Origin of the sequence: Butyricicoccus sp. AM78-15b2TA, assembly GCF_027665985.1 — a bacterium.
Taxonomy (GTDB): domain Bacteria; phylum Bacillota; class Clostridia; order Oscillospirales; family Butyricicoccaceae; genus Agathobaculum; species Agathobaculum butyriciproducens.
In genome coordinates, this window is record NZ_JAQEHY010000007.1 from 1 (window position 1) to 114,835 (window position 114,835).

At 53.0% G+C, this 114,835-nt stretch carries 114 protein-coding genes, 1 other RNA gene and 3 pseudogenes (1 of these 118 cut by a window edge); 84 read left to right on the top strand and 34 right to left on the bottom strand.

Annotation, left to right across the window (positions count from 1 at the left end; translation table 11 throughout):
- The 9 genes and pseudogenes from PGS25_RS08215 to PGS25_RS08255 form a co-directional block, all read left to right on the top strand.
- Positions 1–1,183, top strand: a pseudogene (locus PGS25_RS08215) (helicase C-terminal domain-containing protein); the annotation flags it as partial.
- 1 nt (position 1,184) lies between these two features.
- Positions 1,185–1,991, top strand: a complete 807-nt coding sequence (locus PGS25_RS08220) for a DUF3849 domain-containing protein (RefSeq protein ID WP_270418258.1) — start codon at positions 1,185–1,187, stop codon at positions 1,989–1,991.
- Positions 1,988–2,332, top strand: a complete 345-nt coding sequence (locus PGS25_RS08225) for a plasmid mobilization protein (RefSeq protein ID WP_442865254.1) — start codon at positions 1,988–1,990, stop codon at positions 2,330–2,332. The genes PGS25_RS08220 and PGS25_RS08225 overlap by 4 nt, the downstream gene beginning before the upstream one ends.
- Positions 2,333–2,487: 155 nt before the next feature.
- Positions 2,488–2,799 (top strand): CD1845 family protein, encoded by a 312-nt coding sequence (locus PGS25_RS08230; RefSeq protein ID WP_002576210.1) that lies wholly within the window; start codon positions 2,488–2,490, stop codon positions 2,797–2,799.
- A gap of 95 nt (positions 2,800–2,894) precedes the next feature.
- Positions 2,895–3,503, top strand: coding sequence for a type IV toxin-antitoxin system AbiEi family antitoxin domain-containing protein (locus PGS25_RS08235; RefSeq protein WP_002576209.1), 609 nt, complete (start codon positions 2,895–2,897; stop codon positions 3,501–3,503).
- Positions 3,500–4,354, top strand: coding sequence for a nucleotidyl transferase AbiEii/AbiGii toxin family protein (locus PGS25_RS08240; protein WP_154473823.1), 855 nt, complete (start codon positions 3,500–3,502; stop codon positions 4,352–4,354). Before PGS25_RS08235 ends, PGS25_RS08240 begins: the two co-directional genes overlap by 4 nt.
- On the top strand, positions 4,351–4,659 hold the full coding sequence (locus tag PGS25_RS08245) for a hypothetical protein (RefSeq protein WP_015528507.1): 309 nt from the start codon (positions 4,351–4,353) through the stop codon (positions 4,657–4,659). The genes PGS25_RS08240 and PGS25_RS08245 overlap by 4 nt, the downstream gene beginning before the upstream one ends.
- A gap of 54 nt (positions 4,660–4,713) precedes the next feature.
- A complete protein-coding gene (locus tag PGS25_RS08250; protein WP_270418262.1) occupies positions 4,714–6,129 on the top strand; it encodes a relaxase/mobilization nuclease domain-containing protein in 1,416 nt (471 codons plus the stop codon).
- Between the two features lie 276 nt (positions 6,130–6,405).
- Positions 6,406–7,431: a radical SAM protein gene (locus PGS25_RS08255; RefSeq protein ID WP_118667179.1), complete on the top strand. Its 1,026-nt coding sequence runs from the start codon at positions 6,406–6,408 to the stop codon at positions 7,429–7,431.
- A 53-nt stretch (positions 7,432–7,484) separates the two neighbouring features.
- On the opposite strand, the gene PGS25_RS08260 is transcribed toward PGS25_RS08255, so the two are convergent.
- Positions 7,485–7,841 carry a winged helix-turn-helix transcriptional regulator gene (locus tag PGS25_RS08260; RefSeq protein ID WP_149795267.1) on the bottom strand — a complete coding sequence of 119 codons (357 nt, stop codon included), beginning with the start codon at positions 7,839–7,841 and terminating at the stop codon, positions 7,485–7,487.
- A 150-nt stretch (positions 7,842–7,991) separates the two neighbouring features.
- On the opposite strand from PGS25_RS08260, the gene PGS25_RS08265 reads away from it, so the two are divergent.
- Positions 7,992–8,510 carry a nitroreductase family protein gene (locus PGS25_RS08265; RefSeq protein WP_270418263.1) on the top strand — a complete coding sequence of 173 codons (519 nt, stop codon included), beginning with the start codon at positions 7,992–7,994 and terminating at the stop codon, positions 8,508–8,510.
- 46 nt (positions 8,511–8,556) lie between these two features.
- Here PGS25_RS08265 and PGS25_RS08270 read toward each other — a convergent pair whose 3' ends face one another.
- The gene (locus tag PGS25_RS08270) at positions 8,557–8,874 is read right to left on the bottom strand and encodes an ArsR/SmtB family transcription factor (protein WP_002576195.1); all 318 of its coding nucleotides are present in this window, start codon (positions 8,872–8,874) and stop codon (positions 8,557–8,559) included.
- Between the two features lie 83 nt (positions 8,875–8,957).
- Here PGS25_RS08270 and PGS25_RS08275 point away from each other — a divergent pair, with 83 nt between their 5' ends.
- Positions 8,958–9,323, top strand: coding sequence for an ArsR/SmtB family transcription factor (locus tag PGS25_RS08275; protein ID WP_002576194.1), 366 nt, complete (start codon positions 8,958–8,960; stop codon positions 9,321–9,323).
- Positions 9,324–9,370: 47 nt separating this feature from the next.
- Here the strand turns inward: PGS25_RS08275 and PGS25_RS08280 are convergent, their stop codons facing one another.
- Complete coding sequence (locus PGS25_RS08280; RefSeq protein WP_118207867.1) at positions 9,371–11,251, bottom strand: heavy metal translocating P-type ATPase; 1,881 nt, start codon at positions 11,249–11,251, stop codon at positions 9,371–9,373.
- A gap of 101 nt (positions 11,252–11,352) precedes the next feature.
- Positions 11,353–11,571 carry a heavy-metal-associated domain-containing protein gene (locus tag PGS25_RS08285; RefSeq protein ID WP_002576192.1) on the bottom strand — a complete coding sequence of 73 codons (219 nt, stop codon included), beginning with the start codon at positions 11,569–11,571 and terminating at the stop codon, positions 11,353–11,355.
- A gap of 41 nt (positions 11,572–11,612) precedes the next feature.
- Between PGS25_RS08285 and PGS25_RS08290 the strand changes: the two genes are divergently transcribed.
- From PGS25_RS08290 to PGS25_RS08325, 8 genes are all read left to right on the top strand, one after another.
- Positions 11,613–11,903 carry a hypothetical protein gene (locus tag PGS25_RS08290; protein ID WP_147355567.1) on the top strand — a complete coding sequence of 97 codons (291 nt, stop codon included), beginning with the start codon at positions 11,613–11,615 and terminating at the stop codon, positions 11,901–11,903.
- 59 nt (positions 11,904–11,962) lie between these two features.
- Positions 11,963–14,542, top strand: a complete 2,580-nt coding sequence (locus PGS25_RS08295) for a heavy metal translocating P-type ATPase (RefSeq protein ID WP_270418264.1) — start codon at positions 11,963–11,965, stop codon at positions 14,540–14,542.
- 10 nt (positions 14,543–14,552) lie between these two features.
- Positions 14,553–14,816, top strand: coding sequence for a metal-sensing transcriptional repressor (locus PGS25_RS08300; protein WP_044912385.1), 264 nt, complete (start codon positions 14,553–14,555; stop codon positions 14,814–14,816).
- 207 nt (positions 14,817–15,023) lie between these two features.
- Positions 15,024–16,397, top strand: a complete 1,374-nt coding sequence (locus PGS25_RS08305; RefSeq protein ID WP_025580749.1) for an MATE family efflux transporter — start codon at positions 15,024–15,026, stop codon at positions 16,395–16,397.
- Positions 16,398–16,410: 13 nt separating this feature from the next.
- The gene (locus PGS25_RS08310; protein ID WP_002576189.1) at positions 16,411–16,626 is read left to right on the top strand and encodes a FeoA family protein; all 216 of its coding nucleotides are present in this window, start codon (positions 16,411–16,413) and stop codon (positions 16,624–16,626) included.
- A gap of 6 nt (positions 16,627–16,632) precedes the next feature.
- Positions 16,633–18,672 carry a ferrous iron transport protein B gene (gene feoB, locus PGS25_RS08315; RefSeq protein ID WP_005342311.1) on the top strand — a complete coding sequence of 680 codons (2,040 nt, stop codon included), beginning with the start codon at positions 16,633–16,635 and terminating at the stop codon, positions 18,670–18,672.
- Positions 18,673–18,812: 140 nt separating this feature from the next.
- On the top strand, positions 18,813–18,956 hold the full coding sequence (locus PGS25_RS08320) for a FeoB-associated Cys-rich membrane protein (RefSeq protein WP_118720337.1): 144 nt from the start codon (positions 18,813–18,815) through the stop codon (positions 18,954–18,956).
- 137 nt (positions 18,957–19,093) lie between these two features.
- Complete coding sequence (locus tag PGS25_RS08325) at positions 19,094–20,131, top strand: helix-turn-helix domain-containing protein (RefSeq protein ID WP_002576187.1); 1,038 nt, start codon at positions 19,094–19,096, stop codon at positions 20,129–20,131.
- A gap of 79 nt (positions 20,132–20,210) precedes the next feature.
- Here PGS25_RS08325 and PGS25_RS08330 read toward each other — a convergent pair whose 3' ends face one another.
- Positions 20,211–20,579, bottom strand: a complete 369-nt coding sequence (locus PGS25_RS08330; RefSeq protein ID WP_002576186.1) for a helix-turn-helix domain-containing protein — start codon at positions 20,577–20,579, stop codon at positions 20,211–20,213.
- Between the two features lie 490 nt (positions 20,580–21,069).
- Between PGS25_RS08330 and PGS25_RS08335 the strand changes: the two genes are divergently transcribed.
- The 4 genes from PGS25_RS08335 (at position 21,070) to PGS25_RS08350 (ending at position 24,577) form a co-directional block, all read left to right on the top strand.
- Positions 21,070–21,495, top strand: coding sequence for a sigma factor-like helix-turn-helix DNA-binding protein (locus tag PGS25_RS08335; RefSeq protein ID WP_025491709.1), 426 nt, complete (start codon positions 21,070–21,072; stop codon positions 21,493–21,495).
- A gap of 485 nt (positions 21,496–21,980) precedes the next feature.
- The gene (locus PGS25_RS08340; RefSeq protein ID WP_002576184.1) at positions 21,981–22,331 is read left to right on the top strand and encodes a type II toxin-antitoxin system PemK/MazF family toxin; all 351 of its coding nucleotides are present in this window, start codon (positions 21,981–21,983) and stop codon (positions 22,329–22,331) included.
- A gap of 79 nt (positions 22,332–22,410) precedes the next feature.
- A complete protein-coding gene (locus PGS25_RS08345; protein ID WP_004797315.1) occupies positions 22,411–22,572 on the top strand; it encodes a hypothetical protein in 162 nt (53 codons plus the stop codon).
- Between the two features lie 55 nt (positions 22,573–22,627).
- Positions 22,628–24,577: a recombinase family protein gene (locus PGS25_RS08350; protein WP_270418267.1), complete on the top strand. Its 1,950-nt coding sequence runs from the start codon at positions 22,628–22,630 to the stop codon at positions 24,575–24,577.
- Positions 24,578–24,666: 89 nt separating this feature from the next.
- Here PGS25_RS08350 and PGS25_RS08355 read toward each other — a convergent pair whose 3' ends face one another.
- The 8 genes from PGS25_RS08355 to PGS25_RS08390 all read right to left on the bottom strand — a co-directional run bounded on the left by PGS25_RS08355 (position 24,667) and on the right by PGS25_RS08390 (position 32,689).
- Positions 24,667–27,312, bottom strand: coding sequence for an ABC transporter permease (locus tag PGS25_RS08355; protein WP_270418268.1), 2,646 nt, complete (start codon positions 27,310–27,312; stop codon positions 24,667–24,669).
- 15 nt (positions 27,313–27,327) lie between these two features.
- Positions 27,328–27,999 carry an ABC transporter ATP-binding protein gene (locus PGS25_RS08360; RefSeq protein ID WP_006858253.1) on the bottom strand — a complete coding sequence of 224 codons (672 nt, stop codon included), beginning with the start codon at positions 27,997–27,999 and terminating at the stop codon, positions 27,328–27,330.
- Between the two features lie 135 nt (positions 28,000–28,134).
- Positions 28,135–29,034, bottom strand: coding sequence for a sensor histidine kinase (locus PGS25_RS08365; protein WP_270418270.1), 900 nt, complete (start codon positions 29,032–29,034; stop codon positions 28,135–28,137).
- Entirely contained in the window at positions 29,027–29,704 is a 678-nt protein-coding gene (locus tag PGS25_RS08370) for a response regulator transcription factor (RefSeq protein WP_270418271.1), read from the bottom strand. The genes PGS25_RS08365 and PGS25_RS08370 overlap by 8 nt, the downstream gene beginning before the upstream one ends.
- 16 nt (positions 29,705–29,720) lie before the next feature.
- Positions 29,721–30,893, bottom strand: coding sequence for a hypothetical protein (locus PGS25_RS08375; protein ID WP_270418273.1), 1,173 nt, complete (start codon positions 30,891–30,893; stop codon positions 29,721–29,723).
- 44 nt (positions 30,894–30,937) lie between these two features.
- Positions 30,938–31,264, bottom strand: a complete 327-nt coding sequence (locus tag PGS25_RS08380; RefSeq protein ID WP_270418275.1) for a hypothetical protein — start codon at positions 31,262–31,264, stop codon at positions 30,938–30,940.
- Positions 31,261–31,569, bottom strand: coding sequence for a hypothetical protein (locus PGS25_RS08385; protein ID WP_270418276.1), 309 nt, complete (start codon positions 31,567–31,569; stop codon positions 31,261–31,263). The genes PGS25_RS08380 and PGS25_RS08385 overlap by 4 nt, the downstream gene beginning before the upstream one ends.
- Complete coding sequence (locus tag PGS25_RS08390; RefSeq protein ID WP_270418277.1) at positions 31,562–32,689, bottom strand: DUF6076 domain-containing protein; 1,128 nt, start codon at positions 32,687–32,689, stop codon at positions 31,562–31,564. The genes PGS25_RS08385 and PGS25_RS08390 overlap by 8 nt, the downstream gene beginning before the upstream one ends.
- A gap of 222 nt (positions 32,690–32,911) precedes the next feature.
- On the opposite strand from PGS25_RS08390, the gene PGS25_RS08395 reads away from it, so the two are divergent.
- From PGS25_RS08395 to PGS25_RS08420, 6 genes are all read left to right on the top strand, one after another.
- Positions 32,912–33,643, top strand: a complete 732-nt coding sequence (locus PGS25_RS08395; protein ID WP_270418278.1) for a CHC2 zinc finger domain-containing protein — start codon at positions 32,912–32,914, stop codon at positions 33,641–33,643.
- Entirely contained in the window at positions 33,618–35,009 is a 1,392-nt protein-coding gene (locus PGS25_RS08400) for a DNA primase family protein (protein WP_270418279.1), read from the top strand. The genes PGS25_RS08395 and PGS25_RS08400 overlap by 26 nt, the downstream gene beginning before the upstream one ends.
- A 377-nt stretch (positions 35,010–35,386) precedes the next feature.
- Positions 35,387–36,676, top strand: coding sequence for a plasmid recombination protein (locus PGS25_RS08405; RefSeq protein WP_270418280.1), 1,290 nt, complete (start codon positions 35,387–35,389; stop codon positions 36,674–36,676).
- Between the two features lie 15 nt (positions 36,677–36,691).
- A complete protein-coding gene (locus PGS25_RS08410) occupies positions 36,692–36,877 on the top strand; it encodes a hypothetical protein (protein ID WP_117526568.1) in 186 nt (61 codons plus the stop codon).
- A gap of 89 nt (positions 36,878–36,966) precedes the next feature.
- Positions 36,967–37,197 (top strand): helix-turn-helix domain-containing protein, encoded by a 231-nt coding sequence (locus PGS25_RS08415; RefSeq protein WP_015540908.1) that lies wholly within the window; start codon positions 36,967–36,969, stop codon positions 37,195–37,197.
- Positions 37,160–39,121, top strand: coding sequence for a recombinase family protein (locus tag PGS25_RS08420; protein ID WP_442865250.1), 1,962 nt, complete (start codon positions 37,160–37,162; stop codon positions 39,119–39,121). Before PGS25_RS08415 ends, PGS25_RS08420 begins: the two co-directional genes overlap by 38 nt.
- Positions 39,122–39,495: 374 nt before the next feature.
- Here the strand turns inward: PGS25_RS08420 and PGS25_RS08425 are convergent, their stop codons facing one another.
- Together PGS25_RS08425 and PGS25_RS08430 are read right to left on the bottom strand one after the other, a co-directional pair.
- Positions 39,496–39,927 (bottom strand): hypothetical protein, encoded by a 432-nt coding sequence (locus PGS25_RS08425; RefSeq protein ID WP_270418281.1) that lies wholly within the window; start codon positions 39,925–39,927, stop codon positions 39,496–39,498.
- 13 nt (positions 39,928–39,940) lie between these two features.
- Positions 39,941–40,549 (bottom strand): recombinase family protein, encoded by a 609-nt coding sequence (locus PGS25_RS08430; protein WP_270418334.1) that lies wholly within the window; start codon positions 40,547–40,549, stop codon positions 39,941–39,943.
- Here PGS25_RS08430 and PGS25_RS08435 point away from each other — a divergent pair.
- Both PGS25_RS08435 and PGS25_RS08440 read left to right on the top strand, forming a co-directional pair.
- Positions 40,436–40,873, top strand: a pseudogene (locus PGS25_RS08435) (DUF4316 domain-containing protein); the annotation flags it as partial. The gene PGS25_RS08430 and the pseudogene PGS25_RS08435 sit on opposite strands and share 114 nt — an antisense overlap.
- Positions 40,870–41,091, top strand: a complete 222-nt coding sequence (locus PGS25_RS08440; RefSeq protein WP_006573528.1) for a hypothetical protein — start codon at positions 40,870–40,872, stop codon at positions 41,089–41,091. The pseudogene PGS25_RS08435 and the gene PGS25_RS08440, both read left to right, overlap by 4 nt.
- Before the next feature lie 202 nt (positions 41,092–41,293).
- Here the strand turns inward: PGS25_RS08440 and PGS25_RS08445 are convergent, their stop codons facing one another.
- On the bottom strand, positions 41,294–41,563 hold the full coding sequence (locus PGS25_RS08445; protein ID WP_243022604.1) for a helix-turn-helix domain-containing protein: 270 nt from the start codon (positions 41,561–41,563) through the stop codon (positions 41,294–41,296).
- Between the two features lie 229 nt (positions 41,564–41,792).
- On the opposite strand from PGS25_RS08445, the gene PGS25_RS08450 reads away from it, so the two are divergent.
- The gene (locus PGS25_RS08450) at positions 41,793–41,945 is read left to right on the top strand and encodes a hypothetical protein (protein ID WP_270418283.1); all 153 of its coding nucleotides are present in this window, start codon (positions 41,793–41,795) and stop codon (positions 41,943–41,945) included.
- Positions 41,946–42,018: 73 nt separating this feature from the next.
- On the opposite strand, the gene PGS25_RS08455 is transcribed toward PGS25_RS08450, so the two are convergent.
- The 5 genes from PGS25_RS08455 to PGS25_RS08475 form a co-directional block, all read right to left on the bottom strand.
- On the bottom strand, positions 42,019–44,448 hold the full coding sequence (locus PGS25_RS08455) for an ABC transporter permease (RefSeq protein ID WP_270418284.1): 2,430 nt from the start codon (positions 44,446–44,448) through the stop codon (positions 42,019–42,021).
- Complete coding sequence (locus PGS25_RS08460) at positions 44,445–45,119, bottom strand: ABC transporter ATP-binding protein (RefSeq protein ID WP_117489470.1); 675 nt, start codon at positions 45,117–45,119, stop codon at positions 44,445–44,447. Before PGS25_RS08460 ends, PGS25_RS08455 begins: the two co-directional genes overlap by 4 nt.
- A 112-nt stretch (positions 45,120–45,231) precedes the next feature.
- Positions 45,232–46,482 (bottom strand): sensor histidine kinase, encoded by a 1,251-nt coding sequence (locus PGS25_RS08465; RefSeq protein WP_270418288.1) that lies wholly within the window; start codon positions 46,480–46,482, stop codon positions 45,232–45,234.
- Positions 46,479–47,168, bottom strand: a complete 690-nt coding sequence (locus tag PGS25_RS08470) for a response regulator transcription factor (RefSeq protein ID WP_270418289.1) — start codon at positions 47,166–47,168, stop codon at positions 46,479–46,481. Before PGS25_RS08470 ends, PGS25_RS08465 begins: the two co-directional genes overlap by 4 nt.
- Positions 47,169–47,447: 279 nt before the next feature.
- Positions 47,448–47,651, bottom strand: coding sequence for a DNA-binding protein (locus PGS25_RS08475; protein WP_270418290.1), 204 nt, complete (start codon positions 47,649–47,651; stop codon positions 47,448–47,450).
- Positions 47,652–48,019: 368 nt separating this feature from the next.
- Between PGS25_RS08475 and PGS25_RS08480 the strand changes: the two genes are divergently transcribed.
- From PGS25_RS08480 to PGS25_RS08500, 5 genes and pseudogenes are all read left to right on the top strand, one after another.
- Positions 48,020–48,385, top strand: a complete 366-nt coding sequence (locus PGS25_RS08480; RefSeq protein ID WP_270418292.1) for a plasmid mobilization relaxosome protein MobC — start codon at positions 48,020–48,022, stop codon at positions 48,383–48,385.
- Positions 48,386–48,423: 38 nt separating this feature from the next.
- Positions 48,424–48,813, top strand: a complete 390-nt coding sequence (locus PGS25_RS08485) for a replication initiator protein A (RefSeq protein ID WP_442865255.1) — start codon at positions 48,424–48,426, stop codon at positions 48,811–48,813.
- Positions 48,774–48,908 (top strand): annotated as a pseudogene (locus tag PGS25_RS08490) (IS256 family transposase); the annotation flags it as partial. The gene PGS25_RS08485 and the pseudogene PGS25_RS08490, both read left to right, overlap by 40 nt.
- A 249-nt stretch (positions 48,909–49,157) precedes the next feature.
- A complete protein-coding gene (feoB, locus tag PGS25_RS08495) occupies positions 49,158–51,542 on the top strand; it encodes a ferrous iron transport protein B (protein WP_270418293.1) in 2,385 nt (794 codons plus the stop codon).
- A 13-nt stretch (positions 51,543–51,555) separates the two neighbouring features.
- Positions 51,556–51,699 carry a FeoB-associated Cys-rich membrane protein gene (locus PGS25_RS08500; RefSeq protein ID WP_117751385.1) on the top strand — a complete coding sequence of 48 codons (144 nt, stop codon included), beginning with the start codon at positions 51,556–51,558 and terminating at the stop codon, positions 51,697–51,699.
- 97 nt (positions 51,700–51,796) lie between these two features.
- On the opposite strand, the gene PGS25_RS08505 is transcribed toward PGS25_RS08500, so the two are convergent.
- The gene (locus tag PGS25_RS08505) at positions 51,797–52,342 is read right to left on the bottom strand and encodes an NADH peroxidase (protein WP_110435265.1); all 546 of its coding nucleotides are present in this window, start codon (positions 52,340–52,342) and stop codon (positions 51,797–51,799) included.
- A 30-nt stretch (positions 52,343–52,372) separates the two neighbouring features.
- Entirely contained in the window at positions 52,373–52,783 is a 411-nt protein-coding gene (locus PGS25_RS08510; RefSeq protein WP_118285485.1) for an RrF2 family transcriptional regulator, read from the bottom strand.
- 484 nt (positions 52,784–53,267) lie between these two features.
- On the opposite strand from PGS25_RS08510, the gene PGS25_RS08515 reads away from it, so the two are divergent.
- Both PGS25_RS08515 and PGS25_RS08520 read left to right on the top strand, forming a co-directional pair.
- Positions 53,268–53,750 (top strand): RNA polymerase sigma factor, encoded by a 483-nt coding sequence (locus PGS25_RS08515; protein ID WP_270418296.1) that lies wholly within the window; start codon positions 53,268–53,270, stop codon positions 53,748–53,750.
- Positions 53,747–54,766, top strand: a complete 1,020-nt coding sequence (locus PGS25_RS08520; protein WP_270418298.1) for a hypothetical protein — start codon at positions 53,747–53,749, stop codon at positions 54,764–54,766. Before PGS25_RS08515 ends, PGS25_RS08520 begins: the two co-directional genes overlap by 4 nt.
- 53 nt (positions 54,767–54,819) lie before the next feature.
- Here the strand turns inward: PGS25_RS08520 and PGS25_RS08525 are convergent, their stop codons facing one another.
- The 5 genes from PGS25_RS08525 to PGS25_RS08545 all read right to left on the bottom strand — a co-directional run bounded on the left by PGS25_RS08525 (position 54,820) and on the right by PGS25_RS08545 (position 58,535).
- Positions 54,820–55,368, bottom strand: a complete 549-nt coding sequence (locus tag PGS25_RS08525) for a CAP domain-containing protein (protein ID WP_442865251.1) — start codon at positions 55,366–55,368, stop codon at positions 54,820–54,822.
- A 152-nt stretch (positions 55,369–55,520) separates the two neighbouring features.
- Complete coding sequence (locus tag PGS25_RS08530) at positions 55,521–56,798, bottom strand: glycosyl hydrolase family 18 protein (RefSeq protein ID WP_270418299.1); 1,278 nt, start codon at positions 56,796–56,798, stop codon at positions 55,521–55,523.
- Between the two features lie 123 nt (positions 56,799–56,921).
- The gene (locus PGS25_RS08535; protein WP_117489444.1) at positions 56,922–57,614 is read right to left on the bottom strand and encodes an LrgB family protein; all 693 of its coding nucleotides are present in this window, start codon (positions 57,612–57,614) and stop codon (positions 56,922–56,924) included.
- The gene (locus PGS25_RS08540) at positions 57,607–57,975 is read right to left on the bottom strand and encodes a CidA/LrgA family protein (protein WP_147357269.1); all 369 of its coding nucleotides are present in this window, start codon (positions 57,973–57,975) and stop codon (positions 57,607–57,609) included. Before PGS25_RS08540 ends, PGS25_RS08535 begins: the two co-directional genes overlap by 8 nt.
- 5 nt (positions 57,976–57,980) lie before the next feature.
- Positions 57,981–58,535, bottom strand: coding sequence for a DUF4364 family protein (locus PGS25_RS08545; protein ID WP_158574606.1), 555 nt, complete (start codon positions 58,533–58,535; stop codon positions 57,981–57,983).
- 260 nt (positions 58,536–58,795) lie between these two features.
- On the opposite strand from PGS25_RS08545, the gene PGS25_RS08550 reads away from it, so the two are divergent.
- The 23 genes from PGS25_RS08550 to rsmA all read left to right on the top strand — a co-directional run bounded on the left by PGS25_RS08550 (position 58,796) and on the right by rsmA (position 83,995).
- Positions 58,796–59,395, top strand: coding sequence for a GNAT family N-acetyltransferase (locus PGS25_RS08550; protein ID WP_270418301.1), 600 nt, complete (start codon positions 58,796–58,798; stop codon positions 59,393–59,395).
- A 36-nt stretch (positions 59,396–59,431) separates the two neighbouring features.
- On the top strand, positions 59,432–60,136 hold the full coding sequence (locus PGS25_RS08555) for a JAB domain-containing protein (protein ID WP_119189148.1): 705 nt from the start codon (positions 59,432–59,434) through the stop codon (positions 60,134–60,136).
- A 57-nt stretch (positions 60,137–60,193) separates the two neighbouring features.
- Entirely contained in the window at positions 60,194–62,113 is a 1,920-nt protein-coding gene (uvrB, locus tag PGS25_RS08560) for an excinuclease ABC subunit UvrB (protein WP_442865256.1), read from the top strand.
- A gap of 110 nt (positions 62,114–62,223) precedes the next feature.
- Complete coding sequence (uvrA, locus tag PGS25_RS08565; protein WP_270418303.1) at positions 62,224–65,070, top strand: excinuclease ABC subunit UvrA; 2,847 nt, start codon at positions 62,224–62,226, stop codon at positions 65,068–65,070.
- Positions 65,071–65,250: 180 nt separating this feature from the next.
- The gene (gene recJ, locus PGS25_RS08570) at positions 65,251–67,326 is read left to right on the top strand and encodes a single-stranded-DNA-specific exonuclease RecJ (protein ID WP_270418304.1); all 2,076 of its coding nucleotides are present in this window, start codon (positions 65,251–65,253) and stop codon (positions 67,324–67,326) included.
- Between the two features lie 20 nt (positions 67,327–67,346).
- Positions 67,347–69,533 (top strand): RelA/SpoT family protein, encoded by a 2,187-nt coding sequence (locus PGS25_RS08575; protein WP_110435252.1) that lies wholly within the window; start codon positions 67,347–67,349, stop codon positions 69,531–69,533.
- A 462-nt stretch (positions 69,534–69,995) separates the two neighbouring features.
- The gene (gene dtd, locus PGS25_RS08580; RefSeq protein WP_117751376.1) at positions 69,996–70,448 is read left to right on the top strand and encodes a D-aminoacyl-tRNA deacylase; all 453 of its coding nucleotides are present in this window, start codon (positions 69,996–69,998) and stop codon (positions 70,446–70,448) included.
- A 111-nt stretch (positions 70,449–70,559) separates the two neighbouring features.
- Positions 70,560–71,192 carry an MBL fold metallo-hydrolase gene (locus PGS25_RS08585; RefSeq protein WP_110435250.1) on the top strand — a complete coding sequence of 211 codons (633 nt, stop codon included), beginning with the start codon at positions 70,560–70,562 and terminating at the stop codon, positions 71,190–71,192.
- The gene (gene hemZ / locus PGS25_RS08590; RefSeq protein WP_270418306.1) at positions 71,189–72,658 is read left to right on the top strand and encodes a coproporphyrinogen dehydrogenase HemZ; all 1,470 of its coding nucleotides are present in this window, start codon (positions 71,189–71,191) and stop codon (positions 72,656–72,658) included. Before PGS25_RS08585 ends, hemZ begins: the two co-directional genes overlap by 4 nt.
- Positions 72,659–72,704: 46 nt before the next feature.
- Positions 72,705–73,628: a uridine kinase family protein gene (locus tag PGS25_RS08595; RefSeq protein WP_270418307.1), complete on the top strand. Its 924-nt coding sequence runs from the start codon at positions 72,705–72,707 to the stop codon at positions 73,626–73,628.
- 170 nt (positions 73,629–73,798) lie between these two features.
- A complete protein-coding gene (locus tag PGS25_RS08600; RefSeq protein WP_118478256.1) occupies positions 73,799–74,191 on the top strand; it encodes a hypothetical protein in 393 nt (130 codons plus the stop codon).
- 84 nt (positions 74,192–74,275) lie between these two features.
- Positions 74,276–75,901 (top strand): putative polysaccharide biosynthesis protein, encoded by a 1,626-nt coding sequence (locus PGS25_RS08605; RefSeq protein ID WP_270418308.1) that lies wholly within the window; start codon positions 74,276–74,278, stop codon positions 75,899–75,901.
- 15 nt (positions 75,902–75,916) lie between these two features.
- Complete coding sequence (gene mazG, locus PGS25_RS08610; RefSeq protein WP_110435245.1) at positions 75,917–76,714, top strand: nucleoside triphosphate pyrophosphohydrolase; 798 nt, start codon at positions 75,917–75,919, stop codon at positions 76,712–76,714.
- An 11-nt stretch (positions 76,715–76,725) separates the two neighbouring features.
- Entirely contained in the window at positions 76,726–77,007 is a 282-nt protein-coding gene (locus tag PGS25_RS08615) for an HU family DNA-binding protein (protein WP_110435244.1), read from the top strand.
- Positions 77,004–77,249, top strand: a complete 246-nt coding sequence (locus tag PGS25_RS08620) for an RNA-binding S4 domain-containing protein (RefSeq protein WP_118285471.1) — start codon at positions 77,004–77,006, stop codon at positions 77,247–77,249. Before PGS25_RS08615 ends, PGS25_RS08620 begins: the two co-directional genes overlap by 4 nt.
- A gap of 74 nt (positions 77,250–77,323) precedes the next feature.
- Complete coding sequence (gene yabP, locus PGS25_RS08625) at positions 77,324–77,608, top strand: sporulation protein YabP (RefSeq protein WP_110435242.1); 285 nt, start codon at positions 77,324–77,326, stop codon at positions 77,606–77,608.
- 6 nt (positions 77,609–77,614) lie between these two features.
- Positions 77,615–78,073, top strand: a complete 459-nt coding sequence (gene yabQ, locus PGS25_RS08630; RefSeq protein WP_119195000.1) for a spore cortex biosynthesis protein YabQ — start codon at positions 77,615–77,617, stop codon at positions 78,071–78,073.
- A 46-nt stretch (positions 78,074–78,119) separates the two neighbouring features.
- Entirely contained in the window at positions 78,120–78,401 is a 282-nt protein-coding gene (locus PGS25_RS08635) for an FtsB family cell division protein (protein ID WP_110435240.1), read from the top strand.
- A gap of 32 nt (positions 78,402–78,433) precedes the next feature.
- Positions 78,434–78,898: a S1 RNA-binding domain-containing protein gene (locus tag PGS25_RS08640; protein WP_110435239.1), complete on the top strand. Its 465-nt coding sequence runs from the start codon at positions 78,434–78,436 to the stop codon at positions 78,896–78,898.
- A 1,251-nt stretch (positions 78,899–80,149) separates the two neighbouring features.
- On the top strand, positions 80,150–81,322 hold the full coding sequence (locus PGS25_RS08645) for an amidohydrolase (RefSeq protein WP_270418309.1): 1,173 nt from the start codon (positions 80,150–80,152) through the stop codon (positions 81,320–81,322).
- A complete protein-coding gene (locus tag PGS25_RS08650) occupies positions 81,319–82,161 on the top strand; it encodes a fumarate hydratase (RefSeq protein WP_270418310.1) in 843 nt (280 codons plus the stop codon). The genes PGS25_RS08645 and PGS25_RS08650 overlap by 4 nt, the downstream gene beginning before the upstream one ends.
- 195 nt (positions 82,162–82,356) lie before the next feature.
- Complete coding sequence (gene hpf, locus PGS25_RS08655) at positions 82,357–82,884, top strand: ribosome hibernation-promoting factor, HPF/YfiA family (RefSeq protein ID WP_118359735.1); 528 nt, start codon at positions 82,357–82,359, stop codon at positions 82,882–82,884.
- Between the two features lie 247 nt (positions 82,885–83,131).
- Positions 83,132–83,995, top strand: coding sequence for a 16S rRNA (adenine(1518)-N(6)/adenine(1519)-N(6))-dimethyltransferase RsmA (gene rsmA / locus PGS25_RS08660; protein WP_270418311.1), 864 nt, complete (start codon positions 83,132–83,134; stop codon positions 83,993–83,995).
- A gap of 217 nt (positions 83,996–84,212) precedes the next feature.
- Here rsmA and PGS25_RS08665 read toward each other — a convergent pair whose 3' ends face one another.
- From PGS25_RS08665 to PGS25_RS08685, 5 genes are all read right to left on the bottom strand, one after another.
- Positions 84,213–84,644, bottom strand: a complete 432-nt coding sequence (locus PGS25_RS08665; RefSeq protein ID WP_116704675.1) for an Lrp/AsnC family transcriptional regulator — start codon at positions 84,642–84,644, stop codon at positions 84,213–84,215.
- 139 nt (positions 84,645–84,783) lie between these two features.
- Entirely contained in the window at positions 84,784–85,437 is a 654-nt protein-coding gene (locus tag PGS25_RS08670) for a hypothetical protein (protein ID WP_118646066.1), read from the bottom strand.
- Between the two features lie 67 nt (positions 85,438–85,504).
- Complete coding sequence (locus PGS25_RS08675; RefSeq protein ID WP_270418312.1) at positions 85,505–87,520, bottom strand: YgiQ family radical SAM protein; 2,016 nt, start codon at positions 87,518–87,520, stop codon at positions 85,505–85,507.
- 407 nt (positions 87,521–87,927) lie between these two features.
- Positions 87,928–88,173 carry an IreB family regulatory phosphoprotein gene (locus PGS25_RS08680; protein ID WP_110435230.1) on the bottom strand — a complete coding sequence of 82 codons (246 nt, stop codon included), beginning with the start codon at positions 88,171–88,173 and terminating at the stop codon, positions 87,928–87,930.
- A gap of 159 nt (positions 88,174–88,332) precedes the next feature.
- Positions 88,333–88,662, bottom strand: coding sequence for a BofC C-terminal domain-containing protein (locus tag PGS25_RS08685; RefSeq protein WP_118478272.1), 330 nt, complete (start codon positions 88,660–88,662; stop codon positions 88,333–88,335).
- Between the two features lie 349 nt (positions 88,663–89,011).
- Between PGS25_RS08685 and PGS25_RS08690 the strand changes: the two genes are divergently transcribed.
- The 6 genes from PGS25_RS08690 to PGS25_RS08715 all read left to right on the top strand — a co-directional run bounded on the left by PGS25_RS08690 (position 89,012) and on the right by PGS25_RS08715 (position 97,237).
- The gene (locus tag PGS25_RS08690) at positions 89,012–91,402 is read left to right on the top strand and encodes a transglycosylase domain-containing protein (RefSeq protein WP_270418313.1); all 2,391 of its coding nucleotides are present in this window, start codon (positions 89,012–89,014) and stop codon (positions 91,400–91,402) included.
- A gap of 55 nt (positions 91,403–91,457) precedes the next feature.
- Positions 91,458–91,724: signal recognition particle sRNA large type (ffs, locus tag PGS25_RS08695), an RNA gene on the top strand.
- A gap of 596 nt (positions 91,725–92,320) precedes the next feature.
- A complete protein-coding gene (dnaX, locus tag PGS25_RS08700; RefSeq protein WP_270418314.1) occupies positions 92,321–93,946 on the top strand; it encodes a DNA polymerase III subunit gamma/tau in 1,626 nt (541 codons plus the stop codon).
- 14 nt (positions 93,947–93,960) lie between these two features.
- Positions 93,961–94,314, top strand: coding sequence for a YbaB/EbfC family nucleoid-associated protein (locus tag PGS25_RS08705; RefSeq protein WP_110435226.1), 354 nt, complete (start codon positions 93,961–93,963; stop codon positions 94,312–94,314).
- A complete protein-coding gene (recR, locus tag PGS25_RS08710; protein WP_110435225.1) occupies positions 94,314–94,913 on the top strand; it encodes a recombination mediator RecR in 600 nt (199 codons plus the stop codon). Before PGS25_RS08705 ends, recR begins: the two co-directional genes overlap by 1 nt.
- Before the next feature lie 728 nt (positions 94,914–95,641).
- Positions 95,642–97,237 (top strand): peptide chain release factor 3, encoded by a 1,596-nt coding sequence (locus tag PGS25_RS08715; protein WP_270418315.1) that lies wholly within the window; start codon positions 95,642–95,644, stop codon positions 97,235–97,237.
- 396 nt (positions 97,238–97,633) lie between these two features.
- Here PGS25_RS08715 and gdhA read toward each other — a convergent pair whose 3' ends face one another.
- Complete coding sequence (gdhA, locus tag PGS25_RS08720; RefSeq protein ID WP_270418316.1) at positions 97,634–98,977, bottom strand: NADP-specific glutamate dehydrogenase; 1,344 nt, start codon at positions 98,975–98,977, stop codon at positions 97,634–97,636.
- 217 nt (positions 98,978–99,194) lie between these two features.
- Between gdhA and PGS25_RS08725 the strand changes: the two genes are divergently transcribed.
- From PGS25_RS08725 to rplB, 16 genes are all read left to right on the top strand, one after another.
- Positions 99,195–99,509, top strand: a complete 315-nt coding sequence (locus PGS25_RS08725) for an MGMT family protein (RefSeq protein ID WP_117751444.1) — start codon at positions 99,195–99,197, stop codon at positions 99,507–99,509.
- Positions 99,510–99,720: 211 nt separating this feature from the next.
- The gene (locus PGS25_RS08730; RefSeq protein WP_270418317.1) at positions 99,721–100,230 is read left to right on the top strand and encodes an HD domain-containing protein; all 510 of its coding nucleotides are present in this window, start codon (positions 99,721–99,723) and stop codon (positions 100,228–100,230) included.
- Between the two features lie 619 nt (positions 100,231–100,849).
- Positions 100,850–101,356 (top strand): MarR family winged helix-turn-helix transcriptional regulator, encoded by a 507-nt coding sequence (locus PGS25_RS08735; protein ID WP_270418318.1) that lies wholly within the window; start codon positions 100,850–100,852, stop codon positions 101,354–101,356.
- A complete protein-coding gene (locus PGS25_RS08740; protein WP_270418319.1) occupies positions 101,356–103,086 on the top strand; it encodes an ABC transporter ATP-binding protein in 1,731 nt (576 codons plus the stop codon). Before PGS25_RS08735 ends, PGS25_RS08740 begins: the two co-directional genes overlap by 1 nt.
- Positions 103,086–105,011 (top strand): ABC transporter ATP-binding protein, encoded by a 1,926-nt coding sequence (locus PGS25_RS08745; protein WP_442865252.1) that lies wholly within the window; start codon positions 103,086–103,088, stop codon positions 105,009–105,011. The genes PGS25_RS08740 and PGS25_RS08745 overlap by 1 nt, the downstream gene beginning before the upstream one ends.
- Before the next feature lie 274 nt (positions 105,012–105,285).
- Positions 105,286–107,640, top strand: coding sequence for a SpoIIE family protein phosphatase (locus tag PGS25_RS08750; protein ID WP_270418320.1), 2,355 nt, complete (start codon positions 105,286–105,288; stop codon positions 107,638–107,640).
- Between the two features lie 57 nt (positions 107,641–107,697).
- The gene (locus tag PGS25_RS08755) at positions 107,698–107,958 is read left to right on the top strand and encodes a hypothetical protein (protein ID WP_118647868.1); all 261 of its coding nucleotides are present in this window, start codon (positions 107,698–107,700) and stop codon (positions 107,956–107,958) included.
- Between the two features lie 117 nt (positions 107,959–108,075).
- The gene (locus PGS25_RS08760) at positions 108,076–108,585 is read left to right on the top strand and encodes a DedA family protein (protein WP_158574603.1); all 510 of its coding nucleotides are present in this window, start codon (positions 108,076–108,078) and stop codon (positions 108,583–108,585) included.
- A 150-nt stretch (positions 108,586–108,735) separates the two neighbouring features.
- Entirely contained in the window at positions 108,736–109,719 is a 984-nt protein-coding gene (dusB, locus tag PGS25_RS08765; protein WP_270418321.1) for a tRNA dihydrouridine synthase DusB, read from the top strand.
- Positions 109,720–109,751: 32 nt separating this feature from the next.
- A complete protein-coding gene (locus PGS25_RS08770; protein ID WP_110435214.1) occupies positions 109,752–110,366 on the top strand; it encodes an RNA polymerase sigma factor in 615 nt (204 codons plus the stop codon).
- Positions 110,359–111,312 (top strand): anti-sigma factor family protein, encoded by a 954-nt coding sequence (locus PGS25_RS08775; RefSeq protein ID WP_270418322.1) that lies wholly within the window; start codon positions 110,359–110,361, stop codon positions 111,310–111,312. Before PGS25_RS08770 ends, PGS25_RS08775 begins: the two co-directional genes overlap by 8 nt.
- Before the next feature lie 502 nt (positions 111,313–111,814).
- Positions 111,815–112,126, top strand: coding sequence for a 30S ribosomal protein S10 (gene rpsJ, locus PGS25_RS08780; protein ID WP_054326972.1), 312 nt, complete (start codon positions 111,815–111,817; stop codon positions 112,124–112,126).
- A gap of 126 nt (positions 112,127–112,252) precedes the next feature.
- Positions 112,253–112,948, top strand: coding sequence for a 50S ribosomal protein L3 (rplC, locus tag PGS25_RS08785; protein WP_117491440.1), 696 nt, complete (start codon positions 112,253–112,255; stop codon positions 112,946–112,948).
- A gap of 18 nt (positions 112,949–112,966) precedes the next feature.
- On the top strand, positions 112,967–113,590 hold the full coding sequence (rplD, locus tag PGS25_RS08790; protein WP_117491403.1) for a 50S ribosomal protein L4: 624 nt from the start codon (positions 112,967–112,969) through the stop codon (positions 113,588–113,590).
- Positions 113,590–113,883, top strand: coding sequence for a 50S ribosomal protein L23 (gene rplW / locus PGS25_RS08795; RefSeq protein WP_110435211.1), 294 nt, complete (start codon positions 113,590–113,592; stop codon positions 113,881–113,883). The genes rplD and rplW overlap by 1 nt, the downstream gene beginning before the upstream one ends.
- Positions 113,884–114,154: 271 nt before the next feature.
- Positions 114,155–114,835: the 5' portion of a 50S ribosomal protein L2 gene (gene rplB, locus PGS25_RS08800; RefSeq protein WP_116704664.1), read on the top strand. It continues 153 nt past the right edge of the window; 681 of the gene's 834 nt are visible here — the first part of the coding sequence; the start codon lies at positions 114,155–114,157; its stop codon lies off the right edge, out of view.

A 114,835-nucleotide genomic window follows, 5' to 3' on the forward strand; every position in this document is an offset into this window, starting at 1 on the left:
CCAGGGGATGCCTGCCGACCAGATCGCTTTTATCCATGAAGCTAACACCGAAGTGCGGAAAAAGGAGCTGTTCTCTAAAGTCCGTACCGGTCAGGTGCGTGTGCTTATGGGCAGCACCGCCAAGATGGGCGCAGGCACCAATGTGCAGGACCGTCTGGTGGCACTTCATGACCTGGACTGTCCGTGGAGACCGGGAGACCTTGCCCAGAGAAAGGGCCGTATCGAGCGCCAAGGCAACCAGAATCCCCTTGTCCATGTGTACCGCTATGTGACCGAAGGAACCTTTGACGCATATCTCTGGCAGACGGTCGAGAATAAGCAGAAATTCATCAGCCAGATCATGACTTCTAAATCGCCGGTGCGCTCCTGCGATGATGTGGATGAAACCGCCCTCAGTTTTGCCGAGATCAAGGCTCTGTGCGCCGGAGACCCCCGTATCAAAGAGCGTATGGATTTGGATGTGGAAGTATCCCGCCTGAAGCTGATGAAAGCCGACCACCAGAGCAAGCAGTATCGTCTGGAGGACCAGCTGCTCAAATACTTCCCGGAGGAGATTGAAAAGCACAAGGGCTTTATCAAGGGCTTTGAATCTGATCTGGAGGTTTTGGCAGCTCACCCGCACCCGGAGGACGGCTTTGCCGGTATGGAGATCCGTGGAGATCTGCTGACCGATAAGGAGAACGCCGGTGCAGCCCTTTTGGATGCCTGCAAGGAGGTCAAAACCTCCGATCCGGTGCAGATCGGCAGCTACCGGGGCTATGCCATATCCGTGGAATTTTCCGCTTGGAAACAGGAGTATACGCTCCTGCTGAAAGGACAGATGACCCACCGGGCAACCCTTGGTACAGACCCTCGCGGAAATCTTACCCGTATCGACAATGCCCTCGCCCAGATGCCCCAGCGTCTGGAGGCGGCAAAGGCCCAGCTGGATAACCTCTATCAGCAGCAGGCTGCCGCAAAGGAGGAAGTTGGAAAGCCATTCCTTTATGAAGAAGAACTGAGAAGCAAAAACGCCCGTCTGGTGGAGCTGGATACCCTGCTCAACATCGACGGAAAGGGACCGGCACACGATGAAGCTGTCGTTGCCAAAAGCACACGGCCTTCGGTATTGGATCATCTGAAACGCCCGGTGCCGCCCCGCAGTACTGACAAGAAACCAAAACAACATGAGGAGGTGCGATAACATGAATACCAACGATTTGAATACGGCCCTTTATGAAAAGATGGCCACTGAGCAGGAAAAATACAGGGACTGGTTGAAAAGCCAGCCCCCGGAAGAAATCCTGCACCACACCTATGAATATACTGTCCGTGAGGATATTGTGATGGCAATGGAGGAGCTGGAGCTGACCGACGCCCAGGCCCAGGCGCTTTTGGAATCTCCCTCTCCGTTGGCGGATGTGTACCGCTATTTTGAAAAGCTGGAGACCGGCTATATGGGTGTGATCCGGGACAGCATTGAAAGCCGTGCCGACGATGTGTGCAGAGCCAAAAAGGAACTGCTAACAACACCGGTCTATCCATATTCTGCTGCCTATGCGTCCGAGCATGGGGAAATGGCACAGTACAACCTCTCATATCAGGCGAACAGCGCCTGCAAAGAAGCCATTGAGCAGACCATCAGCGCCCACTATGCAGAGAATCGGCTGGATACGGAGGCTGCGGTCAAAGATGTGCTGGAAAAGTTCGGGACGGAACGGGTACAGTTTATTCTTGCCAACACCATCCAGCGCAAGAACTATGACGGGCGTATCTCTCAGGACAATAAAGCATGGGCAAAAAGCATTCCTACGCTGGAGGACAGCGGCGCTTCCCGCCACTGTGCCTATCTGGTGGTAGATCAGGTCAATCCCGGTTTGACCGACCTGTTCACCAGACAGTTCCGAAAAGTTGCTCAAGAACAGCAGAAAAGTTCTGTCCTGCAAAAGCTCAAACAGGAGCTGCCCGCCCATAAGTCTGCCGCCCCGAAAAAACGGGAGCCGGAGAGATAACCATGGCAAAGCGCAAGCGGGATGTTCCGGTTTTGTTTTGGGTGTCCGCAGAAGAACTGGAGCTGATCCATCAAAAGATGCAGCAATACGGGACAGAGAATTTGAGCGCTTATCTGCGGAAAATGGCACTGGATGGGTATGTGGTCAAACTGGATCTACCGGAGCTGAAGGAGTTGGTTTCCCTGATGCGCCGAAGCAGCAACAACTTGAATCAGCTGACCCGCAAAGTACATGAGACCGGGCGGGTTTATAATGCTGACTTGGAGGATATATCCCAGCGGCAGGAACAACTGTGGGAGGGTGTGAAGGAAATCCTTACCCAACTCTCCAAACTTTCATAACAGGGATAGATACTCCATTTGCGGAGGGAGGAACGGCGTTTCTTCGCCGCGCCTTCCTCCGCTTTTTCTTTTTGCCCGTATCCTTGCCTTTTGGCTGTGAGACAGGGATAATGGAATCAGGAACAGGAACTGTGATTTTGGGAGGAGGCATAACAATGAGGGCATTGGTATTTTTGTTGAAACTGCTGTTGAAGATCGTGATGGTTCCGGTGATTCTGGCGCTGACCCTGTTCGTTTGGATTTGTGTGGGGATCGTCTATGTCTCCGGTCTGGTGCTGGGGCTTATCAGCATGGTGATCGCCCTGCTGGGTGTGGCGGTTCTGCTGACCTGTTCCCTGCAAAACGGCATTATCCTGCTGGTGATGGCATTCCTTATTAGTCCCTATGGTCTGCCAATGGCTGCCATCTGGCTGCTGGGCAAGGTGCAGGACTTGAAGTTTGCCATTCAGGATTTGGTTTATGGATAAAATGCGCGGTCACAAAAATGCCAGACAGTGTCTGTTAAATTGCTATATTTACTTCTGTGCTACATTCGTGTATAATAGTAGCACGAAAGGAAGTGATGGATGTGACCAAATCAGAACGGTTTGAGCAATTAGACAGACTTCTGACCGAGCATGATGGGATGCTGCAAACCGCACAGGTAATCGCCAGCGGAATTGTAAAACCCATTTTTTATGAATATGTCAAAGAGAAAAATCTTCAGCAGGTTGCTCACGGAATTTATGTCTCCGAGGACACCTGGATTGATGCGATGTTTCTGTTACATCTGCGATGTGGTCAGGCAGTATTTTCCCATGAATCAGCGCTATTTTTCCATGACCTGACAGACCGGGAACCATCTCCATACGCTATCACGGTGCGCAGAGGGTACAGCACCACTCGCTTAAAGGCAGAGGGCCTTTCTGTTTACACCATCAAACCAGAACTATATGAGGTAGGGCTGACAACTGGCCAAACACCTTTTGGGCATACGGTTCCTGTCTATGATATGGAGCGCACCATCTGCGATCTGCTCCGCAGCCGAAGCAGCATGGAAATACAGACTTTTCAAGGTGCGCTGAAGATGTATGCCAGAAGAAAGGACAAGGATCTGCGGACTTTGATGCGGTATGCCGGTATGTTCCGGGTTGAAAAAATTTTACGGCAGTATTTGGAGGTGCTTTTATGATAAAGACAGCAAGGCAGCTAAAAGATTTGATTCGCAATCTTTCCAGAGAAAAATCTGCGGATGCACAGCTTTTAATGCGAAACTATATGATGGAGCGTTTTCTGGAGCGTATTTCCCTTTCTGAATATCGTGATAAATTTATTCTGAAAGGCGGGATGCTGGTAGCGGCAATGGTTGGACTGGATGCCCGTTCCACGATGGACTTGGACGCTACTGTAAAAGGAGCCAATGTTAATGTAGAGGAGATCGAGAACCTGATTTCTGCTATTGTGAGTGTGCCGATTGATGATGGCGTCAAATTTCAGCTGAAAAGCATTTCAGAGATTATGGATGAAGCGGAGTATCCTGGGATTCGGGTCAGCATGACTACAACCTTTGACGGTGTGGTGACACCTTTGAAGATTGACATTTCCACAGGGGATGCCATTACCCCCAGGGAGGTACGCTACTCTTTCAAGCTGATGCTGGAAGATCGCTCCATTGACATTTGGGCATACAATCTGGAAACCGTTCTGGCTGAAAAGCTGGAAACAATCATCACCAGAACCACCACCAACACCCGCATGAGAGATTTCTATGACATTTATATTCTGGATCAGCTCCACGGGAACACATTGAACCGGCAGACGCTCTATGATGCACTGTTGGCAACTGCCAAAAAACGCGGAACCGAACGGCATCTTGCAGAAGCTGTGGATGTTTTGAATGAAGTGGAAAGCAGTCCTGTGATGCAGAAACTTTGGGAATCTTACCGCAGGAAGTTTTCCTATGCGGCAGATCTGGAGTGGAACATCATCATGGGGGCGGTTCGCAGTTTATATGCGCTCAGTGAAAAGGAATCGAGCCTATGAAGAAGCATGGACATTATTGTAAAGTCTGCGGAGAATATAAGGCTAACGAAAAATTTTCCGGCAAAGGTCATGCGGCGCACATCTGTAAATCCTGTGCTTCTTTATCGCCGGAGAAACAAGCGGAGCAAATGACAGTAAACCGCTTACTGAATCTCCCTTGGCGGTTATCAAAGGAGCAGATTTCCTGGCTGAAAAACCGAATGAAAGATAAGCGCCCGGAAGTTCGTGCACTGGCAAAAGAACAATACGAGATGAGGTTTCCTCCGAAGCGGTTAGAGGACATCGAGGACGATTTTATAGAATAGCAAAAGCGGTCTGCACCATGCAGGCCGTTTCTTTTTTAGAAAGGAGGCCCTTCTATGGCAACCACACGCATCATGCCCCTGCATATCGGAAAGGGGCGCACTGAGAGCCGAGCAATCAGCGATATTATTGATTATGTGGCAAATCCGCAAAAGACTGACAACGGAAAACTAATTACCGGCTATGGCTGTGACAGCCGGACCGCCGATGCAGAGTTTCTGCTGGCGAAGCGGCAGTATATCGCCGCCACCGGGCGGGTGCGCGGGGCGGACGATGTGATCGCTTACCATGTGCGCCAGTCATTCAAACCCGGTGAAATCACGCCGGAAGAAGCCAACCGCCTGGGCGTGGAATTTGCCAAGCGGTTCACAAAGGGCAATCACGCCTTTGTGGTCTGCACCCACATAGACAAATCGCACGTTCATAATCACATCATCTGGTCGGCGGTCAATGCAGATTGTGACCGAAAGTTCCGCAACTTTTGGGGCAGCACCAAGGCGGTTCGCCGGTTAAGTGATACCATCTGCATTGAAAACGGACTGTCCATTGTAGAGAATCCGAAACTTCACGGAAAAAGCTATAACAAGTGGCTGGGAGATCAGGCAAAGCCCTCCCATCGGGAGCAGCTGCGGATGATGATTGACCGTGTGTTGGAGCAAAAGCCCGCTGACTTTGACGCATTGTTGAAACTGCTTACAGAAATGGGCTGTGAAGTATCCCGGCGCGGGAAAGCAATCCGGCTCAAAGCACCCGGCTGGAAGAATGTAGCCCGCATGGATGACAAGCTGGGGGCCGGGTACAGTGAAGCAGAAATCCGTGCGGTGCTGGCCGGTGAAAAACAGCATATGCCCCGTAAAAATTCCGTCGTGCAGCCGGAGCCGACCAAGGTCAATCTGCTGGTGGACATTCAGGCAAAATTGCAGGCTGGAAAAGGTGCTGGCTATGCTCGATGGGCTAAAGTTTTTAATCTGAAACAAATGGCGCAGACCATGAATTACCTGTCAGAGAACAATCTGCTGGAGTATGCGGTTTTGGAAGAAAAGGCTGCGGCTGCCACGGCACATCACAATGCTCTTTCGGCGCAGATCAAAGCGGCTGAAAAGCGCATGGCAGAGATCGCTGTTCTGCGTACTCACATCGTAAATTATGCCAAGACCCGCGAGACCTATGTGGCATACCGCAAGGCGGGTTATTCTCGAAAATTTCGGGAGGAACATGAGGAAGAAATCCTGCTCCATCAGGCGGCAAAAAATGCCTTTGACGAGATGGGTGTGAAGAAGCTGCCCAAGGTTAAGGACTTGCAAGCTGAGTATTCCAAACTGCTGGAGGAAAAGAAGAAAACCTATGCCGAGTACCGGCGCTCCCGTGAAGAAATGCGGGAGCTTTTAACGGCAAAGGCAAATGTAGATCGAGTGCTGAAAATGGAGGTAGAACAGGATGTTGAAAAAGAAAAAGACCACGGCCAGCGGTAAGCTGGTTCTGGTCAAAAGCGTTCGCAGAACGCGCAGCCACAGAATGAAATTCTGTGTTCAAAGGGGCTTGGGGCGCTGCCCTCAACAAGCAAGCGGAGAGGAAAATCACGGAGGGATTTTCTCCTCTGCGGGCCTGTGTGTATTAACACAGGCATTGCTTGCCAGTTTTGTTTGAGGTGCTACCCATACGGGAAGTGTCTACCCTAAAAGTGCGTTCTTGTTAAGCCCGCCGTGAAATGCTACCCTTAACATGAATACACTGAAAGGATAACCACCATGAAAGATATAGAAATCGGGCCTATTCGTCCACCTTCTGAAAGTAACAGCCTGCTAATCCGGGTCACAAGGGGATGCCATTGGAACAAGTGCTATTTCTGCGGGCTTTATAAATCCATGCGCTTCTCCATGCGCCCCATCGATGAAACCATCGAAGATATTAGGCGGCAGGCCCAGCTTAACCGGGGGAAAAAGATTACTTCCTGCTTCTTGCAGGACGGGGATGCCCTGGTGCTGAAAACAGATTATCTGCTCCGTATCTTGGAAGCGATCAATCAGAGCTTTCCTGATATGCAGTACATCACTTCTTATGCCCGCGCTGATAGTATCACCCGGAAAAGTCCGGCAGAGCTAAAGGCGCTCCGGCAAGCGGGCCTAAACCATCTTTACAGCGGAATGGAAACCGGCTCGGATCAGATACTGAAACTTATCAACAAAGGTTTTGACGCGGATATTGTTGTCCGAAGCGGCTGCATGGCAAAAGAAGCGGACATGATCTTGTCGGAGTTCATATTGCTGGGGATCGGCGGCAAGGAGCTGTCTGAAGAAAATGCTGCTCAAACAGCAAAGGCGCTGAATATCATCCAGCCAGATTTTATCCGTGTCCATGCCACGGGTATTAAGCCGGAGTCCAAGCTGGGCGAGTTTGTCAGGAATGGCTCTTTTGCTCTGCAATCGGAGGAAGAAATCGTTGTAGAGCAAAAGCTATTCTTACAACAGCTACATGAGATGGACAGTTACTATGTGAATGAACACATCGTCAATCTGCTTCTGGAGATCAGAGGAAATCTGCGGACGGAGAAACAGGAAATGCTCTCTACGATTGACCGCTTTCTGACCCTGCCACCGGATGAAAGGCTTTTGTTTGCTGTCGGCAGGCGGCTCAATATCTTCTTCCGCTTGGACGATCTGAAAAAGCCGAAGCTGCATCAAAAGGCCGGGGAAAGCCTGCAACAGATTTTAAGTAAGAATCCCCATGTGGACTTTGCCGCGCTGTGCAATTACGTCCGGCAGTCACAAATTTAGAGCAGAAAATATACGCTGGGCATAGCCGCTTTTCGTCAGCTATGCCCAGCATTTTATTTGCGGCTTTGACAGCATGGCGGCTGCACATCCAGGCCGTCCAGATAGCTGTTTCCCCATTGGCACATCGCGTCCAGAATGGGGACGATGCTCTGTCCAAATGGGGTAAGAGAATATACCGTCTTAGGCGGCTTTTCTGGAATTACTTCACGATGAATCATGCCGTTGTTTTCCAGATCGTGAAGCTGCTGCGAAAGCATCTTCGGCGTGGCGTTTGGAATCAGCCGCTGTAACTCCATATAGTGTAATGGATGGTCAATCAGATGCCAGAGGATCAACGGCTTATACTTGCCGCCGATCAAAGAAAGGGTTGCCTCCACGGGGCAGTTAAACTGATTGGTTTGACATTTCATAGAATGGTTCTCCTTTCCCGCAAGGTGCTATCTTTTTGGGAAGTATCTTCCGAAAAAGTGCATTCTTGCGGTTTTGTGTTCAAGTGCTACAATTAGGTCAATGGTTGATTTGATATGCTCAAAATAAAAATACTGAAAGGACTATATATTATGGATTTTATCACGATTGCAAAGCAGCGTATGTCGGTACGCGATTACAAGGAAACGAAGGTAGAGCCTGAGAAGCTGGAGCAGATTCTGGAGGCTGCTCATGTGGCCCCGACCGCTGCCAACCTTCAGCCGATTCGCCTGATTGCCGTTCAGAGCGAGGAAGGTCTTGCGAAGATCAGTAAAGCGGCCAATATCTACGGTGCGCCCCTGGCTATTATTGTTTGCGCCGATCACGATAAGGCGTGGGTACGGCCTTTCGATCAGAAGCAGACCGGTGACATTGACGCCTCCATCCTGACCGACCACATGATGCTCCAGGCCACAGAGCTGGGCCTTGGGACGGTGTGGGTATGCTACTTCGATCCCGCTGTTCTGCGTAAGGAATTTGACCTCCCGGCCAACCTGGAGCCGGTCAACATCCTGGTTATCGGCTACTCCAACGAAGGAACCGGCGATCCCAATCGCTTCAATAAGCAGCGCATCCCGATGAGCCAGCTGGTTTCCTACGAAACGCTGTAATTGAATACCCGCGCAGCCCCTGCAAAACAGCACAGGGGCTGCGTTTTTATCTTTCTGAAATATGAGCGTAGGTTTCTTCAAGAATCCACCGGATATGTTCGTCCTGCAAGGAATAAATCACGTTTTTCCCGGCCTTGCGTGATTGCACTAACCGGACAATCCAAAGCGCACGAAGCTGGTGGGATATGGCCGATTCTGTGACCTCCATCTTTTGTGCCAGTTCGCTGACGCAAGAATCTTTCTGCATCAGATACCAAAGTATCCGCATCCGTGTGTAATCGCCCATCGCTTTGTGAAGCTCGGTTAATTGTTCCAATTCGCCAGGGCTTGGAGCGGAAAAAGTTTTTTTCTCTGTTTCGTTCATGTATTTTTCTCCAATCTATAATGAAGCTGTTTGACAGACAAGAATTATGTCAGTATCATAGTCACAGGAAGGAGCTGATTTTTATGCCGCATTACAATCTACCCCATAACCACGGACAGAATATTGAAAAAGTCTTAAATAAGATGCCCTCTGCGGAAGGGTTTAAGGATATATCATTTTTATTTCAGCAGCTTGGCGATCCGACCCGGCTGCGGATTCTGTGGCTGCTGTGCCATTGTGAAGAATGTGTATGCAATCTCGCGGCGGCTGTGGATATGAGCGCCCCTGCTGTGTCACATCATCTGCGGATATTAAAAAAGAGCGGGATCATTTCAAGCCGCAGGGACGGAAAAGAAGTCTATTATTCGCTGTCGGACACGCCGCAGGCAAAGCTCCTGCATCATGCCATAGATGCGTTGTTTGAAGTATCATGCCCGACTGAACAATAAGGAAATGCGCCGCAGCGTGTGAAAGTTGCGGCGCATTTCTATTGCGCTTAACCCTGATTTGTGCTGCCCGCTGGCATATCCGGCAGCTTGACCCGCATGGCGCGGATGGCATTGAGAATCGCAATAATGGAAACGCCTACATCCGCGAACACCGCCGCCCACATATTTGCATAGCCTAGCGCACCTAAAATCAGAACCAGGAATTTCACGCCCAGGGCAAACACAATATTCTGATTTGCGATGCGGATCGTCTTACGGGCGATCTTCATAACAGCGGCAATTTTGGACGGTTCATCCGTCATAAGAACCACGTCAGCAGCTTCAATGGCCGCATCGGAACCCAAGCCGCCCATAGCAATACCGACATCGGCCCGCGCCAGTACGGGAGCGTCATTGATACCATCCCCAACAAAGGCCAACATACCTTTTTCGCTTTTCTGCTTCAGCAGGCTTTCCACGCGGTCAACCTTATCAGCGGGCAGCAGTTCAGTATAAACCTGATCCAGATGAAGCTGCCCTGCGACTTTCTTTCCAACGGCATCTGCATCGCCGGTCAGCATGACCGTTTTGCGGATACCGGCAGATTTCAGCAGCTTGATTGCGGCTGGAGCATCGGCCTTGATCTCGTCCTCAATGATGATACATCCAGCGTATTTCCCGTCACAGGCCAGATAGACCACGGTGCCGACAGCTGAGGATGGCGTGTACTTAATATGCGCTTTCTCCATCAGCTTGGTGTTTCCGGCCAGAATCGTTTTCCCGTCAATCACGGCCTGCACGCCGTGACCGGCAATTTCCTGGACATCGGAAACTCGGCTGTTGTCGATTTTCTGTCCATAGGCGTTTTTAATAGAAAGAGAAATCGGGTGGTTGGAGTAGTCCTCAGCGTATGCGGCCAGCTCCAAAAGCTGCGCTTCCTTCATGCCGACAGGGTGGATCTCGCTGACCGCAAAGGAGCCTTTTGTCAGTGTGCCGGTCTTATCAAAGACCACGACCTCGGTATTTGCCAGAGCCTCCAGATAGTTGCTGCCCTTTACCAGAACGCCGATCTTGGACGCGCCGCCGATGCCTCCGAAGAAACTAAGCGGAATGGAGATGACCAGCGCACAGGGGCAGGAAATCACCAGGAAGGTCAAGGCCCGGTAAATCCAGGTGCTGAATGGCTGCTGGGTAATCAGCGGCGGCAGGATTGCCAGCGCCAGAGCAGCAAATACCACTACCGGGGTATAATACCTGGCAAAGCGTGTGATGAAATTCTCAATACGGCCCTTCTTATCGCTTGCGTTTTCCACAAGGTCAAGGATTTTGGCTACGGTGGATTCCCCAAATTCTTTTGTGGTCTGAATGTTCAGGATGCCGGTCTGGTTGATACAGCCGCTGATGACCTCCATTCCCGGCTCCACCTCGCGGGGCATGGATTCTCCGGTCAGGGCCGAAGTGTCCAGGGTGGAGAAGCCTTTGAGAATCGTACCGTCCAGCGGGATGCGCTCTCCCGGTTTCACAACAATGGTTTCTCCGATCTGAACCTCGTCCGGGTCAACCTGAACCAGTTTTCCGTCCCTTTCGATGTTAGCATAGTCCGGGCGAATGTCCATCAGGCTTGCGATAGATTTTCTGGACTTGGACACCGCATAGGACTGGAACCATTCGCCCACCTGGTAAAACAGCATAACGGCGACACCCTCGGAATGTTCGCCCAAAATGAGTGCGCCGATGGTGGCAATCGTCATCAGGAAATTTTCGTCAAACACCTGTCCATGCAGGATGTTCGTGATTGCCTTCCAGACAATATCCCAGCCGACAACCACATAGCAGACGAGAAAGACCGCCATCTCCGCCAATTCAGGGAGATGGAGCAAGCTGCCTGCAAGAAACAGCACCGCCGCCACGATAATGCGTGTGAGCAAGTGCCTTTGTTTTCGTGTCATAGTGTATTCTCCTTTCGTTGCAGCATAAAGCGTGTCACGCTTTTTCTGTCTATTGATGAAAAACACCGGCTACCTTGTGGCAGCCGGTGTCCAGCTTTTCATTACGCCTTAACAGTCACATCCGGCTCGATCTGCTTAATCAGCGTCTTTGCTTCGGCCAGAACAGCGTCAAACTGATCGTCCGGCGCTTCCAGAACCATCTTCTGACCCAGGAAGTTGACGGATACGCTGGTCACACCATCAATCTTCTTCACGGCGTTCTGGATTTTGTCAGCACAATGGCCGCAGTCCAGGTCAAGCAGTTTAATGGTCTTTTTCATTGAGAAAGCCCCCTTTCATTTTGGTATTTGGTTGGCTTGATATGGCTGAACAATTAAAAGATTGTTTAATCGTTCATGCTGCCAGTATATTCACGAAAACCCTCAAAGTCAATGGATTTGGGAGCGGTTCTGCCCTTTGGATTGGAGAACCTGCCGATTGGATTTGCAGCAAAAAACCTCATTTCTCTTTGGATAAAAAAAGCTCCACTTTGGAGCAGACAAAGGAGAAGCAGGATAAGTATAATGAAAAACGGTCAAAGACCTTGTGCGTAAACTTTATGTTCGGGGCTTTAGCATCTTTCCCCCAAGATGCCAAACGCCCCTTTTCATAACGGTATTTAGTTCCCTACGGGGGAGGGGTACTCGCACAAATCTTTATAAGAAAGAAGGGATGATTTTGCAAAAGGAGCAATTTGACATTACGGGTATGACTTGCTCGGCCTGCTCTACCAGAGTGGAAAAGAGCGTGGCAAAGCTACCTGGCATCAAAGAAGTGTCCGTCAACCTGTTAAAAAACAGCATGGTTGCTTCTTATGATGAATCCGTTTTGGATACGGCGGGAATCGTCCAGGCCGTTGAAAAGGCCGGTTATGGCGCGATTCCCAAAGCCTCCGCACAAAACAAGAGCCGCACGACCACACCGGCAGCAAAACCGGAGGTCAGTACGGCGCAGGTAGAATACAAGCAGATGAAACAGCGGCTGCTGCTTTCTGCCCTTTTTACGATCCCACTGTTTTATATTTCTATGGGTCACATGATGGGGTGGCCGCTCCCCAGCTCCTTGCTGGGGATGGAAAATGCAATCAGCTTTGCATTTACCCAATTCCTGCTGCTGATCCCGGTGGTGTTCATCAACTTCAAATATTACCGGATGGGCTTCAAGACCCTGTTCCACGGCTCGCCTAACATGGATTCGCTGATTGCGATAGGCTCCAGCGCCGCAATCGTTTATGGCATTTACGCCATTTACAAAATCGGCATCGGATTCGGTCATGGGGATATGGCTACGGTTCACAGCTTTATGATGGATTTGTATTTTGAATCCGCAGGCATGATTCTGACCCTTATCACCTTGGGCAAAACCCTGGAGGCCCGCGCAAAGGGTAAGACTTCGGATGCAATTACAAAGCTGATGAATCTGGCTCCCAAAACAGCTACCGTGGAGCGGGATGGAAAAGAGCTTCAGGTGCCTGTGGAAGAAGTGCAGTTGGGCGAAACCCTGATTGTCAAGGCCGGTGAGTCTGTGCCGGTGGATGGTATTGTCATCGAGGGCTTTTCCTCCGTTGATGAATCTGCCCTGACCGGCGAGAGCATCCCCGTGGAGAAGCATATTGGGGACAAAGTGATCGGCGCGACCACAAGTAAGTCCGGCTATTTCAAGATGCAGGCCACCAAGGTGGGCGATGATACCACGCTGGCACAGATCGTCCGTCTGGTGGATGAAGCGACCAGCTCCAAGGCCCCTATTGCGAAACTGGCTGATAAGGTCAGCGGCGTGTTTGTTCCGGTGGTTATCAGCATCGCGCTGATTGCAGTCATTGTCTGGCTGCTGTTGGGATATGGCTTTGAATTTGCCCTATCTATCGGCATTTCTGTCCTGGTCATTTCCTGTCCCTGTGCGCTGGGCCTTGCAACGCCTACGGCCATTATGGTCGGAACCGGCAAGGGCGCAAGCAACGGTATCCTGATTAAATCGGCGGAGGCCCTGGAAACGGCCCATAACATTGATACGGTTGTGCTGGATAAGACCGGCACGATTACCCAGGGTACGCCCGTGGTGACAAATATGCTCTGCAAAGAGGGTGTTCCACAAAAGGAGATGCTGCAAATCGCTGCTTCGCTGGAAAAGCTGTCCGAGCATCCGCTGGCGGACGCGATTGTGGCAGAGGCCGAAAAAGCACAACTTTCCTTCCTCCCGGTGGATGATTTCAAGCAGATTCCCGGTCAGGGCCTTGTGGGTCAGATCGGAAACGAAACGTGCCTTGCCGGAAACCGCCGACTGATGGTGGCAAATGGCATCAATGGCGGCGCACTCCTTCAGTTGGGCGAGGAAATGGCGGTTGACGGGAAAACACCTCTGTTCTTTGCCCGTGGCGGTCAGCTTATTGGTGTCATTGCCGTGGCGGATGTAGTTAAGCCCACCAGCAAGCAGGCCATAGCGGAATTGACCGGCATGGGCATTGAGGTGGTCATGCTGACCGGCGACAATGCAAAGACCGCAGAAGCGATTCGGCGTCAGGTCGGCGTGGATCGTGTTGTGGCAGAGGTATTCCCCCAGGACAAGGAGAAGGAAATCCGTCGTTTGCAGAGCGTCGGTAAGAAGGTGGCGATGGTCGGTGACGGTATCAACGATGCTCCGGCCCTTGCCAGAGCGGATGTTGGTATCGCTATCGGGGCCGGAACGGATGTGGCGATTGAGTCAGCGGACATTGTTTTGATGAAAAGCGATCTGCTGGATGTGTCCACGGCAATCCAGCTTAGTAAGGCGGTTATCCGCAACATCAAGCAAAATCTGTTCTGGGCGTTTATCTACAACATCATCGGTATTCCGGTGGCGGCAGGCGTATTCTATCTTCCCTTTGCATGGAAGCTGAACCCCATGATCGGCGCTTTTGCTATGAGTTTCAGTTCGGTATTCGTGGTGTCCAATGCCCTGCGTCTGCGGTGGTTCAAGGCGAGGCATCAGGCCAATACAGAACGGGATTCAGTCCCTATGTATGAACAAACAACGATTAAACAAGAACGAAAAGGAGCAATTCACATGGAAAAAGTATTGAACATCGAAGGAATGGTTTGCGGAATGTGTGTAAAACACGTTGATAAGGCGCTGCGGGACATCCAGGGCATCAAGGATGTGGATGTTTCCCTGGAGAGTAAGTCGGCCCAGGTGCAGCTTGACCAGGATGTGCCGGATGCTGTGCTGAAAGCTGCTATCGAGGACGCTGGCTATCAGCTCGTCAGTATCCAGTAACGGGCCGTTTATGAAGGCCAAGAAAGGCGATATTGTTCACAAGCTAAAAATCGCCAGAGGACAGTTAGACGGTATCCTGCAAATGGTTGAGGAAAATCGCTATTGCGTGGATATTTCCAATCAGCTTCTTGCTACGCAGGCGTTATTAAAAAGCGCCAATCAGCAGATTTTGCAAGCCCATATACGAAGCTGCGTCCGGGATGCCCTGCAAACGGACGCTGTAAATCCAAAACTGGAAGAAGCCCTGAAACTACTGGAAAAAATGATACAGTAACAACGGGAGCGGAAAGGGCCTTATGTCCTTTCCGCTCCTAAATTCGTTTCAGATTGGATTGTAAATCCTGCGGTTGGGAGCGTACAAAGAAGCCCGGATTTTATATACTTTAAGTGGTTAGTTAGATATGGCTAATCCAGCAAGGCACGTCACTGGCGCGCTTTGCTGGATACCTCGAAATTAAAATAGACCAGGAGGAATAGAGTGATGAAACAGGCACTTGACACAAGAACAAAGCTCTTAACAAAAAGCCCCTGGCCGCTGATGATTGAACTTAGCATCCCTGCGGTTCTTGGCATGGTGGTCGTTGGGCTTTATAACATGATGGATTCCATCTTTGTCGGCCAGATGGTCGGTGACGTGCAGATGGGAGCCATATCGGTATCCTATCCCTTGACGCTTATCAATGCCGGTTCAGCGGCCATGCTGGGCGTGGGTTCTGCATCGGTACTGTCCCGCGCTATCGGCAAGAAGGATGAAAACACAATTAAGAAGATCATGGGCAACCTGGTTGCTATGGTTCTTCTGCTGTCCGTTATCTATACAGTGGTAGGCATGGTGTTCACCCGCCAGCTTTTGTCCCTGACCGGAGCCAGCGACAACATTTTGAATTATGCGGAAAAATATCTACGGATTATCTTTGCCGGTTCCTTGTTTGTAAACTTTTTTCAAAGTGCAAACATGGTCATTCGCGGAGAAGGCCAGCTTAAAAAGGCAATGACGATTATTGCCAGCGGCGCTATTTTGAATATTATTCTTGACCCTATTTTTATCAGTATCCTGAATCCCTACGGTATGGGCATTGAGGCGGCTGCTTATGCAACGATTTTCTCCCAGTTTGTCCAGGCTGCAATTACGCTGTGGTATTTCAAGAAAAAAAGTCCTCATGTGAAGATTGGGCGCATCCGCATTGACGGAGAACTGCTTCCCCAGGTTCTTTCTGTCGGGGTATCTGCTCTGTTGATGCAGATTCTGACCTTGGTACAGCAGACAGTGATCTATCGTGTGGCATCGAACTATGGCGGGGAAACTTCACAGCTTCTTTTAGGTGCGGCGCTCCGCTTCTGGAATTTCTCTTTCGTTCCTCTGTGGGGGATCAGTCAGGGATTCCAGCCTGCCGCCGGTACAAACTATGGTGCAAAGGACTATGACCGGGTAAAGACGCTGACCAGGGTTTTTATTACTGCTGCAACGCTGCTGTCGCTGGTGTTCTATATTCCTGCCGAGCTGTTTCCAGAGAAGATTTTATCCATGTTCCTGACAACGCCGGGTATCGCGGCATCGGGTGCAACCAACTTCCGTATCATGTTCAGCACTTATGTCCTGCAAGGCAGCTTTATGATTGCCGTAACCCTGTTCCAGTCTTTGGGCAAGGCGAAAAAGGCAACTTGGCTGGTGCTGTTCCGCCAGATCATTCTGTTTATTCCTCTCTGCGTGGTTCTTCCGATGATCGGCGGCATGGGTATTCGTGGCGTATGGCTGGCGATTGCTCTGACAGATGCAATTCTGGTGGTTATTACCGTTTCTATGATGCTTTATGAGTTTGGCAAGCTGCCGGAGACTTCTTCCGTAAATCGGTGAGGAGGGAGCGTTCATGTATCTTTGCGATGGAAAAATAGGAAATGAATATAAAGTTGAGGATATTGATCTGCCTGTCAATATAGAAAAGCGTTTGGAGGCCCTTGGGATGACCCGTGGAACCTCTATCGCTGTTCTGAACAGCAAAAGTCGGGGTGTCCTGATTGTGAAAGTCAGGGGAACACGCTTTGCACTTGGGCGCAATATCACAAAGAATATTTTAGTGGGGTAAATTCCGATGAGAGAAAATTTGACTATCGGCTTCATCGGAAATCCGAACTGCGGAAAGACAACACTTTTCAATGCTTACACCGGTGCAAATCTGAAAGTGGCAAACTGGCCAGGTGTAACCGTTGAGAAAGTAGAGGGTGCCATTAAAGACCATGATCTGAATATTCGACTGGTCGATCTTCCTGGCACTTACAGCCTGACCTCCTACACAATGGAAGAACAGGTATCCAGACAGTTTATACTAAGCGATGAAGTCGATGTGATTATTGATGTTGCGGACGCTTCCGCTCTGGAGCGAAACCTATACTTAACTTTGCAGCTTTTGGAGCTGGGCAAGCCGGTTGTGCTGGCGCTGAACATGATGGACATTGTGGAAAAGCGCGGCATGGAGATTGACACACACAGACTGCCGGAAATGCTGGGCATCCCGGTCATTCCAGTTTCAGCCAGAAAACGGACAGGACTGGATGTGCTGCTTCATGCAGCCGCGCACCATAAAGACTGTAAAGATCCGGAGTGTCTGATTCATCATCATAAATATACTCCAAAACACCGGCACGACCACCATTCAGAATACGCAATGGTTTACAGTGATGCTATTGAGGACAAGATTGATCTTATCATGGCAGAGCTGAAGCGGAAATATCCGAACCTGTCCAATTACCGCTGGCACGCCATTAAGCTGCTGGAGCAGGATAAGGAAATCTCTGCACGTTATCCGGTCAATATGCCGGATGTGATCGACCGGAACTATGAATCCGACATTATCAATGAGAAGTATGATTTTATTGAGGAAATCATCAGGGAGGTTCTGGTCAATAAGGATCGTCAAGACGCTTTGACGGAAAAGGCAGACCGTGTATTGACGCATAAGTTTTGGAGCATCCCGATTTTCCTCGTTGTCATGGCGGCGGTGTTCTTCCTGACCTTTACCATTGGCGATTGGCTGAAAGGATTCCTAGAATTAGGAATTGAAAGCCTGTCGGCATTGATAAGCGATGGACTGATTGCTGTCGGGGTCAATGAAGTGCTGCGCTCCCTGTTGGTAGACGGCATCATCGCCGGTGTGGGCGGTATCCTGACTTTCCTGCCGAACATTTTCATTCTGTTTCTGGCATTGGCTTTTCTGGAGGACAGCGGATATATGGCCCGTGTTGCGTATGTCATGGAAGGGATTATGAGCAAGCTGGGACTTTCCGGACGGGCATTTATCCCCATGATTTTGGGATTTGGTTGCACTGTTCCGGCAATCATGGCTTCACGGTCTTTGGAAAACCGGCGTGACCGTTTTAAGGTCATGTTGATTACGCCCTTTATGAGTTGCAGCGCCCGTCTGCCAATCTACATCTTGTTTGCCGAGATGTTCTTTCAGGAACGCGCCATGCTCGTGGCCTATTCCATGTACCTGATCGGCCTGGTGGTCGCTATCCTGGTAGCGGCGATCATCCATTTGATTGACCGGAGAAAATCGGAAAATTATCTGCTGATTGAGCTGCCGGAATATAAGGCCCCCAGCGCCAGAACTGTGGCAATCTATGTATGGGAAAAGGTAAAGGACTACCTTACCAAAGCAGGTACTACCATCTTTGTAGCATCTATCCTCATGTGGGTGATCCTGAACTTTGGGCCGCATGGCTATACTACGGAAATGGCAGACAGCTTCGGGTCTATCCTGGGCCATTGGCTTGTACCGATCTTTGCACCGATTGGACTGGGATTCTGGCAGATAGCGGTTGCTCTGATTGCTGGCATCTCTGCAAAAGAGGTTGTGGTGTCCAGTTGTGCCGTTCTGTTTGGGATTCCCAATATCAACTCCGGCGCGGGAATGGATACATTGGTCGGCATCCTGGGTGCAGCCGGTTTTGGACAGCTCAATGCGTTTTGCCTGATGATTTTCTGCCTGCTTTACGTTCCCTGTGCAGCGGCCCTAGCTACAATTCGCAAGGAATCCGGCAGTACAAGGTGGATGCTGTTCTCGGCCCTGTTCCAGTTGGTTGTGGCCTGGGCTGTTACTTTTGTGGTTTATCGTGTTGGACTTTTGCTGTGAGGTATGAATATGACGTTTGGAAAAGTGCTTCGTTCAGCGGCCATTTTATCAGTGGTCGCATTTGGACTTTGGATTTTGAAAAGAGGATCGGAGACCCAAAGCTAATAAGTTGTGAGTTTCCAGTCAGAAAGGAGTTTTAGATGCTTGTTACTGGTATAATCCTTATCGGGATTGTTTTCTATGCAATATGGGCTGTGCGAAAAATCCATAAGAACCGCAAAAATGGTTCTTGTTGTAGCGGCAGTTGTTCCGGTTGTGTAGGAAAGGAATGTTGCAGCAAATAAAATCCCGCATATAGCCGATGTTTTCCGTTTTGGAGGGCATCGGCTTTTTCGTATATTTGCACATTCGGCAGGGCTGCACTATAATAGAATTTGCTTTCTGATTGGATTGCACATCCTGCCGATTGGAGCGGTATAAAATGAGAAAAAACTATATAATAAAAGACGCCAGGAGAATCCTGGCAGAACAAATACGAGATAACGGAATGAATACTATGAACAAAAACCCTATCACCAATGCTACGGGGTTATCTGCGATTATTCCAAAAGATAATGACGGATATTGCACCGTCTATAAAATGGACTGTGAGGATGGCCTGGGGCTTATGACAGTCTATCAGGTTTATCCCGGTATCCAGCTTATTTACAATGATTTTGAAGCAACGAGTTGTTATTGGGACGGAACCATTGATAAGAATGTGCTGGAGATCAATCATTGCCGGGAAGGGCGTGAAGGGAGCGTATTGCAAAGCGGTTCCTGCCTGTACCTCGGAGAAGGGGATCTTTCCATTCATACAATGGATAACTGTGCTTCTGAAATGGCCTTTCCTTTGAGACATTATCGCGGAATCTCAGTAGTGCTTGATCTGGAGCTGGTTTCTCAAAATCCGCCTGGAATCCTCGCCGAGAGCGGTATTGGTATTGCAGATTTCAAAAACAAATTTTGTGCCGATGGCGCATGCTTTGTCATGCGGGCCAAGGATGAGATTGAGCATATCTTTTCTGAACTGTATTCCGTACCGGATCGCCTGCAAAAGCCATACTTCATGCTGAAGGTGCAGGAGCTTCTCTTATTCTTGTGTATGGTGGATGTAAATAAAGAAAAGCAGCGAGAGTTATATACTTCTCCCCAGGTGGAGATTGTACGGGACATTCACAAGCGGCTTATCTCCAACTTGCAGGAACGGCCAACGATTGAGGAACTTTCCAAAGAGTATCTTATCAATACGGCAACCTTAAAGGATACGTTCAAGGGAGTTTATGGACAGCCCATTGGAACCTATATGAAAGTGTACCGCATGAAACAGGCCGCTGCTCTGCTTCGCCAGACACAGGCAACCATAGCAGAAATTGCCAGCCAGGTTGGATATGAGAATCAGAGTAAATTTGCAACAGCATTTCGAGATGTCATGAAGATTGCACCGGCTGAATACCGGAAACAAAATAGTGGCGATTGATTGGGCTAGGAAAATTTACGTCTACTGCCGGAGGCAAAATAAAACCAGCAGAAACAAATTGCATTTTGCCCTGCTGGTTTTATTCATAATTTTGCGGATCGGAGGATTTGTAACGTCGGCTGATAAACTGCTCCGCCATACAATCCAGTGTTTTCAAGATAATCTGCCGCTCATCCTCGGTACAGGCCAGAAACTTTCCCATGAAATGCTGTACTTGCTTTTCCTGTTCCGAAGCGTCAGGATAAAACAGCTCATTAGCAGAAATGCCTAATCGCTTGATAAAGGATGCCAGTACATCGTAAGACGGATTTTTCCTGCCCTTTTCAATGTCCTGGAGATGACGAAGCCCTCTGCCGGTTTGATCCGCAAGCTCCTGTTGGGTCAGTCCACATTCTTCTCTTGCATCTCTGAGGCACTGTCCCAAATACACAAATACATCTTCCGGCATGATTGTTCACCTCTATTACATTCTATCGTGCGTAAGAGGAAGTTACCATAACCCAATCACGCGTATTGATATGTGTTTATCATGCACCTTTGAAAGATAAAATATACATAAAAGCCCTGACGGGAGGCCAATAAAAAAAACGGCCTTTCACGGCAGGGCATATTTCCATTACCGCCCGTGACTGCCGTTTGAGGAGTCTACGATGGGCGGTTATTTATTTCAGCAGAATTATGGTTTTCAGGTAGGTGATTACCTAAAAAAATCAATGACCTACCAAAGAGAAATTATACACACGGACACGCGCAATCAAGCGTAAATAATCCGCACAATCGTACAACATATTATACAAAATGCGTCAGACAGCTATTAAGGCCGTCTGACGTTTTTCTTTGTCGATTTTACGGGAATTTTCCCGAACATCCCCGGTGTCGCTCTCCGCCATAGCCATTTCGGTTGCCCTTTGTCCCTAACAACTGAAATGGAGGAAATTATGACCAAGATCAATCTGCGGGAGCAGTATCCCGATTTTTATAAGACCGATTACATTATTGAGGTTCCTGATGAAGTAGCCGCTGTTATGAAAGAGCATGACCGCCTGGAGGCCGCATACCGCCGCCGTACATATTACCACAAGGCGCATTATTCTCTGGATCGCGGAGACGGAATTGAGTATGATGCCCTTTTCGTTTCCATGACCCCTTGTGAGCTGTATGAGCGCAAAGTGACGATGGAGCAGCTTCACGCTGCGATTGCCGCTCTGCCGGACAAGCAGGCCAAGCGCATCTATGCTTACTACTTCCTGGGACTGACAGAATCAGCGATTGCCAAGAGCGAAGGAGTCAGCGTTGCATCGGTCAGCGAATCTATCCAGCGCGGCCTTCGGAACATGGAGACTTTCCTTAAAAATCGTCTGTAACGCCCCTGAAAGAAAGGCTCAAAGCCTCACGGTTATTAGAAGGACACGCTATCCTCGTGACCTCAAGATCTTTGAAAACTGAATAGACAGCACAACAGGTACATAACTCATGTACGAGCGAATGTGAAACGCCGCGAAGATGGAGCAGTCAGGGAGGTGATGAAAGAACTGCTTCGGAGCGATCTACGATTTCATAAAACGGATTGTGGCAGATCCGGCGCGATGACTGCATGGGGGCTTAAAGATACTTCCTCACGGCCCGCCAAAGACTTGGGGGGAACCCTGTGGCACACGATACGAACGATGCTGCGGAGTTATGACAGCCGCGCCAGCGGAGACCTGTTGTGTTCCCATCGTCAGGGGGCGTGGCAAATATGACGAGTAATCCGAACAGAATAACAGTAGCCGCACCAGGTTTTTATCCGAAGATTTCTTTCAGACTGGTGCGGCTGTTTAAGTATTAAGATATTAAGGAGGCGAGAGTGATGTTTGAAAAATTCCATCGAGGTGACATATATTCGGCTGATTTAAGCCCTGGTATCGGCTCTGAACAAAGTGGCTCTCGTCCTGTACTTATTCTTCAAAACAATGTGGGAAATTGTTTCAGTCCTACGATTATTATTGCAGCAATTACCAGTGTAAGCAAAAAAAGCAGAAAGTTCCCCACGCATTACCACTTAAATGACAGATGCGGTTTGGTGAAACCATCTGTTGTTATGCTGGAACAGATCAGAACAATCGACAAGTCGAGGTTAAAAAACTATATTGGTCATCTAAACAAGGATGACATGGAAAACATAAACAAGACGCTCTTGTGCAGTCTGGGGATTACATAAAGGTGCCGAAAGGCCGTATCATTTTCAGGCTGTGCAAGTAGAGTTATAATTTCGTTAGGAATTGCGGAGGTGATTCTGAATGGAGAATATCCAGAATAAAAGCGCATTGATTCCTTCAGATGAAATCCGGTCAGAAGAACTTCTGGCGGAACAAAAATTTGAAGCGTTTATCACTTCGCTGGCACATATCATCGAGAAATATGGTATGAGAGTGCTGGGCGAGGTTGACGGAGCTGCGTGAGAATCGCAGCTTTACATAGGATATTTTCCAAAAGTAAATTTTGGAGGTATGAATTATGAACCGATATGGAAAACGCTGTGTTTTGTATCCGAGGGTCAGCACAGAGATGCAAGTGGACGGATACAGCCTGGAAGGTCAAAAAAATATGCTGACACGATTTGCGGATCGTGAGGAAATGATCGTTGTTGATACTTATGAAGATGCCGGTAAATCCGGTAAATCCATTGAGGGACGGCCTGCCTTTCAAAAAATGCTCAGAGATATTGAGGATGGCTTGGACATTGACTATATTTTAGTGTATAAGCTGTCACGGTTTGGCCGTAATGCAGCAGATATACTTAACTCTTTGGAGTTGGTTCAATCTTATGGTGTAAATCTGATTTGCATAGAAGAAGGGATTGATTCCTCTCAGACAAGCGGAAAACTTTTGATTTCTGTACTATCTGCTGTGGCTGAGATTGAGCGTGAGAATATTATCGAGCAGACGATGAACGGGCGGCGCGAAAAGGCACGGCAGGGTGGATGGAATGGTGGCTTTGCTCCCTACGGGTATACACTGGAAGATAACAAGCTGATGATTGAAGAAACAGAGGCTGTGGCAATACGGAAGATTTTTGAATTATATACTTCATCGGAAATCGGTTTGGGTGGTATTGCGAATCAGTTGAACTTACAAGGTATACGGAAAATTCCGAGGCAGAATGGCACATTAGAGGATTGGACAGGACATTTTATTAAACTGATATTGGATAACCCGGTTTATTGCGGTAAAATTGCCTATGGACGGAGAACGAAGGAAAAAGTCAAAGGCACAAAAAACGATTACCAGATGAAAAGAAATGACGATTACATTCTGACAGAGGGACAGCATAAAGGAATCGTTAGTGAGGAGGTATGGGAAAAGGCTCATGCCAAGCGTCTTAGAACCGGAGTAAAGCAACCGTCAAAAATTGGGCGGGATCGAGTTCATTTGTTATCAGGTCTGCTGAAATGCCCGGTTTGTGGAAGTCCCATGTATACGAATAAACACGCATGGACAAATAAAGATGGCACTTACAAAGAAATTTACTATTATGTATGTAGTCGGAATAGGATGGTCCGGGGTAAGCATTGTGAATATAAGGCGATGCTGAAAAAGACCGATATTGAACCGATGGTCATTGAGGCAATTCGTGAGATCGTAAGGAATGAGGAATATGCCCAAGCTATTAAAAAACGGATTGGCGTTCAGATTGACACGAAAGCAGTGGATAAAGAACTGAAGGGCTATCAGGCAAAGCTGAAGGAAGTTGATCTGAATAAAACAAGATTGGAACGGGAAATTGACAGTCTCCCTGCTGATGCAAAATATCGGGAACGAAAGCTCCATGATATGACCTTGCGGTTAGATTCCCTATATGATGTCATTGTTGAGCTGGAGGAAAAAATCGAAGATGCCAGACTTCGGCGAGATGCAATTAAGCAGCAGGCAATTACTCTTGAGAATATTTACAAAATCATGGTGAATTTCGACTGCGTTTATAATATAATAAATGACGAAGAAAAGAGAAATGTGGTCACAGCCTTGATTAAGGAAATTGAAATTTACAGGAATGACGAGTCTGAATATCCGCTAAAGCGGATTGGTCTGAATTTTCCGGTGTTCAAGGATGGCGGGGAAGTTACGGAGCTTTTGTGGGACAAAGGGAATACCGTTGAGACGGTTGTCTTGCTTTCCAAGGGTGAGGTCGACTCGAAAAAGATTCGGGTTGAGTTCTCTTTGGAAGATATGGATATGTCCGAATTTCAAGATGGGGCAACCTACACCCAGATTAAGGACTATGTGCTGGAGCATAGCGGGTTAAAGGTATCCAACCTGTATATCTCACAAATTAAGCGAAAATGTGGGATTGGGGTTGGTAAGAACTATAATTTGCCGAAGTCCGAGGATTCCAGACAGCCACAGTGCCCACTGGAAAAAGAGAAAGCAATCCGAGAAGCATTCAAATATTTTGGGATGATCTAACATCCCGCAGAATGGAGGAATATAAACCCTTAGATTAAATTTCAGCCCTCTGCCTTTTCATTGGCAGAGGGCCGTTTTTTGCTTAACAGTTATTGAGCATCCCTTAATTGCTCTACAACACTGCATTTTGCTGCGTTGTCATACATCATGCAAGGAATCAGCCACCCCAGCAGAAGAAATACCGGAATTGTCAGCAGGACAGGCAGAATGGTGAATCGATACTCAAAGAACCAGAACATACTGCCCAGCATTTTTCCCGCAAGAGGTCCCACCGCCAGCGACAGAATAAAGGCCGCCGCTACAGAAGACATTGCGTAGAACAACCCCTCGTAGATCAGCATGGTTTTGAGCTGCCGGTTTGTCATTCCTACAGCCTGAAGCACAGCAAATTCACGGCGGCGGGAAAGAATACCGGTCATCATGGCGTTGAAGAAATTTAAGAGTCCCACCAGCCCAATGATAGCACAGAGGATACCACCTATCAGAAGGAACATCTGCCGGAACTGAGCAAATTCAGAGCGAGCCGTGGCCTTGCTTTCATACATCAAGGGCGAAAACTCACCGGCAGTGAGCTTCGATAGATATTGCTCTGCTTCGGCCTCGTCCGCTTCGTCCGCTGTGTCGAACAGGTAGAGCAGCGGAATGGCCGCACCACCGCTGTCCCGCTGTGCGGTATCCACAGACAAAACTGTCTCATATCCAATACCACCATAACGATAACTCATGGAATACGGAAGCTCTACCAAGGCGCAGACCGTGTACGCTACATCTCTGGCTCCATACAGTTTTTCCTGAAGGTACTCCTCCGGTGTATCTTCGGTGCAGAGTTCCCCGGTGCGGCTGTCGATATATTTCACATCGTCCGCATAGGTAGCGGTGATCGTGTCTCCCACCTTGGGGTAGTATTCAAGATTGGGCAGATTACCGTAGTCATCTAAGGAAACCGCAATGGCAATGGCGTTATTGTCCGGCTCCAACATGGGAGAAATATCTCCGTCGAACACTTGCAGCTTGTCAAACAGACTGTTATCCAGAGCCTCAATTCTGGTCTTTCCCATCACCATATCGCCCCGGTGCTCCATGCGGCTCATATGGCTGTCCAACTGCTCAGCACTTTCGTACCTTGCATAGTCCTGCCGCAGAGCATCCTCCGTCATCCAAAGATATACGGGTTTTCGCACAGCATATCCCGTGCCGGAAAGACTGGACTTTGTGTTTGCTGCGATCTCTTCGATCTGTTCCGGCGTGATGAATTCATCTGCCGGGTTGTAACGGAAATAGTCGGGCGTGCTGACGATAAAATCGGCGCAGGTCATGAAGGATACATACTTCTCCATGCTGAAGCCGCCCACAAAGGCACACAGTGCATTGAACAGCGTCACCGACAGTGCCAGAGACACCACCACCAGCACCGTCTTTTTTTTGTTTCGTCCCAGATTGGCAAAGGCCATCTGATGGAGCTTCGCTCCCCGGGTGCTGCGCTGTTTTTTCTTGGTCTGCATCGCATCTGTATATTTGGTAGCCTCCACCGGAGAAACCCTGGCTGCCATTTTCCCGGGCTTGGAGCAGGACAAAAGCACCGTCAGCAGGGCAAACAGCACGGAGCCAACAAAGATCACAGGCGAAGTGCTGATGGTGGTGATGCCTGCATCCAACTGGGTGGAGCGCAAGACAACAGGCACCAGAACAGCGCCAATGCCATAGCCCAACAGCAGCCCCGCCGGAATGCCGATCAGACAAAGCAGAAGTGCCTGCTGGCGAATGATGCGTTTGAGCTGTCGGGGCGTTGTGCCAATGGTTTTCAGAAGCCCGTAAAACCGGATATCCCCCGCAACAGAGATCTGGAAAATGTTATAGATGATAAGATACCCGGTGAAAATCACCAGCAGCAAAAAAGCTGCTATGGCGATCACAAGTTCCGGATCGAGATGCGACTCCAGCTGGGATGAGGTATATCCCCAGTTGACGCCGATCCGGACGCTGTTGGGATCGGTATAGCTGTCCCATGTGTAGCCGAGATCGGTATCCACCTGCTCCATCTGCCCTTGAATGTTTGTACTGGAAGCCATCATGACATTCAAATCGGTGCGGAAAGGCTGTAAACCTGTTTTCACTGCCTGCGCTTCGATGTCATCTGCGTAATCACGGCTGATGTTGATGTAATGAACAGGCATTAGTTCATCATAGTCCCAATAGCCCACCAGCGTAAAGGTATCTGTTACAGTAAAGGCGGTTTGATCCTTGTCCGTAATGGAATAGGAAACCGTGACCTCGGCGCCCAGCTCCGGCGTTACGCCAAGCAGCTGCAACGCTGCCGTATCCATGGCTACCTCTTTGCCGCTTTCGGGCATCCGTCCGGTAGTAGGGGTTGCATAGCTCCATTTAGTGCAGTTGGCATCCATGTAGCTGATCTCTGCAGGGGTTTTGGAAAAGACACCCTCCGCAGTGATACCGATTACCTTCCGTACCCCCGCAGCCTTCACCTTTGGGTGGGCAGCGATACGTTCCGCCTGCTCGGGGGAAACATCCTTAAAGGTACCGTGTGCATAGCCACCTACCTGCCGAAACTGGTAGGTTTCATAACTGGCGTTCAACGACAAGACAATGGTGAACATGGACGTAAATAGCAGCGTTGTCAGTGCAATGGCAAAAATAGCGATCAGATTGCGGCGACGGTTCGCATAAAGAGATTTTAAGCTGAGCTTTCGAATACATTTTCTGTTTTTGACATTCATCGTAGCCACCTCCCGTTAGTTCTGGGAGACGATCCGACCATCTTCGATACGGATAATGCGGTCTGCCATCTGCGCAATTTCTTCGTTGTGAGTGATCATTACGATTGTCTGGGCGAACTTTTGACTGGTGACTTTCAAAAGGCTCAATACATCCTGGCTGGTTTTGGAATCCAGATTGCCGGTGGGTTCATCTGCCAGAATGATAGCGGGTGCTGCCGCCAGCGCACGGGCAATGGCTACTCGCTGCTGCTGACCGCCGGAGAGCTGATTGGGCAGGGCATCCAGACGATCATCCAGCCCAAGTGTCTGTACAATTTGCTGTACGAAATCCTTATTGACCTTGCCACCGTCCAGCTCAATGGGTAGAACAATATTTTCATACACATTCAGCACCGGAACAAGATTATATGCTTGGAACACAAAGCCGATTTTCCTGCGGCGGAAGATGGTCAGCGCTTCCTCCTTCAGGGAGAAAATATCCTGTCCGTCCACCATGACCGTGCCACTTGTAGGGCGATCCAGCCCGCCCAGCATGTGCAGCAGCGTGGATTTGCCGGAGCCGGATGTGCCGACAATTGCAACAAATTCGCCCTTCTTTACACTTAAATCAACTCCATCCAACGCATGAACTGCGTTATTGCCGGAGCCATAAATCTTTTTCAGGTTTTTTGCCTGTAAAACTTCCATAAATGAGTACCTCCATGAAAAAATCTGTATGTATGAAAGGAAATCATCCTTTGATACATACAGATTATCGCATAGGAATCTTTCCACATTCTTTCCGGCGGAAAATGAAATCTAACAGTTTTGATAGAATTGTTGTTATTTCGGCAGAAATATGGAAAACGTACTTCCTTTTCCCGGAACGGAAGCAATCTTGATATACCCCCCCTCGCCGGATATGATCTGTCGGGCAAGGTATAAGCCGATGCCGACCCCTTCCTGCTCCTGAACCGCCTTTGAGCGGTAAAAGCGAGCAAATATCTTCGCTTGCTCAGTTTCCGGTATGCCTGAACCGGTATCCGATATATCGATCCTTGCAAACATTTCGTAACTTACGGCAGAAATCCTGATTGTGCCATGCTCTGTATATTTGATGGCGTTGTCTACGATATTCGCCAGCGCTTCCGCTGTCCATTTGAAGTCGAATACAGCAAAAGCATCTGTATCCTGCATTTGCAAAGACAATCCTTTTTCAGAAGCCTTGGCAGTATATTGTTCTACCACACTTTCAAGCAGCGGCTGCAGCGCTGCCGGCTGGGGGGAGAGTGAAATGATCCCGTTTTCCAGTCTGGAAAGCTTTACGAGAGAATCGATCAGAAATCGCAGCTTTTCCGATTGTTTGTACAGCGCCTCCACATTTGCCTTCGCCGATGCAGGCAGAGTTTCCTCCATCAAAAGCTCGCTGTATAACAGCAGATTTGCAATCGGCGTTTTTGTCTGGTGGGAGATGTCCGCAATCAAGGTTTTGATTTTGTCTTTTTCCTGCGCTATGTTTTGAGAAGATGCTTCTGCGGCGGAAAGATAGTGCGCAAACTTCGTTTCCAATGCAGACAGCTGGCTTTCATCAAAATTGGTTTCAGAAAAGGAGCCGGTCATGGCAGCGTCCAGCATCCTTTCGATTTCTTCCATCGTTTTTCTGGTCTTTCTCCGCTCCCATAACACAACAGCTGCCGCCGCCAGAAAGCACAGCAGTATGATCACAATGCCGGTTTTATTCATCTTTTGTCACCCAGCTATAACCGATTCCATAGACGGTTTTAATATATTTCTGTGCGCCAAGCTTATCCCTCAGTCGCTTGATCGTAACAGACAAAGCATTTTCATCCACATATTCTGCGCCATCTGTCCAGATCCGGTCTACAAGGTCTCCACGGGTCATGGTTCGACCACGATTTTCAACAAGCAGACGCAGTAATTTTTGTTCTGTTTTACTCAATTCCACTTTTGAATCTCCCACATAAAAGGTCATAGCCTCAAAGTCAAAGTGAAATAGATCCATATGGAACGGCGCATTTTTATGGTTTGACGCTTGCTTTCGCAGTTGGGTATTCACCCTTGCCCGCAAAACTGAAAGAGAAAAGGGTTTGGTAATGTAATCATCAGCGCCCCGCTCCAGTCCGTCTACGATATCCAGATCGGTGTCATTGGCAGTCAGCAGAATAACAGGAACTCCGGGCATGTTTTCCTTGACCTCCCGAAGCAGCTCAAGCCCACTGCCATCCGGCAGATTGATATCCAGCAGGATCAGGGATACACTCCCGCAAAGCAATTGTTCTCTTGCCGCTTTTAGATCATGGCAGGATATAATCTGACGGTCATCTGCTTTCAGCGCTTTGCATAAGCCTTGATTCAAACCGATATCATCTTCAACAATCAGTAATTGCTCCATATATCTCACTCCCTCGTTATTCAAATGCCACCATCGTTTCCTTGGGCAATTTTTCGTTCTCACAGTTCAGAAGATAGGCTACGGCCTTGTTCGCAAAGCGGTTGGTTTTTATCGTATCCCAATCGGCAAGGCGAATGATCTCTGCCGTACCATTCTCAAAATCAAATGAAATCTCGCCCCATTCGCCGTCGCAGTCTGCTTGGTATTCGTAGATTGCGGCGGCGATTTTCTTTTTGCGCTTGGTTTTGGATTTCTGTTTCAGCCGGACAGCATGGAGCGCACCTTCGGCAACCAGCAGTTCTGTCAGTTTGTCCGCCGCTTTCCGGTAGGCTCGCTCTGCACCGCTGGCAGTGCTGCCCTCAAACATAATCGCCAATTCTTCAAAAGTGGGGCGGTTCTTCCATGAGCCAACTCGCCCACAGGTCATACAGATTGCTAACCGTTTTTCAAGTAAGGTCTGTTCCCGGTAATTCAGTTTCTCAAATGCCTGCTGCACCTTTTCTGCTTGTATGCCGTTCCAGAGGATATCGGTATAGTTCCAGCTATCGTCAAGGGCTACATCCTCGCCTGTTTCTTCGCCGTCCTCGTCTGTGACACAGAAAGGCTGCTGATTGCGGATTCCACGGACAACTTTCAGATATTCTTCCGCAAGGGCAAGATCGCAGTTGTATTTCTTGGAAAATTCGTTGACCGCATCCTTGGTATTGTGGTACAGCCAAGCCATTGACCGCACCATTTTGTAATTGGTCAGAGAGGACACCGACCATTTTTCTTCGCCCATGCGAAAACGGAGCATAGCATCCCGGATGAACGGGAAAATGTATGTAGCATACTCTGCACCCTTGGCAAGGTCATAGTCCATCAGCTTTTGGAGCATTTGCTCCCGGCAGGAGAGCTTTATATCTATAAATCGGTCTGTGTCGTACAAATCGCCGCCATCCACGCCAAGAAAGCTCTTGATGCGCTTATTAAGCTGCGGTTCGTAGTGGTGGAGAAAGAACGAGAAATATATCAAATTCTTCTCCTGTAAGGCAGACCGGATATATTCATTCAGACTGTCCACCGCTGGCGGTTCCGGTTCCAGTTGGAAGATGCGCTCTGCCGCATAAGGAATGATGCCGTCACCGTGCGGATTGACAGCGTGTTTTGGTATGTATCCGGTCATGTCCCATGAAAAATCACTCAGCATAGCGCACCTCCTTTCGGTTCTTTCTCTATCAATATCGACAGTAATTATGCATCGAACTTTTTGTTAGTAGTATTATTTTCGTCGTCCATCATATCACTTAGCACGGCAAAAGCTTGGCTCAGCGGCACAGCCTTAGAAGTCCAGTTTTTCAAACTAAACAAGTTGGAAGATTCATCAAACACATCAAATTCGTCTGTCCCATCAGTGATTTTCTTCAAGTACAACATTTCTATCAAATACAAAGCTCCCAAGATATTTAGTACATTCTCCTGCTTTGCTTGCTTCAACTGCTCATAGCGGTTGTGCTTGACATCTGTAAATGCTCCCCACCATTGCAACGACTGTGCGGGCTGGGTAATATCCCAATTCATAAACGGTTGTATTTCGATATCGTATTCCTGTACACTGATTTTTGATTTTTTATATCCGGTGTGTTGGTCAAAATATACTGTGCATAGTCTGCAACCGTTTTTCGATCCGTTGTATTGAAACCGCAAAACTCTTTGAATACAGTATCCAACTCTGCCCCTATGGCTTGAATTAAGAGGGCATATCCGTTAGAAAATGCATCAAAATTGTCCTCATGTAGTTCTACAAACTCTATTGATTCAACAAAACGCTTTTCGAGCATTAAGTAGTATTTCCAATGATTCTGACTAAGTTCTTTTCTATTCATGTTTGTCCCTTTCTTTGTATATTTTTGCACTTGCTTCCTTTTTCAAAGCCGCCTGGTCCATTTCTTTTTCATAAGCTCCCTTGGAATAGGCTACATTGCTCAATGCCCGGAGCATCTTATCTTTTGCCAGTTTCTTCATGACCTCCGCAAGGTCAGCGTCCAGAGTACCACGCTTCACATAGCGATTTATGGTGTTCAGCCTCTTTTCATATATCTGGATAATCGGATGATCGTCCGCAAGCTCCCGTTGTTCTCTGCCTTTCAGGTTGCCGATCTGCCGACAGGTGCGGTGCAGCTTGTCCCCCGGTGCATAGCCGCCACAGTATTTGGTGTGCCTTGCGTTGGTGGTGAGGAACCATTTGCCGCAGATTTTGCATTTCTTCGGTGCATGACCAACACACAGGCCCTCAAAGAGATCAGACCGGAACATCCCTACAAAGGATACATAGTGCATCCGCTTGACGAGCTTTGCAACTTTTTCGCCGGGATGGATGACCGATACATACTGAACGGAATTGTTCAGGGTAGACATCCAAGCATTGCACTCTGTGATAGAAAACTCCGGCGGGAAATAGCTGCCGAACATTTTTGCAAAGCCCTCTGCGGTGCGGTCTGCTTCGTTGCCGTCTGATTTTTCTGCAAAATCAAGCATGGCCGTTTGGTATTCCCCAAGGGAGTATGCCAGATGCCCAAACACAGCAGTATAACGTTGGAGTATGATTGCATCAGCATAGTTCGGAACTTCTTCGAACGGCAAGGAATTGGTTGCGGCTTTTATGGCAAACTCCACATATTTCAGCGCATTGTCCACAGTAAAGACTTTTTCAATCCGTTCTCTGTGCTTTGAGATATTCATATAGGAGAACGGCGGTGTTTGACTGAGAATATCGAGCATCGTCAGAGCAGCTTCCTTTGCAATAGGACAGAGTGCAGAAGCATCCTGTCCGGCGTTTAATATTCCAAGCAGCAGATTGATTTTCTCGCATTGCTCGTTTATTTTTGCAATGGTATTCACAGGAACATTCAGTGCATCACAGGCAAGCGTACCGACAGGAAATGTTTTGCTCTCATATATGACCGTATCCTGCCAGAAATCCAATGTCATCAATTCTTGATTCATGCTTGCCCTCCTGTCCTGTTTTTTCATTTTTCTAATTATATCATGTAAATGTGAAGAAATCTACGTTCTCAGATAAGTTGTCCTGTTTTTTGAAACAGGATTGTCCTGTCATTAGCCTGTTTTTTGAAAAATCCGTCATAACCATAATAGAAGGAGCGAAGCACCTGCCAATCACGGCGGGTGCTTCGTGCTTTCCAGAATATTATGAACGGAGGGTTTTCTATGACAATCTATGAAACCATCAAGGCGGCAATCAGCGTCAAGCAAGCCGCCGAACACTACGGGCTGAAAGTGAGCCACAACGGCATGGCTTGCTGCCCGTTCCACAACGACAGGCATCCGAGCTTGAAGCTGAATGAGGACTATTTTTTCTGCTTCGGCTGCGGAGCCAAGGGGGACGTAATCGACCTTGTGGCAAGGCTGTTCGATCTGAGCAGTTATGAAGCAGCGCAAAAGCTGGCTGCGGACTTTGGACTTGACCCAAAACCGCCCACTGCCGCAGCTATGGTCAAGCCGAAGCGTCCCTATATCCGTCAGTTCCGGGAGGACGAAATGCTTTGCTTCCGTGTGCTGACGGATTATCTGCATCTGCTGGAGGATTGGAAAGTACGATACGCACCCAAGATACCGGACAATCTCAGGGCTCCCGCCGAAACCCAACAAAGCGGTTTCGGTGGGAAAAGGACGAGCAGCGAAATGAGCAAACTCTCGCCGCAAGGCGGGAGTGAGGGATATGGAGCTTGTGAGGACGTGGATGACCGTTTTGTGGAAGCCTGCCAGATGCACTGCTATATCGAATATATGGCAGATGTGCTGACGGTGGGTGATCTGGAAGAACGGGTGGCATTGGTGGACAAGCTGATGCAGGACGGCAAAATTGCTTTTCTGCAAGAGTACATCACACGAAAGAAAAAGGAGGTGGCGCACCATGGCGAAGAACCGGAAAACGCCTGATATGAATTTGCCTGTCTGGTTTGACGGGCAGAACATCAACGAAGCTCTGTTTTGTGAAGAATTTCTGCAGGAGCGCAGAATCATCTTCGCAAACGGAGCTTTTTTCACACCCGATGGTCGAGTGACGGACGATCTTCCTCTGCGTGGGGAGATTTACGACAAGCTGAAATTCTGTGCCGTGAACAACATCCCCCGGAAGATCACCAACATTCTGGAAGTGCTGAAACTGGAAGCGCAAGTGCCTGACTTCCCACCGGAGCAGGATCGCATCCATGTGTTCAACGGTACGCTGCTATTGAACGGCACATTTACCGAGGGCAGACCGGCTATCGTGCGAAGCCGTCTGCCTGTTGTCTACAATCCCGATGCTCCTGCGCCCGTGATCTGGCTGAACTTTCTGGATGGGTTGCTTTACGCCGAGGACATTCCAACTTTGCAGGAGTTTATCGGCTATTGCCTGATTCCCTCCAACAAGGGGCAGCGCATGATGGTGATTAAAGGCAACGGCGGCGAGGGTAAATCTCAAATCGGTGCGGTACTGTCTACCATCTTCGGCACGAATATGAAAGACGGCAGCATCGGCAAGATTTCTGAAAACCGCTTCGCCCGTGCCGATTTGGAACACATTCTCCTGTGCGTGGATGATGATATGCGGATGGAAGCTCTGCGCCAGACCAACTATGTAAAATCCATTGTCACCGCACAGGGCAAGATGGATTTGGAACGCAAAGGCAAGCAGAGTTATCAGGGTTGGATGTTCGCCCGATTGCTGGCATTCAGCAACGGTGATCTGCAAGCCTTGTATGACCGCAGTGACGGATTTTATCGCAGGCAGCTTGTGCTGACCACCAAGGAAAAGCCGGTGGACAGAGCTGACGATCCTGATCTTGCAGAGAAGATGAAAGCTGAAGCCGAGGGTATCTTCCTGTGGGCATTTGAAGGCTTGCAGCGGCTTGTTGCCAACAACTTTAAGTTTACGGAGAGTGACCGTATCCGGGAAAACCGGGAAGCGGTCAAACGTGACAACAACAATATCTTTGATTTCATGGATTCCGAGGGATACATCCGGCGTAAAGCGGATGCGTCCATCAGCTCCAAGGATTTCTATGAAATCTATCGGATGTGGTGCGAGGAAAATTCTCTTGCTCCGCTGAAAGCCCGCAGCTTCAGCGACGCCATGATTGCCAATGCCAAGAAATTCAATCTGGAGCATTGCAACAACATCACCAACTCAGCCGGACGGCGGGTGTGGGGATTCATGGGAGTGGAAGCCATTGCACGACCTCATATAAATGGGCTTTACGGAGATTCGCCGTGTACGTACGTACCGGAGGACATTCCGGAGGAATGGCGGCAGGTCGAGTAAATCCCATTGCTGGTATGTATGTACGCAGCAAAAGAGCGTAAAACGCTTGTTATAGAAACAGCACATATCCTCTCGTTCGGGCTGTTTCATGTCCACAGGCTTTTGAAAAAGTGTCTGTGGACACCGGCTGCAAGAGGAAGTTGACACAGAACAGCTTCATGCAGACGGGCTGACCATGGGAAAAGGTGCAGACATTTTCGCCTTGGTCAGCAGAGGTCACCGCAGTGACCGCATTCCCCCTCGGGAGAGCCCTCGGAGAGCCCACGGCACTTTGCAGCCAGTATGGATGAAAGTGTCATAGTGGGTTATTACACTTTGAAAAAGTGCCGTTCTCCAGCCTTCCGCTGTCTGCAAATCTCAAAGAAAGGAAAAATCCAATGGCAAGAAATGATGGAATAGACCGTACCGTAGCCAGAAATCAGGACTTGGAAACACCGGCTGATGTGGCGAAGGTACAGGAACACAATGAGCGTGAAAAGGACAGCTACAGCAATCAGGACATCGTGCCGGAACGTACTGCGCTGAATGTTCACTTCAAGTCTCCCACTGACGATTATGTAAAAATGTTCGAGCAGATGGAACAGGATGGCGTGATCTCCACCAGAGGTCTGAAACCGGATGCCGTCAAATACGGTGAGTTGATCTTTGATGTGAACTCTGCTTACTTCTACAATCACGGCGGCTATGAATTTGCAAAACAGTTTTATGCCGATGCCTATAAAGCCGCCGTGGAGATCGTAGGCGGTGAGCAGTATATCCTATCCGCTGTGATGCACGCCGACGAGCGCAACCGGGCAATGTCCGAAGCTCTGGGCGAAGATGTGTACCACTACCACCTTCATGTGGTTTATATCCCGGTGGTAGAGAAGCAAATTCTGTGGTCGAAGCGATGTAAGGATGAATCCCTCCGGGGAACGGTAAAGGAAACGATCACGCAGGTCAGCCGCAGTAAAAAATGGGAGTCCAAGCCGGTGCTTGACAAGGATGGTAATCCAATGTTGAACGCAAAAGGAAAAAAGATTTTGAAGTCGTCCTACAGTGTGTTGCAGGATGACTTTTTTCATTTCATGCGAAATGCCGGATATACCGATGTGGAGCGTGGAGAGCGTGGCAGCACCGAGGAACATCTGACAGTGACACAGTTCAAGGTTCAGGCTGAACAGCAGCGTTTGGAAGCTATGACCGGACAGGTGGCACAGGCGGAGCGGGGGTTGGAGAATGCCAAAGCTGCCACGGAGAAACAGAAAAAGAAACTGGAAGCTCTGCAAAAGGAAACCAAAACAGCAAAGACCGTTGCTCTGACGGTGCAGGAGATTGAAACGATGGGAAAGAAAGCCACATTCGGAAATAATATCACGCTGACACCGGATGAATGCGACACGCTCAAACGCTATGCGGTCAACGGCATTATCGCCAATGCTGACAACAAGCGCTTGAAGGAGAAACTGGCTTCCGCTGAAAAGACGGTTTCCATCTGGAAACAGCGGTATGAAGCAGTAAACGAAAAATATATGGAACTGAAACAGAAAGCCCAGCCTTTTCTGGATGCACTGGAAATTGCATCCGAAAGGGTTCGGGCTTTTATCAATTCTATCCTCATCAGAGGAAAGGAAACGCAGGAACACAAACACCCTGCCCGGAAGCGTGGACAGGATATGGAACTTTGATGGAGGAATCGCCTATTGAAGAAATATTATGAAGAAGCGAAATATAATGCGGCATTTGACCGCTGTGTGGATGTTATGAGCCAGATGCTTCAGAAATATGGACATCAGGTTTTGGATAAATTGGAACAGGACGCTCCGCAGGAAGTGGAGTATTCCGAGGAAAGTAATCAAGCGCAGCTTCTGACGGATAAGGCTGCGTAAAATTTGCAATTTACACGTTGCGTATTCACTATGGCTATGCTATAATGATTACGCAACGTGTATTTTTTGCTTTTGTGGAGAAAAGACGGATGGATTGTAAAAACAGAATTATAAAGTTGCGGGAAAGCACAGGACTGAATCGGAAAGATTTTTGCAAGCTCGTCCATATTCCTTACCGGACTATGACTGAATGGGAATTGGACAACCGCCATGCACCGGATTATGTGCTGTGGCTTTTGGAGTATTATATCCGTAACGAGGGACTTATGGTAAAAGGAAGGAATGAGGGAGGTGGAGATTCTGAAAAAGAAACAACTTAAATGCTATCTTTATACAAGAGTGTCCACCTCGATGCAGGTTGACGGATACAGCTTGGATGCCCAGCGTGACAAGCTGCGGAAGTATGCGGCATACGAGGATATGATCGTTGCCGGGGAGTATTCTGACGAGGGCTTTTCTGGAAAGAACATCCAAGGGCGGCAGGAGTTTCAACGGATGCTGAATGACATCCAGGATGGCAAAGATGATGTTTCTTATGTGTTGGTCTTTAAGCTGTCCCGATTTGGCAGAAATGCAGCGGACGTTCTGAACTCTTTGCAACTCATGCAGGATTTCGGTGTCAATCTGATCTGCGTGGAGGATGGCATTGACAGCTCCAAGGATGCAGGAAAGCTGATGATCTCTGTGCTGTCTGCGGTGGCAGAAATCGAGCGAGAGAATATCCGCACACAAACAATGGCAGGACGGGAACAAAAGGCTCGTGAGGGCAAATGGAACGGCGGATTTGCACCTTATGGATATAAACTGGATAATGGTGAACTTGTTATTGCCGAAGATGAAGCAGAAGTTATCCGAGTAATCTATGATCGTTATATTCATACAAACGAGGGTGTTGCAGGAGTTGCAAAATATCTGAACCGCAATGGTTATACTAAGAAACTAAGACAGAATAATACCATTCCGGGATTTTCAAGAGATTTTGTGAAAAATGTATTGTACAATCCTGTTTATATGGGAAAGATTGCTTACGGCAGACGAAGAACAGAAAAGAAACAGGGTACAAGAAACGAGATGCACGTGGTTGAGCAGTCGGAGTTCCCGGTTTATGAAGGACAGCACGAAGCTATCATTTCCGAAGAAGATTGGTATCTGGCACAGGAAAAGCGCAAGGTCAATTCCTTTAAGCGGGAAAAGGTCAATAATCCAGACCACGCCCACATCCTGTCCGGTATCTTGAAATGCCCATGCTGCGGCAAGAGTATGTACGGCAATATCGCCAAGGCGCACAGTAAGGATAAGAAAACCCGGTATTATTACTACTGCAAAAATACGGTTACACCTACCGGGCATGAGTGCAGCTTCCGTCTGAATATTGAGCAGACGGAAATCAACAAATTTGTGGCGAAGGTTATCTCCGCTATGGTCAATAATCCACGGTTTGTAGAAGCGATTCAGGCGAAAATCGGAACAGCAGTTGATACAGAAGATATGGAAAAGCAGATTGCTGTCCTACAAGGGCGGCTAAAGCAAGCCTTTGGAACGAAAAGCCGCTTGGAGCGTCAGATGGATACCTTGGACCTCAATGATGCCCACTATGACAGAAAGATTTTGGACTTGCAGCGCCGCTATGATGAGCAGTATGATACCATAGAGGAAATCGAAGTTCAGATTGGCGAATTGCAAAGTCAGATCCGCAGCATCCAGCAGGAGAAGATTTCCGGAGACAATATCTATCGCTTGTTGCTGGCATTTGATGAAGTCTACCATTCCGCAACGGAAGCGGAGCAGAAGGAGTTTATGAAGGCCTTTATCGAGCGAATTGAGATGTTCCCGGAGAAAAGGAAAGACGGAAGCTGGATAAAGAAGATCGTATTCAATTTTCCTGTGCCTGTTGATGGTGAGGAAGTAAAAGAACTTCCCTTGGAAACTGAAACAACTGTTGAGACGGTCGCCCTCTTGTCGCGGGAAACAAATCCACTGACGGTTGAGGTCAGAATGGAAGTGGAAACCGGCGAGGTCAAGGAGCATCCGACCTATAAGCGTATTCAGGAGTATGTGCAGGAGAAGTACGGCTTCAAAGTCCATACGGCATATATTGCAGAGGTCAAGCGTATGGTCGGACTGGATATGCACAAAGCACCGAACGCAGTGGAGCAGAGAAAACATGAGTATCATCCCTGCCCGCCTGAAAAGGTTGAGGCAATCAAGGATGCGCTGCGGCATTTTGGCTTAATATCAGAGTGAGTTTACGGCTAAAAACCCAGCATCACGTCAAACGGCGTGGTGCTGGGTTTATTTTTGTCGTGCTTCGGGGCTTTTTTGAGGATAAAACCGCCTGTGTGCCGTTTGCTTTTCTTTGCCATATTGACACGCTGCCCTCTGTTCGTCGTGGCGACTGTGCGTTTTCGGGATAGAAAATGGACACTTATCTTTGTATAGGGAAAAAGCAAGAGAGGAAAAAGAGAGTGAGCGCAGGCTGTGGGAACGGTGCGTAAACCGCTTGCGGTTTTCCACGGTTTCCATAGCCGCAGCGAGGGAGAAAAGGGAGAGGTGGCTTTCTCGCTCAGGCGGTTTGCCGCCGCTCTTTTGCTCTCCCTTTTCTCCCTGAATATCAGGGATTATTCTGCGTCATTGCTCGGCGTAACAGGGCGAAAGTCCTCCTGGACCCCTTCATTGAGGTCAAAGCACATGGTTTTTGCGTCGGCAACCCAGAAACCGCGCACCTTGTAACGCTTGCCGGGAATCCAGTCCTCGCCGGTGACAGCGCGAAGCGGGTCAAGCAGATTCTTGTTGGAGATCGTAACAACACCTTTCTGTTCGCCTCTCGGCTTGGAGAACTTGAAGCCGAGAGGCTCGTTGCTCTTGCAGGAACGGATCGCAAATACCCTCGCTTTCGCATCCAGCAGACACAAAACAAAGGCGGGATAGCCCAAGTCCTCAAGCACCTTCTTGGTGATGGTCACGCCATTCTGATTCAGGAATATATCCGGGTAGGCGTTGATGTTGGAGTCGATGGTTTCAAAGTTCAAAGCGGAAAAATCAAAGTTCATAGTTAAAATCCGTTCATTTCATGGTGTTTTGCGCCTCATCCACGTTTTTCATAAACTCCTGACGCTCCATAAAAGACCACCGGGAATCCATAATCAGATAGCCCTTGAAAGGACCATCTTTCACGCGGTATGCGACGAAGTGATTGCTCAGACGGCGCAATGTAGCTCGTTTGGCTGTGCTGTGCCGCTCTGACAGCAACTTTTGTACCTTGATCCAATTCTCTTTTTTGATAATCGCTGTGTGGTGATTTTCCTTGAAATACATATTTAAATCCGTATTTTTGACGGATTTATGGGTGCGAAAATCCTTGGTATAGGTTTTCTGCATCAAAGCATCACCGCAGTATTTCTCATTTCGGAGGATGCTGCGGACAGTACTGGCAGACCAGAGATCGTTCCCCATTGGAGATTTGATACCCTGTTCCGTCAGCGCAGCGGCGATTTCTGCCGGGGTTGCGCCCTCCAAGCAGCTTTCATAGATGTACTCAACAATTCTTTCCTCGGTCGGCTCAATGACATGAAGGACTACGGCTACGCATGGGCTGGCGTTCTTCCCGCTGGACAGGAAGCGGCTGAGAAGGCTTTGGAGAAGGGCTGCGAGGTTTACCGGCTCTATTCGGATAACATCGAGGGCTTGTGCGTGGATGCAAAGGAGATTGCCGATCATGCGGCAAAGGGCGGAATGCTCGGTATCAGCAAGGAAAGCTGGATGGCGGCACTTGAGAAGGAAAACTACCTCAAGGCGGCGGAGATGTCGATGGAGGATGACTACGGCATGATTGATGGGATTATCAACAACGGTCCGAAGGAGGACAAGACCGCAGAGGTCAAAGCCCCCGAAACCGGTGAGAAGTCCTCCATCATGGACAGGCTCAAGTCTGCAAAGGCAGAAAAGCAGGAGGAATGCTGCTCTCCCAAAAAGAACAAAGGGGAGATTGAGCTGTGAGCAGAAGTCAGAAATGGCGGCAGGAGTGGTCGTTCTTCATAGGAGACAGCGGACGCCGGAAGTATAACCGCTTCTGCGTCCGCTGCGTCCATAGCTGCAAGCAGAGCTTCCGCGCGGATCTCATCGCCTGTCCGCACTTCTCCCGCAAGGCATCGAGGTGTAGACAGTTAGGGGTCGAAAAAGCCTGTGATTGCAAGCCTCAGAGCGGCGCAAATTGACCAGCCTAAGTGATTGTATTCCCTGCGTGGTTTTATCTTTAGCGCGGAAATAAGTGTCGATTTCGGCACTTGTTTGAATGTCCGGAAAACGAACCAAGAGCCTCTGTCGATGCCCGGTTTGGGTATCGGCAGAGGCTCTTTTTTTATGACATATTCAAAATTGCGGACAGCAGCTCTTGAACCTGTTGCCGGTATTCCGGCTTTATATCCGAAATACGTCTGGCAAGCGCAAGGGCTTCCGCTTCTGGCTCGTCAGTCCCAAAGATATTCGGTCCGCACTGACGCCGAGCAAACGGCAAAGGCGCTGCAAGGCTTCAAGAGAGATACCGGAAGCACCACGCTCAATAGCACTCAGGTGATTCGGCGTCATGCCAAGCATTTCTGAGAGCGTGTCCTGCGTATAGCCCGCCTGTTCTCTTGCCACTTGAATATTGCCGCCGATTTCAATATTGATGTCCTTCTTCTCGCGCATAGCCTCACCACCTTTGCATTTAGTGTACCTAACGGCGGTGTCATTATCCACGGTGCGCCGTCGTTGATTTTGCTAACGACATTGCGTTGACTGTCCGTGATGAGGGTGATAGAATGGAGCTACCTACCAAAAGCCGGTAGGTAGCCCGGTCGTCCTATATAGATAGGGTAAGTAACCTGCCCCTCCGGGTTGTCCATTCTTTGTTCAATCAATTTTAGGAGGGATTCTTATGGACAAAGTAAATGGAAAGCTGACAATATTTTTTGAGGAGCCGTTTTGGGTGGGGATCTTTGATCAGTTAGGGCTAAAAATAGCCGTTGACCTGTTCTTTGTAGGAAGAACGGACAAGGTTGAGACGATGGCGGGTCCTCGCAAAATTTGACTTTTATGTTTGAATCACTATAAAGGTAAGCTGCCGCCCATCTTGAGCGGCAGCTTGCTTTTTATAGAATCTACTATCCCTGATACCTTATTCTTTCTACCAGCGTTTCCTTTTTCAGATTACTGCTTAAAACACAGGAAAGCACAATTTGTAGAATACCAACCAGAAGAATCATAACAAGAATCGGGATAAGAGGAACGTGATAAACGTTCATTCCAAAAATCCCATTATGCTTCGCATAGGAAAACAGTGCATAGCCAAGGGGCAGACCGGCAGCAAGTGCGACGCAGATGGTGCCAACCGTAAAAATCAAGCCCTGTATTTGTAAGCTCAGATTCAACTGCTTATTGGTCATGCCTACCGCTTGCAGCACACCGTATTCCTGCTTCTTCGTGGTGATATTGATGATCATGGTGTTTGCCAGATTCATAAACCCGATGAGACCGACAATTGCCATGAACAGATAGCAGCCAAGCTTCATCATACGGCTTGCGTATTCTGCAGATTGTAACTGTGCATGATAGGTATCCATTTTTATATGCGAAGTATTTGAAATCAAAGTATTCAGACTCTGTTCCACAGATGCAACATCTTTTTTATCACAGTCCACCCACAGATAGCCATAGGCTGTTCCCCTCGGATTCATGGAACGGTATACACCTTCCGGAATGACCAGATAAGTGTCCGCGCTCACAAAGGAGCCTGCAATCTTTCCCTGATAGGTATAGGTTTCACTTCCATTCTCAAAGTTGAATGTAATCGGTGCACCCGCAGAATACCCGTCAGCTTCCATCCACATGGACCAGCCAAAGAAAACATTCCCGTTTTTGACAGCCTGTGCATAGTCCATGGAACCGATATCGCCATCCCCGCGCATCATTTCAAAATCCTCTTGATTTACGATTGCAACCGGAAATTTTGTTCCGTTCAAATCTGCAGAGACGATTTCTCTCGTCAGTACATCCGTTACACCGGGGATGGATTTGATTTCTTCAATCATTGAATCATTCAGTGGGTTGTTCTGTAGGATTGTGTCCAGATTATTCTCCGAATAGGCTTCATCATAATTCTGGGAATAATCCAGCTGCAGTTCAAATTGTCCATGATTAACGGAAAGACGTGCTTCATGCTCCGTGTCAATATTCCCAACATAATTAGCGATAATTACAAACAATACACAGGAAAGCCCCATGGTAAGAATCGTAGCAATGGTTCTTTTCGGATTGCCTGTTACATTTGCCATTGCCATGGAGAAAACGGTGACATCTTTTCTGCCTTTTCGTCTGCCCTGTTTTTGCGTTTTGGAGCCGCCAAGATACCGTGTCGCTTCGATGGGTGAAATCCGGGAAACAATTTTCATGGGTTTGCGCAGAGCCAAAACGACCGTAAGAAACGATACAAAAATGCAGATGAGCATAATTGTCAGTGAAAACAGAGGCACCTGATGGTTCTTCATTCCGGACGATACCAGATTTCCCTGCTCCACCAGCCAGTTGAAGCTGACTTTTGCAATCAGGAAACCAAACAGCAGCCCCAGCGGTATCGAAGGAACCGCCAGAAGAATGCCCTCACGAAAGATCAACTGCTTCATCTGCTTTCTGGTTGCACCCAGCGCCTTGATTTTTCCGTACTCCTGAACCTTCTGGGCGATCCCGACCTGGAAGATATTATAAATGACCACAACGGAAAACAGCACGATTCCGAGGATCAGGGTTCCGCAAACCACAATCATTTCATAGCTCGGCTGCAATACCCACTGCAGGTAGAGGTCATTGATAGTCACGTTTTTCTGGTCAATGCCGCAGGAATCCGCGATTTCTTTTATAACAGGCGCAACATTATTCATAGATACATTTGCAGAATCGCTCAAGGTAAAATAGATATTATATTGCCTGTCACCCTCCGCAACACGCTCATTATAAAAATCCTGCGAACCGAATACAACATAGGAAGCCTCGATGGTATATTCATCCCGGTCATATAAAATCCCGCTGACAGTAAATTCCACCGGTGCGTATTCCGACTGCATGCCGGAACGGTACTCCAATGTTACGGTGTCTCCGACCTTTACATCATGGTATCCCACTGCATCAAAGAAAGCGCGTCCTGCGGCAATTTCCTGCGCCTTTTCCGGATAGGTACCTTCCTTCAACACATATTCCTGATTATAGGGAAGCATTTTCCTGACCGTTTCATCCGCACTGACAAAGCCGCCATTTTCATTTCCTTTCAGGATGCCTTCCGTACACATGATGCCGATATCAGATATCTCAGCTCTGCGTTCCACTTCTTTTAATTGCGTACCATCTGCGGCGATAAACAGGCCGTAGTTGCTTCCGTATGAGCTTGCAGACTGATCCTTCTGTAAGAGGATCAGTCCATTTCCAATTGTACTGATAATGACCAGAAGCATGGTAGTCAGGCAAATCGCCGTCATAATGAGGACACTTCTTGTCCGATTTCTTTTGTCGTTGCTGAATGCGATTTTGCTGATCGTCCTCAATTAAAATCCACCACCTGTCCATCCTCGATGACTAAAATACGGTCAGCAACCTGCGCGATCTCATCATCATGGGTAATCATTACAATCGTCTGTCCATATTTTTTTGCGCTCATTTTCAGCAGCGCGATCACCTCGTCACTTGTCTTGGAATCAAGATTTCCGGTTGGCTCGTCCGCAAGCAAAATCTCCGGTCTGTTTACCAAGGCTCTTGCAATCGCAACGCGCTGCTGCTGTCCTCCGGAGAGGGTATTCGGAAGATTATGAATCCGGTGTTCAAGACCCAGTGTGGTGATAATATCATTGACATAAGCTTTATCCACTTTTTTCCCGTCAAGCCCCAACGGAAGAACGATATTTTCCCACACATTGATGGAGGATACCAGATTGAATGCCTGAAATACAAATCCAATCTTTCTTCTCCGGAAAACGGCAAGCTGATCCTCCTTCATGGAATACAGGTCCTTGTCAGACAAGATCACGCTGCCGCTGGTTGGTGTATCCAGCCCGCCCAGCATATGTAGCAGGGTACTTTTTCCGGAGCCGGATTTTCCGACAATGGCGACAAATTCTCCCTGCCCAATCTGGATATTCACATGATTGACGGCTTTGACCTGATTTTCCCCCGTCCCATAAAATTTGCAAAGCTGATTCGTTTCTAATATCACGCCCACTCCAATGGCCTCCTTTTCTTATTTACCAGCATTGTATCAAAGGAACCTTTCATTTCACTTTCAAAAAGAGAGCAGAAGTCTTACAGATTTGAAAGACTTCTGCTCATCATCTCTACGAAAGTCCATTCTCCGGCAGCTGAATCAAAAAGGTACTTCCTTTTCTGACTTTGCCGGAGGCTACCGTGATTGTCCCACCATGCTGCTCAATAATCTGTCTGGACAGATACAGACCGATGCCAGTTCCGCTCTTTTCGCGGACTTCCGGCGCAGTCCCTCTGTAAAACCGCTGGAATATTTTATGGTATTCACTCTGCGGGATTCCGATTCCCTGATCCTCGATCTCAATTCTCACAAAGCCGGTTCTTTTTTGTAGACGGATCGTGATTTTTGAATGTTCTGGGCTGTATTTGATGGCATTGTCCAAAACGTTAATGATTGCTTCTCCAAGCCAACGTTTATCCTGCATGAGTGCACAATGCTCCAGTGATTCGTTGCAGTCGAAAATAAGTTCTATCCCTTTCTCCGCTGCCTTTGGATACGTTCGGTTTACTGCGGAGATGATCGTATCCATAATGGGAAGTGTTTTCTGATCAAGCTGAATCAAACCTGTCTCCAGTTTGGATATTTCCAGCAGAGACTGCAACAATGTTTCCAATCCGTCCAATGCACTACGGCAGCGGATGCGAAATTCCTGTTGCTCCGTCTCACTCAGATTGTTCCGCAGCAATATGCTAAAGCAGGTATCCAAGGCTGCAACCGGGGTTTTCAGCTGATGGGAAATGTCGGATACCATTTCCTTTGTGCTTTCCTTCTCCGCTCTGGCTTCCTCTTGCAGCAGCTGGATATGATGTCCGATTGCTTCAAGCTGAAATTTCAGTCTTTCCTGCCCGACATGATCTTCTGTGTCCGGCACTACCTCAAAGTGATTTTCCCGAAATGCAATCAGGATTTGCTCTAGCTGCTCCAATCGTTTCCGACTTTCTTTCGCCTCAACTTTCTTCCGGTAAAACAGGAACGTTAGCAAAGACAGACATAGCACTGCACTTGTACAGCCGGTTATCATGATATTCTGCCGGAAGCGCACATAAAACGAAGTCCCTTTGTTTTCCCAGTACCCGTATTGCTCTAATAATTGCTTACCTTGTTCATTGGTTTGATGGTCGTTTCCTTTCAGCCATCCTGCGGCAACATCCATGCCGGTGGTCTCTGCGCCCGCCGCAACTTCTGTCAGGATATCCATTTTACATTGATAATCCTGATAATATAAATAGGTGGTAAGGCAGTTCAATACCGCAAAAAGGAGTAGAACCGGCAGCACCAGTGACAAGGCATCAACCCACTTTTTACGATGTCGTTTCGTCACTGACTTACCTCCTGATTCCATATATACCCAAGACCTCTGATATTCTTTATATAGACCGGTGCAGCCGGATTGTCTTCGATTTTCTCACGGAGCCTTCTGATATTGACAGCGATTGTATTTTCATCCACAAAATCCCCTTCCAGATCAAACACATTTTCTAATATTTGTGTTTTTGAAAGAATCTGTTTCGGATTCTGAAGAAAAAAAGTCAGCATTTTCAACTCCGTTTTTGTCAGACTGATTTCACGACTCTTTATCAGGACTTTCATTTCTCCTGCGATAAATACAATATCTCCCGAAATCATCTTTCCGGCTTCTGTTTTCTCCTGTCTGCGGCGGAAATGTGCTTCTATTTTCAAAAGAAGTACCGAAAGACTAAACGGCTTTGTAATATAATCATCTGCCCCTGCTTCATATCCCATGACCTGATCCGTCTCCTGATCTAGTGCTGTAAGACAAATAATGTATGTATGATAATTGCATCTCATCCACCTTACAAATTCCAGTCCATTCCCATCCGGAAGATTCACATCACAAATGGTAACATCCACATTATTATCACTTGCAATTCTTTTCGCTTTTTTCATTGATTCTGCTGAAAAAACCTCATATCCGGATTTTTTCAGTGAAAAAGTGATTCCACGATTCAAGTTTTCATCGTCCTCAACCACAAGGATATTTGGCATAATTCAAACCACCCTTCCGTCTTAGCTATATATGTTAAACGTTACATGGATTTCAGAAGGTATGCGTACTTTTTGTCCAAGGCTCTAAAACACAGTACATCGGCGTTACACCCGCCCGAAGTTGTTGCGAACCACATCTTTTTGAAATATGGACGGATGTTGCTAACAAGCACGTCCTCCGCTTGAAAATATGTCACTCGCTCTGAAGAATCAGTCGTGCCAAAGGAAGCAACACCTTGCTCGTCCGGCAGAATGTTTTCCGTTGAGACATGATGCGGCTCATTTTTCGTTTTCGGCGGGCTTCTTGATATACTTGCCGTTCTTGATTCTCGCGTCCGCTGGCTTCTCTGCGTCCTCTGGAATCCCCCAGACCGAGCCAATGCGGATAGCACCGGGGACGCGCCCCTCGCCGCATAAAATCTGAATACGGCGGGTGGAGATACCCCAGCGTTCGGCGGTTTGTGCGATAGATAAATACTTCATGGCGGTACTCCTGTTACAGTTCAGTTCTGCGTCTGCTTATAAAATCACAGTATAACTATAATCGTCAAAGCGAATAAAAGCAAGAGCTTTCCGGAAAAGCCCAGAAAGTATCTACAACTTAAAAATCAAGGGTTTGGGGCTTCCCCAAAAATCAAAATGGGCGTATCGGCTGCAAGGCTGAAACGTTCATTTTTCCGGTGTGTACGGACACCGGATGTGCTTGCTACTCTCTCAAATCTCATATCTGCAGATACACCGCGCTCCCGCTTTCGCAAAAGCAGGAGCGCAAATTTTTTGAAAATCTTTCGTTTCGATACCTGCGTTTCGACTTAAAAATGTCCGTTGTATTGTGAAAGGAGTGTTTCAATATGCCAGACCGCACGCGACCCATCCGCAAAGAAATCTGCCTGAATGAGCAGGAATTGAGCATGGTTCGCCACAAGATGAACCAGCTTGGCACCCGCAACTTCGGCGCGTATGTCCGGAAAATGCTGATTGACGGGTACATCATCAAGGTCGATTACACCGAGCAGAAAAAGTTAGCTGCCGCTGTGTCCACGATTGCAAGCAGAGTTTCCGGGCGGTTGTCGTTATTTGTCCGCATTATCACTCAAAGAGGGCAAAAAAGGGTGGCACAGCTGCGTACTCCCCTCGCGGACCTGACAGAAAACCGCCATAGCAGCCGTATCACACCAGACCAGAGAGGATGTGATGAAAAATCTATTTCAAACTGAACACCACATTGCCGCCGTTCATTCCCTTGCCGCGCTTCATGCTGGCGGGCGAATATTCCATCAACGCCAAGCTGCTATATGGGCTGCTGCTCAACTGCACTACGCTTTCCCAGAAAAGCGGCTGGGTGTCCGAGGATGGGAATGTGTATGTGATCTATACGATCAAACAGATGGCGGATGACCTTGACCGGAGTGAGCGGACGGTCAAAACCGCCCTGCGGGAGCTGGAAAATGCCGGGCTGATCACTCGCGTCCGTCAGGGCTGGAATCAGGCGAACCGCATCTTTCTGCAAATTCCAGACAGGGTGCAGGTTTCTTCCCCTTGCATGGGGCAGAAATTGCCCACAAGTAATACTGATACAGAATATAAAGAACATAGTAAGACCGAACCGATGACAGCCTTTTCAAAATGCTGTATCTGGCGATGATCGACATCACGAAAAAGTGGACCGGCCGCCGGCAGGACTGGAGCATGATTCATGCCCAGCCGGCAATCTACTTCGAGGATCGGATGCCTGATTAACAACCTGGCTCGAAGGGCAAGGGGCGCTACGCCGCCGGCGAGGCTCCAATGGACGAGGGTGCCACTTGACTTCCGCCCCCGTTGGCGTTATGTTCCTCGTAATTCTTGATGTCATCCGTGTGTTACGTGTGCACAATCGGCAGGATTGCTGTATAATAAACATTGACAACTCCCGCTCATAGGAGAATAATAGTACACGAGTATAAGAGCAAAACTGTCTACGGCATGAAGCCGCGAGGAGATATAGATATGACATTGGATAAACTGAAACCGCATGAAAGTGCGAAGATCACCGCAGTAGGCGGAAGCGGAGCCTTACGCCATCACCTGCTCGATATGGGACTGACGCCGCAGACCGAGGTTACGCTGCAGAAGGTCGCTCCGATGGGTGATCCGGTGCAGTTTGAGCTGCGCGGCTATGAATTGACCCTGCGCCTGGATGAAGCGCGGAAGATCGAAGTCGGCACGCCGTATCAGCGAACCCAAAAGCCTTCCGCCGGACAGGTACGCCACCGTCCTGCGGCGCACCCCGGCATGGGTGAGCTCAGGAAATCCAAGGACTACCACATTTATGAGCACGCCAAAGCCGCGGCTGCCGATAAAAAACTGACATTTGCGCTTGCCGGCAATCAGAACTGCGGCAAAACGACGCTGTTCAATCAGCTGACCGGTGCCAACCAGCATGTCGGCAATTTTCCCGGTGTTACGGTGGACCGCAAGGACGGCACGATCCGCAGCCATCCGGAGGCAACCGTTACCGACCTGCCCGGCATCTATTCGCTGTCACCGTATTCCAGCGAGGAGATCGTAACCCGCAGCTTTCTGCTGGACAACAAGCCAGACGGCATCATCAATATTGTAGACGCGACCAACATTGAGCGAAACCTCTACCTGACCATGCAGATGATGGAGCTGGGCATTCCGATGGTGCTGGCGCTGAATATGATGGACGAGGTTCGTGCGAACGGCGGCACCGTCCATGTAAATGAGCTTGAGCAGGCGCTCGGCATTCCGGTAGTGCCGATCTCAGCCGCAAAGAACGAAGGCATTGATGAGCTGATCGACCACGCGATCCACATCGCCCGCTATCAGGAAACACCCGGAGGCATCGACTTCTGCCAGGACAGCAGCGACAAGAACGATCCGGTCGCCGCTGTTCACCGATGCATCCATGCAACCGCCCTGATGATCGAGCCGAATGCCAAACGAGCCGGTCTGCCGGTGCGCTTTGCCGCCACCAAGCTGATCGAAAAGGACCCGCTCATCGAAAAGGCGCTCGCGCTGTCCGATGACAATCGCTCCGCTTTTGACCAGATCGTATCCGTAATGGAGAAGGATTCCGGTCTGGACCGCGAAGCGGCGCTGGCAAACATGCGGTTCAGCTTTCTGGAAAACCTGTGCAGCACAACAGTCGTCCGCCCGCACGAGAGCAAAGAGCATAAACGCAGTATGGCGATCGACCGCTTTTTGACCGGCAAATACACCGCTATCCCTTGCTTTGCCGGTATCATGGGTTTGATCTTCATCATGACCTTCAGCTGGATCGGCGCATGGCTGTCCGACGGCATGACCGTTCTGGTCGATGCCTGCATTTCGTGGATAGATGCCGGGTTATCCGCCCTGCAGATCAACCCCGTTGTTCACTCGCTCGTTGTAGACGGTATCGCAAACGGCGTTGGCAGCGTACTCAGCTTCCTGCCGACCATTGTAACGCTGTTCTTCTTCCTCTCGATTCTGGAGGACACCGGCTATATGGCGCGTGTGGCCTTTATCATGGACCGGCCGCTCCGCAAGCTGGGACTGTCCGGCCGCAGCTTTGTGCCGATGCTGGTCGGCTTCGGCTGCTCGGTTCCGGCCATCATGGCTACCCGCACACTGTCCAGTGAGCGTGACCGCCGCATGACGATTTTACTTACCCCGTTTATGAGCTGCTCGGCCAAGCTGCCCATCTACACCATGATGATCAGCGCCTTTTTCCCCAGACGGTATCGTGCGCTTGCCATGATTGGCCTGTATCTGTTCGGCATTCTCTGCGGCATCCTGTATGCGGTCATTTTGAAGGTCTCTCGCTTCAAGGGCGAACCGGTTCCGTTCGTTATGGAGCTGCCGAATTACCGTCTGCCCAGTGCCAAAAGTGTTGTGCACCTTATCTGGGAAAAGGCAAAGGGCTTTATTCAGAAGGCATTTACCATCATCTTTGCTGCTTCTATCGTAATCTGGTTCCTGCAGACCTTCGATGCACGCTTTAATGTAGTGTCTATGCCGGAAAGCAGCCTGCTGGCTGCGCTGGGCAGCATTTTTGCACCGCTGTTCGCACCGCTCGGCTTTGCGGACTGGCGTGTGTCCACCGCTCTGATTACCGGCTTTACCGCAAAGGAAAGCGTTGTATCCACGCTGACCCTGCTGCTTGGCGGTGAGGTATCCAGCATCGGCACCCTGTTTACGCCGTTTACCGCGGTCGTATTTCTGGTATTTGTGCTGCTCTACACCCCCTGTGTTGCGGCAATTGCCACCGTAAAGCGCGAGATGGGCAGCACGCGGGCTGCCATCACGACTGCGCTGACCCAATGCGTGATCGCATGGCTCATTGCCTTTGCCGTCCGCTGTGTCGGTCTGGCATTCGGCCTGGCATAAGGAGGCACGGTATATGAATCTTCCCACCATTTTGATTCTGGCATTGATCGGCATCGCGCTGTTTGCCGCGCTTCGTTCGATGAAAAAGCATCCGTCCGGCTGTTCCGGACACTGCTCCGGCTGTCCCGTGCAATGCAAAAGTGAAAAACACAGATAAAACAGCAGCCTGTCCGCTCTTGGAGCGGACAGGCTGCTGTTTATCGGTTTCTAAAAAAAGAGGGCAGGCATTCTGCCCACCCTCTGAATAATCTCAATTACTTGTTGAAGTAACGCTTCAGCAGACCCTCGAAAGCCTTGCCGTGGCGAGCCTCGTCGCGTGCCATCTCATGTACGGTGTCATGGATCGCATCGAGGTTCAGAGCCTTAGCGCGCTTTGCCAGATCAAACTTGCCAGCGGTTGCGCCGTTCTCAGCGTCTACACGCATCTGCAGGTTCTTCTCGGTGGAGTCGGTTACAACCTCGCCAAGCAGCTCTGCGAACTTAGCAGCGTGCTCTGCTTCCTCGAATGCAGCCTTCTCCCAGTACAGGCCGATTTCCGGATAGCCCTCGCGGTGTGCAACGCGAGCCATTGCCAGATACATACCAACCTCCGAGCACTCGCCCTCAAAGTTAGCACGCAGGTCAGCCATGATGTCCTCCGGAGCACCCTGTGCAACGCCTACAACGTGCTCAGCTGCCCAGGTCTTTTCACCGGCCTGTTCCTTGAACTTCTCTGCCGGTGCGTGGCAGATCGGGCACTCTGCCGGAGCTGCTTCGCCTTCATATACATAACCACATACGGAACAAACAAACTTTTTCATGATTTTTTCCTCCTGTATCGTTGAACAAATTTATTTTTGAGGGGGCAGGAAACGATCCATTGTTATCGAACAAAGCTGATCGCGCAGAGATCGGTTGATCTCCGAGAACACGCGATGAAAATCACATTCATTCTGGGTGCCCATGTGTGTGCACTGGAACTCATTTGCAAGGCAGTGATTGATGGCGATCGGACCATCAATGCATTCGATGATCGCGCCGAGACTGATCTCCGATGGGGAGTGGTTCAGCTCATAGCCGCCGGCAACGCCCTTATAGGATTTTGTAATACCGGACTGCGTCAGCTTGCGGAGAATTTTAAGTGCAAACCGGAGTGTTACGCCGGTTGCCTCGGAAATATCCTTCGCGCACTGCTTTTCGCCTGCAAGTGCCAGACAATAGGTCACACGAATTGCATAATCCGCTTCATGTGTGATTCTCAAATCGTTCCTTCCTTTCTCTCCTTGGAACAACTTTAGTATAACCGTGTTGTGCCAAAATGTCAATAGGTTTTCATAAAAATAAATAATATTTTTTATTTGATAATAGTTATCAATAAGCAACTTATTCTTCGGCAGGATTAACTATACCAGATAAGGACAGTATACCATGGCGGGAGACTTTTGTCTATCGGTTCAGGAATGGAGAGTTGAGGATGGAAAATGAACGTGGAGATTCAGCATGCGTCATTTATTCATTTGTATTGTGCGATGCGGTGGGGAAATGTGTTTTGAATCTCTGTACCGATTTCGTTTTGTGCGCTTGTACTGTATAATAGGTAATGCAAAATGCAAGTACGAAAAATTTTCCTTTCACAAAACCATTTGCCGCACCGAACCGTCTAATAGATGAAAGCAGCAGACAGGAAGCGCTTTTCGCGAAACCTGTCTGCGCTGTCCGGACGCTTTCGGAAAGGAGAACCCGCTTATGATGGATAGAGAGCAATTTACCTCCGCGGTGCTGGCAGCCGAGCCTACGCTGTACCGCGTAGCGAAAACCATGCTCCGCAGTGAGCATGACTGTGCAGACGCGGCGCAGCAGGCAATCCTGCGGGCCTGGGAGCAGCTGGATTCGCTGCGCAGCACGCGGTATTTCAAAACATGGCTGGTCCGCATACTCATCAACGAGTGCAGCACGATATTGCGCCGTCAGCAGCGGCTTGCGCCGTATGACGCGGCTGCTGCTGAGGCGATACCGGCGCCTGCGGCTGATGATTACAGCGACCTGTATGCCGCCATCACCGCACTGGAGGAAAAGCTGCGCCTGCCGGTGGAGCTGTACTACTTAGAGGGCTTTAAGATCCGTGAGATTGCCGGAATGCTCGGCATACCGGAAAACACGGTCAAGACCCGTCTCCGAGCGGCAAGAGAGCATTTGCGCAAGGACTTGAAAGGAGCGTGCTTCGCATGATGAACCATAATGATTTCCCGAAAATGACTGAAGAATTTGACCGCAGTGTCCGCAGAGCGCTGGACAGCCTGCCTGAGCGAGAAAGCAAGCCGGTACGCCGTTTCTCAGCAAAGAAAATCGTCTGCGCCGGACTGGCTGCCGCGCTGTGCATCGGCGGAACCGCATTTGCCGCGAATGCACAGAGCTGGTTTCCACTGCTGTTCCCGAATGGCGGAGACGCGAATCTCGAAGGGTATGTGCAGACGGCGGACAACGCCAAGTTGACCGACGAGAACGAGCATTACCGTCTGTCGGTAGAGTCCGTGCTGTTTGACGAGAGTGCGGGCACGGGTGTGATCAGTCTGCATCTGGAGAATAAAAAGCAGGATGGCGTAAAGCCGTTTACGCTGGCGCACCTGATCGACAGCTATCAGAACAAGCCAGACATCACATGGTCCACGCTGTCTTCGTGCTATGCCGAGGAGGGACAGCTTGCTTTCGAGGTCATGTACGGCGACAGCGGCTTCTGCGGCAGTGAATTTTACCTCGATACCGCACGTTCGACCGACAACGACTACTATTTCGAGGGCGCATTTGCGATTTCGAGCGATTACAGGCAGGGAGAGCCGCTCCGTCTGGAGGCACTTGAGCCGGGTAAAACGACCGTGCGTGCGGACGGAGCGGGTACCGCAAAGACGGTTCTGGCGGTCGATCTGCCGGAATTTCAGCAGATGCCATACCTGACGAGCGAAAACGGCGATGTTACCCTGTCGCAGATTGGCATCCGCATCCGCAATGCGGATATGCACTGCACGGTGGACGAGGTAGATAAGCTGAGCGTGCAGCTGAGGGACGGCTCGGAGTACGTCATTCTGGACGAAAATGCGGATATTGACCGGACTCTGTATACCTACGGCTTCAATTCCACTGAGGACACCGACCGCATCGACACCGAGATTGCCGTGCTTGCGCGTGCGTTTGATCTGGATAATGTGCAGTCCGTTACCATCAACGGCGAGGTGTATCCGCTCTCGTGATAAACGGCAGGATAGAGCAACAAAACAGACCGCCAATGCGGTCTGTTTTGCGTTTATGCGGTGAAAAGCTGCGCCCAGTATGCGGTTCCGTTCACAACGGTACAGCCGACGCCGATTGAGGTGAAGCTGCTGCTGAGAATATTCGCGCGGTGGCCGGACGAGTTCATCCACGACTGCACAACAGCCTCCGGTGTGCTCTGACCATAGGCGATGTTTTCACCGGCACGCGCGTAGGAAACGCCGGCCTCGGTCAGCGCGGTAAAGCAGGATGCGCCGCTCGGACGTGTGTGCGAAAAGCTGGTTTGCAGTTCTCCGGCGCGGGTCTGCGCTGCCTGCTGCACCGTGGTGCTGACGGTCAGCGCGGGCAGTCCCTGTCTGGCACGCTCGGCGTTCACCAGAGAGACCACCTGCGCGGCGTAGCTGCTGTTCGCGGCAGTGCTTGGTGAGGGCTTGCTTGCCGAAGGACGGCTGACCGTCTGCGTGTAATAATTCGGACGCACGACGAACGAAAAGCGGTTCTGCGGCAGACGTGCGGCTCCTGCAGCGGTGGTGGATGCGATGGCAAGCGCGAGTGCCAGCGGCACGAGTCTCTTGAACTTCATAGGTAGATACCTCCTTGGATTTTGCGGGAAACTCCCATGCACCGTATGATAGCGGGTTTTGTAACCGTTTTGCAATGGAAATCCAAGGAGAAACTGCCGAAGCACGGAAAAAACCGACCGAAACAGGGAAAACTCGGTCGGTTTGGTGAATTTTATCCAAGCTTTTCGATGTCGTACAGGCTGTTCAGCACGAGCCACAGCTGCGGAAAATACCGCATGATATTCCAGATGCTGACGCCTGCCAGCTGATATTCTCCGGCAAGCGCCAGCTTGGCACGGATAGAACGCGCATCCTCAAACCAGACCTCGTGCTCGGCACGGTCGCGCCAGTAGTTGTAGTGCGGAGACTGTGCCGTGTCATCATAATGAATCGGCGCACCGACCTGAATCGCCTGCTCGACGGCCTGCACGTTGCCCAGACTGCGGGCGCGCGACTGTCCCTGCACATAGGGCAGCGCCCAGTCGTAGCCGTAGTTCGGGATGCCCATGAACAGCTTCTCGGAAGGCACCTGCGACACGGCAAACCGCACGACCTGCGCTACCTTGTTAATCGGCGCGACCGCCATCGGAGCGGACAGCGTGTAACCCCATTCATAGGTCATCAGCAGGGCACGGTCCGCCGCAGAGCCGAGCGCGGCATAGTCGTGCGCCTCATACAGAAGACCTTGCTGCGCGGCGGAGGTTTTAGGCGCGAGTGCCGCGAAGACCGTGTATCCGGCAGGCGAGAGCCGCTCGCGGACCGAGCGGACAAACGCGGCATATGCGTCCGCGTCCTCCGGCGGCACGTACTCAAAGTCGATGTCCACACCGGCGAAGCCCTGCATGGCCAGTACCTGTGCCAGATTTTCAATCAGCGCCGCGCGAGCCGTCGGGGTGTTCAGCAGCCGGTGGGCACGTTCGCCGGAGAACTGCCCGTCCTCGCCGAGCGTTGTCAGAACGAGCAGGGGCTTTACCTGATACTGCCGCGCCATGCGCACGAGCAGCTCGGCGGAGAACGGTAAAATGCGTCCGGCGTTATCAAAACCGACGGAAAATACAGATAAGTACGTCAGATAGGGCAGTGTCCGGCGCAGAACGCGCAGGTCGATGCTCGGATAGGCGTAGCCGTTCACCGCAAAGCGTCCCAGCTTGTTTCCATAGCTGAGTACAAGCATCTGCCCCGGCTGAATGCGGTCGGTGCCGCCAAGCTGCGGATTGTTCTGCCACAGCTGCATCACGGTTGTGCCGTTCTGCGCGGCAATGCTGCCGAGCGTGTCGCCGCGGCGGACGATGTACGTCTTTTCCGGCTGCGGAACGACAATGGTCTGCCCGGGCGTTAAGCGGTACGGCTCGTGCAGTTCGTTCTGCTGGATGAGAAACGGCAGGGGAATACTGTGCAGCTGCGCAATGCGGTACAGCGAATCACCCGGCCGAACAACATGGATCACCATAGAAAAACCACCTTTCTTCCTGCATTTTATGCAGGGGAAAGGTGGTTTTGTGAATGGAGAATGGATAATGGAGAATTAGGGTATCGCGCAAGGATAGCGACATTTTCCATTCTCCATTTTCAATTATAACAGAATTGCCGAGCCGATCGACACGATAAGTGCCGTCAGCAGACCGGCAACGCCGATCGCCAGACCGGAAATTGCGCCTTCGGTCTCACCCAGCTCAATGGCACGCGAGGTACCGACTGCGTGAGCTGCCGTGCCGATGGACAGACCCATCTGCACCGGATTACGCACGCCGATGCACTTGAGAAAGGTCGGCAGGATGATCGCGCCGATGATGCCGGTGATGACAACCGCAATCGCGGTGATGGAGGTTACGCCGCCGAGCATTTCGGCTACCGCGACCGCAATCGGAGTTGTTACCGATTTCGGCACGAGAGAAAGCGTCGTGCTTTCGCTCAGACCGAACAGATGGCTGAAGAGCAGCACGCTGCCGATGGATACCATCGAGCCGACGAATGCGCCGAGCAGGATGGGCAGCAGGTTTTTCAGCAGTACATCCAGCTTGCGGTAAATCGGGATCGCAAGCGCTACCGTTGCCGGTGTCAGGAAGAACGAGATCAGCTTGCCGGATTCCTCATAGGTCTGGTAGGGGGTGCCGGTTGCGATCAGCAGCGCACCGACCAGAATCGAGGCAATCAGCAGCGGATTGCAGACCGCAGAACCGGTTTTCTTTTGAATCTCTACGCCAAGCGCATAAAAACCGATGGAAACCAGCAGCCAGAACTGCGAGGAGGAGAGAAGATCAGTCATGGTCGAACGCCTCCTCGGTTTCACGGTGCTGCAGACGGAACACGATATGTACGGTCAGTGCGGTAGCAGCGGCAGTACACAGCGTGGTCAGCAGGCAGACGGCAAGGATGGCAAGTGCTTCGCTTTTGATGTCGTTCCAGATTTCCAGCACGCCCAGCATAGCGGGCAGAAAGAAAAATGCCATGTTCTGCAGCAGAAAATCCGCTACGCTCTCTACATGGTGCAGACGAACCGCACCGAAGATGAGCAGGGCGAGCAGCAGGGTCAGACCGAGCACGTTGCCGGGCAGTAGACCGCGGAGTAAAAGGGAGAGCAGTGAGCCGCCGACACAGCAGGCAAGCAGCACACCGAGTTGCTTCATGTGTTTCAAGGTTTTTGCGCTTCTTTCTCATTTGCGTAGTTTTTGGTCATTGCGGTGAGCAATGTTTGATAGACGGCCTCGGCGTTTTCCTTAAAGGTACGCTCGAGCATGGCAGCCTGTCCGTGACTGACGACGTTCATTTCCACCGCGAACACCTGCTCCATTTCCATGCGGACGGTCAGGTCGTTCGGGCCGTGCTCGGTGACGGCGGTGTGGATGCCGGCGTCGCGCCGGATCTGGCGGACGACACGCAGCGCAGAGCGCTGTGCGGCTTCGCGGACCGGATAGGGAAGCTGCTTCTCGAAAATGCGGGTAGCCTCGCGTCCCTTTTCGGTGATGGCGTACAGGGTTTCTTCTTCATCGGGTATCTCCTCGATGTGTCCGGTCGGGACCATCTCGTAGAAAGCCTCGCTCAGCTCAAAGTAGCCAAAGCCTTCGTCGCACCAGGTCGTTAAGTCCACAATGGTGCTGAAGCTGACCGGAAATGGCAGCAGATCCATGGCGAACAGGACCAGAAACTTGATATCCTCTTTGGTATGGATAAAACCGTAGCGAACCATATGCGCGATGCCTCCTTCTCTTCCCCGGCAGGGCGAAACGCCGTTTTCGTCAGTGCTTTTCATAGTATACTACTCGGCAGGGCAAAATGCAATCGGCTGAAATGACAAAGAATATTATATAGAACGGCAAGAATTATACTGTAAAAAAATCAGCAGATGCAAGGCGAACAAATGTGCGATTTTTTGATAATATCCTATTGAACATAAAAAATGAATGCGGTATACTTATATCGAGATTATGTCGAAACGAGGAAAAAATCATGCCGGAAGTTGTTCTGCGTCCTGCAGAGGAAGAAGATATTGCCGAGATGCTTGCGCTGTATGCGCCGTATGTTATTCAAACCACTGTGTCGAGCGAGTACGATGCTCCTTCGATAGAGGAGTTTACCCGCCGGTGGCGCACCTATACCCAAAAGCTGCCGTGGCTGGTCTGCCGCATTGACGGCGAGGTTGTCGGCTATGGCTATGCTGCGCCGCACCGTACCCGCGCTGCCTATCAGTGGTCGGTCGAAACATCTATCTACGTTGCACAGGAGCAGCACCGTCACGGTATCGCCGGTGCGATTTACGCCGCGCTGTTTGAACTGCTGACGATGCAGGGATACTATAATATCTACGTCGGCATCACTTCACCGAATGAGCGGTCGATGAAGTTCCATAAAGCCATGGGCTTTATCATTTCGGGCGCATATCAGGAAAGCATGTATAAATTTGGTCAGTGGCGCGATGTCCTCTGGATGGGCAAGAGCCTGCGTCCGCATGACGGCGCACCGCAGCCGACCGTTCCGTTCCCGGAGATTAAGGACAGTCCGCTGGTAACCAGAGCGCTCAATCAGGCTGTGGAGAAGATACACCTTTAATTACTAACTACTAATTAAAAAGAAAGGTGGTACACCATGCCGGAAAATCACCATGTGGGTCATCGACAGCGCATGCTGGACAAATTCCGCCGGTTCGGACTGGAGATTTTCAGCGACCACGAGGTGTTGGAGATGCTGCTGTATTTTGCGGTACGGCAGGGCGACACCAACCCGACAGCACACCGGCTGATGCAGCGGTTTGGTTCACTGCATGCGGTGCTCGAGGCAACCGAGGACGAGCTGCAGACGGTCGAAGGCGTCGGTCCGCGCTCGGCGGAGCTGCTGCACCTGTGCTTTGCCCTGTTTCACCGTTATCAGGCGGATGTGGCGAAAATGGAGCAGTTTACCGATAAACTGAACACTTATGACCGCATCGGCGCATATTTCGTGCCGCAGCTGTGCGCCGAGCGGGAGGAAGTGCTGCTGGCCGCCTATGTGGATGGCGCGGGGCGTGTGCTCAAGTGCGAGGAAATCGCACGCGGCGGACATGCGCGGGTGCAGGTGGACAGCTACAAGATTGCCCGCGGTGCCTTGATGGCCGGTGCGGCAGGCGTTGCGCTGGCGCATAATCATCCGAACGGTACGCCGACACCTTCGCAGGAGGATTTTGATATGACTGACCGTCTGCAGCGCACGCTCTCCGAACTGGGGTTGGAGCTGGTCGATCACTGTGTTGTGGCACGCAGCAATTTCACATCTATCGGTCGATTAAGAAGCGGAAGTTTGCGAAAAAGATACTGAGTGGCAAAAAAGGAGGTACGCTCTGTGCCGGAATTTAAGATACACAGCCCCTACCAAATGGCAGGCGATCAGCCGGAGGCGGTGGCCAAACTGGTGGAGGGCATCAACAACGGTCTGACCGAGCAGACGCTGATGGGCGTTACCGGCTCGGGCAAGACATTCACCATGGCGAACATCATCGAGCAGACCCAGCGCCCGACGCTGGTGCTCGCGCACAATAAAACGCTGGCCGCACAGCTCTGCACCGAGCTGCGCGAATTTTTTCCAGAGAATGCGGTAGAATATTTCGTATCCTACTACGATTATTACCAGCCGGAGGCGTATATCGCCTCGACCGACACCTATATTGAGAAGGATTCCGCCATCAATGACGAAATCGACCGTCTGCGCCACTCGGCGACCTCGGCGCTGAGCGAGAGACGCGATGTGATCATTGTGTCGTCCGTGTCGTGCATTTACTCACTCGGCGATCCGATCGACTACAAAAGCATGGTGATTTCCATCCGTCCGGGCATGGAGATGAGCCGCGAGGAGCTGATTCGCCGCCTGATTGCGATTCAGTACGAGCGCAACGACATTGCGTTCGAGCGCAACCGCTTCCGCGTGCGCGGCGACACGGTGGAAATCTGGCCGGTATATTCGGATGAGGATGTTGTCCGTATCGAGTTTTTCGGTGATGAGGTAGACCGCATCAGCCGTATTAACCCGCTGACCGGCGTTTCGCTCGGTGAACTGGGTCATATTGCTGTTTTCCCGGCGAGCCACTACGTCACGCCCAAGGAAAAGCTGGAGGAAGCCATCAAGGATTTGGAGGAAGAACTCGACAAGCGCGTAAAATACTTCGAGGAAAACGGCAAGCTGATCGAGGCACAGCGCATCGCGCAGCGCACCCGCTACGACATTGAAATGCTGCAGGAGATCGGCTTCTGCTCGGGCGTTGAGAACTATTCGCGCGTGCTGTCGCGGCGTGCGCCGGGAAGTGCGCCGTATACGCTCATCGACTATTTCCCGAAGGATTTTCTGCTCATCGTGGACGAGAGTCATGTGACGCTTCCGCAGGTGCGCGCCATGTACCACGGCGACCGCGCCCGCAAGGAAAGTCTGGTCGAGAACGGCTTCCGCCTGCCGAGCGCGTATGACAACCGCCCGCTCAATTTTGACGAGTTCAACGACCGTTTGAACCAGATCGTGTATGTTTCCGCAACACCTGCCGAGTACGAGCTGTCACGCTCGGGTCAGGTGGTCGAGCAGGTCATTCGCCCGACCGGTCTGCTCGATCCGGAGGTCGTTGTCCGTCCGGTTGATGGCCAGATCGACGATCTCATTGGAGAAATCAACGCCCGCACAGCCAAGGGCGAACGGGTCCTGGTCACCACGCTCACCAAGAAAATGGCCGAGGATTTGACCGATTACCTTGAAACCGCAGGTATCAAGGTGCGCTACATGCACCACGATGTTAAGACCATCGAGCGGCAGGAGCTGGTGCGCGATCTGCGTCTCGGCGTGTACGATGTGCTTGTCGGCATCAACCTGCTGCGTGAGGGTCTCGACATTCCCGAGGTGTCGCTCGTTGCCATTCTCGATGCGGACAAGGAGGGATTTCTCCGGTCGGAGACCTCGCTCATTCAGACCATCGGCCGCGCCGCACGAAATGAGCACGGCATGGTCGTGCTGTATGCAGACAGCATCACGCCCTCAATGAAACGCGCCATGGACGAGACTGAGCGCCGCCGTGCGCTGCAGGACGCGTTTAATAAGGCGCACGGAATTATCCCCAGGTCTGTGCATAAAAAGGTGCAGGATGTTATCGAGATCACCTCGAATGTGCCCTCGAGCAGCAAGAAAAAGCTGCGAAGCAAGGGCGAAAAACAGCAGGAAATCGCCCGCCTGACCCGCCAGATGAAGGAAGCCGCGAAGATGCTCGAGTTTGAGATCGCAGCACAGCTCCGTGATCAGATCAAGGCGTTGGAAAATTGAAAATTGAGAATGGATAATGAGGTACGCCGCTGCGCGGCAATCAATAAACGTGCAAAGCACATCACCACAATTTTCAATTCTCCATTATTTTGTGATAAGGAAAAAATACAATGCAGGAATATATCCATGTAAAAGGTGCCCGAGAGCACAACCTGAAAAACATCGACATCAAGATTCCGCGCGACAAGCTGGTGGTGCTCACCGGCCTGTCCGGCTCGGGCAAATCGTCCCTGGCGTTTGACACCATCTACGCCGAGGGTCAGCGCCGCTACGTTGAATCGCTGTCCAGCTACGCGCGGCAGTTCCTCGGCCAGATGGACAAGCCGGACGTAGACTACATTGACGGTCTGTCGCCCGCCATCTCCATCGACCAGAAGACCACCTCGCAGAACCCGCGTTCGACGGTCGGCACGGTCACCGAGATCTACGACTACATGCGCCTGCTGTGGGCGCGCATCGGTACGCCGCACTGTCCGAAATGCGGCAAGGAGATTCACCAGCAGACCATCGACCAGATCATTGACCGGCTGATGGCGCTTGAAGAAAAGACGCGCGTGCAGCTGCTTGCGCCGGTCATCCGCGGCAAGAAGGGCGAGCACGTTAAGGTGTTTGAGGATGCCCGCAAGCAGGGCTATGTCCGCGTGCGCGTAGACGGCGAAATCCATGATCTTTCGGAAGAATTTAAGCTGGCGAAAACCAAGAAGCACAACATTGAGATCGTTGTTGACCGCGTTGTCATCCGTCCGGACGCCCGCGGACGCATTACGGATTCGGTCGAAACCGCCTCGGCGCTGTCCGGCGGCCTTGTCATCGCGGATGTTATCGGCGGAGAACCCATCACGTTCTCGCAGAACTACGCCTGCGATAACTGCGGCATTTCTATCGAGGAGCTCACGCCGCGGATGTTCTCGTTCAACAACCCGTATGGCGCGTGCCCGGTGTGCACCGGTCTGGGCATTCAAAAGCGCGTTGACCCGGACCGCGTTATCCCGAACCGCCATCTTTCCATTAAGCAGGGCGCCATCCGTGCGTCCGGCTGGGGCAGCGCCGACACGGGCAGCATCGCGGCGATGTACTACAACGCACTCGGCAAAAAACACGGCTTTACGCTGGAAACGCCCATCGAGGAGTTCTCCGAGCAGGCGCTCGACGAGCTTCTGTACGGCACCGGAGATGAACCGCTCGAGCTGTCGGTCAGCCGTATTTCGGGCGGCGTGATGCGCCAGCCGTTCGAGGGCATCATCCCCAATCTGGAACGCCGCTACCGTGAGACCAATAGTGAGTGGTCGCGCGGCGAGATTGAAGAAGTGATGAGCGAAAGCCCGTGTCCGGCATGCCACGGCCGCCGTCTGCGCCCGGAGGTGCTGGCGGTCACGCTCGGCGGACTGAATATCGCGGAGTTTGCGGAAAAGTCGGTCGTCAAGGCGATGGAGTTCCTTCACACGCTCAAACTGACCGAAATGCAGCATAAAATCGGTGACAGAGTAATCAAGGAGATTATGGACCGCCTCGGCTTTCTGCAGTCGGTCGGCCTGGAATATCTGACGCTTTCGCGCTCGTCCGGCACGCTGTCCGGCGGCGAGAGCCAGCGTATCCGGCTGGCAACGCAGATCGGCTCATCGCTGATGGGCGTGCTGTATATCCTCGACGAGCCGTCCATCGGTCTGCACCAGCGCGACAACGACAAGCTGCTTGCGACTCTCAAGCGGCTGCGTGACCTCGGCAACACGCTCATCGTGGTCGAGCACGACGAGGACACCATGTTTGCAGCTGACCACATCGTGGACATCGGTCCGGGGGCGGGACGCAATGGCGGCGAGGTCGTGTTTGAGGGCACGATAGACGAGCTGCTCAAAAGCGACAAATCCATCACCGGACAGTACCTTTCGGGCAAAAAATTCATTCCGGTGCCCGAAATTCGGCGCAAAGGCAACGGCAAGAGCATCACGGTCAAGGGCTGTGCGGTGAACAACCTCAAGCACACGGATTTCACGATTCCGCTCGGCACGCTGACCTGTGTGACCGGTGTTTCGGGTTCGGGCAAGTCCTCGTTCGTCAACGAAATCCTGTACAAAAAGCTGGCAGCGGAGCTGAACGGCGCGAAGACTCGTGCAGGAGCGCATGACGAATTCATCGGCATCGAGAATCTCGACAAGGTCATCGACATTGACCAGTCGCCCATCGGGCGCACGCCGCGCTCCAACCCGGCGACCTATACGGGCGTGTTCAACGACATCCGCGAACTGTTCGCCAAAACGGCAGACGCGAAGGCACGCGGCTACAATGCAAGCCGTTTTTCCTTCAATGTCAAGGGCGGCCGATGCGAAGCCTGCTCGGGTGACGGCCTGCTCAAAATCGAGATGCACTTTCTGCCGGATGTTTATGTGCCGTGCGATGTGTGCAAGGGCCGCCGCTACAACAAGGAGACGCTCGAGGTGCGCTACAAGGGCAAGAACATCTATGAGGTGCTGGATATGACGGTAGATGAAGCATGTGAGTTCTTCGCCAATGTGCCCAAGATTGCACGCCGATTGGAGACTATGCGCGAGGTCGGTCTCGGCTATGTTAAGCTGGGTCAGTCCTCCACGACGCTGTCCGGCGGTGAGGCGCAGCGCGCCAAGCTGGCGACCGAGCTTTCCAAGCGCTCGACCGGCAAGACTATCTATATCCTCGATGAGCCGACCACCGGTCTGCATGTCGCAGATGTCCACAGGCTTGTGGATGTTTTGCAGAAGCTGGTGGACGCAGGCAACACGGTTGTTGTCATCGAGCATAATCTGGATGTCATCAAGACTGCGGACTATATCCTCGACCTCGGTCCCGAGGGCGGCGACGGCGGCGGCCGACTGGTCGTTTGCGGTACGCCGGAGGAGGTTGCACAGTGCGAGGGTTCGTATACCGGACAGTATCTCGGCCCGATTCTCGCCCGCAAAAACGGCGGAAAACGCGATAAATAAAGTTGAAATGTGTAATAAAACAGGTGTTTCTTAGCGAGACACCTGTTTTTTCTGTATTTGATAAAGATGTTGTGATTTTGGGTGTGTTTTGGTATAATAGTGATAATATAAAATCGGAGTTACTATACGCAGGCACCGGAAGGCGTGCTGCTGCCGTGACTCAGGAAGGGATCGTTCAATATGAGAGCAAAGCGATGGGTGATCGCCTCGCCGGATACCGAGCGGGTGCGGGTGCTGTCGCGGGAGACCGGCTATACACCGCTGACGGCGGCGGTGCTGTCGGCGCGCGGCATCGACACACCGCAGGCTGCGGCGGATTACCTGAGCTGCGATGCGCGAGGACTGCATGATCCGTTCGGTTTGACCGATATGGATAAGGCAGTCGAGGTCATCCGCGATGTAATAGATCGCGGAGAGAAAATGGTGGTCTACGGTGATTACGACGTGGACGGCATCACGGCAACGTGCACACTGGTGGATTATCTGCGCAGCAAGGGCGCAAAATGTGAATATTACATTCCCAATCGTCTGACGGACGGCTACGGTCTGACTCGTCCGGCGATGGAGCAGCTGTATGAGCAGGGCACGCGCCTGCTCATCACGGTGGACTCGGGCATTACAGCCAACGAGGAGATTGCCGTCGCACGCGAGCTCGGCATGCAGGTCGTCATTACCGACCACCACGAGTGCCACGAAAATCTGCCGGACGCGCAGGCGGTCGTGGACTGCAAGCGGACGGACGATACCTATCCGTTTTCCAGTCTTGCGGGTGTCGGTGTGGCATTCAAGCTGATCTGCGCACTTGAGGGCGACACGCTTTCCGTGCTCGATCGGTACGCCGACCTCGTAGCGCTCGGCACGGTAGCCGATGTCATGCCGATTGTCGGTGAAAACCGCATTATTGTGGCGGAAGGACTGAAAAAGCTGTCCGTGACGGCGAATATCGGTCTGGAAATGCTGCTGCGCGAGGCGGGGATGAAGAACAGGCGGCTGACCTCCTCGACCATCAGCTATGTGCTTGCGCCGCGCATCAACGCGGCGGGCCGCATGGGCAAGGCCGAACTGGCAGCAGAGCTGTTCCTGACGAAAGATCCGATACGCGCACAGGCGCTTGCCGCCGAGCTTTGCGAGCAGAACAAGCTGCGCCAGAGCGAGGAGAACAAGATACTCGAGCAGACGCTCACACGCCTGCGCCGCGAATACAACCCGCTTGAGGATAAAATTATCGTACTGGCCGGAGAGGGCTGGCATCAGGGCGTTATCGGCATTGTGTGCTCGCGCCTGTGCGACCGCTACGGCTGTCCGGTCGTGCTCATCTCGGTGGACGAGGACGGCGTAGGCAAGGGCTCCGGCCGCTCGATCGGCAGCTTCAATCTGTTTGAGGCGCTCACCTCGTGTGAGGACCTGTTCGAGCGCTACGGCGGTCATGCGCTTGCCGCAGGACTGACCGTGCAGGCGGACAGGATCGAAGAACTCCGCACGCGCCTGCGCAAGTACGCGGAAACGCATGTCACCATGGCGGAGCTTGTTCCGCAGCTGCATATCGACTGCATGGTGCAGCCGGAGTGGCTGACGCAGGAGAACATCGAATCTCTGGGCGTACTCGAGCCGTATGGCATGAAAAACGCGGAGCCTGTGTTCTGCATGAAGAACATGACCGTTGAGGAGATTACGCCGCTGTCCAGCGACCGGCACGTTCGTCTGTCGCTCATCAAGGACGGCAAGCGGTTTTCCGCAATCTGGTTCGGCATCGGTGCGGGCGGTCTCGGCTTTGTCGAGGGCAACACCGTGAATGCCGCCTTTCATCTGGAGATCAACGAATTTCGAGGCCGCCGTTCGGTACAGCTGACCATCTGCGATGTGCAGCTGAGTGACTGCGAGCATCTGGCGGATCAGAAGATTCTCAATCTGTATAATACACTCATGCAGGACGGCCCGCTCACCGCAAGGGAAGCGCGTCTGCTCCTGCCCGACCGCAAGGATCTGGTTGCTGTCTGGCGGCATGTGACCTGCCGCGCGGAGGACGGACGGCTTTCCGTACCGGACGGGGCACTTTCCCGCCGGGTTGCGTGGGAAAGCCGACGCGACATTAACATCGGCAAGCTGTTCGTCTGTCTGGACGTTTTTCAGGAGTCCGGACTCATCAGCTATCATTTCAAGGAAGGCATGCTCAATATTTTGCTCAAACCCTACGAGGGCAAGGCCGATATTTCCGGATCGGTTGTCCTTGCCACATTGCAAAGTATGGCGGGGTGACACGAATGGGGGAAGGATCTATGCAAACGAAACTGGATTTTTTGATCGAACGCGTACAAAAACAAAACCCGCAGGCGAATATCAAGAAGATTCGCGCGGCATACGAATGTGCGGCCAAGGCACATGAGGGACAGAAGCGCCGCAACGGTGAGCCGTATATCATTCATCCGGTCGCTGTCGCTGAGATCGTTGTGGAGATGGGTCTGGATACGGATTCCATCTGTGCAGCGCTGCTGCATGACTGCATTGAGGACACCGAGTTCGGCTACAAGGAGATCGAAAACAAATTCGGCACGCCGGTCGCGGAGCTGGTGGACGGCGTAACCCGACTGGGCATGCTGCGCTACTCCAAGGAGCAGGAGCAGTTCGAGGACCTGCGCAAGATGTTCCTCGCCATGGCGAAGGATATCCGCGTTATCCTTATCAAGCTGGCCGACCGACTGCACAATGCCCGCACCTTCCAGTTCCTGCCCGAGCGCAAGCAGCGCGACAAGGCACTGGAAACCATGGAGATTTACGCGCCGATCGCGCACCGTCTCGGCATGAGCCGCATCAAGTGGGAGCTGGAGGATCTGTCTCTGAAGGTTCTCGACCCCATCGGCTACAACGAGATTGTGGAAGGCTTAAAGGCTCAGAGCGAGCAGCACGAGGAATTCCTGCAGGGCATTCAGGACCGCATCAGCACCAAGCTGAAGGAAGCGAACATCCACAACGCAATTTCGGCCCGCGTCAAGCATATTTACTCCATCTACCGCAAAATGTATGCCCAGCACAAGACCATCAACGAGATCTATGATATCTGCGCCGTGCGCGTCATTGTCGATACCGTGGCGGACTGCTACAATGTGCTCGGCTACGTCCACGACCTGTACAAGCCGATTCCGGGCCGCTTCAAGGACTATATCTCCACGCCGAAGCCGAACGGCTATCAGTCGCTGCATACGACGGTCATCGGCCGAGCGGGCATCCCGTTTGAGGTGCAGATTCGTACCGTAGAGATGCATAAAATGGCGGAATACGGTGTTGCGGCGCACTGGAAGTACAAGCAGGGTCTGGACAAGAAGGGCAACGAGGAAGCGTTTGCGTGGATTCGCCAGCTGCTTGAAGCCCAGCAGGACACCGAGGCCGAGGACTTTATCAAAAACATCAAGGTTGACCTGTTCGCGGACGAGGTATTCGTCTTTACGCCCAAGGGCGATGTGGTCAACATGCCGGCAGGCGCAACGCCGATCGACCTTGCGTATGCGATTCACTCGGCAGTCGGCAACCGCATGACCGGCTGCAAGCTGAACGGCCGTATCGCACCGATCGACAGCCAGCTGAAAAACGGCGATATTGTCGAGATCCTGACCTCCAAGGAGGCGCACGGTCCGAGCCGTGACTGGGTGAAGATCGTCAAGACCACCGAGGCGCGCAACAAGATCAAGCAGTGGTTCAAGAAGGAATGCCGCGAGGAAAATATCGTCAACGGCAAGGAGGATCTCGACCGCGAGCTGCGTGCCAACCTGCTGTATAACGGCTTCTATGAGAACGAAGAGGTGCAGAAGAACACGCTCAACAAGTTCTCGTTCAACACGGTCGATGAGCTGTACGCGGCCATCGGCTACGGCGGCATTATGCTGACCAAGGTCATCAATAAGGTCAAGGACGATGTCGGCAAGCTGCGCCGTCAGCGCGAGCAGGCAGAGCGTGCCGCACATCCGCAGAATGAGCAGCAGCAGCGCCGCCAGAATAAATCCAGCGACGGCGTTGTTGTCGAAGGCATTGATAACTGTCTGGTCAAGTTTGCCCGCTGCTGTACGCCGATTCCGGGCGATGAGATCGTCGGCTTTGTCACCCGCGGCTACGGTGTTTCCATCCATCGCCGCGACTGCGTGAATGTCCATATCGAGGAAGAGCCCGACCGCTGGGTTCGTGCCTGGTGGGATGAGGATATGGCGGCCAATGCCGGTCACGTCAATAAGTTCTCCACCGGCCTGCAGATTTCCACGCGCAACCGTATCGGCGTGCTGAGTGACGTTACGCTGGCGTTTGCATCGAGTAAGATCAATGTGCATGAGATTTCCGCACGCGACCTCAATGACGGCTACGGCGTTATCAACGCCATGGTTGACGTCACGAGCGTCCATCAGCTGGATAATATGATCAGCCGCCTGCGTTCCATCAAGGGCGTTGTCGATGTGACCAGAACGGTGGATACGAATTGATAATTGATGATTGAGAATGGAGAATGGAAAATGAGACGCGGAAAGCGCTTGTGCCTGCGCGTTTCAGGCTCCCCTAAAAGGGGAGGCATTGGCTGGTGCAGAAGGTTTACAAAGGCTCGATGGGTCATCGAGCCCCACGATGTATCTAACTGGTATCATCAAAGGAGTTGCGCGGCACTGCTATGCCGCGCCCAGCGTAGACCCCAATTGGATGTAGCAGTACGGTATCCGAAATGCGAATAAGCGGATACCATGCGGAAGAAAAATCCTCTGCCGTTCCTTTCCTGCTTGCGAAGTCTACCATCTGCACTCAGGGTATCCCCAAAAGGAAACGGGAGTCCCAAGAGGGTAGAAACCATTGGTGTCTACCCTTTTGGAACCCCAGCCAAGGTTTGGCACCCATTCCAAATCAAAAAAATCAACAGATTAAATTCAAAACTTACTACGAAAAGAGGAAAAACAATGCGGGCACTGGTTCAGCGCGTCTCTCACGCCTCGGTCACGATCGACGGCAGACTTCACGGACAGATCGGACAGGGCTTCCTTGTCCTGCTCGGCATCACAGACGGTGATACCGTGGACGATGCGGTTTATCTGGCCGATAAAACGGTTAAAATGCGTGTATTCACGGACGAAAACGACAAAATGAACCGCTCGCTCGCGGATGTCGGCGGCGGCCTGCTCATCGTGTCGCAGTTCACGCTCTACGGTGACTGCCGCAAGGGCAACCGCCCGAGTTTCACGAACGCTGCCCGTCCGGAGACCGCCATCCCGCTGTATGAAGCATTCATTGCGCGCTGCCGCGAGAGCGGCCTGCCGGTCGAGACCGGCGAGTTCGGCGCGGATATGAAGGTCGATCTATTGAATGACGGCCCGGTAACGCTGTGGATGGACACCAAGGACATGCGGCGATAATGCCGCATTTAGAGTGAAGAGTGCAGAGTTGAGAGTGAAGAGAAACGCACATCTCCACTCTCCACTCTTCACTCTCCAATCTTATAACATGGGAAAGGATAACAAATACCTATGAAATTGATGCAACTCTGTGTGGGCATGGTCCGCACAAATTGTTACATTGTATATGACGAAGCAACCCGCGAAGCCGCGGTGATCGATCCGGGCGACAACGCCAAGTCGATTTTGCACGCGGTAAACGAGGAACAGCTGAATGTCAGGTATGTGCTGCTGACGCACGCACATTTTGACCACATTCTGGCGGCGCACGAGGTACTCGAAGCCACCGGCGCACAGTATGTTGTGCCGGAAAAGGACACCTGGCTGCTGAGCCGCGACAACATGGGTCAGTTCCGCGGACTGGCACGCAATTATGTGCAGGATACGCCGGATATTCTGGCGAACGAGGGCACCGAGGTGACGTTCGGCGGCATGACCGCAACCTATATGGCAACGCCCGGTCACACACCCGGCTCGTCCGTCATCAGGATCGGCGACTGCCTGTTCACCGGCGATACGCTGTTCCGTCACGAGTGCGGCCGCTGCGACCTTGAGGGCGGCGATTTCTCTGCCATGCTGCGCTCTTTGAAGCGTCTGCATGACCTTGACGGCGATTACAAGGTATTCCCCGGTCACGAGGGCATTTCTACGCTGAACGAGGAACGCGCATACAATCCGTATATGCTGCAGGCGATGGGAAAATGATCTATACACTGGAAAATCACGAACTGAAACACGCGGTAGAGGAAATGCTGTTTCATCTGCTGCCGACTGAAACGCTGAGCAGGGCAGATTCGGTCGAGCAGCTTACCGAGCCGTACTGCCGCAGCATTTTGACTGAGGAGAACGGCGAAGCCGCCGCGCGTGCGATCGTCTGCATGGACGGTGTAACGCACGAGGCGGAAAAGCACGCGTCCGTCGCCGGACTGGCAACGCTGGACTACAAGCGCACCATCACCGAACTGGTGAAAACGACCGTGTACGACGCAGTCGTGCCGTTTCTGCCGCAGGCTCCGGTCTGGGGCAGCCTGACCGGCGTGCGTCCGGCCAAGCTGGCGCGCGGCATGATCGAGCGCGGCATGACGCGCGGCGAGGCGGCGGTCGAGCTGCGCGAGCACTTTCATGTTTCGCCGGAGCGCACGGCGCTGACCATCCGCGCGGCCGCAACCGCGATGGAGATGGACAAGACCATCGGTGAAAACGATATTTCGCTGTACGTCGGCATTCCGTTTTGTCCGTCGAGGTGCTATTACTGCTCGTTCGTATCGGCAACCACGGCGCAGTCCGGTAAACTCATCGAGCCGTATCTGGACACGCTCTGCCGCGAGATCGAGGAGACAGCCGCGCTTGTCCGCGCAGCGGGCAAGCAGGTGCAGAGCGTCTACATCGGCGGCGGCACACCGACCACGCTGGACGAACATCAGCTGGCACGGCTGCTGTCGGCGCTCGAAAATCACTTTGATTTTTCACATTTGCGCGAATATACTGTAGAAGCGGGCCGTCCGGATACCATCACGCCGGAAAAGCTGCGCGTGCTCAAAAGCGCGGGCGTTGGCCGCGTGAGCATCAACCCGCAGAGCATGAATGACGCCGTTCTGGCCGCAATCGGCAGAAAACACGGCTCGGCAGACGTGCTCCGCGCGTTTGACGAGGCGCGGCAGGCGGGCTTTGACGAGATCAACATGGACCTCATTGCGGGTCTGACCGGAGACACTGCCGAGACTTTTGCACAGACTGTGGATACTTTGCTGAATCTTTCGCCGGAGAATATCACGGTGCACACGCTCGCCATCAAGCGCGGCGCTGATCTGACCGATAAGGCGGCTGCCGCCGCACAGCGCGAGACCGTTTCTCAAATGCTGGACGGTGCCGCACATGCGCTGCAGAACGCAGGCTACGGCCCGTATTATCTCTACCGGCAGAAATTTATGGCAGGCGGCTTTGAGAACGTCGGCTGGTGCAAGCCGGGCACCGAATGCTTCTACAACGTGAGCATGATGGAGGAGCTGCAGACCATTCTGTCGCTCGGTGCCGGCGGCGTTTCCAAGCGTGTCGTGCGCGAGACCGGCTGGATCGAGCGCGCGAACAATCCGAAATATCCGCTTGAGTACATTCAGGCGGCGGACAGACTGGCCAACGGCAAGAAAAAGCTGCTGTTCCCCAAGAAATAATCAGGATAGGGAAATGAGTGAGTAATTCCATAAGAAGGGACTGTCTATGGCAGAATACACACTGAAATACATCAATCACCGTGCCGAATGCGACGCGGAAGCCTTCGTGAACGACTGCGAGGAGCACTATCATCGTCAGCTGCATCTGGTGGCTGACCAGATCGCCGTGAACTGCAAGCGCAAGCCGGTCGTGCTGCTCAACGGCCCGTCCTCATCGGGCAAGACCACCACGAACGACCGTCTGGGCCGTATTCTCGAGCTGGCGGGCATTCACGCGCACATGATCTCGATGGACGACTATTACCGTACCTCGGGCACCTACGACATTCCGTTTGACGAGGAAAACGGCGTCAATGACCTCGAAAGTCCGGAGTGCATGGATCTGGATCTGCTCCGCGACCACCTGACGCGTCTGGTGGCAGGCGAGGAAATCATGGTGCCGCGCTTCGACTTTGAAACGCGTACCTCGCATCGCAACGACCGTCCGGTGCAGCTGCATAAGGACGAAATTGTGATGATCGAGGGCATTCACGCGTTCAATCCGGTCATCATGGGCGATCTGGAGAAGCATGCGACAAGCGTCTATCTCTCAGTGGCGAGTGTGCTGTTTACGGACCGCAACGTCCGCGTTGAGCCGCACATGCTGCGCTTTCTGCGTCGCGCCATGCGTGACAGCCTGTTCCGCAGCTCGCCGGTGGAGTACACCTTAAAGCAGTGGAACTCGGTGCGGAGAGGCGAGAGACTGTATATTTCGCCGTACCGCGGGCAGGCTGATCTTACGGTGGACACCTATCTGCCGTACGAGACCAACATCCTTATGCAGTACCTGAGCGAAAAGCTGCAGGGCGAGGAGAAAATGCTCGAGCAGGCCGACCTTGCACCGCTCAGCGCGATTCTGGATAAGGTTTGGCCGATCGACTACAAGCCGTATATGCCGGAGGATTCGGTTCTGCATGAGTTTATCGGCTGAAAAATGTCCGGATTCTTGCTTTTTGGCAGGGTATGAAGTATAATGGCAATACCACATAATTGAAACTGCGGCGTTTTGCGGAAATTTTCCCGCAAATCGCCCTTGTTCCATTACGCAATATTACCATGAGACCGGAAACGGAGACATTCCGTCGGAAGGAGCGACAAGCTATGGATATGAAAATGCAGGCGTTTCTCGATAAGGTAAAGGACATGGCGGATAAGACCGGCAAGGTCTCCCGTCATGCGGCAGGCGTAGCCGGTAAAAAGGCGAACGACCTTGCACTGGCGACCCGCATCAACCTGCAGATTTTCGATCTGAATACCGAGTGCGAAGCACTGTACAAGGAAATCGGCAAGCTGGTGTACGATCTGCACCGCGGTGCAGAGGTCACCAACGAGGAAATGGACGAAAAGATGGCGCAGGTCGATGCCAAGCAGGAAAAGCTGGCCGCGCTGCGCGACAAGCTGGCGGAAATGCGCTCGGTAACGGCGTGCCCGCACTGCGGCAAACCGTGCGGCAGGGATGACGCATATTGCTCGTCCTGCGGTGCAGAGCTGTAACATAATACGGTTTGATGCATCATATTGTAATATCGGGCAAGGGCAGCTATGCCCATTCTGATCAAAGGAAGGGGCGTATGGCGTTTGCAGCGTAAAAAACAGAATTTCATTCAGGGTGCGTTCATTTTGATGCTGGCCAGTCTGCTGGTCAAGGTGATTGGCGCATTCTTCCAGATACCGCTGCTCAACATGATCGGCGGCAAGGATTCGCCGGCGTTCGGCATGTTCAGCGCGGCGTACCGCGTGTACACGGCGATGCTGATGATCTCGACCGTCGGTGTTCCGGCGGCGCTGGCGAAAATGGTCGCAGAGGCCACAGCCCGCGGCAGAGAACATGAGGTGCGGCGTACCGTCCGTGTGGCGGGAAGCATTTTCATTCCGCTCGGCGCGGTCTGCTCGGTCGTGCTGTTCCTCGGCGCGGGCACGTTTGCATCCTGGATCAAGAGCGCGGATTCCCGGCTGGCGGTTATGGCCATCGCACCGAGCGTGCTGATGGTTGCTGTTCTGGCGGTGTTCCGCGGCTATTATCAGGGCCGCTCGAACATGGTGCCGACGGCGGTTTCGCAGGTGATCGAGTCACTCGGCAAGCTGTTTATCGGTCTTGGACTGGCGTATTACGCGGTTCAGCATAACTTTTCCGATCAGGCAGTCGCGGCAATGACCGTCCTCGGCGTTACCATCGGCGAGGTGGCTGCCGCTGTTTACATGCTCATTCAAGGTGCGATCATGCATCGCAGCAGCTCGGCGGTGCACGCGCTGGACGACAGCGCGCGTCCGGCGGGCCAACTGGCAAAAACGCTGCTCAGTCTGTCCATTCCGATCACGATCAGCTCAGCGGTTATGAGTCTGACCGACCTGATCGACGTGGCGCTGATTTCCACGCGTCTGCAAAGTCCGGCGGTCGGCATGACGGCAAGAGAAGCAATGTCTACCTACGGCATTTACACCGGTCAGGCCATCAACTTCTTCAACCTGCCGCAGACGCTCATCACCGCACTGGCGGTCAGCGTGCTGCCGACCATCGCAAGCGCACGCGCAGCGGGCAACCATGCCAAGGTTTCCAAAACACTGGGTACCACGCTGCGCATGACGGTTATCATCACCCTGCCGGCCGGCGCGGGCTTCATCATGCTCGCCGGACCGATCCTGCGCATGCTGTACTCGCAGGGAACGGAGCTTGGCGGTGTGCTCATGGGTCTGCTCGGCTTTGCCGTACCGGCGGCGGCACTTGTGGCTGTCACCAACTCGACGCTGCAGGCGTTCGGCCGCATTGACCTGCCGCTTGTCTCGATGTTTGCGGGCGCGGTTGTCAAAATGCTCGGTGACTATTTTCTCATTGGCAATCCGGCGCTGAATATCATGGGTGCGCCCATCAGTACAGCGCTCTGCTACTGGCTGATCGCGGTCATCAACCTGTTCCACATCAGGCGTCTGACGGGTTCGCTGCCGCCGATCGGAAAAACGGTCTGCCGTCCGCTGGCGGCCACCATCGGCATGGGTGCGGCGATTTTCATTGTGCAGCGCGTGCTGAACGGTGCGTTGAGCGCAGCTCCCGGCACCATGCCTGACAAGCTGATCACGCTCGCGTGCATCGGTGTGGCGGTTGCCGTGTATGCCGTTCTGCTGCTCGCGCTCGGTGCAGTCGAGCGGGATGATGTTCTGCTGCTGCCCAAGGGCGAGAAAATCGCAGATATTTTACATCTAAAGTAATCAGGAAGTGTAAAAATGGTTGATTTTGAAATAAAGGATTGTTACAAGTTCGATGATCTGCTCCGCATTATGGAAATCCTGCGCGCGCCGGACGGCTGCATGTGGGACCGTGAGCAGGATCATCATTCTATCCGCCGCAACTTCATCGAGGAGACCTACGAGGTCTGTGAAGCCATCGATGACGAGGACACCGAGCACATGAAGGAAGAACTTGGCGATGTTCTGCTGCAGGTGGTATTCCACACCCAGATGGAGAAGGAAAAGGGCACATTCGACATCGACGATGTGGCGGACGGCATCTGCAAAAAGCTGATCTTCCGTCATCCGCATATCTTCGGCAATGTCGAGGTCGCCTCGTCCGAGGAGGTCCTCAGGAACTGGGATGACCTCAAGCGCAAGGAGAAGCATCAGGAGACCGATACGCAGGCGCTCGAAAGCGTAGCAAAGAGCCTGCCGAGCCTGATCCGTGCAGAAAAGCTGCAGAAGAAGGCGGCAAAGGTCGGCTTTGACTGGGATAACGTGAAGGATGCACTTGACAAGGTGCAGGAGGAGCTTGACGAGGTCCGCCGTGCCATCGACGGCGACGGCGATCCGGAGGAGGAGATTGGCGACCTGCTGTTCGCGTCCGTCAACGTGGCACGTCACCTGAAGATCGATCCGGAGGCTGCCGCCGAAAAGACCTGCAACAAGTTTGTCAGCCGTTTTGCTGAGATGGAGCGTCAGGCGACTGCCGCAGGCAAAAAGCTGGCTGACCTGTCCCTTTCCGAGCTGGACGCACTGTGGGACAGCGCAAAGCACGAGGAACACGCATAAGGAGCAAAACCATGAAGAAAAGCGAACTGGTGACGCTGGTCGCAGAAAAGACCGGCTTTTCCAAGAAGGACACCGAAAAGACGATCGACACCGTGTTTACCGCCATTGCGGATATCATGGCAGCCGGTGACAAGCTGCAGATCAGCGGCTTCGGCACGTTTGAGACCAAGGAGCGCGCAGCACGCACGGGACACAATCCGCGTACCGGCGAGGAGATCAATATTGCAGCGGCGACCATGCCGGTGTTCAAGCCGGGCAAAGTTTTGAAGGATAAGGTAGACGGAAACAAGTGAGATTAGACAAGTATTTGAAGGTATCCCGCCTGATCAAGCGCCGCACGGTGGCGAATGATGCATGCGATGCAGCGCGCATCACGGTCAACGGCAAGCCGGCCAAGGCTTCGTATCAGGTGAAGATCGGCGACGTGATCGAGATCGCATTCGGTCAGCGCACGATGAAGGTGGAAGTGCTGAATATCGCGGAGCATACGCTCAAAGCAGATGCGTCCGCGCTGTATAAGGAGCTGCCGCTCTGAACAGGTGATAAAGTATCCCGCTCTCGCATATATTGCAGAGCGGGATACTTTTTTGCAGTCAGGAGGGGAGTTATATGGCACAGGAGGAACGAAGCCGTGAAATGCCGCACAGTGTCATTCTGGAGGGGAGAGAGAAGCTGACGATTTCCGGTGTGACCGACGTGCACAGCTTTGATGAGGAACAGGTGCTGCTCGAAACCGTGCGGGGCATGCTGGTCGTGCGCGGTCAGGGACTGCATGTAGAGCGGCTGCAGCTCGAGGCCGGAGAGCTGATCATTCAGGGTGAGATCGGTCTGCTCGAGTACGACGACAGCGTGCAGCCGCGCGACAGCCTGTTCCGGCGGATATTCGGCGGGTGAGCGGCCATGCCGGTGTTTACGAACAGCCAGCAGGTCACGCTCGTGCTGCAAAGCCTGCTGCTCGGTGTCGGGATCGGGGCGGTGTATGACATGCTGCGGGCACTGCGTCTGCATTTCCGGTGCGGATGGGCAGGGGCGGCGCTGCTCGATACGCTGTTCTGGGCGATCGTGCTGGCGGCCTTATTCGAGTTCGGGCTGATCGCGGCCGCCGGTCAGCCGCGCGGCTTTGTACTCTTAACGGCGGCAGGCGGCATGGGATTGTACTTTGCGGCGCTGAGCGAAACCGTGCTGGAAGTGCTTATGAGGCTTCTGCAGGTGCTTGCAAAGCTGAGACGCGCCGTATACGGCCTGCGGATGCACTGTCAAACGGTGGTAAAACAGCGGTGCAGTCCGGTAAAAATTCGGTTTTTGACGAAAAAATTTGAAAAAGACTCTTTTCTTTTTCGCAAAAAAGGTATAAAATAAAACCTGTATCAGTCTGACGCGCAAGCAAACGATATGAGGTGAGCAGATGACAAGGCGCACGCGGATGATCCTTATCAGGGCAGCGGTAGTGGTGTTTCTGCTTTACGCGGTCGTCAATGTGGTAAACCTGCGCACGCAGATCAAGAGCAAGCGGGATGAACTCGCGTCTCTGACGTTGCGGGTGGAGGAATATCAGAAGGCGAACGAGACGCTCCGGCAGGAAATGCAAAGCGGCATTTCCGAGGAGGATATCGGAGAGATGGCGCGGACAGAACTGGGCTATGCGGAACCAGGCGAGCGTATTTTTGTAGATACGTCCAGCCGGTAAAGGGAAATAATAACGGAGGCAAAACAGCTTATATGGATTTGGCAGTGGGAGCAATCGTAGAGGGCAAGGTAACCGGCATCACCAAGTTTGGTGCATTCGTTGCGCTGCCCGAAGGCAAGTCGGGTATGGTGCACATTTCGGAGGTCGCTTCGACTTTCGTAAACGACATCAAGGATTTCCTGCAGGAGGGCCAGCAGGTCAAGGTAAAGATCATCAATATTGATCAGGCAGGCCGTATCAATCTTTCGATCAAGAAGGCGCAGCCGCAGGAGCCGCGTCAGCCGAGACAGGAGCGCCGTGAGGGCGGCTTTGCGCCGCGTCAGCCGCGTTTCCAGCGTTCGTCCGCACCGCGCGGACGTGTGCAGCAGGCACCGAAGGACCCGTCCACGATGAGCTTTGAGGATAAGCTGAAGGCGTTTATGTCGGACAGCGAAAGCCGTCAGGCCGATGTGCGCCACGCAACCGATCGCAAGAACGGTTCGCGCCGCCGCAGATAAAGAAGAAAACCGAGGGAAACCTCGGTTTTGCTTTTATATGCCGGTGCATGAAGCGTCGGCAGGGCTTTTCGGCACCGGCTGTCCGGGGTACACGAACTGCGTTAGCGTGTTCGCTCTGACGGGGCGGCTCCTTTTCTGCACCGACCCGGCGGGGTGCGCGAACTGCCGCAGGCGGGTTCGCCCTTTCCGGGCGGGAAGGTTTTCGCTGAACCTCAGCGGGGGCGACGCCGTACCCACGGCGGTGGGCAAAAAGGAAGGACAACCTGCGGTTTGCCCGTAGGCTGCTAAACATTGTTCCCGCGCTGTGCGCGGATTAAATGAGTGACCTTCCTCTTTGAACTCCTACCTTTCCCTTGCTTCCTAATCCGGCGCAGATTTCCTATATGTGACCGCTTCGAAAATAGGGAACGGCAGTCGGGTTGCTGCAGCGTGACTTTCTCCGCCTTTTCGCAGTTCACAGACAGCGTACTGCTACACAGGTGGGTTCATCTAAGCAGGCGCGACATAACAGTGTCGCGCAACTCTTTAATGCATTATACCGCATGGCACCTGCGAATTAGGCGTTTGGTACAATTTATCTCCGTGGCTCTGTCTATCATAATGCGCTCGCGACTTGCGCGGCACTGCTATGCCGCGCCCTGCGGAGATGAAACCATATGTGTAGCAGTACGGTAGCCGACCCTGCGAATATGTCTCGACAGGGGGAGCACACTGTGCTCACATGCGGTAGGAAAATCCTCTGCCGTTCCCCTTTTCGCAGCGGTCACATGTCGGTAATCTGCGTCAGACCCTCCAAGGGAAAGGGGTGATTCACAAGAGGGTGGAAACCGCAGGTGTCTACCCTCTTGTGCGCCCGCGCGGCGTCAGCGCAAATCCCCCGCCGCGGGGCGCGGCACGTTCCCGCCGCCGTAGGCGGCGCACTCCAGCTGAGGTTCAGCGAAAAACCTACCGTCCGTTAGGGGCGAACCGCCTGCGCGGTTCGTGTGCACCAGACAATCGGTGCAGGAAAAAGTGCTGCCCGGACAGGGCGTATTGCTGCGCAACTCGTGTGCCCAGCATAGTTTGTGCTGAAAAAGAAGCGCAGCTCCTGCTTTTGCGCAAAAAAAACGCGCTCTTCCTTGCGAAAGAGCGCCAAAAGTAGGATTGTGGGGATAAAGATATGAACGGTGCATGGCGGCTTTCCCAACCGCCATGATAAATATACCATAAATTGCCATATATGTCAATAACTTTTTTTGAAAGAGGTTCTGAATGAATCAAACACTGATCAAAAATATCAACATTTGGACGATGGATGAGCGTGATTCTCGCTTTTTTGGCTGGATTCTGCTCGAAAACGGCAGAATTGCCTCGATGGGCGAGGGGAAAACGCCGGACTGCGAAAGTGTCATTGACGGCGAGGGCGGCGTGCTGACACCCGGCCTCATCGACATTCACTCGCACATCGGTCTGTACGAGGACGGTCTCGGCTTTGAGGGCGCGGACGGCAACGAGGACACCGATCCGGCGACGCCGCACCTGCGTGCACTGGACGGCGTCAACCCGTTCGACCGCAGCTTCCGCGAGGCACTTGAGGCCGGTGTGACGGCTGCCGCAGTCAGTCCGGGCAGCGCAAACCCCATCGGCGGACAGATTGCGCTGCTCAAGACGGCAGGCCGCCGTGTGGACGATATGATTCTCAAGGCGCCGCTGGCGATCAAGTTCGCGCTGGGCGAGAACCCGAAGTCGGTCTACCACGATAAGGACGAAACGCCCGTCACGCGCATGGCAACCGCAGGCATCATCCGCGAGGAGCTGTACAAGGCGAAGGAGTATTTCTTGCGCAAGGCGCGTGCGGAGGACGATCCGGAGCAGGACGAGCCGGATTTCGACATCAAGATGGAAGCGCTGCAGCCGCTTCTCTGGGGCAAGGCCGAGGCGCACTTCCACGCGCACCGTGCGGACGATATCTTTACCGCACTGCGCATTGCGAAGGAGTTCGGTCTGCGGGCGGTTATCATTCACGGCACGGAGGCGCACCTTGTGGCCGACCTGCTGGCCGAGGAGCACGTTCCGGTGGTCAGCGGCCCGTACATGACCGACCGTTCCAAGCCGGAGATCCGCAACCTGTCGGATGCCGCGCCCGGACTGCTGTGCAAGGCCGGAATCGAAACTGCTATTACGGTCGATCATCCGGAAATTCCGCTGCGGCTGCTGCCGATGGCGCTTATGCTGGCGGTGCGCGCTGGTATGGATAAAACGGATGCGCTGCGCGCTGTCACTTCGGTACCCGCGAAAATTGCGGGCATGCAGGACAGAATCGGCAGCCTGAAAACCGGTCTGGATGCAGACTGTGTGCTGTGGAGCGGGGACCCGTTGGATATTGCAACCCAGGTGCAGGCTGTTTTTGTAAACGGCGCACCGGAATATAGGAGGACAAAATGAGGACGATTGAGGTTTCGGAAGTAACCAAGCTGGTGCGTCAGCTGTGCATTGATGCCAACTACTATCTGCCCGCAGATCTGCGGCAGGCGTTCGTGGATGGTCAGAACGCGGAGGAGTCTCCGCTCGGCAAGACCATCTTCGGTGAAATGATCGCCAACTGCGACCTTGCACGCGAGAATAATGTGCCGATCTGTCAGGATACGGGCATGGCGATCGTGTTCGCGGAGATCGGTCAGGACGTGCATCTGACCGGCGGCTCGTTCGAGGATGCAGTCACCGAGGGTGTTCGCCGCGGCTATATCGACGGCTATCTGCGCCTGTCGGTGGTCGGTGATCCGCTGCGCCGCGAAAACACGGGCGACAACACGCCGTGTATCCTGTACACCTCGGTCGTTCCGGGTGACAAGGTGAAGATCACGGTGGCACCGAAGGGCTTCGGCTCGGAGAATATGACCCAGATGAAGATGTTCACGCCTGCCGCTACCAAGGCGCAGATCGTGGATTTCATCGCGGATGCGTGCATCCATGCCGGCTCCAACCCGTGCCCGCCGATCATTATCGGTGTTGGTCTGGGCGGCACGAGCGATAAGGCGGCATATCTCGCCAAGCGTGCGCTGCTGCGTCCGGTCGATCAGCACAACGCCGATCCGCTGTACGCCGAGATGGAGCAGCAGATTCTCGATAAGGTCAACGCATCCGGTGTCGGCCCGCAGGGACTCGGCGGCACGGTTACCGCTCTTGCCTGCGCCATTGAGCCGTTCGGCACACATATCGCCGGTCTGCCGTGCGTGGTTAATATTTCCTGCCATGTTACTCGTCACGCAGAGGGCGAGCTGTAAGCAACCTTGACAAGAGATTGTAAAACATCTTGGGAAATATGCTGAACAAATTGTGAACTTCTGAAAAATTGTTGGACAAGTTGCATAGGTTGTGCTATACTGAAGATAGCAAAAACCCAATACCGTTTCCGTCACACCACGGCGGCCGCGGATAAAGCCATCAAAGGCGGTTTACGCCTGTTAGGAGATGATTTTATGAAGTTCACTATCGTCGAAAGAAAAATCAAGATCGAGGACGAGCTGCGTCAGTACGCACTGCGTAAGGTAGAAAAGCTGGATCGCTACTTCCAGCAGGATTCGGATACCACGCTTACATTCAGCGAGCTGCGCGGCAAGCAGACGGTCGAGATCACGGTGCGTCAGGTTGGTCTGGTTGTCCGCGCCGAGGAAACGACGACTGATATGTATGCTTCCGTAGACGGTGCCATCAGCAGTATCGAGCGCCAGATCCGCAAGCATAAGACCCGTCTGGAGAAGCGCCTGCGTGAGGGTGCATTCGACAAGATGGCAGAGCAGAAGGCTGCACTGACCGAGGAGGATTTCGATGTAGTACGCCGCAAGCGCTTCGACGTAAAGCCGATGAGCGTGGACGAGGCTATCCTGCAGATGAACCTGCTTGACCACCAGTTCTACTTCTTCCGCAACGCCGACAACGACAATATCCACGCCGTTGTTTACAAGCGTGCGGCAGGCGGTTACGGTCTGATCGAGGGCGAGGAGTAATTCGTTGAAAAGCACGCTTTTCAACGAGTAGAATATGCCGAACAATGTTCGGACATATCCAAAGAGAAAATCAGCGCGTCGCTATGCAGCACACTGATTTCCTCACTTGTATAAAAACCGTGATACATGCTCCCGGTTTTTATGGATTTTATAAATAAAATCCGATTAAAAATGCACTGCGTGCAAAATACATAAAAGAGCCGGCGGCATATGCCGCCGGCTCTTTTGAGCCACAGGGAGAAAATAAATGAATTTATGTGATATTGAGACAATTCGAGCGGTTCTGGGCCGTCATGGCTTCCATTTTTCCAAATCGCTCGGACAGAACTTTCTGACGGACGAAAGCGTGCCGCGCCGCATCGCGGAGATGAGCGGTGCTGCCGAGTGCGGAAACGCGGTTGAGGTCGGCCCGGGCATGGGCTGCCTGTCGGCGGAGCTGTGCCGGCGTGCGGATAAGGTCGTAGCGGTCGAGCTGGATCGTGCCCTCATGCCGGTTCTGGCAGAGACGCTCGCGGATTACGATAACTTCGAGGTCGTGCACGGCGATGTGCTCGAAACCGACCTTGCCGCGCTCTGCAAGGCGAAATTCGGTGACGGAAAGGCGATCGCGTGCGCCAATCTGCCGTATTACATCACCACACCGGCGATTACGGCGCTGCTCGAGAGCGGCGCGTTCGAGCAGGTGACGGTCATGGTGCAGAAGGAGGTCGCGCAGCGCATCTGTGCAGAGCCGGGCACGGCAGCGTACTCGGCGTTCTCGATTTATGTGCAGTACCACGCCAAGGCGGAAATTTTATTTGATGTTCCGGCGGACTGCTTTGTGCCCAAGCCCAAGGTGGATTCGGCGGTGCTCAAGCTCGTGCCGCTCGACAAGCCGGCGGTTGAGACTAAGGACGAGAAGCTGTTTTTCGCCCTTGTGCGCGCAGCGTTCAATATGCGCCGTAAGACGCTCGTGAACGCGCTCGGTCCGGTGCTCGGCTCGTCGATGAACAAGGAGGAGATCACCGCACTCGTAGAAGCAGCCGGTCTGGATGCCCGCGTTCGCGGTGAGCGACTGAGCCTCGCAGAGTATGCGAAACTGGCAGATCTCGCGGCGGAAAAGCTGCAGTAAATTTTGATTTGTGGGTTTAATCAACCTGTACAGGCTATCGTAGGGGCGGACCAGTGTGTCCGCCCTTTTCCGTGGTTGGCGATCGGTTAGATTAGGGCGCACACATTAGTGCGCCCCTACGGAACGTGTGCCGTTTATTGGCGATACCTAATGTAATACTCAAACCTACCCCCACCCTGTGGATAAAAGAAATAAGCCTGCACACGCAGGCTTTTTCTTATACCACAATGGCTCTCGGCGGCACCGGCGAGGAAAACACGATCTGTGTTTCGGTCTTGCCGAATTTTTGCAGACGTCCGATAAAGCCGTCCAGCTCCTGCGTCGAGGCGAACGACACCTTGATCAGCATGGAGTAGTTGCCGGTCACGCAGTTGCACTCGAGCACATTCGAGCACGCAGCAATGAACGGATAAAATTCCTCTTTCTGGGTGGGCTGCATATCCAGATGAATGTACGCGAGAATGTGATGGCCAAGCTGCAGCGGGTCCAGATCGAGCGTATACGCACGAATAACGCCCTGTTTTTCCAGCCGCTCAATACGCGCGGAAACCGCAGGGGAGGAAAGGCGAACCTCACCTGCAAGGGCCTTGATGGGGGTGCGGGCATTCTTCTGCAGCAGCCGCAAGAGCTTCAGATCAATTTCGTCCATGGGGCAAATAGCCCTCCTTATCCTAAAAATAAAAACAGGAGTCCGACCCGCCTTCGCGGGACGAACTCCTTTGTTCACTGTTTATTATAAAGCACGACCGGGTTGTTGTCAAATAAAATAAGGCTTCGGACAAAAGTTTTTATACATCCGAGTCGGTGATGACCTTGAATTCCATCCAGTCCGGCGTTGCGGAAACGTAAATGGTATCCTCGTCAATGAACACAAAATCCCGGTTATCGCTGAAATTGGACTGGTTGTTTTCGGTCGGAACATCGTTTCGGTTTGCCGTTTTCGAGGTGATCGAACCGTCAGGCGTTCCGCAGAACGGCTCGGAAGGCAGGTTTCCGGTCTCCTGATACAGCTTGCCATCCACCATGACCATCCGCGGTACGGTGGCATCCTGCTCGAACACGATCCACTGGTTATCAATCAGCACCTCGATATGGTCGTCTATGCGCTGATAGCCGTAGCCCGTGCCGAAGTTGGACTGGCCGTTCTCGGTGGGCGCGTCCGTGCCGTTCGCCGTCTGCGAGGTGATCTCGCCGTCCATGTTGCCGCAGCGGCCATCGACCGTGCTGACCTCACCGGTAGACTGATACAGCGTGTTATCCACCATCACCATCATGGGTGCATCTGCGACCGGTTTCTGCTCGGTGGTATCCGGCAGGGCAGCTGCGTCATCCGTGCTCTGGCTGCCGATTTCGGCTTCCGTGGTTTTCGGCTCGGCATTGCCGCAGCCGGTCAGCAGCAGCGCCAGAAGTGCAAGAAGCATTGCTAAAGTACGTTTTGTCATAAAAAACACCGCCTTTCGTAACTCTGATAGTATAGACGAAAGACGGCGTAAAAAGTTCCGTATAAAATTATTTTTTCTTTTTCGGTTTTGCCCAACCGGTTTTTTTACCCTGATTCGGCTTGCCCTGTGCCGGACGTGAAGCCGGACGTTTGCCGTTCGGTGTACTGTGCTTGCCGTTATTAGGCGCAGAATGACGGCGGTCGTTATTCTGAGGTCTGCCGCCGTTGGACACGCCGTGGCGGCTGACGCTGTGCTGCTTGCTGCCCGGCATGCGCTGGTCGTTGCCTCTGCCCGGACGAATGAGACATTCCTTGCCGAAGCCGATGAGATCCTCACGGTGCGCCTTTTTGAGCGCGGCAATGACGATCGGACGCTTGTCTGGTCGGCGCCACTGCAGGAGTGCACGCTGCATGGCCTTGTCCTCGGGCGTTTTCGCCACGAAAACCGGCTTCATGGTGCGCGGGTCAAGCTCGGTGTAGTACATCGCGGTGGACAGCGTACCCGGCGTGGGATAAAAATCCTGCACCTGCTCGGGCATGTAGCCGACGCGGTTGAGGTACTGTGCGAGCATGATGGCGTCATCAAGCGTTGCACCCGGATGCGAGCTCATCAGATAGGGCACAAGATACTGCTTGCGACCCAGCTTTTCGTTGATGCGGGCATACCGCTCACGGAACTGCTCGTACACCTTGAAGGACGGCTTGCCCATGTAGTACAGGGCGTTGTCGCTCATGTGCTCCGGCGCGACCTTCAGCTGACCGGAGATGTGGTGCTCGACCAGTTCGCGGAAGAACGCATCGTTCTTCTCGGCCATCATGTAGTCGTAGCGCAGACCGGAGCGCACGAACACCTTCTTGACACCCTCGATATGGCGCAGCTCACGCAGCAGTTCGAGGTAATCCGTGTGGTCGGCCTCGATGTTCTGACAGGTGGTGGGGAACAGGCAGCGCTTGTCCTTGCAGCAGCCGTATTTCTCCTGCTTTTTGCAGGCCGGAAAGCGAAAATTCGCGGTCGGGCCGCCGACATCGTGGATGTAGCCCTTGAAGCCGGGCATCTGCGTGATCTTTTTCGCTTCCTCGATCACGCTCTCGTGGCTGCGGACCTGAATGTAGCGTCCCTGATGGAACGCGAGCGCGCAGAAGTTGCACGCGCCGAAGCAGCCGCGGTTGTGGATGATGGAGAACTGTACCTCCTGAATGGCGGGTACGCCGCCGAGCGCCTCATACGACGGATGATAGTTACGCATGTACGGCAGCGCGTAAACATGGTCCATCTCCTCTGTGGTCAGCGGCTTTGCGGGCGGGTTCTGCACAAGGATGCGCTTGCCGTGCCGCTGGAGAATCGCCTTGCCGCGCACGGCATCCTGTTCGTCGTACTGGATTTTGACCGAACGGGCGTAGTCCGGCTTGCTGGCGCAGACATCCTCGTACGAGGGACATTCGACCGCATCATACTCCAGATCGTCCGTATCATGCACCATATAGGCCGTGCCGCGGACTCCCTTGCACGCGTCTGCGCCCTTTTTGCCGTGCTTGAGGTTGTTTGCCAGCTCAACGACCGAGTGCTCGCTCATGCCGAACATCACGCCATCCGCGCCGGTGGATTCCAGAATGGACGGCATAACACGGTCAGCCCAGTAATCATAGTGTGCAAATCGGCGCAGACTGGCCTCAATGCCGCCGAGATAGACCGGCGTTTCCGGGAAGGCGCGCCGCGCAAGCATGGAATAGACGGTTACCGCACGGTCCGGCCGCTTGCCGCCCACACCGCCCGGCGTGTACGCATCGTCCGAACGGCGCTTTTTCGCCGAGGTGTAGTGCGCGACCATCGAGTCGATGTTGCCGCCGTTGATGAGCACCGCATAGCGCGGACGGCCCATCTCGAGAAAATCGTGCTCATCGTGGAAATCCGGCTGGCTGAGGATAGCGACCTTGTAGCCTGCATCCTCCAGCACGCGTGAAATGATCGCCGTGCCGAACGACGGATGATCGACGTACGCATCGCCGGTGACGATCAGAAAATCGCAGTAATACCATCCGCGGTCGGTCATATCTTGTTTGGAAATAGGGAGAAAACCGTTCATATATACCTCTTTGGCTTTACAAGGTGAAAATTATAGGTTACAATAAAAATACGGGTAATCCGGCAAAAGATGTTGAAGACGGTTGACCATACTCCCTGAAGGGAGGTGGTATTGTGGATCAGATTCTGCAGATTATTACATTGATCATTCTGCTTGAAATCGTTAAAACCATAAAAAAATAACCGTCCTCGGCCAAAGGTAACGGTTATTTTTTCAACAAAATAATTGAACCCAGGTCAACCGTCTTCTGCCGGATTGCCCTTTTCTATCTATAAGTATAGCAAATCTGCGGTAAAAGTCAAGCCGCAGAGAACGGAAATGTTTTGCAAAATAAAAAATAACCGTCCTCGCCAAAGGTAACGGTTATTTTTTTTCGCAAATAAGGTATACGGTTATTCTGCAAAAACTCAGTTATCCAGATAGAACTGAACCAGCTCCTGCATGAGTTCGTCGCGGTCGATCTTGCAGATCAGGCTGCGGGCATTGTTGTGGTTGGTTATGTAAGTCGGGTCCTCAGAGAGAAGATAGCCGACGATCTGGTTGATCGGGTTGTAGCCTTTCTCCTTGAGCGCGTCATACACAGTGGTAAGCGTGCGCTTCATCTCCTTGTTGGACTCGTCTACCAGACTGAATTTTCTCGTTCCGTCAAGCATATTTGGTTCTCCTTTCCGATCCTACCTGTCGGTGTTTATCGTTACTTAAAGCATAATACAAAAAGCGGAAAAAGTAAAGCCTTATCCGCGCAAAACTCGCATGAAAACTTTTTCCGCCTGTGGCATACACTGTATGGCGATGGAAAAGGAGACGGTGTTTTACGAGCTGTAATTTTCCAGCAGCCGCGCCAGCTCCTCTGCATTATCGAGTGTAATGCCGTCCGCAAGCGCTTGCTGCTCGGCGGATGGCAGCGTGCGCGTGTCGATGCCTGTGCGCAGGACCGAGCCGTCGCTCTGCCGGATGACAAGCCGGTCGTTTGCGCTCTGCACCGTATAGGTAATCGATGCGCTCGCCGGAACGGCCGGCGAAGCCAGAAGCGCACGTCCGGCCAGAACCAGACTGATCATTGCTGCAAGACATGCCAGCGCGGCGAGCTGTGTGCGCCGCCGCGCCTGCTGCATAGCAAGCAGATAAAAACCCTGCATCATAGTCAAAACTCCTTCACTCAGTGGGACTTGCTTTGAGTATTCCCACAAAAATACGGTCTATTCTAAAAGCAGCGTAAAAAATGTTTGGAATTTGCAAAGTCCTGTGGTATAATGCTATCAGAGTGCCTATTACCTCGGCAGTAAGCTGCCGGAAGAAAATCGGCACAGGCAGCTATTGTACAATTCATTTAGCCTTATAAGACGGTAATACCGATGAATTTTACGGTATTGCCAACAATACACGGTGTTTCAAAAAAACAAGACCGTGTGCGGGAACAAATAGGACGTGTTCTTCGTCTTACCCGACAGGACCCTGCGGTGCATATCGTGGGGCAAGGAGGAAAACAAATTGGCAACTGGCAATCAAAAAGGAACGGGAATCGGACATCTGTTCTCCCGCATACTGATTACACTGGTATTGATCGGCGTGCTGTGCGGCTGCTTCTGCGGCATTGCGTTTGCGATGTATGTGCACATCTATATCAATCCGTCCGCGAAGGAAACTGCGGTGGAGATCAGCAAGGGACTGGGTCTGAATCTGAATTCATTCATTTATGCTAAGGAATCGGATTCCGATGAATACAAGCTGTACGAAACCATCAAGGGCAAGGAAAACCGTGAATGGGTGGACAGCGACAAGATTCCGGATACCCTCAAGAACGCAGTCGTTGCAATCGAGGACGAGCGCTTTTACAAGCACCACGGTGTAGACTGGGTGCGCACGATCGGTGCGGTCAAGGGCTGGCTGCTCGGCGGCACGCAGTACGGCGGCTCCACGATAACGCAGCAGCTGATCAAAAACATCACGGCTGATAACGATTACTCGGTAAAGCGCAAGGTAAACGAGATTTTCCGCGCGTTTGCACTCGAGAAAGAGATTGACGACAAGGACCGTATTCTGGTCATGTACCTGAACACGATCTATCTGGGCTACAACAGCTACGGTGTGCAGACTGCGGCGATGCAGTACTTTGACAAGGATGTATCGCAGCTGGATCTGGCAGAATCCGCCGTGCTGGCAGGTCTTACCAACAACCCGTCGATTTACGACGTTTATAACCATCCCGAAAAGGTAAAGAAGCGTCAGGAGACCATCCTTGCACAGATGCTCGATCAGAAGATGATCTCGCAGGAGGAGTACGAGGCTGCCGTAGCAGAGGAGCTTAACTACCGCCCCTACGAGGAGTATCAGCAGGAGATCAAGTCCACCTACAGCTACTTCACCGATGAAGTTATCAAGGACGTGATCAACGACCTGATGACCGAAAAGGGATATTCCCGTCTGGTTGCGGAGAACATGGTTTACTCCGGCGGCCTGAACATCTATGCGACCATCGACACCAAGGTGCAGAATGCACTTGATGAGGTCTGGGCTAACGCAGATAATTTCCCGAACACCGAAAAGTACGGTGAAATTCCGCAGAGCGCCATGGTCATCACGGACAAGCAGGGCAATATCGTTGGTATTGCCGGCGGCCGCGGTGAAAAGACCAGCAGCCGCGGTTTCTCCTATGCGTCTGACGCACGCCGTCAGCCGGGTTCTTCGCTCAAGCCGCTCTCGGCTTACGGACCGGCGATGGATAACGGCATCGTCACGCCGGACAGCACGATTTATGATCGTGCGCTCATGGAGGATGAAGAGGGCAATCCGTGGCCGATGAACGACGGCAAATATCCGACCGGCCGTCAGCTGACCATTAAGGAGGGCATGACCCGTTCGCTCAATACGGTCTCTGCACAGCTTCTCAAAACGCTGACACCGCAGGTATCGTTTAACTTTTTGACCCAGCAGCTTGGCTTTAAGCTGGTAGACAGCCGCACCAACGAGGACGGTACCGTGCAGTCGGATATCGACCTTGCACCGCTGGCGCTTGGCGCACTGACGGACGGCGTTACCGTTCGTGAGATGGCGGGCGGTTTCTCGACCTTCATCAATGATGGCGTTTGCGGCGGTACCCGCACCTACACCAAGGTGACGGACAGCGAAGGCAACACCGTAATGGAGAATACACCCAACACGGATAAGGGCTTTACCAATGTCCGCACGGATTATTATATGCTCGACTGTCTGCAGAACGTTACCGCACACGGTACCGCCTACGGCATTCAGCTTGACGGTGTAGAAACCGGAGGCAAGACCGGTACGACCACCTCCAATACCGATATCTGGTTCTGCGGCATCACGCCGAAGTATTCCGGTGCGGTATGGGTAGGCTACGAGCATAACTACCGTCTGGACGGCCTGTACGGCCGCAATGCGGCGAATATCTGGCTGGCTGTTATGCAGAAGGTGCATGCGGGTGATTCCGGTCTGGTATTTGACTCGCATCCGCAGGATTTCGAGGAAGTCACCTACTGTATGGATACCGGTCTGCTGGCATCCGGTGCGTGCCGCGCTGCGGGACGTGCGGCAACCGGCCGATTCTGGAAGGGCAAGGTTCCGACCGAGACCTGCAGTCATCAGAATATCGAAAACAAGTATGATTTCGAGAACATGGGCGTAGATAATTATTACTACGATGATGAAGAAGATGACAGCGATTCGGACAGCAGCTCTTCGGATACCGGCACCGGCAATGAGGATTCCGGTGACGGCGGATCGTATGACAGCGGCGACAGCGGCGATTCCGGTGACGACAGCGGCGACGGCGGTGACAGCGGAGACGATTCGGGAGACAGCGGCGATTCCGGTGGCGACAGCGGAGACAGCGGTGACAGCTCGGAGGATCCGGAAGCATAAAGCCGAATTGTTCGGCACAAACTGAAAACTGAAAATCGTTCAGCGCCGCACAAGGCCGCACAAGTCGGGGCGTTAGCGGTGCCTTGAACCCGCAATCCGCTTCAGCGGGGACTATGCGGGTAACAAGGAGCACACATGCGGCGAGGCAGCCACTCACAGGGCGATGAGGGACCGGTACTGCGCAACGGAGGACTGTGAACCATGTCAGGCGGGGAACCGAGCAGCATTAAGCAGAAACCATCGTGTGCCGCAGATCTGCCGATTCTGAGCCCGAAATGCGGAAAGGCAGCCGGGTGTGTGTATTCGAATTACCTGTGTGCGGTCTTGTGGGGCGCTGAACGATTCTCGATCGAAACCACGCTTTCGATCGAAGGGGATATGCCGAGCCTGCGGCTCGGACAAATCCCGGCGGGACAAAAGTTCCTCCCGATGGTCGAAACTTTTGCTCCGTCTTGTATAAAAACCCACGCACATGTCGCGGGTTTTTATGAATCTTACGGCACGGCCGTAAGATTCGATTGAATGCCGCCGTGAAGCGGCGGAGATCGATGGCTCGGATTTTTGAAACAAAATCCTGTCATGCGGGTACGGTTTGCAAGCAAACCGGTATTGAATGGCGGACAGAGTCCGCGAGAGGACGCTTTGAGGCGGGCTTACGCCCGCCTCTTTATTTTTGTTAGTCCGCGTGGATTGAAATGTTACAATATCAGTAATTTTGTTTGTGATAATGTTGAATTGATGCCGGAATTGCAACTTAATGGCTTGCTTTTTTGATTATAACTCTTGCAAGGGGCGTGGATTGAAATAGCAAGAAACGCGCCTTGCGTGATGAGCACAGCAGTCGCTCCCTTCACGGGAGCGTGGATTATCAACAGCAACACCTACATCACCTATCAACACGGAAGGAGGAACTTCGTAATGTATCAGGCTTTATACCGCAAATGGCGGCCGCAGACGTTTGCGGATGTGATCGGGCAGCAGCATGTCACGGACACGCTGCGCGCGCAGCTGCAGTCCGGACGTTTGAGCCATGCATATCTGTTTACAGGCACGCGCGGCACCGGTAAGACCACCTGTGCGAAGATCCTCGCGCGCGCAGTCAACTGCGAGCATCCGGTGAACGGCGATCCGTGCAACGAGTGTGCGGCGTGCCGCGGCATTCTGGACGGCTCGGTGCTGGACGTGACCGAGATTGACGCGGCGTCCAACAACGGTGTGGACAACATCCGCGACCTGCGCGATGAGACGCGCTACACGCCTGCACAGGTCCGCAAGCGCGTGTTCATCATCGATGAGGTACACATGCTGTCCATCGGTGCGTTCAATGCGCTGCTCAAAACACTCGAGGAACCGCCGGAGCACGTTCTGTTCATCCTCGCTACCACCGAGCTGCACAAGGTACCTGCGACCATTCTGTCGCGCTGTCAGCGGTTCGATTTCCGCCGGATCGGCGCGGAGGATATTGCCCGCCGTCTGCTGGATGTTGCCTCGGGCGAGGGCATCGAGCTGACCGAAGGTGCGGCACGCCTGATCGCCCGGCTGGCAGACGGCGCCATGCGAGATGCGCTCTCCATGCTCGACCGTGCGGCGGCAGCCGGTGCGGTGGACGAGAAAACCGTCACGGCGGCGCTTGGCGTCATGGGTCAGGACGATGGCATTCGCCTGGCCGAGCACCTGAAAACCGGTGATCTGGCGGCGGCAGTCGGCCTGCTGGACGAATATTACAATGCGGGTCGTGATCTGGCGTCCGTGTACGACCAGATGCTTGGTCTGATCCGCGACGCACTGCTGGTCAAGACCAGCAAGACCGACGTTTCCGCACTCATTTCTCCCGCGTACAGTGTAAAGACGCTGCAGGCGCTGTGCGACGGTCTGGCGTCGTCCACGCTCATCGCGTGGAGCCGCATTATCAGCGATTCGCTCGACCACATGCGCACGGCAGCCAATCGCCGCGTTGAGGCTGAGCTGTGCGCGGTGCGGCTGTGCAGTCTGGGGGCTGACAGCTATGATACGCTCGGCGGGCGCGTAGAAGCGCTCGAGGAAAAGCTGAAGAACGGTGTTCCGGTGCAGATGGTGCCCGCAGCAGCCGCGCAGCAGGCAGGCGATGTGCCGCCTCCGCCGAGTGACGATGATGCACCGCCGCTTCCGGGTGACGAGGATGCGCCTGACTGGGTAAGCGAGGAGGAGTCGGCACCGGCACCGCCCAAGCCGGAACGGACGCTGTGGCAGCACTGGCAGCCGCTGCTCAAGGCGCTGACCAACAAAATCAACATCGGCGCGCACACCTGTATCAAGCTGAGCGCCAAGGGCGTGCTTGAGGATAACGCACTCGTCATTCTCTGCGAGGACAAAATGACGGCTCTTCTCGCGGCAAAGGAGCCGACCATTTCGGTCATCCGGGAGCAGGCGGCTAAGCTGAACGGCGCACCCATCAAGGTCAAGGTGCGCGAAGCGGGCGAGGAGCTTGGTGTGAAAAAAAATATCGCAGTCGATGAACTGATCGACCGCGCTAAATCAATGGATATTCAAGTGAAACAGCTTTAAGGAGGACATTTATTATGGCAAAGGGTAAGGGTTTCGGCGGCTTCGGCGGCGGCATGAACATGCAGGCGATGATGAAGCAGGCACAGAAGATGCAGGAGAGCATGCTCAAGGCGCAGGAGGAGATCGCGCAGATGGAATCCACCGGCACGGCAGGCGGCGGCATGGTTACCGCGACTGTAACCGGCACTTCCACGCTCAAGAGCATTGAGATTAAGCCGGACGTTGTTGATCCGGACGATATCGACATGCTGCAGGATCTGGTCGTTGCAGCGGTCAATGAGGCGCTCAAGGCGGCTTCCGATAAGTCGCAGAGCCAGATGTCCGCGATTACGGGCGGCATCGGCGGCGGTCTGGGCGGTCTGCTGTAATGGAGCTTTTTGCACCGCCGGTCGAACGGCTGATCGAGGAGTTTGCAAAGCTCCCGGGCATCGGCCAGAAGACCGCACAGCGGCTGGCGTTTCATGTGCTCGACCTGCCGAAAGAGGACGCCGAGCGGTTTGCGGATGCCATCCGTGAAGCAAAAGCCAAGACGTTCACCTGCAAGCGCTGTCAGAATTTGACGGACAGCGAGATCTGTCCGATCTGCTCGGACAAGACGCGCAACCAGAAGGTGATCTGCGTGGTGGCAGAGCCGCGCGATGTAATCGCGTTCGAGCGCACGAAGGAGTACAAGGGTCTGTATCATGTGCTGCACGGCACGCTGTCTCCGATGGGGCACGTCGGACCGGACGACATCCGTATCCGCGAGCTGGTCAAGCGTGTGGCGGAGGAGGAGACCGAGGAGGTTATCCTCGCCACCAATCCGGACACCGAGGGCGAAGCCACGGCGATGTACATTTCGCGGCTGCTGCAGCCGTTCGGCATCAAGATTACGCGGCTGGCGTATGGTATTCCGGTTGGCGGGCATTTGGAGTTCGTCGATGAGGTGACGCTGACCCGTGCACTGGAGGGTCGAAAGGAGCTGTGATGGCTCCTTTGCATCCTTGTCAGGGTTTGCATTTGACGGAAATTGGTGCCGCAGTATGCGGCGGTTCTTGCCTTCGTGGCAAGCGCACAAGAGGATAGACACCAAGGTTTCCACCCTCTGATTTTCACCCCTTTCCGAAGATAGCCTGACGCAAATCAGAGACCGACGACTGCTTCGAAAAGGGGAACGGCAGTCGGGTCACCCTTACACGTTGACGAGGGTCTCTTCTGCGTCTGACAGCGCGTGCCGCACGCAATGGTTAAGTTTAACCTTTGGGCGGCATAGCTGTGCCGCCCTCTGCGTAGACTTTCCGATATGTGTAGCAGTAAGTTGTCTGTGAACTGCGAATAGGCGGAGAAAGACACGCTGCGGTAGACCGACTGTCGTTCCCCTTTTTCGGAGCGGTCACAGATAGGAAAGCTGCGCTGGACTAACAAGTTAAGGGAAACGGGAGTTAAGAGGGTAGAAACCGTAGGTGTCTACCCTCTTGCCCCGATGCGGCGGGTGCCGCAGCTTTCGTTCTACCTTTGAAAAAGGTAAAAAAACAGGAACAGCCGAACTTTCGTCCGGCTGCTCCCGCAATAAAAGGTAGGATAGAGAGTAGAAAGCAAGAACATGTGGGGGGATCTTACGCTTTCCACGTCATTTATAATACTGGTGAATTGTGAACATTCTGTGTACATTCTACAACAATATTAGTTTTTTGATAGATCGGGAGGAAAAAGTCTGTGGCAGACCTGAAAAAAGAAATTGAAAATCGGCGCACATTTGCAATCATTTCGCACCCTGACGCCGGTAAAACCACCATTACAGAGAAGTTTTTGCTCTACGGCGGAGCCATTCAGGAGGCCGGCATGGTCAAGGGCAAGAAAAACAGCCGTCATGCGGTTTCCGACTGGATGGAGATCGAGAAGCAGCGCGGTATTTCGGTAACGTCCTCGGTGCTGCAGTTCCGCTATGAGGGCAAGTGCATCAATATTCTGGATACCCCGGGCCATCAGGACTTCTCGGAGGACACCTACCGCACGCTGATGGCAGCTGACTCGGCGGTGATGGTCATTGACGCCTCCAAGGGCGTCGAGGCACAGACCCGCAAGCTGTTCAAGGTCTGCGCGATGCGCGGCGTGCCCATCTTCACCTTTATCAACAAGATGGACCGTGAGGCACGCGACCCGTACGAGCTGCTCGAGGACATCGAGAACGAGTTGGGCATTGGCACTTATGCGGTAAACTGGCCGATCGGCTCGGGCAAGCGCTTCAAGGGCGTGTACGACCGCATGGACGATGAGGTTATCGCGTTTGAGGGCGCGGATTTCCGCCACGAGGTCAAGGCACAGCGACTGTCGATCGACGATCCGATTCTCGAGGGTATGCTGCCCGAGGATCAGTACCAGACGCTGATCGACGATGTGGAGCTGCTCTCCGGTGCAGGCGATGAGTTTGATCTCAAGGCTGTGCACGAGGGCAAGCTGTCGCCGGTGTTCTTCGGTTCCGCGCTGACCAACTTCGGCGTTGAGCCGTTCCTGAAAAAGTTCCTGCAGATGACGCCGCCGCCGACCGCGCGTACCGCTGACATCGGTGTGATCGACCCGTTCGACCCGCATTTCTCCGCGTTTGTGTTCAAGATTCAGGCGAACATGAACAAGGCGCACCGCGACCGTGTTGCGTTCATGCGTATTTGCTCCGGCAAGTTTGAGCGCGGTCAGGACGTGCTGCACGTTCAGTCCGGCAAGAAGATGGTGCTTGCCGCACCGCAGCAGCTGATGGCACAGGACCGCTCCATTGTCGATGAGGCGTATGCGGGCGATATTATCGGTATTTTCGATCCGGGTGTGTTCTCCATCGGTGATACCGTGTGCGATCCCAAGCATAAGTGCGTGTTCTCCGGCATCCCGACGTTCGCGCCCGAGCTGTTTGCCGTTGTCCGTCAGAAGGATACGCTCAAGCGCAAGCAGTTCGTCAAAGGCGTCGAGCAGATTGCACAGGAGGGCGCTATCCAGATCTTCCGCGAGCCGAATGCCGGTATGGAATCGGTCATCGTCGGCGTTGTCGGCGTGCTGCAGTTTGAGGTGCTCGAGTACCGATTGAAGAACGAGTATAACGTCGAGATCATCCGCGAAAACCTGCCGTATGAGCACGTTCGCTGGGTTGAGAATGACGAGGAGGACTTCGATATTAAGAAGCTCCAGCTCACGAGCGACACCAAGATCGTCGAGGATCTCAAGGGCAATAGCCTGCTGCTGTTCACTTCGCCGTGGAATATCACCTACGCAACCGACCATAACGAGAACCTGCGTCTTGCGGATTTCTCGGAAAACGCATAAGCTAAAAGACCGCCTTACGGCGGTCTTTTTTGATGGTGTGTGATAAGATGCTCGGGAGGGATGGACTCGGCGCACCGAATGAAACGATTGGTACATGTTATCCCGTAGGGGAGCACAGTGTGCTCCCACACAACGTGAAATGGAACGTGTTTTGGGCGAACAATGTTCGCCCCTACGGCTATATATCTGCAAATGGTCTGCAACGGTGCGCCGAGTCGGCGCACCCTACGGTTAAGCGATATCGTATGGTTTGATACTTTGCCGGGTCATTTTTAGCAAACAATAAAAGAGCACCGGAATCGAAATTCCGGTGCTCTTTTATTGCGGTAGCCCTTACAGGCAGCGCCTGTCAAGGGCGTCCCTCGATTGAAAGGGCGTAGCCCTTTCAATCGAAAATCAGCATACGCCCTGAGCCAGCATAGCGTCAGCGATCTTCTCGAAGCCGCCGATGTTAGCGCCCATAACAAGGTTGTCCTTGTGGCCGTACTTCTCAGCTGCAGTGATGCAGGTGTGGAAGATGTTAACCATGATGTCGTGCAGACGCTGGTCAACTTCCTCGAAGGTCCAGGACAGACGCAGGGAGTTCTGGCTCATTTCCAGACCGGAGGTAGCTACGCCGCCTGCGTTAGCAGCCTTTGCCGGGCCGAAGAATACGCCGGCTGCCTGGAATGCTGCAACAGCCTCCGGGGTGGACGGCATGTTAGCGCCCTCAGCTACGAACTTGCAGCCGTTGGCGATCAGAGCCTTGGCGTTCTCCTCGTTCAGCTCGTTCTGGGTTGCGCACGGCAGAGCGATGTCGCACTTTACGCCCCACGGACGCTGACCCTCGGTGTAGGTGCTGCCTGCAACGCGCTCAGCATACTCCTTGATGCGGCCGCGCTTAACTTCCTTGATGTCCTTAACAATATCCAGGTTGATGCCGTTCGGATCGTAGATGAAGCCGTTGGAGTCGGACATGGTAACAACCTTAGCGCCCAGCTGGGTAGCCTTCTCGCAGGCATAGATTGCTACGTTGCCGGAACCGGAGATTGCAACGGTCTTGCCCTCGAACGAAGTGCCCTTGTATGCGAGCATTTCCTTCATGTAGTAGCACAGGCCGTAGCCGGTTGCCTGCGTGCGTGCCAGAGAACCGCCGTAGGACAGACCCTTACCGGTCAGCACGCCGGTGTACTCGTTGCGCAGACGCTTGTACTGGCCGAACATAAAGCCGATCTCACGGCCGCCAACACCGATATCGCCTGCCGGTACGTCGGTGAACTGACCGATGTGCTTGGAAAGCTCGGTCATGAAGGACTGGCAGAAACGCATGATCTCAGCATCAGACTTGCCCTTCGGGTCGAAGTCGGAGCCGCCCTTGCCGCCGCCCATCGGCAGAGTGGTCAGGCTGTTCTTGAAGCACTGCTCAAAGCCGAGGAACTTGATAACGGATGCGTTAACAGAAGGGTGCAGACGCAGACCGCCCTTGTAGGGGCCGATTGCGGAGTTGAACTGTACACGGAAGCCGCGGTTAACCTGAACCTTGCCCTGATCGTCAACCCACGGTACACGGAACATGAACATGCGCTCCGGCTCTACGATGCGCTCCATGATGCCGTTCTTCTCAAGCTCCGGACGAGCTTCAACAACCGGCTCAAGGCTCTCGAGAACCTCGTAAACTGCCTGCTGGAACTCCGGCTCATTCGGGTTGCGCTTCTGTACGGTTTCGTACACGCCCTGCAGATAAGAATTGGTAAGTGCCATTTTTATTGTCCTCCTTACATTCTATACCACTCGCTTAACTTTCGTAAGTAATCCGAGTGGAATGCTTTTATATTTGGTGACGGTTCTATTATATAGCAATTTTTTTGCATATGCAATACTTTAGCACGATAAAATTATACAGTTTTTTAGGCCGAAAAACCTATGGATATTGGCAATCTGACTTGATATAATAAAGTAAAAGAAGGAGGCAACAGCCATGGCAAACAGCTTTGACCGTATATATGCAGTGGTGAAGAAAATTCCGCGCGGAACGGTGGCCAGCTATGGGCAGGTCGCGCTGCTCGCGGGCAACCCGAGATGGGCGCGCGTCGTCGGCTATGCACTGCATGCCAATCCCGATCCGGAGGGTATTCCATGCTACCGCGTGGTGACGAAAGACGGACGAACGTCACCGGCGTTTGCGTTCGGCGGCGCGGATATCCAGCGCGCACTGCTCGAAGCGGACGGCATCGAGTTCACCGAGGACGGCCGCGTGGATATGGCGAAATACGGCTGGACAGGATTAGGGTAACACCGCACAATTAAACTGCGGCGCTTTACGGAAATTTTGTGCTCTGACGTCGTTGTGCTTTCACGGTAATACACAAAGTATTACCGCAAAATCACGCCTAATCAAACCGCAAAATTTACTCGTAAATCGCTCTTGTTCAATTATGTGGTATTACCCTGACTTGACAAATCCGGTCGTGCGGTGCTATGCTTGCGCCAAAGGAGTGACACGCATGATTGACATCGAAAAGCTGACCGCGCTCGCCATCGCATACGACGCAGGCGACGCAAAACGGATTCAGCACTTTATAAAGGTATACGCATACAGCCGCCTGCTCGGGCGCAGGGAAGGTCTGGATGAGCATACGCAGAATGTACTGGAAGCCGCAGCAGTCCTGCACGATATCGGCATCCACGAAGCCGAACGGAAGCATGGCTCGAGCGGCGGGCATTGGCAGGAGATGGAAGGTCCGGCGGTTGCGGCTCCCATGCTGCAGCAGTGCGGCGCAGATGAGCGGGAGAGCGAGCGCGTGCAGTGGCTCATCGCGCATCACCATACCTATACCGCCGGAGAGGAAAAAGATTTCCGTATTCTGCTCGAAGCGGATTTCCTCGTCAACGCCTACGAGGACGGCATGATGGCAGAGCAGTGTAAAACCGCGAAAGACCGCGTGTTCCGGACCCAAACAGGCAAGCAATATCTTGAAGAAATGTTTCTCAAACCGACATATCAGGCGAAATAATGGAGAATTGAAAATGGAGAATGAACCGAACGGGTTTCATTTCTCCATTTTTTCATTTTTATTGGGTGCAAATCGTTAGATACGGTGCGCCGAGGTCGTACCCCAGGGCACTTTCTCTTGCCCTTCGGGCAATTCACCTTGTCGTACCCTACGGTAAAGCATAGAGATTATATTTAGCGGAGTGTAAAATTCGTAGGTGCCGTCTACGGCCACCGGATCAACAAGTTGCGCAACACTGTTGTGTTGCGCCTGCGTAGACCCAACCGGCTGTGTAGCAGTACGTTATCTGTGAACTGCGAATATGTCGAGAAATGGGCGCACACTGTGCGCCCCTACGGCAGAGTAACCCGACTGCCGTTCTCATATTTTTCGAAGCAGTCGCCGGTCTCTGGTATGCGTCAGGTTAAGAAACAAAAGGAAGTGGGAGTTAAGAGGGTAGAAACCATTGGTGTCTACCCTCTTGCCCCTCGCCGTGGGTACGGCGCGCCCGCTGGGCAGGCGAGTTAGCTTCGCTTTGCAAGCGATTACTCCTCGAAATGTGAACATTTCGTGAAACCCGTTGACATTGCCGAGTGACGGTGTATAATATGTTAGCAAGCTAACAGTAAGGAGGCTAACAATGGATTGTTGTGACCATAATGCATGCTGCGGTCACTCGAACGACCGCATCGGTGCAGAAATCGGCATGCTGCATAATCTGCTTCGGCGGCAGATGGCGTGTATGACCGAAAAGACTGCGAATGCAGCGAATGTGACCGGTATGCAGGCGATGATCGTCCATCACCTGATTATGCATGAAAAGCAGGGCGATATATTCCAGAAGGATCTGGAAAACGCGTTCCGGATGCGCCGCTCGACCGCAACGGGCATACTGCAGCTGATGGAGCAGCACGGCATTATCCGCCGTGAGCCGGTGGAGCATGACGGCCGCCTGAAACGTCTGGTGCTGACCGAGCAGGCTCGTGCGATGGATAAGCGCATTGGCGAGCGCATGGAGCAAATGGAACAGCTTCTGCGGCAGGGCATCACCGAGGACGAGCTGAAGGGCTGGTTTGCGGTCTGTGAAAAAATCCGCTCCAATCTGGAGCAGTACCAATGCAATATGTGCAGGGAGGGACAGAAATAATGATAAAACGACTGCTGAAAAGTGTGCGTGAGTTCAAAAAGGACGCGCTGCTCACGCCGTTTTTCGTTGTGCTCGAGGTCGTGATGGAGGTCATCATTCCGCTGGTCATGGCGCTGCTGATCGACAAGGGCATTGACGGGCAGGATATGGCCGCTATTTGGAAATACGGCATCATCCTCGTTGCGTGCGCCATGCTCGCGCTGGTGTTCGGCGCGGCGGCCGGCACCTTTGCGGCAAGAGCCTCAACCGGCTTTGCCCGCAATCTGCGTCACGATATGTACTACAATGTGCAGAATTTCTCGTTTTCCAACATTGATAAGTTCTCCACCGGTTCGATCGTCACCCGTCTGACCACCGACGTTACCAACGTACAGAACGCCTTCCAGATGTGCACCCGCATTGCGGTGCGCTGCCCGGTCATGCTGGTCTTTGCGCTGTTTATGGCGATGAAGATCAACAGCAGGATGGCGCTCGTATTCCTCGCGGTGCTGCCGATTCTGGCGATCGGTATGGGTATCCTGATGAAGGTTGTCGGTCCGGTCTTTGAGCGTGCATTCAAGATCTACGACCGCATGAACACAGTCGTACAGGAAAATGTGCGCGGCATCCGCGTTGTTAAGACCTATGTTCGTGAGGATCACGAGACCGAAAAGTTTGAGGGCGTTTCCGGCATGCTGTACCGCACGTTCTCCAAGGCGCAGAAGACCATGGCAGGCGTTATGCCGCTGATGCAGTTCTGCATGTACGCGTGCATGCTGCTGATTTCGTGGTTCGGCGCGCGTCTGATCGTCGGCGGCTCGATGACCACCGGCGAGCTGACCAGCATGTTCTCCTACGCGATGCAGATCCTGATGAGCCTGATGATGGTAGCGATGGTTTTCGTTATGATCACCATGGCCAAGGCGAGCGCAGAGCGTGTTGCCGAAATCCTCGATGAGCAGCCCGACCTGCACAATCCCGCAAACCCGATTCACGAGGTCAAGGACGGCGCGATCGAGTTCGATGACGTTTCCTTCAGCTACAAGGGCGATGAGCGCAAGCTGGCGCTCAAAAACGTCAACCTGCATATCAAGGCCGGTCAGACCGTCGGCATTCTCGGCGGCACCGGTTCTGCGAAGTCTACGCTTGTGCAGCTGATTCCGCGCCTGTACGATACCACGCACGGCACGGTCAAGGTCGGCGGCGTGGATGTCCGCGATTACGATATCGAGGCGCTGCGCGATCAGGTTGCCATGGTGCTCCAGAAGAACGTGCTGTTCTCCGGCACGATCAAGGAAAACCTTCGCTGGGGTGACGAAAACGCCTCGGATGCGGAACTCGAGCGCGTATGCAGACTGGCACAGGCGGATGAATTCATCCAGCAGATGCCGGATAAGTACGACACCCACATTGAGCAGGGCGGCTCGAATGTTTCCGGCGGTCAGAAGCAGCGACTCTGCATTGCGCGTGCGTTGCTGAAAAAGCCGAAGATCCTCATTCTTGATGACTCGACCAGTGCGGTCGATACCAAAACGGATGCGCTCATCCGCAAGGCATTCGCGGAGGAGATCCCGGACACGACCAAGATTATCATTGCACAGCGCGTTTCCTCTGTGCAGGATGCGGATCAGATCGTCATTCTCGACGGCGGCACCGTGCAGGCTGTCGGCACACACGATGAGCTGCTCGCAGCCAACACGATCTATCAGGAAATCTACAACCAGCAGAACAGAAAGGGCGGTGAGGAATAATGGCAGGACCTCAGATGCGCGGACCCGGCGGCCGCAGAGGCATGATGGGCGGAAAGCGCAGCAAAAATCCGAAAAAGACGCTCGGACGTCTTATGAAATACATTCAGAGGGGTTACGGCGTACAGTTTGTGGTTGTACTCATCTGCATTCTGCTGTCGGCTGTGGCAAACGTGGCAGGCTCCATGTTCCTCAAAAGCCTGATCGACGACTATATTTCTCCGCTGCTGCTGCAGGCATCTCCGGTGTTTACCGGTCTGCTGCATGCGCTGATGAGCATGGCGGTGATCTATCTCATCGGCATTGCGACTACGTTTGTCTACAACTGGCTGATGGTCAGCATTTCGCAGGGTGTGCTCAAAAAGGTGCGTGACGAGATGTTCGCGCACATGCAGAAGCTGCCGATTCGTTACTTCGATACGCATACCCACGGCGATCTGATGAGCCATTTCACCAACGATACCGATACGCTGCAGCAGATGCTCAGCCAGTCCGTGCCGCAGATGTTTTCCTCGGCGATGACCATTATCTCGGTGTTCATCGGCATGCTGGTGACGAATGTATGGCTGACGCTGTTCGTACTGCTCGGCGTGTGCGTCATGCTCAAGGTGGTAAAGAAGCTGGGCGGTCAGTCCGCGAAGTACTTCCTCGAGCAGCAGAAGTCGCTCGGCAGGGTCAACGGCTATATCGAGGAAATGATCAACGGCCAGAAGGTCATCAAGGTGTTCTGCCACGAGGAAAAGTGCAAGGAGCAGTTCGATGCGCTCAACGATGAGCTGCGCGAGAATGCTGCGAGCGCGAATACCTTCGCAAACATCCTCATGCCGATCATGATGAACATCGGCAACCTGCTGTACGTTCTGGTCGCGGTCGTCGGCGGCGCGCTGGCGCTGTCCGGCGTGGTCGGAAACAGCATCACCATCGGCGTTATTGCATCCTTCCTGCAGCTGACCAAGTCGTTCACCCAGCCGGTAACGCAGATTTCGCAGCAGTTCAATTCCATTGTTATGGCGCTCGCCGGTGCCGAGCGTATCTTTGAGCTGATGGACGAGGAGCCTGAGGTAGACAACGGCTACGTTACTCTCGTCAACGCCAAGTACGACAAGAACGGCGAACTCGTTGAAACCCCGGAAAAGACCAACATCTGGGCGTGGAAGCATCCGCACGAGGACGGCACCACCACCTACACGCAGGTCCGCGGCGATGTCCGCTTCTTCGATGTGGATTTCGGTTATAACCCGGATAAGATCGTCCTGCACGACATCACGCTGTACGCCGAACCCGGTCAGAAGGTCGCGTTCGTCGGTGCAACCGGCGCGGGCAAAACGACCATCACCAACCTGATCAACCGTTTCTACGACCTTGCGGACGGCAAGATCCGCTACGACGGCATCAACATCAACAAGATCAAAAAGGCCGATCTCCGCCGCTCGCTCGGCATCGTGCTGCAGGATACCAACCTGTTTACCGGCACCATTCGCGATAATATCCGCTACGGCCGCCTTGACGCGACCGATGAGGAGGTCGAGGCAGCGGCGCAGCTTGCCAATGCGGACGACTTCATCCGCCGACTGCCGGACGGCTATGATACTGTCATCGACGGCGACGGCGGCAGTCTGTCGCAGGGCCAGTGTCAGCTGCTTTCCATCGCGCGTGCGGCTGTTGCCGATCCGCCGGTTATGATTCTTGATGAGGCGACCAGCTCGATTGATACCCGCACGGAGTCCATCGTGCAGGCCGGCATGGACAGCCTCATGTACGGACGTACGGTGTTCGTTATCGCGCACCGCCTGTCCACGATTCAAAACGCAGACGTTATTATGGTGCTGCAGCTCGGCCATATCATCGAGCGCGGCAATCATGAGCAGCTAATTGCGGAACACGGCAAGTATTATCAGCTCTATACCGGAGCGTTTGAATTAGAATAAGTGCTTTCTGCTCGAAACCTGCAGAATCAGAACCCGAAACGAAGATTTCGGGTTCTTTTTTGTGCGCAGAAACAGAAAAACCGCCGGCGGCGGTCTATCGGTCGGGCTTCTGCGGCAAAAGAGCCGCTTGCCGCACTTTGCCGTCGTTTTACGCGCTCGAAAGTTGGAATATGCGCTTAATTTTTTTCAAAACGCAATTTCCGCTGTTATTTCCCGCCAAGCGGCACGCCTGCGTTGGGATATACTGGGAAAACAGCAAGGGAGGCGTAACGAAATGGATAAACAAAGGGCAAGGCGGTCCGCGTCGATACCGGTGCGGATCGGGCATGCGGCAGCATGGGCTGCCGGATTATGGAAACAGGAGCATCTGCGGACGCTCATCACAGGCGCACAGCGATTCGTGCTGTGTGCGGTGCTGGCACAGGGAACCATCCTCGGCGGGTACATGCCGTTCGGACTGGCGATGACGGCGGCCTTGATGGCTCGAGGAGCAGGACTGTCGGCACTCGGCGGTCTGGTGTGCGGCGTCATGCTGCGCGGCGACGGATTCCACGGCGGCATTTACGCCGCGGCAGCGCTGCTGGTGCTGTGCGTGATGAGCGTGTGCGCCGGTCTGCGCGTGATGTCTGAGCGGTGGTTTGCGCCCGGTGTGGCAACGTTTGCAAGCGCGGCGTGTACATTCGTGTTTCTGCCGCTCGGCGCAGAGCTGACCGCACCGGCGGTGCTGACATTCCTGCTCGTGCAGGGCATCACGTTCGGCGTGTGCTGGATGTACGGCGCGGCCTTTGCACCGCCGCGCGACGAAAACGACTGGCGCAGACCGGTAACGCTTTTGGTGCTGACCGCGACCGTGCTTTTATCGCTTTCGGGTATCAATCTGTTCGGCGTGTTCGCTCCCGCGAGAGCGGGTGCGCTGCTGCTCGTGCTGGCGGCGGCGTATCTCGGCGGACCGGCGGCGGGCGCGGCAGCCGGTGTTGCGTTCGGCGCGGCAATGGATCTCAACATCGGCTACGGAGCCTTGTTCACCTGCTGCTATGGCCTGTGTGCGCTCGTTGCCGGACTGTTTCATGACAGCGGCCGCGGCTGGTTTTCGGTCTGTGCACTCGGCGGCGGACTGTGCGCGGCTATGCTCGGCGTGGAGCATCCGCTGTTCATTCCGCTGCTCACAGAGCTGTTCTGCGCAGTCCTCATGTTTGCGGCGCTGCCGCCCTTCGTGTGGGAGGCCATCCGGCGCAGCCTGCTGCCGGATACTCTGATGGGCGAAGCCGCCAGTCAGCGCGTGCGGCGGCTGGCGGGCACCTGTGCGACCGAGGCGGCGCAGGCGTTCTACGAGCTGTACCTTGCTATGCTGCATGGCGTCAGCGAGGGCAAAGCCGCCGGAGACCGGAATATTCGGGCGGTATTCGACTACGCGAGCGACCATGTCTGCAAAAACTGCATGCTGTGTACGCAGTGCTGGCAGCGGGACTATGTGAGCACGCTGGCGGCTCTCAATGATGTGACCCAGCCGATGCTGCAGCGCGGACGAGCGGAAATGAGCGATTTTCCCTATCATTTTGCGGCACGGTGTGCGCGCCTGCCCGAGCTGATGCGCGCCATCAACAGTGCGCTGTTTGCGCTGCGCGAGCGTGAAAGCCTTCGGCGGCAGCAGGAGGAAAACCAGAGCCTGCTTGCCAGGCAATACGCAGGCATTACGGACATTCTTCGGCAGCTTGGCGCGGAGGTCACGCAGGATGAAACGGCGCAGCCGCTGATGGAGCGGCAGGTGCGCCGGTATGCGGCAGCGTTCGGATGGATCGACCGGGTGTGCGCGGTGCGGGATTCGCAGGGCAGGCTGACCGTTGAGTTATACGGCGAGGGCATTGACGACATCATGAAGCAGGGGGACGGCTTTTCAGCCGGTCTGTCGGCGCTGCTGGGCGTGACGCTGACCGCACCGGAGAAGAAAAAGGGCAGCCAGGGCATCCACGTTGAGATGCACGAGCGGGCGCCGTACCGTGCGGTGGTCGGCATCGGCCGTCAGCAGAAGGAGGGCGCGTCGGTCTCGGGCGACAACGCGTGCTACTTTCTCACCGATACAGGAACGGCGTGCCTGCTCCTGTCGGACGGCATGGGCTCGGGTGCCGCCGCGTCGCGGGACAGCCGCATGCTCATCACCTCGCTCGAGCGGTTCCTGCGTGCAGGCATTTCGGTCGGAGACGCGCTGCACGCGGTCTCTCCGGCGCTGCGCCTGCGGTCGGACGGCATGCGCTTCACCACACTGGACGCATTCACGCTCGACCTGTTCAGCGGACGCGCGGAAAACCTCAAGTGCGGCGCCGCACCGACCTACATGCGGTTGAACGGCCGGTGGACTATCCTGCCGGGCACGGCGCTGCCCATCGGTCTGGCGGAGGAGGACGAGCTTGGCGACGCCGTGCCGCTGCAGATGAACGATGGCGACATTGTGGTTCTGCTCTCGGACGGCGTGACCGACGGCACGGACGATAAATGGGTGCGGCAGCTGCTTATCGCGCATGCAGGCGACAGCCCAAAGGAGATCGCGGCACAGCTTGTGAACGAGGCGAAAGGCCGCGGACATGATGACGACCGAACGGTAATGGTCATGAAAATCGAAAAGCTGGAATGAGACTGGTATAAAATCACGAAAGAGGGGAATGATGGAACAAAGAGAGGAGGAATCTGTATGGTACGAGGCGTCAGCCGCCGCGTCATTGTCGTCAAGCCGGAGCAGCCGGCATTGTTCGAGCAGGCTATTTTCCTTGTGCGGGACTACAATGCGCCGCGCGGCGACATGGTGCGCGAGGCCTGCCGCATCGCAAACAGCTATCTGCCGCGCAGACGGCGGTCGAGAAGAAAGGCGGACGGTCTTTCTCTGCTGGCCGGATTCTGCACAGGCGCACTGCTCATCGGCACTATATGGGCGCTGACGGCGCTCGTTTTGTAAACAGATTATAAAATGAGCGGCCGTTCTCTTGTACCCTCCGGTTTTGGTTGGTATACTATAGTATACAGACGGAAATTTCGGTTTTCGTCTACTATAGATCAAACGGAGGCGGCTATTATGACGGCCGAAACCTTTTTTCAGCTGTTCAACCAGTACGGACTGATCCTGGTCTGTGCCGTGGTTTTCTGCGAATATATGAACCTGCCCGGATTTCCGGCAGGCGTTATCATGCCGTGCGTCGGTGTGCTGATTGCCCGGAGCGAGCTGTCGCTGCCGCTGACGGTTTTTCTGAGCGTGATCGCCGGTGTGCTCGGCAGTCTGGTCATCTACGCCGTGTGCTACTGGGGCGGCGAACCGGTGATGGAGAAGCTGTTCGGCAGGAGCAAGAAATTTAAGTCGCTCGTGCGTAAATGCCACGAATTTATCGACGCACAGCATGGGCGCGGACTGGCGATCATCCGTGTGATCCCGTGTATCCGCACCATTGTTTCCATTCCGGCCGGACTGCTCCGGATGCCGGTCAAGTGGTTCGTCGGCTGGTCTGCGGCAGGCATTGCCGTGTGGAATACCGCACTGATCTCGTTCGGCTATTTCTTCAGCGAGAAGATCCTCAGCATGGTCATGTAACCGAATATATCGACAGGGTAAATCCTCGGATTTACCCTGTTTTTGCGTTTTTTGGTCGGAAAATGGGTGAATCCATTCTGTAAGTTGCATTTGCAGTCGTGTTATGGTAAAATATACACCGTTATATAATGTATAAGACGGAGGAACGATATGCAGATCGGCAACGTAACAATCAACGGAAAACTGGCGCTTGCACCGATGGCAGGCGTGACCGATCTTGCATTCCGCCATATCTGCCGGGAGCACGGCGCGGCGCTGACCGTGACCGAAATGGTCTCCGCAAAGGCGCTGTGCTATCAGGATAAGAAAACGCCGCGTCTGCTTGAACTGGGGGCGGACGAGCGTCCGGCGGCTGCCCAGATCTTCGGGCACGAGCCGGACACGATGGCTGAAGGCGCAAAACTCGCACTGGAGAAATCCGGCTGTGATATCATCGACATCAACATGGGCTGCCCGGCGCCGAAGATCGTGAACAACGGTGACGGCTCCGCGCTGATGAAGGAGCCGGAGCTGGCATCCAAGGTGATCGCAGCGGTCGTAAACGCGGTCGATGTGCCGGTAACGGTCAAGTTCCGCAAGGGCTGGGATGAAAAGAGCGTCAACTGTGTGGAATTTGCCAGAATGGCTGAGCAGTCCGGCGCGGCAGCGATCACGCTGCACGGACGCACGCGCTCGCAGCAGTACAGCGGCACCGCCGACTGGGATGCGATTCGTGAAGTCAAGCAGGCGGTTTCCATTCCGGTGTTCGCCAACGGAGATGTGGCCGAACCCGAGGACGCGGTCCGCATTCTCGCACACACCGGCGCGGACGGCGTGATGATCGGGCGCGGTTCGCTCGGTGATCCGTGGCTGTTCGAACGGGCGAATGCACTGCTCGAGACCGGCATCTGTCCGGCGCTGCCGCCGTTCGCGGAGCGCATTGACACGGCCGTGCGGCAGATTGAGCTTGCCGCCGAGCAGAAGGGCGAGCATATCGCCATGCTTGAGGCACGCCGACACGTTAACTGCTATCTCAAGCGGGAAAGCGGTGTCAAGATGTTCAAGAACCGCATTTGCGCACTCACCAAGCTGAGTGACCTGTATGAAATCGCAGACGAACTGAAAGCCTTCGTTTCGGCGAAGGAGAATGTATAATAATAAGGTAAGAGAAAGAGAGGGGAGACGCAGTGGATGACAAGCATATTGTGGCGCAGGCGCGGCGCGGCGAGCTTTCCGCCTTTGAGGAGTTGGTGACGCGCTACGAAAAGCGCGTGTATGCCATCGCGCTGCGCTCGTCCGGCTCGCCGGAGGATGCCGCAGATATCACGCAGGAGGTTTTCCTTCGGGCATGGCGTTCGATGAAGGACTTCCGCGGGGACAGCGGCTTTGCGACCTGGCTGTTCCGCATCACGATGAACCAGTGCGTCGATTACGCGCGGCATAAGCAGAGCCAGCCGCCGACGCAGCCGCTCGTGCAGGGCGAGGATGACGAGGAACGCGAACTGCCGCTTCCGGATACGGCTCCATCTCCCGAAGAACACCTGGAGAACAGCGAGCTGGGACGCGAGCTTGCCGCCGCGCTCGATGAGGTGAGCGACGAGCACCGCAGAATCGTCCTGCTGCGGGACGTTTCCGGCATGAGCTATACCGAGATCGCTGAGATACTCGAGGTCAGCGAAGGCACGGTAAAGTCGCGGCTGTCACGCGCACGAATCGCTTTACGCAAAATTTTACTCAAACGAGGGAACCTTTTTCATTTGCCTTCGTCTAAAGATATGGAAGGAGGCGAGGAGCATGAATGAGGAGGAATATTTTGAACAGCTTTGCTCGAACAGTGTGGACGGAACCCTGACCGATTCCGAAAAGCAAAAGCTGGAAGAGCATCTGGCAGAGTGCCCATCGTGCGCCGCGCTGAAAGAGGATCTGAAGCAGATGCACAGTATGCTGGCGGTGGACGAAACCGAGCCGCCGACCGGACTGCATGACAGCATTATGGAACGTCTGCGGCAGGAGGAAACCGTTCGGGTGGTCGCGCCGCAAAAGCCGATGCGCCGTCTGCCGGCGTTTACGATGGTGGCCGCTGCGGCGGTTGTCGTGCTGGTCGTGCTCGGCGGCGGACTGATGCCCGCGTTCAGCACGGTAGGCAGCGGCAGCACGACGGCAGCGGATTCCGCTTCGGCGGACGCAGGAGATTGCACGATGAACGGCGGTATGCAGGATGAGATCGAGCAGTCCGTACAGAGGAATACCGATACGTCGGACAGCGGAGCATCGAATTCAAGCGTGCAGCAGAGCGGCACGGCTTCGCAGAGTGCGAACGACAGCGCATACAGCGGACAGAATGACACCGGCGAGGACTCTGCGGCGAATGCGCAGAGCGATGCGGGCGTTGATGCCGAGCAGTATGCAGACAACGATCAGTCGATTGCAGCGCCTGAGCCGATTATTGAGAAGTCGGTACAGGTGCAGACCAGTCCGGTGCTCACGCTCCCGCAAAGCCTGCACGGCACACACACTGCGTACTGCTATGTGGCCATCGGCGGCGGCAGCCTGCCGGATATTGATGGTGAGCTGCTCGCGCAGGAGAACGGCGTTTCGTGGTTCCGGCTGGACAACAGTATGGAAACGCTCGAAAAGACTCTGCAGACAGTAGAACGGGCGGGCTGCACGGTGACTGCCTATGATAAGGTCGATCTGACGATCGACAGCCATGCAGATTCGTGGATCTTAGCGGTTGTTGCCGGTTGAGATTGGGCAAAACAGACCTGAAACGAGGGTTTTCGGGTCTGTTTTTGTGCATAACGCGAAAAATTCCGATTTCAACAAAAAATCGCTGAAAATTTTGTGCAAACACTTGACTTTTCTCCGAAAGTATTGTACTATGTATAAGAACTTGCGAGAGCAAGTCAAAACGCGATGATACCGGAGATTGCTGCTATGAGCAGGTAACTTCGGTGGAGTAGGTCCGACAATCGGGCGGTTGAGATAACTGCTATCAGCTGAATTCAGATATTCAGCAAAAACGCAATGTTCATGCGTAAATTCGGGACTCGCGGCGCGTGCGCCGTCAAGCCGATGGTTTGAACCACTTACGTTTCTTATCGTGACCGGATTGTTGCGCTGCGGAGTCAGTGCGCCCGGTTATTTTCATGCCCGTTGCGTGATACGCACGGCGGAGTTGCAGTTTCTCTCCGTAGCGAGTCAAAACATTATTTAATGTATGGCACACATACGAGGAGGAAATTCCACAATGGCAAACGCACAGAAGATTCGCATTCGCCTGAAGGCGTATGATCACGAGCTGATCGACCAGTCCGCAGAGAAGATCATCGAGACCGCTAAGCGCAACGGCGCTAAGGTTTCCGGCCCGATCCCGCTGCCGACCGAGAAGCAGATCGTTACCATCCTGCGTGCTGTTCACAAGTACAAGGATTCTCGTGAGCAGTTCGAGCGCCGCACCCACAAGCGCCTGATCGACATCATCAACCCGAATCAGGCTACCATCGAGGCTCTGACCACTCTCGACCTGCCGGCTGGCGTCGAGTTCGAGGTTAAGCTCTAATTTAAGTCAACAAGCTGACCGGATTAACCCACCGGCGGTTTGAAGCCCTGCCGCGACACGCGCGGCGAGGTCATGTTGGCGGTCAAATGCCGTCAACCAATAACCTTTAAGGAGGAAAAACAAATGCTGAACAAAGCAATCATCGGCAAGAAGGTCGGTATGACCCAGATCTTCAATGCTGACGGCAAGGTTATCCCCTGCACCGTAATCGAAGCAGGTCCTTGCGTTGTAACTCAGCTCAAGACCGAAGAGAAGGACGGCTACAATGCTGTACAGTTCGGTTTTGAGGATGTTAAGGAAGCTCGCCTGAACAAGCCCCAGAAGGGTCACCTGAAGAAGGCTGGCGACTCCCTGAAGAAGTACCTGAAGGAGTTCCGTTTTGAGGACTGCACTCCGTTCCAGCTCGGCGATGTTGTTAAGGCTGACATGTTCGTTACCGGCGATTATGTTGACGTTACCGGCACTTCCAAGGGCAAGGGCTACGCTGGCGTAATCAAGCGCTTCAACGCATCCCGCCTGAAGGAAACCCACGGTACCGGCCCTGTACACCGCCATGCGGGTTCTATGGGCGCTTGCTCTGATCCGTCCAAGATCATGAAGGGCAAGATGATGCCGGGTCACATGGGCGCTGAGCAGGTTACTGTTCAGAACCTGGACGTTGTAAAGGTTGACGCTGAGCTTAACCTGATCGCCGTTTGCGGCGCAGTTCCGGGCCCGAAGGGCGGCATCGTAGTGCTGAAGAACACCGTTAAGAACAACAAGGTTGCCAAGGGCGAGGCTGGCATCAGCAAGAACCCGCAGAAGGCTTCCGCAAGAAAGTAAGGGAAGGAGGAGCAAATCATGCCTACAGTAGCAGTTTTTGATATGACCGGTAAGAAGACCGGCGAGATGGAGCTGAACGCGGCTGTTTTCGGTATTGAGCCGAACATGACCGTTGTACACGCTGCAGTAAAGAATTATCTGGCTAACCAGCGTCAGGGCACTCAGTCCACGCTGACCCGCGCCGAGGTTCGTGGCGGCGGCATCAAGCCGTGGCGTCAGAAGGGCACCGGCCGTGCTCGTCAGGGTTCTATCCGCTCTCCGCAGTGGACCCATGGTGGTATTGCCCTCGGCCCGAAGCCCCGTTCCTACAACTACAGCCTGACCAAGAAGACCAAGCGTCTGGCTATGCTGTCCGCTCTGTCTGCAAAGGCAGCAGCAGGCGAGATCATCGTAATCGATGGCCTGGATATGGGCGAGATCAAGACCAAGTCCTTCGTTGGTTTCCTGAACGCAGTTGAGGCAACCGGCAAGAGCCTGGTAGTTACTCCGGAAGTTCGCGTAAACGTAGTTAAGTCTGCGGCAAACATCCCGGGCGTACGCACCACGATCGCGTCTACCCTCAATGTATACGACATCCTCAATGCTGACAAGTTCATCATCGACAAGGCAGCAGTTGAGAAGCTGCAGGAGGTATACGCATAATGAAGTACGCATACGACATTATCAAGAAGCCGATCATCACCGAGCGTTCCATGATGGGCGCACAGGACAACAAGTACACCTTCGAAGTAGCGATCGATGCCGGCAAGGTAGAGATCAAGAAGGCTGTAGAGGAGATCTTCGGCGTTAAGGTTGCCAAGGTTAACACCATCAAGCTGCCGGGCAAGTGGAAGCGCATGGGCGTTCACGTTGGCAAGCGTTCCGACATCAAGAAGGCGATCGTAACCCTGACCGCTGACTCCAAGAAGATCGAGATCTTCGAGAACATGATGTAAAAACCACTTCGGCTGCTAAGGCGAGCCTGAGTGTTCCCGCGAAGCGGGTTTTCAATAGAATCTGCTTGCAGATTCATAAAAACCGGGAGCATGTATCACGGTTTTTATACAAGAGCGAAGAAAAGTTTCGCTGGTCGGAACTTTTCGCAGCCTTGGTTTCATCCGCGCTGTGCGCGGTGGAACCTCTCTCGTTTGAAAACGTGTTTTCAAACGAAGTAATTGTATGGGGAAGCCACCCCGATAATAACGTATCAAGGAGTTGAAATTCCAAATGGCTATCAAGACTTTCAACCCGACGACGCCCTCGCGCAGAAATATGACTGTGCTTTCCTACAAGGGTCTGTCTAAGGTGAAGCCCGAGAAGAGCCTTCTCGAAAAGGTCAAGAAGACCGCTGGCCGCAACAGCTACGGCCGCATCACCGTTCGCCACATCGGCGGCGGCAACAAGAAGAAGTACCGTATCATTGACTTCAAGCGTCAGAAGCTCGACGTTTACGCCGAGGTTAAGACCCTGGAGTACGATCCGAACCGTTCCGCTAACATCGCTCTCGTTCAGTACGAGGACGGCGAGAAGGCATATATCCTCGCTCCCGAGGGCCTGAAGATCGGCGACAAGGTCGTTTCTTCCAAGGATGCCGACATCAAGCCCGGCAACTGCCTGCCGGTTGAGAACATTCCGGTTGGTACCATGATCCACAACATCGAGCTGTACCCGGGCAAGGGCGCACAGCTGGTTCGTTCCGCAGGCGTCGGCGCTCAGCTGATGGCTAAGGAAGGCGGCAAGGCAATGGTTCGTCTGCCCTCCGGTGAGCTGCGTTACGTCCGTCTGGACTGCAAGGCTACCATCGGCGTTGTTGGTAACTCTGATCATTCTAACGTACAGCTGGGTAAGGCTGGCCGTACCCGTCATCTGGGTATCCGCCCGACCGTTCGTGGTTCTGTAATGAACCCG

Coding starts and splice junctions, on each gene's coding strand:
- PGS25_RS08245 (WP_015528507.1), top strand. CDS start 4,351: ATGAAGAAGCATGGACATTATTGTAAAGTCTGCGGAGAATATAAGGCT.
- dusB (WP_270418321.1), top strand. CDS start 108,736: ATGCAGATCGGCAACGTAACAATCAACGGAAAACTGGCGCTTGCACCG.
- PGS25_RS08270 (WP_002576195.1), bottom strand. CDS start 8,874: ATGAACGAAACAGAGAAAAAAACTTTTTCCGCTCCAAGCCCTGGCGAA.
- PGS25_RS08530 (WP_270418299.1), bottom strand. CDS start 56,798: ATGGTGATCCATGTTGTTCGGCCGGGTGATTCGCTGTACCGCATTGCG.
- PGS25_RS08600 (WP_118478256.1), top strand. CDS start 73,799: ATGGATATGAAAATGCAGGCGTTTCTCGATAAGGTAAAGGACATGGCG.
- PGS25_RS08375 (WP_270418273.1), bottom strand. CDS start 30,893: ATGCTGAGTGATTTTTCATGGGACATGACCGGATACATACCAAAACAC.
- PGS25_RS08525 (WP_442865251.1), bottom strand. CDS start 55,368: ATGAAGTTCAAGAGACTCGTGCCGCTGGCACTCGCGCTTGCCATCGCA.
- PGS25_RS08250 (WP_270418262.1), top strand. CDS start 4,714: ATGGCAACCACACGCATCATGCCCCTGCATATCGGAAAGGGGCGCACT.
- PGS25_RS08535 (WP_117489444.1), bottom strand. CDS start 57,614: ATGACTGATCTTCTCTCCTCCTCGCAGTTCTGGCTGCTGGTTTCCATC.
- PGS25_RS08300 (WP_044912385.1), top strand. CDS start 14,553: ATGAAGGCCAAGAAAGGCGATATTGTTCACAAGCTAAAAATCGCCAGA.
- PGS25_RS08650 (WP_270418310.1), top strand. CDS start 81,319: ATGAGGACGATTGAGGTTTCGGAAGTAACCAAGCTGGTGCGTCAGCTG.
- PGS25_RS08330 (WP_002576186.1), bottom strand. CDS start 20,579: ATGCCGGAAGATGTATTTGTGTATTTGGGACAGTGCCTCAGAGATGCA.
- PGS25_RS08385 (WP_270418276.1), bottom strand. CDS start 31,569: ATGAATAGAAAAGAACTTAGTCAGAATCATTGGAAATACTACTTAATG.
- PGS25_RS08705 (WP_110435226.1), top strand. CDS start 93,961: ATGGCAAAGGGTAAGGGTTTCGGCGGCTTCGGCGGCGGCATGAACATG.
- PGS25_RS08255 (WP_118667179.1), top strand. CDS start 6,406: ATGAAAGATATAGAAATCGGGCCTATTCGTCCACCTTCTGAAAGTAAC.
- PGS25_RS08325 (WP_002576187.1), top strand. CDS start 19,094: ATGAGAAAAAACTATATAATAAAAGACGCCAGGAGAATCCTGGCAGAA.
- PGS25_RS08755 (WP_118647868.1), top strand. CDS start 107,698: ATGGTACGAGGCGTCAGCCGCCGCGTCATTGTCGTCAAGCCGGAGCAG.
- yabP (WP_110435242.1), top strand. CDS start 77,324: ATGGCACAGGAGGAACGAAGCCGTGAAATGCCGCACAGTGTCATTCTG.
- gdhA (WP_270418316.1), bottom strand. CDS start 98,977: ATGGCACTTACCAATTCTTATCTGCAGGGCGTGTACGAAACCGTACAG.
- PGS25_RS08555 (WP_119189148.1), top strand. CDS start 59,432: ATGCCGGAAAATCACCATGTGGGTCATCGACAGCGCATGCTGGACAAA.
- PGS25_RS08545 (WP_158574606.1), bottom strand. CDS start 58,535: ATGGTTCGCTACGGTTTTATCCATACCAAAGAGGATATCAAGTTTCTG.
- PGS25_RS08380 (WP_270418275.1), bottom strand. CDS start 31,264: ATGAATTGGGATATTACCCAGCCCGCACAGTCGTTGCAATGGTGGGGA.
- PGS25_RS08285 (WP_002576192.1), bottom strand. CDS start 11,571: ATGAAAAAGACCATTAAACTGCTTGACCTGGACTGCGGCCATTGTGCT.
- PGS25_RS08475 (WP_270418290.1), bottom strand. CDS start 47,651: ATGAAGTATTTATCTATCGCACAAACCGCCGAACGCTGGGGTATCTCC.
- PGS25_RS08505 (WP_110435265.1), bottom strand. CDS start 52,342: ATGAAAAAGTTTGTTTGTTCCGTATGTGGTTATGTATATGAAGGCGAA.
- PGS25_RS08345 (WP_004797315.1), top strand. CDS start 22,411: ATGGAGAATATCCAGAATAAAAGCGCATTGATTCCTTCAGATGAAATC.
- PGS25_RS08470 (WP_270418289.1), bottom strand. CDS start 47,168: ATGCCAAATATCCTTGTGGTTGAGGACGATGAAAACTTGAATCGTGGA.
- PGS25_RS08760 (WP_158574603.1), top strand. CDS start 108,076: ATGACGGCCGAAACCTTTTTTCAGCTGTTCAACCAGTACGGACTGATC.
- PGS25_RS08350 (WP_270418267.1), top strand. CDS start 22,628: ATGAACCGATATGGAAAACGCTGTGTTTTGTATCCGAGGGTCAGCACA.
- hemZ (WP_270418306.1), top strand. CDS start 71,189: ATGATCTATACACTGGAAAATCACGAACTGAAACACGCGGTAGAGGAA.
- PGS25_RS08390 (WP_270418277.1), bottom strand. CDS start 32,689: ATGAATCAAGAATTGATGACATTGGATTTCTGGCAGGATACGGTCATA.
- PGS25_RS08415 (WP_015540908.1), top strand. CDS start 36,967: ATGGATTGTAAAAACAGAATTATAAAGTTGCGGGAAAGCACAGGACTG.
- PGS25_RS08750 (WP_270418320.1), top strand. CDS start 105,286: ATGGATAAACAAAGGGCAAGGCGGTCCGCGTCGATACCGGTGCGGATC.
- PGS25_RS08730 (WP_270418317.1), top strand. CDS start 99,721: ATGATTGACATCGAAAAGCTGACCGCGCTCGCCATCGCATACGACGCA.
- PGS25_RS08450 (WP_270418283.1), top strand. CDS start 41,793: ATGGACAAAGTAAATGGAAAGCTGACAATATTTTTTGAGGAGCCGTTT.
- PGS25_RS08310 (WP_002576189.1), top strand. CDS start 16,411: ATGTATCTTTGCGATGGAAAAATAGGAAATGAATATAAAGTTGAGGAT.
- PGS25_RS08775 (WP_270418322.1), top strand. CDS start 110,359: ATGAATGAGGAGGAATATTTTGAACAGCTTTGCTCGAACAGTGTGGAC.
- PGS25_RS08370 (WP_270418271.1), bottom strand. CDS start 29,704: ATGGAGCAATTACTGATTGTTGAAGATGATATCGGTTTGAATCAAGGC.
- PGS25_RS08585 (WP_110435250.1), top strand. CDS start 70,560: ATGAAATTGATGCAACTCTGTGTGGGCATGGTCCGCACAAATTGTTAC.
- PGS25_RS08305 (WP_025580749.1), top strand. CDS start 15,024: ATGAAACAGGCACTTGACACAAGAACAAAGCTCTTAACAAAAAGCCCC.
- PGS25_RS08575 (WP_110435252.1), top strand. CDS start 67,347: ATGCAAACGAAACTGGATTTTTTGATCGAACGCGTACAAAAACAAAAC.
- PGS25_RS08405 (WP_270418280.1), top strand. CDS start 35,387: ATGGCAAGAAATGATGGAATAGACCGTACCGTAGCCAGAAATCAGGAC.
- PGS25_RS08235 (WP_002576209.1), top strand. CDS start 2,895: ATGGATGTGACCAAATCAGAACGGTTTGAGCAATTAGACAGACTTCTG.
- PGS25_RS08500 (WP_117751385.1), top strand. CDS start 51,556: ATGAATCTTCCCACCATTTTGATTCTGGCATTGATCGGCATCGCGCTG.
- mazG (WP_110435245.1), top strand. CDS start 75,917: ATGGTTGATTTTGAAATAAAGGATTGTTACAAGTTCGATGATCTGCTC.
- PGS25_RS08295 (WP_270418264.1), top strand. CDS start 11,963: ATGATTTTGCAAAAGGAGCAATTTGACATTACGGGTATGACTTGCTCG.
- PGS25_RS08645 (WP_270418309.1), top strand. CDS start 80,150: ATGAATCAAACACTGATCAAAAATATCAACATTTGGACGATGGATGAG.
- uvrB (WP_442865256.1), top strand. CDS start 60,194: ATGGCAGGCGATCAGCCGGAGGCGGTGGCCAAACTGGTGGAGGGCATC.
- PGS25_RS08680 (WP_110435230.1), bottom strand. CDS start 88,173: ATGCTTGACGGAACGAGAAAATTCAGTCTGGTAGACGAGTCCAACAAG.
- PGS25_RS08420 (WP_442865250.1), top strand. CDS start 37,160: ATGAGGGAGGTGGAGATTCTGAAAAAGAAACAACTTAAATGCTATCTT.
- PGS25_RS08395 (WP_270418278.1), top strand. CDS start 32,912: ATGACAATCTATGAAACCATCAAGGCGGCAATCAGCGTCAAGCAAGCC.
- PGS25_RS08240 (WP_154473823.1), top strand. CDS start 3,500: ATGATAAAGACAGCAAGGCAGCTAAAAGATTTGATTCGCAATCTTTCC.
- feoB (WP_005342311.1), top strand. CDS start 16,633: ATGAGAGAAAATTTGACTATCGGCTTCATCGGAAATCCGAACTGCGGA.
- PGS25_RS08230 (WP_002576210.1), top strand. CDS start 2,488: ATGAGGGCATTGGTATTTTTGTTGAAACTGCTGTTGAAGATCGTGATG.
- PGS25_RS08425 (WP_270418281.1), bottom strand. CDS start 39,927: ATGAACTTTGATTTTTCCGCTTTGAACTTTGAAACCATCGACTCCAAC.
- rpsJ (WP_054326972.1), top strand. CDS start 111,815: ATGGCAAACGCACAGAAGATTCGCATTCGCCTGAAGGCGTATGATCAC.
- PGS25_RS08685 (WP_118478272.1), bottom strand. CDS start 88,662: ATGATGCAGGGTTTTTATCTGCTTGCTATGCAGCAGGCGCGGCGGCGC.
- feoB (WP_270418293.1), top strand. CDS start 49,158: ATGACATTGGATAAACTGAAACCGCATGAAAGTGCGAAGATCACCGCA.
- rplD (WP_117491403.1), top strand. CDS start 112,967: ATGCCTACAGTAGCAGTTTTTGATATGACCGGTAAGAAGACCGGCGAG.
- PGS25_RS08485 (WP_442865255.1), top strand. CDS start 48,424: ATGCTGGCGGGCGAATATTCCATCAACGCCAAGCTGCTATATGGGCTG.
- PGS25_RS08735 (WP_270418318.1), top strand. CDS start 100,850: ATGGATTGTTGTGACCATAATGCATGCTGCGGTCACTCGAACGACCGC.
- dtd (WP_117751376.1), top strand. CDS start 69,996: ATGCGGGCACTGGTTCAGCGCGTCTCTCACGCCTCGGTCACGATCGAC.
- PGS25_RS08615 (WP_110435244.1), top strand. CDS start 76,726: ATGAAGAAAAGCGAACTGGTGACGCTGGTCGCAGAAAAGACCGGCTTT.
- PGS25_RS08480 (WP_270418292.1), top strand. CDS start 48,020: ATGCCAGACCGCACGCGACCCATCCGCAAAGAAATCTGCCTGAATGAG.
- PGS25_RS08550 (WP_270418301.1), top strand. CDS start 58,796: ATGCCGGAAGTTGTTCTGCGTCCTGCAGAGGAAGAAGATATTGCCGAG.
- PGS25_RS08260 (WP_149795267.1), bottom strand. CDS start 7,841: ATGAAATGTCAAACCAATCAGTTTAACTGCCCCGTGGAGGCAACCCTT.
- PGS25_RS08745 (WP_442865252.1), top strand. CDS start 103,086: ATGGCAGGACCTCAGATGCGCGGACCCGGCGGCCGCAGAGGCATGATG.
- PGS25_RS08595 (WP_270418307.1), top strand. CDS start 72,705: ATGGCAGAATACACACTGAAATACATCAATCACCGTGCCGAATGCGAC.
- PGS25_RS08520 (WP_270418298.1), top strand. CDS start 53,747: ATGATGAACCATAATGATTTCCCGAAAATGACTGAAGAATTTGACCGC.
- dnaX (WP_270418314.1), top strand. CDS start 92,321: ATGTATCAGGCTTTATACCGCAAATGGCGGCCGCAGACGTTTGCGGAT.
- yabQ (WP_119195000.1), top strand. CDS start 77,615: ATGCCGGTGTTTACGAACAGCCAGCAGGTCACGCTCGTGCTGCAAAGC.
- PGS25_RS08275 (WP_002576194.1), top strand. CDS start 8,958: ATGCCGCATTACAATCTACCCCATAACCACGGACAGAATATTGAAAAA.
- PGS25_RS08400 (WP_270418279.1), top strand. CDS start 33,618: ATGGCGAAGAACCGGAAAACGCCTGATATGAATTTGCCTGTCTGGTTT.
- PGS25_RS08740 (WP_270418319.1), top strand. CDS start 101,356: ATGATAAAACGACTGCTGAAAAGTGTGCGTGAGTTCAAAAAGGACGCG.
- PGS25_RS08320 (WP_118720337.1), top strand. CDS start 18,813: ATGCTTGTTACTGGTATAATCCTTATCGGGATTGTTTTCTATGCAATA.
- PGS25_RS08665 (WP_116704675.1), bottom strand. CDS start 84,644: ATGGACGAAATTGATCTGAAGCTCTTGCGGCTGCTGCAGAAGAATGCC.
- PGS25_RS08280 (WP_118207867.1), bottom strand. CDS start 11,251: ATGACACGAAAACAAAGGCACTTGCTCACACGCATTATCGTGGCGGCG.
- rsmA (WP_270418311.1), top strand. CDS start 83,132: ATGAATTTATGTGATATTGAGACAATTCGAGCGGTTCTGGGCCGTCAT.
- PGS25_RS08365 (WP_270418270.1), bottom strand. CDS start 29,034: ATGAATAAAACCGGCATTGTGATCATACTGCTGTGCTTTCTGGCGGCG.
- PGS25_RS08265 (WP_270418263.1), top strand. CDS start 7,992: ATGGATTTTATCACGATTGCAAAGCAGCGTATGTCGGTACGCGATTAC.
- PGS25_RS08290 (WP_147355567.1), top strand. CDS start 11,613: ATGGCTGAACAATTAAAAGATTGTTTAATCGTTCATGCTGCCAGTATA.
- PGS25_RS08445 (WP_243022604.1), bottom strand. CDS start 41,563: ATGCGCGAGAAGAAGGACATCAATATTGAAATCGGCGGCAATATTCAA.
- PGS25_RS08725 (WP_117751444.1), top strand. CDS start 99,195: ATGGCAAACAGCTTTGACCGTATATATGCAGTGGTGAAGAAAATTCCG.
- PGS25_RS08515 (WP_270418296.1), top strand. CDS start 53,268: ATGATGGATAGAGAGCAATTTACCTCCGCGGTGCTGGCAGCCGAGCCT.
- PGS25_RS08335 (WP_025491709.1), top strand. CDS start 21,070: ATGACCAAGATCAATCTGCGGGAGCAGTATCCCGATTTTTATAAGACC.
- PGS25_RS08675 (WP_270418312.1), bottom strand. CDS start 87,520: ATGAACGGTTTTCTCCCTATTTCCAAACAAGATATGACCGACCGCGGA.
- PGS25_RS08340 (WP_002576184.1), top strand. CDS start 21,981: ATGTTTGAAAAATTCCATCGAGGTGACATATATTCGGCTGATTTAAGC.
- PGS25_RS08670 (WP_118646066.1), bottom strand. CDS start 85,437: ATGACAAAACGTACTTTAGCAATGCTTCTTGCACTTCTGGCGCTGCTG.
- recJ (WP_270418304.1), top strand. CDS start 65,251: ATGAGAGCAAAGCGATGGGTGATCGCCTCGCCGGATACCGAGCGGGTG.
- PGS25_RS08355 (WP_270418268.1), bottom strand. CDS start 27,312: ATGAATGTCAAAAACAGAAAATGTATTCGAAAGCTCAGCTTAAAATCT.
- PGS25_RS08635 (WP_110435240.1), top strand. CDS start 78,120: ATGACAAGGCGCACGCGGATGATCCTTATCAGGGCAGCGGTAGTGGTG.
- recR (WP_110435225.1), top strand. CDS start 94,314: ATGGAGCTTTTTGCACCGCCGGTCGAACGGCTGATCGAGGAGTTTGCA.
- PGS25_RS08640 (WP_110435239.1), top strand. CDS start 78,434: ATGGATTTGGCAGTGGGAGCAATCGTAGAGGGCAAGGTAACCGGCATC.
- PGS25_RS08540 (WP_147357269.1), bottom strand. CDS start 57,975: ATGAAGCAACTCGGTGTGCTGCTTGCCTGCTGTGTCGGCGGCTCACTG.
- PGS25_RS08220 (WP_270418258.1), top strand. CDS start 1,185: ATGAATACCAACGATTTGAATACGGCCCTTTATGAAAAGATGGCCACT.
- uvrA (WP_270418303.1), top strand. CDS start 62,224: ATGCAGGAATATATCCATGTAAAAGGTGCCCGAGAGCACAACCTGAAA.
- PGS25_RS08360 (WP_006858253.1), bottom strand. CDS start 27,999: ATGGAAGTTTTACAGGCAAAAAACCTGAAAAAGATTTATGGCTCCGGC.
- hpf (WP_118359735.1), top strand. CDS start 82,357: ATGAAGTTCACTATCGTCGAAAGAAAAATCAAGATCGAGGACGAGCTG.
- rplW (WP_110435211.1), top strand. CDS start 113,590: ATGAAGTACGCATACGACATTATCAAGAAGCCGATCATCACCGAGCGT.